Here is a 115,343-nt window from a genome sequence, read left to right on the forward strand (position 1 = left end):
CCCCTCCTCGAGTAGGCACCTCGCCGGTGCCTGGATTCTCCGTGCCGCTCCCTGGCTCCCTGCCGCGGCACGCAACCTGTCTTTCTTGAGGAATACGACGATGCGTTGGATCGAGCGTTGGATCAAGCAGTTCGCAACAGGCGCAGTGCTGGCCGCCGCCGTGCAGACGGGCGCGCTGGCACAGAGCAAGGAGGTGGTGATCGCCTACCAGGACATGGTGGTGCCATGGCGCCATGTGCAGGACGCCAAGGAGATCGAGAAGCAGACCGGCTACAAGGTGTCGTTCCGCCAGTTTTCCGGCGGCGGCGACGTGATTCGCGCGATGGCGTCGGGACAGATCGCGATCGGCGAGGCCGGCACCTCGCCGATTGCCTCGGCACTGTCCCAGGGGCTGGACGTCGAGCTGTTCTGGATTCTCGACGACATCAACGCCGCCGAGGCGATGGTCGCGCGCAACGGCACGCGCATCGACAGCGTCGCCGATCTGAAGGGCAAGCGCGTCGGCGTGCCGTTCGTCTCGACCACGCACTATCACACGCTGGTCGCGCTGGAGCAGGCCAAGGTCGATCCGAAGCAGGTCCGCATCATGAACATGCGGCCGCCGGAAGTCGCCGCGGCCTGGCAGCGCGGCGACATCGACGCGACGTTCATCTGGGACCCGGTGCTGGCGCGCATCAAGCCGACCGGCAAGGTGCTGCTGACCTCGGGGCAGATCGCGCAGTCGACCGGCAAGGCCACCTTCGACGGCATGATCGTCAGCAAGAAGTTCGCGCGGGAGAACCCGGACTTCATGGTCAAGTTCGTCAGGATGCTGGCCGCCGCGGATGACAGCTACCGCAAGAACAAGGCCGCGTGGACCGCCGATTCGCCGATGGTCAAGACCGTCGCGAAAGTGTCGGGCGCCAAGCCCGAGGACGTGCCGGGCAGCATGTCGCTGTACGCGTTCCCGACGCTGGAGGAGCAGGCTTCGGCGCGCTGGCTCGGCGGCGGCGCGGCCAAGGCCCTGCAGTCCGCGGCGCAGTTCCTGAAGGAGCAGGGCACGATCCAGACCGTGCTGCCGGACTACTCCGCCGGCGTCAATGCCGAGTGGGTCAAGCGGGCGATGCGTTGAGCCGCCGCCTGTCCAGTTCTTCCAGCGATTCGCCAACGACCCCACAGGGAGCCGAGATGGCCAAACTCGAAATCGACAACCTCAGCGTCAACTATGGCGGCGCGGGCGGTGCGCAGACGCTCGCGCTGTCGCAGGTCAACCTGACCATGGAACGCGGCGACTTCGTCGTCGCGCTGGGCGCCTCCGGCTGCGGCAAGACCACGCTGCTGTCCTGCATCGCCGGCTTCATGCAACCGTCCGAAGGCGAGATCCGGCTCGACGGCCGCGCCGTCAACGGGCCCGGCGCCGAACGCGGCGTCGTGTTCCAGAAGCATGCATTGATGCCGTGGCTCAACGTCGCGGACAACGTCGCGCTGGGTTTGCGCATGCGTGGCGCCGGCCGTGCCGAGCGGCTGCGCATCGCGCGCGACAAGCTGGCGCTGGTCGGGCTGGAGCATGTCGCGGACAAGCCGGTCTACCAGTTGTCGGGCGGCATGCAGCAGCGCGTCGGCATCGCGCGTGCGCTGGCCAACGATCCGGCGGTGATGCTGATGGACGAACCGCTGGGCGCGCTGGACGCGTTGACGCGCGAATCGATCCAGGCGCTGATCCTGCAACTGTGGGCGCGCGAGCAGAAGATCGTTTTCTTCATCACGCACAGCGTCGAGGAGGCGCTGTTCCTGGCCACACGGCTGATCGTGATGACGCCGTCGCCGGGCCGCATCGCCCACACCTACGAGCTGCCGTATGCGCGCCGCTATATCGAATGCGGCGATGCGCGCGCCGTCAAATCCGATCCGGATTTCATTCGCCACCGCGAGGAAATCGTCGACCTGATCCATGCCACGCCACAAGGATAAGCCGATGCCTGCCACCGTTCAGAGCCTGCCGGGCGCGACGCGCACGCCGGGCGCCCTCGTTGCCAACGAGATGTCTTCCACCACGAGCGCCACCATCGCATCGCCCGCATCGCCCGCCTCGCCGGCATCGCCAACGCGCAAGGTCCGCACGGTCTCCGGTTACCGGATGCCGGGCGAGGGCTCCAGCTCGCGCATTTCCGCGGTCACCGTGGTGTCGCTGCTGGTGCTGTGGTGGGTCGCCAGCCATTTCGGCTGGCTGCCGCCGCTGTTCCTGCCGACGCCGGAGTCGATCGGCAAGGCCTTTGTCGATGCGTGGAACGGCAATGTGCAGGGCGGCCTGCCGCTGCTCGACCATTTCTGGGCCAGCATGGTGCGCGTGTTCGGTGCCTTCGCGCTGGCGGCCGTCACCGCGGTGCCGGTCGGCGTGCTGATGGGCGTGTCGCGCATCGCGCGCGGCGTCTTCGATCCGCCGATCGAGTTCTACCGGCCGCTGCCGCCGCTGGCCTATCTGCCGCTGATCGTGATCTGGTTCGGCATCGACGAGACCTCGAAGATCCTGCTGATCTTCCTCGCCTGCTTCGCGCCGATGGCGATGTCAGCGCGCGCCGGCGTGCGTTCGGTGACGATCGAGCAGATCAACGCGGCCTATTCGATGGGCGCCACGCCGTGGCAGGTGATCCGCCATGTGGTGCTGCCCGCCGCGCTGCCCGACATCCTGACCGGCATGCGCATCGCGATCGGCTTCGGCTGGACCACGCTGGTCGCGGCCGAGATGGTGGCCGCCACCGCCGGCCTGGGCCAGATGGTGCTCAACGCCTCGAATTTCCTGCGTACCGACGTGGTGGTGATGGGCATCGTGCTGATCGGGCTGATCGCCTATGGCTTTGATCTGCTGATGCGTGCCGTGGAGAAGTGGCTGGTGCCGTGGAAGGGAAGGGCTTGAAGGGCTGATGCGCGATGCGGCTGGACTACTCCCCTCTCCCGCCTGCGGGAGAGGGGTTGGGGGAGAGGGCAGCCCGCGCTCGATTCACCGATCTCGCGGGCAGGACCGCCGTTGCCCTCTCCCTGCCCCCTCTCCCGCGCACGGGAGAGGGAACACCACCAGCGTGGCGAGCCACATCGATTGCCGGGCGCCCGCTGTCAGAACGTCGACGCCAGGTCCGCCGCCGCCTGCTGCAGCCGCGGCACGAATTCCAGCGAACGCGACAGCGGCGAGCGCACCGTCGGCGCATGGACGGCGAGGGCGGCCACCACCTGCCCGCGCTCGTCGCGCACCGGCACCGCCACGCAGCTGATGCCGGCGACGAACTCCTCGTTGTCGACGCCGATCTGCTTGTGCGCGCAGCGGTCCAGCTCGGCCTCGAGCAGTTCGACGTCGGTGATGGTGTTCTGCGTGAAGCGTTCCAGCGGCAGCTGCCGCACCAGCGCGCGGCGCTGTTCGCGCGGCAGCAGCCCGAGCAGCAGCTTGCCGCTGGCCGAGCAGTGCAGCGGCACATGAGAACCGGGCTTCAGGTCCAGCCGCAACGGCCAGGGCGCCTCCATGCGATCCAGGTAGAGCACCGCGCTCTCGTGCAGCATGGTCAGGTTGACGGTCTCGCCGATATCCTCGACCAGCCGCGACAGGATTGCGTGGCGCAGCTGGCGGGTGCCGGAATGCGTGACGATGGCCACGCCCAGCCGGGCCAGCCGCGGGCCGACCGCATAGGCATTGCGCGCGCCGGGTTCGCGGATCACCAGTCCGCCGGACTCGAGCGCGCCCAGCATCCGGTGCAGCGAGGCCTTCGGCGCCTCGAAGCCCTGCATGATCTCCGCCAGCGTCAGCGGCCGGTCGGCGGCGACCAGGAATTCGAGCAGCGCAAAGGCCCTCAGCGTCGGCGTGTCGCCGCGGTCGTTCGCCGCTTCGCTGGGCGGCGGCGAGGGCGGCACCGGGGCGGGCCGCGCGGCGCCCTTGGCTGCGGCGGCCGCGCCGGCCTTGGCGGCCCCGCGCGAGCGCGGAGCAGTCGCCGCGGCGGTGGTGGCGGTTTTCAAAGCGATTCCTCCGTTCCGGAAAACGAGACAAGGCGATTGTACTTCCGGAAGGGGCAGGGGTGCCAGGCGGGGGGGCAGGGCACGCGCCGGCCCTCTCCCCCACCCCTCTCCCGCCCGCGGGAGAGGGGAGCCGGGTTCGGATGTAGCAGTCATGTCAAGCCACCGGTTCGCTGCTCTCTCCCGGGAGAGAGCAGCCGAGTCGCACGCAGCAGTCACGTCCCGCCACCGGCTTGCTCCGCTCTCCCGCTTGCGGAGAGGGGTTGGGGGAGAGGGCAGCAGCCAAGTCAGGCCGCTGGTTTGCACGCTCTCCCGCTTGCGGGAGAGGGGTTGGGGAGAGGGCGGCAGCCAAGTCAAGCCGCTGGTTTGCTCCGCTCTCCCGCTTGCGGGAGAGGGGTAGGGGAGAGGGCAGCAGCGTCCCCATTCCCCACGTCCTACCTCGCCAGCTGCAACGTCACGATCCCCGCCAGCACCAGCGCGGTCGCCAGCAGCCGCCGCCGGTCGAACGGCTCGCGCAGCAGGAAGTAGCCCAGCAGCGCGGCGAAGATCACGCTCGATTCGCGCAGCGCGGCCAGCTTGGCGACCGGCGCCAGCGTCATCGCCCACAGCATCAGCGCATACGAGCCGACCCGGTTGATGCCGCCGATCCACGCGCGCTTCCAATCGGTGCGCAGCAGCGTCAGCAGCGTGCGGCCGCGCCGGACCGCCGCGTAGCCCGGCATGAACAGATGCGACAGCGTCTGCAGCCAGACGATGTACGAGAACACCTGCCCGTGGCGCTTGACCGCGGTGCCGTCGATCACGGTGCCGCCCGCCAGGCACGCGCCGGCCAGCAGCGCGAACCCCATCAACTGCGGCGATTGCGTGCGCCACCGCACCAGGCTGACCAGCCCGCAGCAGATCAGCGCGATGCCGGCGTAGCCGCCGGGACCGAGCCGCTCGCTGCCCATCGCGAGCAGCAGCAGCGCGACCATCATCGGCGCGCAGCCGCGCATCAGCGGATAGGCCTGGCTGAAGTCGCCGCGGTTGTAGGCGGCCACCAGCGACAGCTTGTAGACGACCTCCAGGCAGACCGTCGCCAGCAGGAAGGGCCAGACCGCCGGCGCGGGCAGCGGCACCAGCAGCAGGAAGGGCAGCGCCGCCAGCAGGCAGAACGTGTCGATCAGCGCCATCGACGACAGGCGGTCGCCGCCGATCTTGACGATCGCATTCCAGGAGGCGTGCATCACCGCGGACAGCATCACGGCGACGAACGCCATCCAGTGGAAGTCGGCGGGAACGGTCATGCCGCCTTGGCCAGCTGCGCCGCCATGTCGATGCCCATCTCCTGCAGCGTCAGCCCGATCGCCGACACCACGTTGCGCATTTCGTTGTCGTCGATCGCCCCGATGCAGCCGACGCGGAAGGTCTCGACCTGCGTCAGCTTGCCAGGATAGAGGATATAGCCGCGCTCGCGTACCTTCGCATAGAAGGTCTTGAAGTCGTAGCGCGGGTCGTCCGGCGCGTGGAACGTCACGATGATCGGCGCCTGTACCTCGGGACGCAGGAAGGGGCGGAAGCCCAGTTCGCGCATGCCATCGACCAGCGCGGCGCAGTTGCGGCGATAGCGCTCGCCACGCACAGCCTGCCCGCCCTCGGCCAGATACTGGTCCAGCGCCGCCCGGAAGGCGGCCACCACGTGCGTGGGCGGCGTGAAACGCCACTGCGTGGTCTTCTGCATATAGGCGTACTGGTCGTACAGATCGAGCGCCAGCGAATGGCTGTTGCCCTGGCTGGCCTCCAGCACGTCCTTCCTGACCAGCACGAAGCCCATGCCGGGCACGCCCTCGATGCATTTGCCGGTGGCCGCCACCAGCGCGTCGAACGGCATCGTCCGCGCATCGATCTCGATCGCGCCGAACGAACTCATCGCATCGACAATCAGGCCCTTGCCGAGCCGCGCGCACAGCTGCGCGATCTCCGGCAGGGGATTGAGCACGCCGGCGCCGGTCTCGCAATGGACCTGCGCCACATGGGTGATCGACGGGTCGGCGGCCAGCGCGGCCTCGATGGCCGCCGCGCTGGCGGGCTGGTCCTCCGGGATGGCCAGTTCGACCGCGGCGCGGCCGATCGCCTTGCAGATCTTCAGGATGCGCTGGCAATAGGCCCCGTTCTGCGGCACCAGCACCTTGCCGTCGCGCGGCACCACGTTCGCAATCGCCGCTTCGACGGAAAACGTGCCGCTGCCCTGCATCGGCACGCAGACGTGGGTGCCTTCGCCGTGCACGATGCGAATCAGATCCTCGCACAGGCTGCCGGTGATGGCGTTGAAGGCGGCGTCCCACGACCCCCAGTCGCGCAGCATGGCTTGCTTGGTCGCGAGCGAGGTGGTCAGAGGGCCGGGCGTCAGCAGAATGGGGTCGTTGCCGCGAATCATGGTCGAATCTCCTGGCAGGGTGTGGCGGAGCGGGAATCGTTTGTCATCGTTTGTCGTGGTTTGCCGCCGAGGGCTCAGTCGCGATCACCGGCGCCGCGCCATGCCTGTGTGCGGCGCTCGAGCCAGCGCTGCAGGCCGTGGTACGCCAGGCAGGCGGCGGCGCAGGTCAGCACGACCAGCGTCGCCATCGCCGCGGCCGGGCCGATATCGCCGGATTCGTCGAGGTTGACGATCTCGACCGAGGCCAGCTTGGTATCGGCGCCGTACAGGAACACCACCGCCGACACGGTGGTCATCGCGTTGATGAACAGGTAGCGCGAGATCTCGACGATCGCGGGCAGGCAGGCCGGCACGGTCACGCGCAGGAAGGTGGTGTAGAACGGCACCTTCAGCGAGGCGGAGACGGCCTCGAACTCGCCGTCGAGCTGCTTGAGCGCCGTCACCGCGGTCAGATGGCACGACGCGTAGTAATGGACGATCGTCACCAGCACCAGCATGCCCAGCGTCTGGTACAGGACATGGAGCGGATTGGCGGCCGGCACGAAGAAGAAGATGTAGCCCAGCCCGAGCACCAGCCCCGGCACGCCCATTGGCAGCACCGCCATCAGCCGCACGAAGCCGCGCAGCCACTGCAGGCCACGGGTCTTCTCCAGCAGATAGGCGGTGGTGAAGATGAAGACCGGACCGACCAGCGCGCAGGCCAGCGCCAGCTTCAGGCTGTTGAAGTACGAAGCGACGACGCCGCCTTCCACCAGTCCGAGCCGGTAGTGGTTCAGCGACAGCGAGAAGTCATAGGGCCACAGCTTGACGAACGACGCGTAGACCGCCATGCCCATCACGGCAACCATCAGCGCGGCGACCATCCAGCAGAACGTCGCCATCGCGGCATCGAAACGGCGGCTGCGACGCGGCACGTAGGGCACCGAGCGGGCCGACATCTGTGCCATCTGGCGGCGCTGCACCCGCGCGTCGATGCAGTAGGTGATCAGCACCGGCACCAGCAGCATCAGCGCGACCACCGCGCCCTGCGAGAAGTCCTGCATGCCGATCACCAGCTTGTAGATGTCGGTGGCCAGCATGGGGAAGTTGCCGCCGATCACCTTCGGGATGCCGAAGTCGGAGATCGCATAGGTGAATACCACCATCGAGGCACTGATCAGGCCATAGCGCGCGGCGGGGATCGTGATCGTGAGGAACTTGCGGACGGTCGACGTGCCCAGCGCATCGGCCGCTTCGTACAGCCTGGCATCGGTCAGCGACAGCGCCGTGATCAGGATCATCAGCGCATGCGGGAAGGTGGCGAACACCAGCGCGCCGACCACGCCGAGCGGCCCGTAGATCTGCACGCCGCCCATATAGGGCTTGAGCAGTCCCTGGTTGCCGAACCAGAAGATGAACGAGATCGCGGCCAGCAGCGACGGTGCCAGCAGCGGAATCAGCGCGAGATTGCGCAGCAGGCCCTTGGCGCCGATGCGGCTGCGCGTCAGCGCATAGGCGAAGGTAAAGGCCAGCGGCACCGTGATGGCGGTGGCCAGCGCCGATACCCAGACGCTGTTCCAGACCGAGTGCCACAGCGCCGGCGTGGCCAGGTATGCGCGGAAATGCGCGATGCCGGCCAGCGTGCCGTCGCGGTTCTGCACGCTCTTGGCGAGGATCATCACGATCGGCGCCAGCACGAAGCACAGCAGCGCCAGCGCGGCGGCGCACAACAGCGCGTGCGCGATGCGGTCGGTCCAGTGCGTACGGACCGTGCCGAGGACGGTGGCGGGCGCGAAAGCGGGAGATAGCGGCGTGACAGGCGGCGCGGGCGCCTTCGACAGGAGCAGGCTCATGGCTGGCGGAACACTCGCAGGCGGTCGGCGGGAATGGCCAGGCGCAGCGGATCGCCGGCGCTGGGACGCAGTTCGTGCATGTCGTTGAGCGACAGGTCGGCATAGAGCGGCGCCGCGGTGGCGCCACCGTCGGCCAGCTTCAGCGTCAGCCGCGAGAACGCGCCGAGAAACTCGATCTTGTCGACGGTGGCGTCGAGCACGTTTTCGCCCTGCTGGTCGCAGCCGCGCACGCAGACATCCTCCGGCCGGAAGAAGACCTGCACGGTGTCATCGGTACAGCAGCCCGGCGGCGCGATGCATTGCAGGCGCCGTTCGCCCAGCCGCAGATGGCCGTCGCTGTCTACCGTCGCGGGCAGCATATTGGTCTTGCCGACGAAGTCCGCCGCGAACGGCGTGGCCGGGCGCTGGTAGATCTGCGCCGGCGTGCCGATCTGCTCGATCGCGCCGTGGTTCATCACGACGATGCGGTCCGCCATCGACAGCGCTTCCTCCTGGTCGTGCGTGACCAGGATCGTGGTGATGTTCAGCCGCTGCTGCAGCGCGCGAATCTCGCTGCGTAGCCGCACCCGCACGCGCGCGTCGAGCGCGGACAGCGGCTCGTCGAGCAGCAGCAGGCCGGGCGAGGTCGCCAGCGCCCGCGCGATCGCCACGCGCTGCTGCTGCCCGCCCGACAGCTGGCCGGGATATTGCGCGCCGCGCTCGGGCAGGCCGACCAGGGTCAGCAGTTCGGCCACGCGCGCACGCCGCTGCTCGCGCCGCATGCGCCGGTTGACCAGCCCGTAGGCGACGTTGTCCGCGACCGTCAGGTTGGGGAACAGCGCATACGACTGGAACACGATGCCGTAGTCGCGCTCCATCGGCGGCAGCGTCGAGATATCACGCCCCGCCTGCATGATGGTGCCGGCGGTCTGCGATTCGAGGCCGGCGATGATCCGCAGCAGCGTGGTCTTGCCGCAGCCGGACGGGCCGAGGAAACACAGCAGCTCGCCCTCGCGCACGTCGAGGTCGACATGTCGCAGCGCGGTGAAGCCGTCGGCACCGCCGAACCGCTTGTGGATGCCTTTCAGGCTCAGATAGCTATCGTGCCTGCTGGGGGACGTAGACATGGATGTGGGCTCCATCGGGTCGGTTGCGGGCGGTGGCGGCTCGCGATGAGCGCGTGCTTTGCGTCGTTCCCGCGCAGGCGGGCATCCAGCGTCTCCGAGAGTCGCTGGGTCCCCGCTTTCGCGGGGACGACGAGCGCCGGAGGACCGGACGCTGCTTACTGCTTTTCGGCCTTGGCGCTGTAGCGCTTCTGCCATTCGGTCAGCACGCGCTCGCGGTGCTTCGCGATGTAGCCGAAGTCGTTCTTGACCAGCATCTTTTCGTAGCCGGCCGGAATCGTGTCGATCTTGCGGGCCACGCCGGGGTAGGCCACGATCGCCCAGTCGCGCGCGAACAGCTCGTTGGCTTCCTTGCTGGCCAGCCAGTCCAGATAGCGCTGCGCGGCCTCCTGCTTTCTGGTGCCCTTGACGATGGCCGCGGCCTCGATGTCGTAGCCCAGTCCTTCGCGCGGGAAGATGATGTCGATCGGCGCGCCGGCGGCCTTGGTCTTGTGCGCGCGCAACTCGAACGAGATGCCGATCGGAAATTCGCCGGCGCCGGCCTGCTTGCACGGCTTCGAGCCGGAATGGGTGTACTGGGCGATGTTCTCGTGCAGCGCATCCATGTACTTCCAGCCTTCCTGCTCGCCGAACAGCTGCAGCCACGCGGTCACGTCGAGAAAGCCGGTGCCAGAGGAGACCGGGTTGGGCATCACGATCATGCCCTTGTAGATCGGCTTGGCCAGATCGCGCCAGGTCTCGGGCCTGGGCAGGTTGCGCTTCTTCGCTTCGATGGTGTTGAAGCACACCGTCGCGCCCCAGACGTCGAGGCCGACCCACGAGGGCGGCGTCGCCTTGTCGCTGTAGTCGCGCGTCAGCCGTTCGAAGCCCTTCGGCGTATAGGGCTGGAGCATGCCTTCCTGCTTGAGCAACTCCAGGCTCGAGGCGGCGAGGCCGGCGATCACGTCGGCCTGCGGGTTGGCCTTTTCGGCGAGCGCCTTGGCGGTGATCACGCCGGTCGAGTCGCGCACGTACTTCAGTTCGATATCGGGGGCGACCTTGGCGAAGCCCTCGGCGTAGGGCTTCAGCGTCTCGATTTCCCAGGCGGTGTAGACGGTCAGCGTGGTCTTCTGCGCGAACGCGGCGCCGGTCAGAACAAGGGCGGCCGTGGCGGCGAGGGCTTGCTTGGCAAGTGTCATGGCGGTTCTCATTGTGGGGCTCCTTGTGGCATTGTATGTGCCATGTTGTGTCAATTTGGTGAATTACGTGCAGTGCCACACGAAGCCATGCACCACCTTGAATCACCGCGAAACCCTTGTGTAGCAAGACTTGCAAGACATATGCCCATACGGAGCCGCGCTTTCTTCTCCGATCCAGCGCTCCGCGGCGTCTTGGTTTGTTGACAATATACAAACCGCTTGCTTTAATCGCAACCAGCAAATGTACGCACGCCGGCCGGTCTTGGCGGACCGCTGAAACGCCCTGCGCCGCGTGCAACGCCATCCCCAGCAAGTCAGGAGTGTTCATGTCCCGCCAAGCGCCGCTGTCCAGCGAAATCGAGATCCTGCAGAGCCAGTCGCTGACCTCGCTGGTGCAGCGGGAGCTGGAGCGGCGCATCACCGCGGGCGAGCTCGCCCCGGGCGACAAGCTCAATGAGATCGAGCTGGCCAGCGAGCTCAACGTGTCGCGCGGCCCGGTGCGCGAGGCCTTTCGCGCGCTCGAGCAAGCCGGGCTGCTGCGTACCGAAAAGAACCGCGGCGTGTTCGTGCGCTCGGTGTCGCTGCAGGAGGCCGACGAAATCTATGCGTTGCGTGCCGTGCTGGACGAATACGTCGGCCGGCAGCTGGCGCAGCGCATCACGCCCGAAGCGCTGCGTGAGCTGCGCGCGATGATCGAGGCGCTGGGCGCCGCCAGCGCGGCGCGCGACCTCGACGACTATGCCCGGCTGAACTTCGCCTTCCACGATCGCATGGTCGAGCTGGCCGGCAATGGCAAGCTGCTCGAGACCTATCGACGCCTGGTCAAGGAATTGACGCTGTATCGCCGCGAGGCGCTGTCCGCCGCGCCGACCGCGATGCCGGCCTCGACCCGCGAGCATCGCGACATCGTCTCGGCGATCGCGTCGCGCGATCCGGAGCTTGCCGGCCGGCTGATGCGCGAACACGTCGAACGCGGCCGCGCCCGGCTGCACGCGGCGGTGCAGGGCCAGGCCGGAGCCGACACGGCGGCGCCGGCCGACACGCCTGCAGGCTCCGCCTGAATTGATCACCGGCTGGCGGCGCCCGGTCCCTGCCGGGCGTCGTCCGACCCTTAGCTTCCTCCGTCCAGGACCACCGACATGCCCGCCCCTCGCTCCGACTCCTCGCCCGGCAAGCCCGCCGTGACCGTCAACCAGCGCACCTACCGATGGATGCAGCAGCCCGTCGTCGTGGTCTGCGTCGACGGCTGCGAGTTCGACTATCTGGAAGCGGCCGCCGCCAGCGGCAGCGCGCCGTATCTGAAGCGGCTGCTGGCCGAAGGCGCGGCGTTCCGCGGCGCCTGCGTGGTGCCGACCTTCACCAATCCGAACAACCTGTCGATCGTCTGCGGCGCGCCGCCGTCGGTGCACGGCATCTGCGGCAACTACTTCTTCGATCGCACGGCCAATGGCGGCCGCGGCGAGGAAGTGATGATGAACGACCCGAAGTACCTGCGCGCCGGCACCATCCTCGCGGCCTTCGCCGAAGCGGGCGCCAGCGTCGCGGTGGTCACCGCCAAGGACAAGCTGCGCCGGCTGCTGGGCCATGGGCTGCGCGGCATCTGCTTCTCGTCGGAAAAGGCGGACCAGGCCAGCGTCGAAGAGAACGGCATCGACAATGTGCTGGAACTGGTCGGCATGCCGGTGCCCAGCGTCTACAGCGCCCAGCTGTCCGAATTCGTGTTCGCCGCCGGCGTGCGCCTGATGGAGACGCGGCGTCCCGACCTGATGTATCTGTCGACGACCGACTATATCCAGCACAAGTTCGCGCCCGGGTCGGACGGCGCCAACGCCTTCTACGCGATGATGGACCGCTATCTGGCGCGGCTCGACGCGCTGGGCTGCGTGGTCGCGCTGACCGCCGATCACGGCATGAATGCCAAGCACGACGCCCGGACCAAGGCTCCGAACGTGGTCTTCCTGCAGGACCGGCTCGATGCCTGGCTCGGCCGCGGCGTGGAGCAGGGCGGCGCGCGCGTGATCCTGCCGATCACCGATCCCTATGTCGTGCACCACGGCGCGCTCGGTTCGTATGCGACCGTTTATCTGCCCGACGATGCGGACGCCGGCGCCGCCGCCGCGTTGAAGGCCAAGCTAGGCGATATCGAGGGCGTCGATGCCGTGCTCGACAACGCCGAGGCCTGCGCGCGCTTCGAGCTGCCGCCCGATCGCGTCGGCGATCTGGTCGTGATCAGCGGCAAGCATGTGGTGCTGGGAACCAGCCGCAGCCGCCACGACCTGAGCGGGCTGGACGCGCCGCTGCGCTCGCACGGCGGCGTGTCGGAGCAGACCGTGCCGCTGCTGTTCAACCGCCCGACCGCCGGCATTCCTGGCAAGGCGGTGCTGCGCAATTTCGACATCTTCGACGTCGCGCTCAACCATCTGCATTGATCCGCCCGCATCTCGCCGGGGTCGCAACGATCCCGCCCGCACCCACGGAGCCCGAACATGAACGCCCCACAGTTTCCCGCCGCCCAGGTCAGCCCGCACTTCCGCGCCGAGGCGCTGCGCATCGACGGCGAGAAGGTCGTGCGCGACCGCGTCATCGAAGTGCGCAATCCCTACGACGGCACGCTGGTCGGCACGGTGCCGAAGGCGACCGTCGAGGACGTGCGGCGCGCCTACGCAGTCGCGCGCGCCTATCGCTCGACGCTGACCCGCTACGAGCGCGCCGCGATCCTCGATCGTGCCGCCGCGCTGCTGCGCGAGCGCACCGAGCCGGCCTCGGACCTGATCACGCTCGAGTCCGGCCTGTCGAAGAAGGATTCGCTGTACGAGATCGGCCGCGTCGCCGACGTGCTGAACTTTGCCGCCAACGAGGCGCTGCGCGACGACGGGCAGATGTTCTCGTGCGACCTGACACCGCACGGCAAGAAGCGCCGCGTGATGACGCAGCGCGAGCCGCTGCTGGGCGTGATCACCGCGATCACGCCGTTCAACCATCCGATGAACCAGGTCGCGCACAAGGTCGCGCCGTCGATCGCCACCAACAACCGGATGGTGCTCAAGCCCTCGGAGAAGGTGCCGCTGTCCGCATACTACCTGGCCGATCTGCTGGTCGAGGCCGGCTTGCCGCCGCAGATGCTGCAGGTGCTGACCGGCGATCCGGCCGAGATCGCGGACGAGCTGATCACGCATCCGGCAGTGGACCTGATCACCTTCACCGGCGGCGTGGCGATCGGCAAATACATTGCCGCCAAGGCCGGCTACAAGCGCGTGGTGCTGGAGCTCGGCGGCAACGATCCGTTGATCGTGATGGACGACGCCGACCTCGACCGCGCCTCCGACCTCGCGGTGCAGGGCTCGTACAAGAACTCCGGCCAGCGCTGTACCGCGGTCAAGCGCATGCTGGTGCATCAGGCCGTTGCCGCGCGCTTTACCGAGCTGGTGGTCGAGAAGACGCGGGCGTGGAAATTCGGCGACCCGATGGACCGCGGCGTCGACATGGGCACGGTGATCGATGCGCAGGCCGCGGCGCTGTTCGAAGCGCGCGTCAACGAGGCGGTGGCGCAGGGCGCGCGGCTGCTGATCGGCAACCAGCGCGACGGCGCGCGCTATGCGCCGACGGTGGTCGATCGCGTCGATCCGGCGATGACGCTGGTGCGCGAGGAGACCTTCGGCCCGGTCTCGCCGATCATCACGTTCCGCGACATCGACGAGGCCATCCGCATCTCGAACGGCACGGCCTTCGGCTTGTCGTCGGGCATCTGCACCAACCGCATCGAGGACTTCACACGCTTTGCCAACGAGCTGCATGTCGGTACGGTGAATCTGTGGGAGGTGCCCGGCTACCGCATCGAACTGACGCCGTTCGGCGGCATCAAGGACTCGGGGCTGGGCTACAAGGAAGGGGTGCAGGAGGCGATCAAGAGCTTCACCAACCTGAAGTCGATCACAATGCCGTGGGGGTGAGGGCCTGGGGCGGGCGGCAAGGAACCACCCCCTCTCCCCAGCCCTCTCCCCCTGAGGGGGAGAGGGAGAAAACAATCGGCCGGAACGTAAGGCGTCGCGTCGGGTAAGGCGTCGCGATCGATTTCCAGCGGTTTTCTCGCCTCTCCCGCTCGCGGGAGAGGGGGGAGAGGGGGGAGAGGGAGAGCACAATCGGCCGGAACGTAAGGCATCGCGTTGGGTAAGGTGTCGCGATCGATCTCCCGGCGGTTTTCTCCCCTCTCCCGCTCGCGGGAGAGGGGCGGGGGAGAGGGCAAGCGGCGTGCGCCGTGGCCACCACCGCCTGTCACAACGCTCGGCTAAAATCCCCGCACCTTCCACAAGCCCCGGAGCGCCCGTGCTGGCCGAACAACGGCAGAAATTCATCCTCGACCAGCTTGCCGCCAGCGGCGCGCTGCAGATCAGTCAGCTGGTCGGCGAGCTCGACGTGTCGCGCGAAACCATTCGCCGCGACCTCAATGCGCTGGCCGCGCGCGGCCTGCTGGTGCTGACGCACGGCGGTGCGCTGGCGCCGAACCGCGCGGAGGCCGATACGCAGACGCGGGCGGCGGTCAATGCCGAAGGCAAGCGCGCGATCGGGGTACGGGCCGCCGAGCTGGTGCCCGACGGCGCCTCCGTGATCATCGACTACGGCACCACCACGCATGCGGTCGCGCAGGCGCTGCTGGGCCACCACAACCTGCTGGTCTATACCAACGACCTGTCGATCGCGCTGCTGCTCGGCCGCCGCAACGGCAACCGCGTGGTCGTGCTCGGCGGCGAGTTGCAGGACAACGAGGACGCCACCAACGGCTGGGACACCGTCGAGCAGCTGTCGCGCTATCACGCCGACTTCGCCTTCATCGGCATCGGCGGCATCAGCAACGACGGCGAGGTCAGCGAGTATTCGCGGCCCGCGGCCGAGCTGCGCGGCCGGATGCTGCTGTCGGCCAGCGTGCCTTGCGTGGTGGCCGACCATACCAAGTTCGGACGCCATACCGGCGTGCAGGTCAGGCACTTCGACAAGGCCGCCTATCTGATCAGCGACATGGCCCCCGAGGCCCCGCTGGCCGACGCCCTGAAGCGCCGCGGGCCGGCGCTGCTGATCGCCTGAAGCGGGTCCCGGGACGGACGGCTGCGCATTTTTTCGCTCAGGGTCATAACACTTTTGACTGTCGAAATTCACCGTTTCGGTGCTAAAGTCGCGCTCCGACTCAAGAAAATCGACAGAGACAGCCGTGAGCCTTCCGACCCTCGATGCCTTCCTTGCCGGCGTGGCCCGGCGCGATCCTGACCAGCCCGAGTTCCAGCAGGCGGTCAAGGAAGTGATGATGACCCTGTGGCCGTTCGTCGAGCGCAACCCGCGCTACGCCGACCAGGCCCTGCTGGAACGGCTGGTCGAACCCGAGCGCGTGATCCAGTTCCGCGTGGCATGGACCGACGACCAGGGCAAGGTGCAGGTCAACCGCGCCTTCCGCGTGCAGCACAGCTCGGCCATCGGCCCGTACAAGGGCGGCATGCGCTTCCATCCGACCGTCAACCTGTCGGTGCTCAAGTTCCTCGGCTTCGAGCAGACCTTCAAGAACGCGCTGACGACGCTGCCGATGGGCGGCGGCAAGGGCGGTTCCGATTTCGATCCCAAGGGCAAGTCGGACGGCGAGGTGATGCGCTTCTGCCAGGCGCTGATGACCGAGCTGTATCGCCATCTCGGCGCGGACACCGATGTGCCGGCCGGCGATATCGGCGTGGGCGGCCGCGAGGTCGGCTTCATGGCCGGCATGATGAAGAAGCTGTCGAACCAGTCCGCCTGCGTCTTCACCGGCAAGGGCCTGGCCTTCGGCGGCAGCCTGATGCGTCCCGAGGCCACCGGCTACGGCACCGTCTATTTCGCGCAGGAGATGCTGCACCGGAGCGGCCGCGACTTCGACGGCCAGCGCGTGCTGATCTCCGGCTCCGGCAACGTCGCGCAATACGCCGCGCAGAAGGCGATCGAACTGGGCGCCAAGGTGCTGACGGTGTCCGATTCGGGCGGCGTGCTGCACTATCCGGAAGGCATGAACGACGAGCAGCTGGCCGCGCTGATGGAATTCAAGAACGAGGAGCGGGGCCGTCTGTCGGACTTCGCCGAGCGCGAGGGCTTGCGCTTCGAGGCCGGCCGCACGCCGTGGCATGTGCCGGCCGATATCGCGCTGCCGTGCGCGACGCAGAACGAGCTCGATGGCGAGGATGCCAGGCGGCTGCTGGCCAATGGCGTGTTCTGCGTGGCCGAGGGCGCCAACATGCCGTCGACGCTGGAGGCGGTGGACCATTTCCTGGCCGCGCGCATCCTGTACGCGCCGGGCAAGGCCAGCAATGCCGGCGGTGTCGCGACGTCGGGGCTGGAGATGTCGCAGAACGCGATGCGGCTGTCGTGGCATCACGCCGAGGTCGACGCGAAGCTGCACTTCATCATGAAGGACATCCATCAGAATTGCATCAACCACGGACGCAAGGACGACGGCTACGTCAACTATGTCGAAGGCGCCAATATCGCCGGCTTCGTCAAGGTGGCCGACGCCATGCTGGCGCAGGGCGTGATCTGACGACAGGGGCGGCCGGCGCCGGCGATGTACCTTCTTACCCGTCTTGCCGCCGCGCCGCTTGCGGCGTGGCAATTCTGCAAGCCCGTGTAAGAACGCGCCACCGGCGCCGCGCCATACCGCATCGCACAGCGGGCCTTCGGGCCCGCTTTCTTTTTGTCAGTCGGCGCGGGCCGACGGCGGCGCGGCCGGAATGGCTCTTGCATCCTGCTGCTGGCGCGGCCGGCATAGCGTGACCAGCGGCAGCGCGAGCCCGAAGGCGACATAGACCAGCGCCAGCGACCACGGCGACAGCCGCCGCTCGAAGCCCGGCGTCAGCCGTTTCGGCGTCAGGCGCAGGTCCACCACGCAGGCCGCCGCGGCGACCGCGAGACCGGCCAGGATCGCCGCCGCCGGCCGCCGCCGCTGCAGCGAGCGCCCCACCCACGCTTCGTAGAACGCGGCCCAGAATACCGACATCGCATGATGGATCACGTATCCCACCGCGGTATAGCGCCATGCCGGACCATTGGCATGGATCGCGCGATCGCCCCAGACCCAGTGGCTGACCGCATTGACCGGCGCCAGCGTGTTGCGGCAATCGAAATGGCCGCCGCAGGCCAGGGCGATGGTGGACAGCGCGCTGGCGCTGGTGCCGGAGACCAGGCTGCGGCCGACGAAATCCTGGATGGCGCTCATGTCGGTTCCTTGGAGCGGGAGGCGGCAACCGGCGGCACCGCGCGTCCCACGGTGCTGCTGACCGGCGCCAGCGGGTTCATCGGCGCCGCGATCGCCGCGGCGCTGGCACGCGCCGGCTGCCGGGTCCTCTGCGGCGTGCGCGATCCGGCGAAGGCCGCGCGCGACCTCGGCTCATGCGAATTCCGTGCCGTCGATTTCGGCGCGCTGACCGACGCGCAGGCATGGCTGCCGCTGCTCGACGGCGTGGACGTCGTCGTCAATGCGGTCGGCATCTTCGCCGAGCGCGGCGCGCAGACCTTCGAGCTGTTGCACCGGCGCGCGCCGATCGCGCTGTTCGCCGCCTGCGCGCAGGCGGACGTGCGGGCGGTGATCCAGATCTCGGCGCTGGGCGCCGACGAGCAGGCCACCACGCCGTACCACCTGAGCAAGAAGGCCGCCGACGACTACCTCGCCGGCCTCGGCATGCCCGCGGCGATCCTGCAGCCCTCGCTGGTCTACGGGCCGGGCGGCACCAGCGCGCGGATGTTCGGCACGCTGGCGACGATGCCGTTGCTGGCGTTGCCCGAGGGCGGCAGGCAGCGCGTGCAGCCGGTCCATCTGGACGACGTGGTGGCCGCGATCGTACGGCTGGCGACGATGGCCGCCGGCAATCGCGGCGCGGCCCCCGCAATGCGCACGGATTGGCCGCAAGGGCGCATCGCTGTGGTAGGACCGACTGCGCTGACCCTGCGCGACTATCTCGGCCAATTGCGCAGCACGCTCGGGCAGCCCGGCCCGCTGCGCGTGGTGCCGGTGCCCGATGCGCTGGTTCGGGCCGGTCTGCCGCTGATGACGCGGCTGGCCCCGGGGCTGCCGCTGAACCAGGATGCGCTGGCGATGCTCGCGCGCGGCAATACCGGCGATCCGGCGCCGATGCATCGGCTGCTTGGCCGGCCGCCTCGCGCCGTCGATCAATTCGTGCCGGCGCGCTGGCGCCAGGCCGCCCGCACGCAGGCCGTGCTCGGCTGGCAGTTGCCGATCCAGCGCACCGCCGTCGCGCTGGTCTGGATCGTCACCGGCATCGTCTCGCTCGGCCTCTATCCGGTCGAGGACAGCTACGCGTTGCTGGCGCGCGCCGGCGTACCGCAGGCGCTGCGGCCGCTGGCGCTGTACGGCGCGGCCGGGCTCGACCTGCTGTTGGGGCTGATGTGCTTCGCGCCCGCGCGCTGGCGCTTCCCGTGGATCTGGGCCGCGCAGGCCGCGCTGATCCTCGGCTACACCGTGATCATCAGCGTGCGGCTGCCCGAGTTCTGGCTGCATCCCTATGGTCCGCTGACCAAGAACCTGCCCATGCTGGCCGTGCTGTGGCTGCTGGGCACGCTGGAGCGCAAGCGATGGACTACATGATCGTCAAATGGATCCACGTCGTCGGCAGCACGCTGCTGTTCGGCACCGGCGTGGGCAGCGCCTTCTATCTGCTGGCCGCCACGCTGACGCGCGACAGCCACGCGGTCGCGGTGACCTCGCGCCATGTAGTGATCGCGGACTGGCTGTTCACCACGAGCACGGCGATCCTGCAGCCGGTGACCGGCTACATGCTGATGCGCATCGCCAATTTCTCGTGGGAGCTGGCGTGGCTGCGCGTATCGATCGGGCTGTACGTGATCGCCATCGCGTGCTGGCTGCCGGTGGTCTGGCTGCAGATGCGGATGCGGACCGTGTCCGCGGCCGCGGCCGGCGCGCAAACGCCGCTGCCGCCGGCCTACTGGCGGTACTTCCGCTGGTGGTTCGCGCTGGGCGTGCCGGCGCTGTTCAGCTTCCTGGCGATCTTCTATCTGATGATCGCCAAGCCGGCGACGCTGTTCTGAAGCGCGCCGGCGAAGCTGTCGCCGCGGGCGCCGGTCACCGCCCGCGGCCGGCATCAGCGCGCGCCGGTCTCGCGCGGATCGGTGCTGGGCTCGCGCGCCTGGTCGATTGCCGCGCCGCCGCTGCCCTTGCGCTCGCGGCCCTTCAGCGGCGCCGGCGGAGGCGACGGCGCGGCGCCGGAGGCCTGGGTGCGCGGCGACGGCTCGTCCTTGCCGCCGGGCGGGTTGGGCAGCGGATCGCCCAGCTTGCCGAGGCCGCCCGGATTCGAGCGGATCGCTTCGCCTTCGCGGGTCGACGGCTGCGTCACGGCCTTGGGCTGGCGCGACATCTGGCTACCGCTGCCGCGCTCCGATTCAGTCGGCACATTGGCCGGCTGGGCGGCGGCGGTGGCGGCCCATGCCGTGCCGAGCGCCAGCAACGCCGCGCAAACACCATGTCGATGGAACAGCATGATTTCTCTCCTCGCAGGGGGATCTCGACATGGACAAGCACAACGCGGGCCAAGGTAGGCCCCTCAAAACTAAAGCGTGCGAATCGAACTTAACAGTTCGGTAACACTTCGGCCAACACTCCTGATCAGTATCGGCGAGCGACCCGGTACTGGCACCGCCAGGGCCTGGCGGTCCGATCGATCCCTTCGACAGGAGCCATCATGACCGGCACGCCTACCGTCATTTCGCCCGCGGTCGTTGACCACCGGCCGCCGCGGGAGGCGGATACCGTTCCCGTGGGCAACGCTGCGACGATGGCGGTGCAGGCCGGCGGCAGCGCCGTCCGCCTGCGATGTCACCCTTCGCCGACCAGGCCGTTTCCATCGCGGTCGTCGGCAGACCGGGTGTCGGGCGCATGGCATGCGGTCGTGTCCCTTCTGCGGCGCAATTCGCCGTCGGCGATGAAGCGGTGCGCCAGTTCGGAATCGCGTACGAGTCCGGACAAGCCGTGCCGTGCCGGTGGCGGTATCCGCCCGGCCGCGGCAGACCGGCCCCCGCAGGCAGCGCAGCCTGCCTCGTGGTCTCTGCTGCTCGATCTTCCCTTCGAGCTGCTGTGCGAGGTGCTGGCGAAGGTGCCGGCTTGCGACCGGCATTTCGCGTTCAGTGGATCGCCGCTGTCCGCCACATGCCGGTCCTTTCATCTCGCGTGCAACACCATCTCGACGATGCGGCAATACCAGGACGAAGATGCCATCGCCCGGCGTATCGCTGGCATGCGGCGGCCCGATCAGGTCCGGTCGACCACCGACGTGCTGGCCATGCAGCCGCCCTCGATACGGGAGTGGGCCATGAAAGCGATCGTATCGATGGCGGGCGCGATGTCCCCGGAGGACAGGCGGTACCTGATCGTCGCGGCGCTCGAGCGGGCGCGAGAACACTCCGAATCGTGGGCCCTAGAGTTGATGCGCCATTTCGCCCGCTGGATACCGCATGACGACACCGCGTCTCTCGACATGCTGACCGACTTTGCCGTTCGGTTGCCGCCAGGCAACGACGAGATCCGCTTCGCCAGATCGCGCGTTCTTGCGCAGCTGGCGCAGAGAATCAATCCCGCCGACGTGCCCGGATCGGTCCGGCGGTGGGAAACGATCTATCGGGCCATGCCGCCCGATCTGCACGGCGAGGACTATGTCGCGCTGCGCGGGCTACGTCAGGCGCTGAGCCATCTCGGCAACGACTTCGACGCCGCCTTCACGATCGGCGATCCGACGGACCTGCTGATCGATTTGCTGTCCCGGCTCGGCCGGTTGCGCGCAGCGGGATCGGATCTCCATATGGCTGCCTGCGGCGACGAAGAGCTCGCCTGTCTGCCGCTGTCCGTGCCTGGCGCCGGGCCGTCGGCCTCGCGGCTGCGCGCCTGGACCGGCGTCAAGGCCAGGGCTGTACCGCAGGCCGATCGATTGCCTGCCCATATGGTCTAGTCCGCCAGTCCGCGCGCGAGGTCGCCGACGCGGCGGCCAACGCGGTCCGGACATGCGCCTTCCCTGAAGCACCGCAGATCATTGGAGGAAACCATGCCGATCAACGCGTATGGTTCGGTTCTACATGAGGCATCGCCTCCGCGCCTGGAACACGACGCCGGAAATCGGGAATCGATGGCCAGCGGTTCCGGCCGGCAATGGCCTCCGGCCTTCGCGACGCACGCCAGGCTGTCCCGGTCGAGGGAATGGCACCTGCTCAACGAGGTCACGTACGCGGTGTGGGGAGGCGTGACGACGGGAAGAGCCGGGCTGCAGGTCGGCGCGTTCGTCACCGGGAAAATCGACACGCTGTCCATCACGTCCGTCGTGCCCGCGACCAGCGAGGCCGGCGTTGCCGGCGCCGTCTTCGCCGTCGTCGAAGCGGCCGGGGTGTTGCACCTGACATGGAAGGCGGGCTGGAAAAAGGCGGCGCTGGACGAATGCAAACGGCAACACGCCCAGGGTCATGCCCGGTTCGTCCAGGCCGATACCGGGCGGCAGGGCCGGATAGGTTGGCTGCTGGCCAGGCAGCAGGAATTGCAGGCGCCTTTGCGCGGTTTGCCGGCCGGCGAAGGCGGCAATCCGTTGTTGCCGCCGGCCCGGCATGTGCCCGATGCCGGCGGTTCGCCGAGGATGCTGGCCGATATCGCGTTCGAACTGCGGGACGTCAGGATCGGGCTCGAGAAGCAGGCGCTGGACCTGAACAACGATCTCGAACACTACGCCCTGTACGAGCAGGCGGCGAACGAACTGGGGCAGGCGGATGACAATATCCGGACGATGGGCGTGGCCGCCGCGCGTGACGTCGTCATTCAGTTGGGCGGCAGCGGATGCACCGTTGCCTCGGCGGTCGGAAGGGCCGGCGTTCCCGGCGTGGACATGGCGGCGGTCGGCATCGCCGGTGGCGTGTTCAGCGTGGCGATGGGTGTGCTGCAGATGGCCGCCGGGTTGCTGAGCTGGTATCAGTCCGCGCGCCGGCTCGACGATCTCCGCGCAGCGCGTGCGCGCGCGTCGGAGTGGCTGACGCCAGACCATCGACTGCAGCGCGCGGCCGCCATCGCCGATGCGTTCTACGAAGCGGCGCGCAGCGAACCGGCGGAGCCGGCGCAACGGGAGCAACGTTCGCAGCAGGCGCTACAGGCGGAACTGGCCAGACGGGCGGACATCGAGCGCGCCAACGAACTGATCGACATCCTGATGCATCACCGCGAGCAGGCGTTCCAGGCCATCGAAGCGGCGGAGCGGAGCAAGATCTGGTGGTCCAGGGTCCGCACGATATACGGTGCGGTCTCCGTCGGCATCGGTGTCGCCGCGATCTTGGCCACGACGGTATTCGCGCTGATACCACCGGTGGGCATCATCGTCGGCGCCGTCGCGCTGCTTGCGGGTACGGCGTGGCTGCTGGTTGCCTGTGTACGCCTCTATCGGGACCGGAGCCTTGGCCGCGCGGAAGCGGCGCGAGATCGACAGGCGCGCGCGCAGGCGCAGCAATTCGCCGATGCCGGGCGCGACCCCAACGTGGAAGACCTGCGCGGCAACCGCCTGCTGGCCATCGACGTGCTGCTGCACACCTTGCTCGATCACGAGCAGCCGGTCGCCAGAGGCGCACTGTGGGAGATCCTGGCCGCGCTCGAGATGGACCGCGCCCTGATGCACGCGCTGCAACTGCGCTCGTCCGTGCGGCTCGACGCCGTCTACGCCGATGACCGCCGTACCCTGATCGAAAGGACGCGGTGCTGCGCCTCCGCCACCGAAGAGGCGGCACTGAGGAAGATGATCGACGGCATGAGCGTGCGCAGCGATGACGCGGTGCTCGCGCTGCTGCGGCAGCTGTTCCAGGACTTCATCGAAGGCAAGACGCCGATGCGGCTGGAGTACCAGCGCCGCAGCGGCGTCTTCGCGTATCTGGGCGGGAAACTGCCTGCCGGCCTGCGCCGCTGGCTGGGGCTGGGCGGGGCCGACGCGGCACGGCGCGCGCCAGTGCCGACGACCATCATGCCGCCGATGGTGCCGACGATGGTGCCCGCCACCGAGGCGACGGAGCGGACCCCGTTGGTCGCGGCGCCGGCAATGCCGATGCCGGCCGAACCCTCGCCCGTTCGCGTTCGCTGACGCCGCGCCGGACCGGCCAGGCCGGCCGGCCGATCAGGCGTTGGTGCGGAACGGGTGGTACTGATACAGCCAGGTCTCCGACAGCGGCTTGCCGTTCAGGCGCAGGAACAGCCGCATGTCGACCGGCTCGTCGCCGTCGACGGTCAGGTCGAACTGCGCGCGCCAGTGGCCCGGTACGCCGTTGGGCACGGCCTCGGTGAAGATGTACGAGAACTTGCCGCGCGAGGCCCACAGCACGGCCTCGGGCTTGGTGCCGAACGGCAGGCCTTCGAGCGGCGCGCCCTTGAACTCGACCATGAACTTGCGCACGCCCGGCGGGCGCGGCTGGCCGGGCTGGCCGCCGTTGCCCATGCGCGTGGCCACGCAGCGGGCCAGCGGCGTCGGGTAGGGCTCGTCGGCCAGCCAGTGCAGGCGGTAGCGCAGGCGATAGGCGCTGCCGGCCTTGGCCGGCGCCTTCGGCACCCACATCGCGACGATATTGTCGTGAATCTCGTCATCGGTCGGGATCTCGATCAGCTGCACGGTGCCGGCGCCCCAGCCTTCGCGCGGCTCGACCCACAGGCTGGGCCGGCGCTCGTAGAAGACGCCGTCCTGATAGTGGTCGAAATTGCGGTCGCGTTGCAGCAGGCCGAAACCGCGCGGGTTGTCGTCGCCGAACGCGGACGCGATGGTGCGCGGCGGATTGTTCAACGGGCGCCAGATGCGCTCGCCGGCGCCGGTCCACATCGCCAGCCCATCGGAGTCGTGCACTTCGGGCCGCCAGTCGACGCCGGTGCGCTTGACCGACTCCGAGTACCAGAACATCGAGGTCAGCGGCGCCAGCCCCAGCCGGCCAACGTCCTTGCGCAGGAACAGCGCGCAGTCGACATCCATCACCACGCCCTTGGCGCGCTGCATCGTGAAGCGGTAGGCGCCGGTGACGCTCGGACCGTCGAGCAGCGCGTGCACGGTGACGGTATCGCTGCCGTCGCGCGGCGCCTCGAAATAGAAATGGGTAAAGGACGGGAATTCCTCGGGCTTGTCCGGCTGCGCGACATCGACCGCGATGCCGCGCGCCGACAGGCCGTACTGATACAGCTCGCCGATCGCGCGGAAGTACGAGGCACCGAGGAAGGCGACCCAGTCGTTCTTGCGCCAATCGAGCTTCTTCTGGTCGCCGAGGCGGCTCTCCTGGAAGCGGAAGCCGGCGAAGCCGCTGCCGCGCGGCAGCTTGCGCGCCGGGCTGTTGGCCGGCATGTCGAAATACGACTCGTCGTAGACGATCTCGCGCGCGGTGCCGCCGTTGTTGCTGGCGCCGCCGGCCTCGACCAGATGCATCCGTACCGGCACGCGGAAGAAGGTGCCCAGGTGGAAGAACGTCACCGGGAATTGGCCCGGGCCATCGGCGAACAGCGCGTCGTCGGTGCGATAGCGGATCTTTCCGTGTTCCTCGTAATCGATCCTGGCCAGGATGTCGGCCGGCGGCGAGGGCGGCGCGACATACGGCCGGCTTGCCATGGTGCGGGCCAGCTCGACCAGGCCCTCGTGGGTGAAGGGTTGGCCCTTGGCCAGCTTGATGCGGCCAGCGGCCAGCGCGGAAGCGGGAATGCCCAGTGCGGCGAGCGCAGCAGTGGCGGCGGCGGAGACCAGCACGGTCCGTCGGTTCATTTTCGGCATGCGGTGATTCGGCGTCTGGCGCCTTCAATGAAGTTGCAGAAAAGACGCCCGCTGGCGCAAAAAGTTCGACCGCTCCGTGGGGAAGCGGACGCCGCGGGCACGACAGAACGCAGCATGGTACCGCATGGTTCCGGCGCACTCGGCACTTGAAGAGATGCGCAACGGACGCGGACAAGGAGCAGACGAGACGCCGCTGAGACCGGGCTGAGACCTTGCCGGACGCTGGTTGGGAGGCTGCCTGGACCCTGCTGAAGCTGGCTCGGACTTGGCCCGCACGCAAATAGAGGTTGTGATTCCGCGCTTGTGAAATATAGTATGTGATATATCAATTCACCAAAAAAGCACGGGAGACAGCCATCATGAAGGTATGTATCTACGGCGCCGGCGCCATCGGCGGCTACATCGGCGCGCAACTGGCCGGGGCGGGCGTCGATGTCAGCTTCGTCGCACGCGGGCCGCATCTGGCGGCGATGCAGGCAATCGGCGTCAAGCTGCTGATCGACGGCGAGGAGCGGGTGCAGAAGGTGCGCTGCACGTCCGATCCGCGCGAACTGGGCCAGCAGGACTACGTGTTCATCACGCTGAAGGCGCATTCGGTGCCGGGCGTCGTCGATCTGATGCAGCCGCTGCTGGGGCCGGATACCGCGATCGTCACCGGCGTCAACGGCATTCCCTATTGGTACTTCTATCGGCATGGCGGCGAGCTCGCCGGCACCACGCTGCAGAGCGTCGATCCGGGCGGCAGGCAATGGAGCGGCTTCGGCCCGGAGCGGGCAATCGGCTGCGTGCTGTATCCCGCCGCGGAGATCGCCGCGCCGGGCGTGATCCGCCACGTCTACGGCAAGAAATTCCCGCTCGGCGAACCTGACGGCACGCGTTCGGAACGGGTGCTGCGGCTCAGCGAGGCGATGATCGCTGCCGACCTCGAGGCGCCGGTGCGCGAGGACATCCGCAACGAGATCTGGCTCAAGCTGTGGGGCAATCTGTGCTTCAACCCGATCAGCGCGCTGACGCACGCCACGCTGGACGTCATCACGTCCGACCCGGGCACGCGCGCGCTGTCGAGGCAGATGATGCTCGAGGCCAAGTCGATCGCCGAACGCTTCGGCGTGCATTTCCGCGTCGATGTCGAGCGGCGGATCGACGGCGCCGGCGCCGTGGGCGCGCACAAGACCTCGATGCTGCAGGATCTGGAGGCGGGCAGGGCGATGGAAATCGACCCGCTGCTGACCGTGGTGCAGGAGATGGGCCGGCTGGTGGAGCAGCCGACGCCGATGATCGACGCGGTGCTGTCGCTGATCAAGCAGCGCGAGCGGATGGCGCAGGCGGCGTGAGCGCGGCGGGGCCCGCCATGGCGGCCACCATGGCGCTGGCCGTGGTGACCGCCATGACGGTGACCATGGCCGGGGCGGTGCAACGGGTCGGTTGCGCCGCCGCCACGCCTGGACGATGCCGCCACATCGAACTGGCGGTGCACGCGTTCTGATATACCATATACAAAAATCGAAAGAGCGATCCCATGTCCGTGCAACCCGCGCAACGTCAAGCCGAGATGTCTTCCGCCACTGCCTCAGATGCGCCTCCCCCGGGCCTGGCGCTGTCGCTTCAGCCCATCAATGCCGGCGCGAGCCTGCGCGACCAGGCCTACGCGATGCTGCGGCAGGCGATCGCCGATGCCGACATCTACCAGTCGCGCGAGGAGATCCGGCTCGACGAGCGCGTGCTCAGCGAAGCGCTGGGCGTCAGCCGCACGCCGATCCGCGAGGCGATGACGCTGCTGGAGCAGGAAGGCTTCCTGCGCACGGTGCCGCGCCGCGGCATCTACATCATGCGCAAGACCAAGCGCGAGATCGTAGAAATGATCCAGATGTGGGCCGCGCTGGAGAGCATGGCCGCGCGCCTGGCGACGCTGCATGCCACCGACGAAGAAATCTCGCGGCTGCGGCATATGTTCGACAACTTCCGCGACACCACGCCGGCCGAGCATATCGAGGAATACTCGGACGCCAATATCGCGTTCCATCAGGCGATCGTGCAGCTGTCGAAGTCGCAGATCATCATGGACACGATCAAGAACATCTTCATCCACGTCCGTGCGATCCGGAAGATGACGATCTCGCAGAGCGACCGCGCCGCGCGCTCGATCGTCGACCATCTGCGCATCATCGAGGCGCTGGAAAAACGCGATACCGAACTGGCGGAACGGCTGGTGCGCCAGCATTCGCTGGACCTGGCCGACTACGTCGAGAAGAACTGCGATTTTCTCGACTGACGACGGCCCCGCGGCACGCGCCGCAAGCATCGAAGGCCGGCTCGCCGGCCTTTTTTCATGTCCCCGCCTGAATCATGTCTCCGCGGCATCCTGTCCCCGCCGCATCATGGCCGCACCCGCATCACGCCCGCGCCTGCGTCTCCCGCACGAATTCCGAGGCCGACTCCAGCAGCCATTCCCGCAACCGCGACATCGCGTCGCTGACCGGCTGCATTTCGGGATAGACCAGGTAGTACCCGCCCGATGACGGCATTGCCAGCGGCACCGGCATCACCAGTTCGCCTTCGTCCAGGTAGCGCTCCACCAGGAAGCGCGGCACCAGCCCGATGCCGAGCTTGGCGCGCGCGGCGGCGATCACCATGCTGTGGTGATCGTAGCGCGTGCCGCGCATCGCATTGACGTCCTCGACGCCCGCGAGGCGCATCCACTGTTCCCACTCGAACTGGCGCGTCGACAGATGCAAAAGCTCGGCCCCGGCGATATCGGCCGGGCGGATGCGCTTGCGGCCGCCGAAATAGTCGGGATGGCAGACCGGCACGGACTCCTCGGGAAACAGCGGGTCGGCGCGTGCGCCGGGGTAGTGCGGCTCGCCGAAGTGGATGGCGGCGTCGAAATCCGTTCCGTCGAACAGGAACACGTCCGAGCGCGCCGTGAGGTTCAGCACCACCTGCGGATGGCGCGCGTAGAAGTCGGGCAGCCGCGGGATCAGCCATTCGACCGCCAGCGTCGGCAGGCAGGCCAGCTCGACGATGCCGCCGCTGCCCTCGTGCGCCATGATGTCCAGCGTATCGCGCTGCAGCTTGCGCAGCGTCTCGCGGACCTGCCGGCTGTACAGCGTGCCGGCCGGCGTCAGCGTCAGCCGCTGGTTGACGCGATGGAACAGCTGCACGCCGAGCTGGCTCTCCAGCGTGGCGATCTGCCGCGATACGGCGCTCTCGGTGACATAGAGATCGGCCGCCGCGCGGCGCAGGTTCAGATGCGAGGCGGCGGCCTCGAAGGCGCGAAGACTGGACAGGCTGGGGACGCGAAATGCCATTGGCGCGATGGGGTGGAACGTGGTTGCGAAGTGGGCAGGACGTGGGCAGGACGTGGGTGCGACGTGGCCGGCAAAGTTGATGCGTTTTTCTCATCAACCCCGGCAAATTTCTCGCTTGAGCGCGGTCCGGCGATGAGAAAGAATCGGCGCCGTAGCAAATACCAAAGCCGATACCAACACCAATACCAACACAGCAAGAGCCCCCGGAGGAGACCGCATGACACCGATCAAATCGTCCCGCATCCTTGCCGCGATCGCGGCAGCCGCGCTGACCGTGCCGATGAGCGCGGGCATCGCGCAGGCGCAGGAATTTCCGAACAAGGCGGTCCGCATCGTCGTGCCGTACCCGCCGGGCGGGACGACCGATATGGTAACCCGGCTGATCGGCGATCAATTGTCCAAGGTCTGGGGCCAACCGGTCATCGTCGACAACCGTCCGGGCGCGGGCGGCATCGTCGGCACCAGCCTGGCGGCCAAGGCACCGGCCGACGGCTATACGCTGCTGATGGGCTCGGTCGGCGAGTTCGCCATCAACCCGACGCTGTACCGCAAGCTTGCCTATGACGTCGCCGATTTCGCGCCGGTGTCGCTGGTCGCCCGTGTGCCGAACGTGCTGGTGATGTCGCCGTCGTTCGCCGAGCGCTCGAAGGTGATGTCGCTGCCCGATTTCGTCGCCTACGTGAAGGCCCATCCGAAGAAGGTCAACATGGCCTCGGCCGGCAACGGTACCTCGACCCATCTGGCCGGCGAACTGTTCCAGCGCATGACCCACACCGAGATGAGCCACGTGCCCTACAAGGGCAGCAGCCCGGCGATCTCCGACATGATGGCCGGCAATGTCGACGTGATGTTCGACAACCTGCCCGCCTCGCTCGAATTCATCCGCGCCGGCAAGCTGCGGCCGCTGGCCGTGACCTCGGCGCAGCGCTCGCCCGCGCTGCAGGACGTGCCGACGGTGGCCGCGGCCGGTCCGGTGCCGGGCTTCGATGCGACGCCGTGGTTCGGGCTGTTCGCCCCCAAGGGCGTGCCGCCGGCGGTGGCCGAGAAGATCGCCAGGGACCTGGCGGTCGCGCTGAACGATGCCAGGATCCTCGGCCGCATGCGCAATATCGGCGCCGAGCCCGCCTTCAACTCGCCGGGCCAGTTCGCCGAGCTGGTCAAGCGCGACCGCGAGAAGTGGGGCGAGGTCGTCAAGCAGTCGGGCGCCACCATCGACTGATGCAGATTCCCCGGGGCCGGCCCGTCGCAAAGGCGCGGGCCGGCCGCTTTTTTGTCTTCTGTTGTCTTCCTTGCATTACGAGCTTTCCATGTCCGACCACATCCTCTCTCTGGTGTCCGCCTGCGTGGGCGCGACCAAGGCCGCCAAGCTGCTGTCGCTGATCGAAACGCCCGCGGGCCTGCCCGCCGGTGCCGCGGGCCAGCCCAGCCGTGCCGAAATCGCTCACGCGCTGAACGTGGTGCTGTTCGACGGCATCCTGACGCGCGTGCCGACCGGCCGCGAATACACGGAGGATGTCGCCGCGGCCGGCGGCAAGGTCAATTTCGACCACGGCGCGCTGCGCACGGTGGCGTGGCAGGCCAATGGCCAGCTGCCTCCGGGCGAGGCCGCCTTCACGCGTTTCCTGCGGCCGCTGGGTTACCGCCTGAACGGCACCTATCCGCTGGACCGCATCGGCATGACCGGCCGCTCCTACGCGCACGAGGACGCGCCGGACGGCATCGCGCAGTTCTTCGTCAGCGAGTTCCACCCCGAGCGCTTCAGCGCGGAGCTGCAGGCGGCGGTCACCCGCGTGGTTTCGACCTCGGTCGACCCGCTGCGTCCGGACACGGTCGCGCTGCTGTGGAAGCTGGACCGCGACCGCGCGCTGCCTTTGGCCGAAGCCGTTCACGTGATCCGCAACCTCACCGCCTGCTTCGAGCGCCATCACGCCACGCCCCGGCTCGAGGACTACCAGCGCATCCTGCAGGAATCGGCGGAGATGGCGTGGATCGCCACCGAAGGCAATGCCTTCAACCATGCGACCGACCGCGTCGAGGACGTGTTCGCGCTGAGCGACCAGCAACGCGCCCTCGGCCGTCCGATCAAGGAGAAGGTCGAGGTCTCCGGCAGCGGCCGCGTCAAGCAGACCGCGTTCCGCGCCGATCCGGTGATGCGCGAGTTCGTCGGCGCGGCCGGCGAGATCGTGATGCGCGAGGTGCCGGGCTCGTTCTATGAGTTCATCACGCGCGACCGCTACGCCGATGGCGCGAGCCAAAGCAAGCTGGATCTGGGCTTCGATGCCTCCAACGCGCAGGGCATCTTCAAGATGACCGCGGCCACGGTCTGAGGCTGCGCAGATGTCGTCCAGCAAGGAGCTGATCGGGTATCTGTCGCAGGCCCATCCGGACCTCGACGTGCTGACCGATGCCACCGACCGCGCCGGCTACGAGACCGGCGCGCGCTACGGCGCCGGCACCGCCGCGGCGGTGGTGCGGCCCGCCACGCGCGAGCAGGTGCAGGCCGTGGTGGCGGCCGCGCAACGCTTCGGCGTGCGGCTGGTGCCGCAGGGCGCGAACACCGGCCTGGTCGGCGCGTCGACGCCGGATGCCGGCGGCGAGCAGGTCGTGCTGAGCACCGCGCGCCTGAAGGGCGCCATCACGGTCGACCCGCTGAACCAGTCGGTGACCGTCGGCGCCGGCGTGCTGCTCAGCGAGCTCAATACCCGGCTCGCGCAGGACGGCCTGTTCTTTCCGGTGGACCTCGGCGCCGACCCGACCATCGGGGGCATGATCGCCGCCAATACCGGTGGCGCGCGGCTGCTGAAGTACGGCGACGTCCGGCAGAACCTGCTGGGCGTCGAAGCCGTGCTGGCCGAGCCCGCCGGCGAATTGCTCGACCTGAACCGGGCGCTGCGCAAGAACAATGTCGGCTTCGACTTCAAGCAGCTGTTCGTCGGCACCGGCGGCGCCTTTGGCGTGGTCACCGCGGCGACGCTGCGGGTCTATCCGCTGCCCGTGCAAACCGCCACCGCGCTGCTGGTGCCCACCGGCGTGGCCGAGCTCGAGGCGCTGCTGCTGGCGTTGAACGCCGAGCTGGGCGATTTCCTGTCGTCGTGCGAAGGCATTTCTCGCGAAGCGGCGCAGGCCGTGGTGCGCCACCTGGACGATGTCGAGGACCCGTTCGCCGAGCTCGAAGGCGCCGATTACGCAATGCTGGTCGAGCTGTCGTCGACGATGCCCAACCGCGCCGGCGGCGTCGATCTCGAGGCGCTGCTGATGGATTTCCTCGAGCGCCACTACGGCACGCTGATCGGCAACGCGGTGGTCGGCAAGCCCGAGGCGCTCTGGCGCCTGCGCCATTCGATCACCGAGTCGATCCGCCACGAAGGCAAGATCATCGCGCTGGACCTGTCGGTGCCGCGCTCGCGCTTCCCCGCCTTCCGCGCCGAGGCGCGCGCATTGATCGCGGCGCGCTGGCCGTGGCTGCGGATCTACGACTTCGGTCATCTCGGCGATGGCGGCGTGCACCTGAACATGGTCTGGCCGCTGCAGGACGCGCCGGCCTACGACGACGCGGTGGCGGGCGAGGTCCGGGCCGAGCTGTACCGGCTGACCGTCGAGCGCTTCGAAGGCAGCTTCAGCGCGGAACACGGCATCGGTCCGTACAACGAACGCTTCTATCGCGATTTCACCGCGCACGCCGTGCTCGATCACGTCGGCGCGATGCAGGCGCGGCTCGATCCGCGCCGCACGCTGAGCCGCCTGTGGCTCGGCACCGGCGAATGACGAGCCAGGACGAATGACCAGCCAGGACACATCCATGTTCCCCTTTGCCTCGGCTTTCCAGCAGCCGGCCGGCTCGCCGATCCGCGAGCTGTTCCAGTACCTGTCGCGCCCCGGCATGATCTCGTTCGCCGGCGGCTACCCGGCCGCCTCGACTTTCGACACCGCGGCGATCGGCCAGTGCATGGCCGAGGCGCTGGCCAGCCATCCGGCCGAGTGCCTGCAATACGGCGCCACCGAGGGCGTGCCGGCGCTGCGTGAGGCGCTGAGCCGGCAGATGGGGCGGATCGGTACGCCGACGCCCGCCGAACGGATCCTGGTGACATCGGGCTCGCAGCAGGGCTTCGACTTCCTGGTCCGCGCCTTCGTCGAGCCGGGCGTGCCGGTCATCGTCGAGGCGCCGACGTATCCCGCGGCGATCCAGGCGCTGCGCCTGGCCGGGGCCCGGCTGGTGCCGGTGCCGGCCGATGCGGAAGGCATCGATACGGACGCGCTGGAGCAATGCCTGCGCGACTGCGCGCCCGCCGAGCGGCCACGGCTGATCTATCTGGTGCCGACCTTCGCCAATCCGACCGGCGCGACGTTGTCGGTGCGGCGGCGCGAGGCGGTGCTGCGGCTGGCGGCGCAATACGAGCTGCTGGTGATCGAGGACGACCCCTACGGCTGTCTCGCGTTCGACGGCGCGCCGCCCGCCACGCTGCTGGCGATGGCCAATGGCGAGCCCGCGCTGCGGGATCGCATCATCTATCTGGGCAGCCTGTCGAAGACGGTGGCGCCGGGCCTGCGGATCGGCTGGATGGCCGCGCATCCCGACGTGGTGCGGCGCGCGGTGCTGGCCAAGCAGGCCTCGGACCTGTGCACGCCGCCGTGGATCCAGCGCGCGATGGCCGCCTATCTGGACGCCGGCCATCTGCAAGGACAGGTCGCGCGCATCATCGACGTCTACCGCGACAAGCGCGACGCGATGGCGTCGGCGCTCGAGCGCGAGCTCGGCGGCCGCATCGACTATGTGAGGCCCGGTGGCGGCATGTTCGTCTGGGCTTCGCTGCCGGACGGCACCGACTCCGCCGAACTGCTGCGCGAAGCGATCGAGGAAAACGTGCTGTTCGTTCCCGGCAAGGCGTTCCACGTGGCGACCGGCCGGCCCTCGCCGGCGCTGCGCTTGTCCTTCGCGACGCCGTCGGTGGCGGAGATCGAAGAGGGCGTACGGCGCCTCGCGCGCGCGTTGGCGAAGCGCTGACCGGCCCGGGCGGCGGCATTCCCCGGTAAGATCGCGGGGCTTCGCCTGGGCCTGAGCGCCTGTCGTCCGTTTCCCTTTCCGCCTTCCCGATCCTTCGATGGAATATCTGATCATTGCCGTTGGCGCTGCCCTCGCGGGATTCGTGCAGGGCCTGTCCGGGTTTGCCTTCGGCATGGTCGCGATGTCGCTGTGGGCGTGGACGCTCGAGCCCAGCATGGCCGCCGTCCTGACGGTATTCGGCTCGCTGACCGGACAGGTGATCGCCGCGGTCCGCTTGCGGCGCGGCTTCGATGTCGCCGCGCTGCTGCCCTTCGTCGCCGGGGGGCTGGCCGGCATTCCGCTCGGCATGCTGCTGCTGCCGTATCTCGACATGGCGTCGTTCAAGACCGCGATCGGCGCCTTCCTGGTGCTGTGGTGTCCGGCCATGCTGATGGCGCGGCGGCTGCCGCCGCTGCGCTGGGGCGGCAGGGGCGGCGATGCCGGCGCCGGGCTGGTGGGCGGCGTGATGAGCGCGATCGGCGGCTTCAGCGGCACCGTGCCGACGCTGTGGTGCACGTTGCGCGGCTACGAGAAGGACCGGCAGCGCGCGATCATCCAGAACTTCAACCTGACCATCCTGATGGTGACGATGCTGGTCTACCTGATCGCCGGTAACGTCACCGCCGAAATGCTGCCGCGGTTTGCCGTGGTCGCGCCCGCGATGCTGATTCCGGCGCTGATCGGCGCGCGCGTCTATCACCGCATCGACGAGGCGCGCTTCCGTGCGATCGTGCTGACCTTGCTGACGGTGTCCGGCGTGATGATGCTGTCGTCGGGCCTGCCGACCGTGCTCGGCCGCATCGGCTAGCGGCCGCGGCGTTCGCGCGGCATCTCCGTCAGGCCGGCTCGCCGCCGAATGCCTGCTCCAGTTCTTCGCGCAGCAGCCGGCCCAGTTCGACGCGCCGCCCGGCATGCATGCGGCTGCTGATCGCGCCGAGGCTGATCGCCGCCTCGGCACCGTAGGGGAGCGTGAAGGCGCAGCCCACGCCCGACACGCCGACGGTGATGCTGTCGACGATCTCGGCAAAGCCCTTCTTCCTCGCGCGTTCGACCGCGCTGTTCAGCTTGGCCAGCGTCATGCCGTGCTCGGCATAGAGCGACGCGCGCCGCTTGAATACCTCGCGGATCGCGTCGTCTTGCATCTTCGCCATCAGCGCCAGGCCGCCGGCGCCGATGCCCAATAGCCGCCGCTGCTGCGGCACCGTGGTGAAGATCCGCACCGGGAAGGGCCCTTCCTCGCGATGCAGGCAGACGGTGAAGTCACCCTGCTGCACCACCAGGAACACGGTATCGCCCGACAGCCGCGCCAGCCGCTTCATCGCCGGCAGCACCAGATCGACCACCGGCGCCTTGTCGTGGACCGCGGCGCCCAGTTGCAGCGCATCGAGTCCGAGCCGATAGCGCTTGCTGGCCGGATGGCGCTCGGCGAAGCGCTCCTCCTCGAGGCAGCACAGCAGGCGGTAGGCGGTGGGCCGCTCCAGCCCCGTGGCTTCGACCAGCTCGGCCAGCGACAGTCCTTCCTCCTGCCGTTCCGCCATCAGCCGCAGCAACTGCAGGCCGCGCCGCAGCGTCTGCGCGCCGGCGGTCCTCGCGCCTCGTTCCCCAGTCTCCTCGGTCACCTTGGTCGTCCTGGCCATCGTATGTCCCGTATGTCCATATAGTGGTTATTTGGTGCGGATAAGTTTGTATTGTAGAAACCCTGCTTTCTACACTGGCCCTCGTTTGACGACAAGACCAACCACAACACAAGACAAGGAGACCGGCATGGGCGATGCCACCATCGAGATCGAGCAGACAGGCGCGGTACGGCGCCTGTGGCTGTCGCGCGAGAGCGCGCGCAATGCGCAAAGCCAGCAAATGCTGGACGAACTGGACGCCGCGCTGCAGGCGGCGGAGCAGGACGACGGCGTGCGCGTGGTGGTGATCGGCGGACGCGGCAGCCATTTCTCGGCCGGCCACGATCTGAAGGAAGCGCAGGCGAAGCGCGCCGACTTCACGGTGGAGGAGCGCTGGGCCTACGAGAGCCGGCGCTACTTCGATTACTGCCTGCGCATCTGGGACTTCCCCAAGCCGACGGTCGCGCAGGTGCAGGGCGCCTGCGTTTCCGGCGGCTTCATGATCGCCAATATGTGCGACCTGATCGTGGCCGGCGAATCGGCTTATTTCTCCGATCCGGTCGGCCATACGCTGGGCGCCGCGGCCACCGAGGTGCTGATCCATCCCTGGGTGATGGGGCTTCGCAAGGCCAAGGAGATGCTGTTTGCCGGCGGCCGGGTCGATGCCGCGGAAGCGCTGCGCATCGGCATGGTCAATCGGGTGGTGCCCGACGCCGCGCTCGACGACGAGGCGCTGGCGCTGGCCGCGCGCATTGCGCAGGCGCCGCCGTTCGGCCTGCGGCTGATCAAGCGGTCGCTGAACCGGACGCTCGATGCGCAGGGGCTGCGCTCGGCGCTGTCGGCCCACTTCGATACGCACCAGCTGTCGCACCTGAGCGAAGGCTTCCTGCGGGCACGCGATGCGGGGCTGGCCAAGGCGATCCAGTCGGGCCCGGCCCGCGCAGCGCGGAGCGGCGAACATGGCGCATAAGCTCGACCCGCTGCTGAATCCGCGTTCGATCGCGATCGTCGGCGCCAGCGACGACGCCGGCCGCATCGGCGGCATGCCGATCGATCTGCTGACGCGCTTCGGCTACCGCGGCGACATCCATCCGGTCAATCCGAAGTACGACACGGTATTCGGGCTGCGTTGCCATCCGTCGATCGAGGCGCTGCCCGAAGGCATCGACCTGGCGGTGCTGGCGATCGGCGCGGAGCAGGTCACGCCGATGCTCGAGCGCTGCCATGCGCGCGGCATCCGCGCCGCGATCGTCTACGCGGCCGGCTTTGCCGAGGCGGGCGAGGGCGGGGCCGCGCTGCAGCGCGAGATGGAAGCCTTCGTGCGGACCACCGGCATGGCGGTCGCCGGTCCCAACTGCATGGGCTTCGCCAATCTGAACACGCACGCCTATACCGCGTTCGCCTCGGTCTTTCGCACCGCGCCGCCGCAGCGCGAACGGGGCACGGTCAGCCTGCTGACGCAGAGCGGCAATGTCTGCGCCGCGGTGTTCGCGATCGCGCGCGAGCTGGGCGTGTCGTTCAGCCAGTTCATCAATACCGGCAACGAGGCGTGCCTCGATTTCGCCGAGTACCTGCAGTTCCTCGCGCAGGACCCGGATACCGATGTCGTGCTCGGCTATATCGAGGAACTGCGCAATGGCGCGCGCTTCATCGACGCCGCCATCGCCTGCGCGGAGGCCGACAAGCCGGTGATCGTGTTCAAGGCCGGCGAGACCGACAAGGGCCGCGAGGCGGTGCGCTCGCATACGTCGGCGCTGGCCGGCAACCAGCAGATCTATCGCGCCGCCTTTGCGCAGCTGAACGTGATCGAATGCCAGGACTTCGCGCAGATGGCGCATCTGGCGGAGCTGGCGCGCTACCGGCGGCGCAGCGCCGGCCGCCGCGTCGCGATCGTCAGCATCTCGGGCGCGGTCGGCGCGATCCTGGCCGACAAGTGCATCGGCGCGGGCCTCGAGGTGCCGACCTTGCCGGAAACATTGCAGCAGACGCTGCGTGCCGGCATTCCCGACTACGGCATGGTGTCGAACCCGGTCGACGTGACCGGCAATGTCGTCAACGACCCCGGCTTCGTGCGCACCGCGCTGACCGCGCTGGCGACCAGCGACGCGATCGACGCCGTGATCGTCTACGCGCCCGGCTATCTGCTGGACCGCATGGCCGACGACCTGATCGACACGGCCGCCGCCCATCCGCGCCTGCTGCTGGCGATCGACACCGGCCGCGCAACCCGTCGCGACGACCTGCGCGCGCATGGCGTCCCGGTGATGACCGATATCGGCATGGCAATGCAGACGCTGCCGCCGCTGCTGCAATGGCACGAACGCCGTGCCCGGCGGCCCTGGCGCGCGCTGCTTACCCTCTCCCCCGACCCCTCTCCCGCAGGCGGGAGAGGGGAGAACGCCGCCGGTATGGCAGCGCTCAGGGAGGAGCCATCGTCCTCCGAAGCAGCGGTCGCGCTTGCGGCAACCGGCTCCCTCTCCCGCTTGCGGGACAGGGCTGGGGAGAGGGAACGGGCGGCCGTCATGCCGGCGCCGCCGGCCTTGCCCTGCGATGAACAAGCGGCGCGCCGCTACTTGGCCGCGTACGGTGTCGGCGATATCCCGGGTTACGTGGTGCGGCACGCCGACGAGGCCGCCGCCGCGGCGCTGGAATTGGGCTTCCCGGTCGTGCTGAAGGTGCTGAGCGCGGACCTGCCGCACAAGACCGAGGCCGGCGGCGTGCGGCTGAATCTCGGCGATGCCGACGCCGTGCGCGCGGCCTGCGCGGAAATGCTGGCCAGCGTCCGCCAGCATGCGCCGCAGGCCCGCATCGACGGCGTGCTGGTACAGCCGATGCTGAGCGGCGGCGTCGAGCTGATCGTCGGCGCGGTGCGCGACCCGGTGTTCGGGCCGACGCTGACGGTCGGCCTCGGTGGCGTGCTGACCGAGCTGTACCGTGACGTCAGCCATCGGCTGCTGCCGGTCGACCGGGGCACCGCCGAGCAGATGCTGCGCGAGCTGCGGGCGTTCCCGCTGCTCGACGGCTTTCGCGGACGTCCGCTGTGCGACGTGCCCGCGGCCTGCGAGGCGATCGCGGCGTTCTCGGACGCGGTGCTGGCGCTCGGCGATGCGGCCGACGAGGTCGAGATCAATCCGCTGCTGGTGCGCGACAGAGGCAAGGGCGTGGCGATGCTCGATGCCCTGATCGTGCCGAAGCGCGAATAGCCACCGGCAAGCACCGCGCGGGCATCAAAGCCGAAGCAACGAAGCGCAACACAACGACAATCGAGAGGAGACTGACCATGACCACCAGACCCTGGATCGCCGCCCTGGCGCTGACCCTGCCACTGACCCTTGCCATGCTGCCCGGCGCCCGTGCCGCCGACGCCGGCGCCTATCCGTCCAAGCCGGTGCGCATCATCGTGCCGTTCACGCCAGGCGGGGCCGCCGACATCATGACGCGCGCGCTCGGCGAACGGCTGCGCCAGCATCTGGGCCAGCCCGTGGTGATCGAGAACAAGCCCGGCGCCGGCACCGTGATCGCCTCGGACTACGTCGCCAAGCAGGCCCCCGACGGCTATACGCTGCTGATGGCCGCGTCGTCGCTGGGCATCGCGCCGGCGGTGTTCAAGACGGTCGGCTACGACCCGGTCAAGGACTTCACGCCGATCACGCTGGTCGCCTCGGTCGTCCATGTGCTCGAGGTCAACGCCAAGCTGCCGGTGAACAACGTCAAGGAGCTGATCGACTATCTGAAGACCAGCGGCAAGTCGGTCAGCTATAGCTCCGCGGGTTCCGGCACCTCGACGCATCTGGAGGCCGAGCTGTTCAAGACCATGGCTGGCGTGCAGATGGCCCACATCCCGTACAAGGGCAGCGCGCCGGCGCTGAACGACCTGGTCGGCGGCAATGTGCAGGTGATGTTCGACGCGTACGCATCGTCGGCCCCGCACATCAAGAGCGGCAGCGTGCGCGCGCTCGCGGTGACCACGGCGAAGCGCTCGGCGACGCTGCCCGATCTGCCGACGGTCGCCGAGTCGGGCCTGCCCGGCTACGAGGCGATGCCCTGGCTGGGCCTGCTGGCCCCGGCCGGCACGCCGCCCGAGGTCGTCAAGCGCGTCTACGCCGCCACCCAGCAGGCGCTGAAGGACCCGGGCCTGCGCGAGCAGTTCCGCGCGCTGGGGCTGGACATCATCGGCAATACGCCGGAGCAGTTCGCGGCCTTCATCAAGCAGGACGCGCAGAAGTGGGCCAAGGTCGCCAAGGCGTCCGGCGCGCAGGCGGATTGAGCCGATGCAGCTGACGCTGAACGAACAACAGCGGCTGATCGAGGAGAGCGCGCTGAACTTCCTGTCGCGGCAGCCCGAGGTCACGGGGCCGTGGTACGAGGCAGGACCCGAATCGGGACCCGAACCCGGACCCGAATCCGGACCCGAATCAAGACACAACTTGCGATGGATGCCGATGTGGCGCGCCTTTGCCGAGATGGGCTGGCTGGGACTGCCGCTGCCCGCGCATGCCGGCGGCTTCGATGGCGGCGCGGTCGAAACGGGGCTGTTGATGCGTGCCTTCGGCCGGTACGGCGTCAATATGCCGTACCACGGCGGCATCCTGCTGGCGGCGCGCATGCTGGCGGCGATCGGCACGCCGGCGCAGCGTGATCGGTGGCTGCCGGCGGTGATCGACGGCAGCCGCCGCCTGACGCTGGCCCACGACGAACCGCAATGCCACGACCCGTGGGCCCCGCGCGCGACGGTGGCGCGGCGCGAAGGCAGCGGCTGGCGGCTGCACGGCGCCAAGCTGCTGGTGCCCGACGCCGATGGCGCGGACGCCCTGCTGGTCAGCGCTCGCATCGAGAACGAGGGAAGGGCGCCGAAGCCGGACGCCGATGCGGAACGCGACGGTCAAGCGCTGTTCCTTGTGCCGATGCGCGATTCCGTCGCCGAAGGGCTGCGCCTGCATGGCTGCCATACCGTCGATGGCACCGCTGCCGCCGACGTGTGGCTCGACGGCGCCCATGTCGGGGCCGACGCGATGCTGGGCGCCGGGGATGGCGGCGATGCCGCCCCGGTGCTGCACCGCCTGCTGGCCGAGGGTGCGATCGCGCTGTGCTGGGAGGCCTGCGGCGCGATGCAGGCCGCCTTCGAGCGCACGGCCGCCTATGTCCGCCAGCGCGAGCAGTTCGGCCGTCCGCTCGCGAGCTTCCAGAGCGTGCAGCACACGCTGGCCGAGATGGCGGTGTGCTGCGAGGAAGCGATCGCGGCCTGCGAGCTCGCGGCGTTGCGCGTCGACGCGGGGCTGCGGGACGCAACCGATGCCGTCGCGCTGGCCGCGATGGCGAAATCCAAGGTAGGACGCGCGGCCAGCTACGTCTCGCAACAAGCGGTGCAGCTGCATGGCGGCATGGGCGTCTCGGAGGAACTGCCGATCGCCGGCCTGTTCCGCAAGCTGACGCGCTTCCAGCAGCAGGACGGCAGCCCGTCGTGGCATGCCGCGCGCTACGGCCGCGCGATGCTCGCGTCCGGGGCCTGGCGCGACAGCCGCACCCTGCCGTCTTCCGATCGATCTTGCGCCGAGGCGACCACGACATGGATCTGCAACTGACTGCCGAGCTCGCGGCGTTTCGCGAGGAAGTGCGCGCCTTCCTGCGCGACAGGCTGACGCCCGAGCTGCGCCGCGGCCAACGGCTGACCACGGCGATGTATCCGGAGCCCGAGATCTCCGGCCCCTGGCAGGCGATGCTGCGCGAGCGTGGCTGGCTGGTGCCGCTGTGGCCTAAGGAGTGGGGCGGTACAGGCTGGAGCCCGCTGCAGCGCTTCGTCTTCGAGACCGAGTGCGCGCTGGCCGGTGCGCCGCTGGTCCATCCGATGGGCGTGCGCCTGCTCGGGCCGGTGATCCTGCGCTTCGGCACCGACGCGCAGAAGCGGCACTATCTGCCACGGATCCTGTCCGGCGAGGACTACTGGTGCCAGGGCTTCTCCGAGCCCGGCGCCGGCTCCGACCTGGCCGCGCTGCGCACGCGCGCGGTGCCCGATGGCGGCGAATACATCGTCACCGGCTCCAAGCTGTGGACCACGCACGCGCACCATGCCAACCGGATGTTCGCGCTGGTCCGTACGAGCAACGAGGGCCGGCGGCAGGACGGCATCAGCTTCCTGCTGATCGATATGGATTCGCCCGGCATTACCGTGCGTCCGATCGCGACGATCGGCGGCGATCACGACGTCAACGAGGTGTTCTTCGACGAGGTGCGCGTGCCGCAGGCCAACCGCATCGGCGAGGAAAACGCCGGCTGGGCATGCGCGCGCTACCTGCTCGAGTTCGAGCGCGGCGCCGGCATTTTCAGCCCGCGGCTGCGCTCGCAACTGATGCGCGTCGGCGACGCGATGGCGGTCCTGCAGGCGGGCGGCCTGCGCCATGACAGCGCGCAGCGCGAACTGCTGCATGCGCGTTTCGGCGAGGTCTGCGCCGATCTGGATGCCTTCGAGATGCTGGAGTTGAAGACGCTGGGCCAGCTGATGCCGGGTCAGAGCCCAGGTCCGGTGTCGTCGATGCTGAAGCTGCGCGCCAGCCGGCTCAAGCAGCAGATCGGCGAGCTGGGCGTGGAGATGCTGGGGCTGGAGGGGCAGCGCTGGCGCGATGACGTGGCGGGGCTGCCTGAGGGCGGTAATCCGGACGACGAGATCGTCGGTACCGTGCTGCCCGAGTACCTGAACAGCCGGGCCTTCACGATCTTCGGCGGCGCCGCCGAGGTCCAGCTGGGGATCATCGCCAGGAGCGTGGTCGGCGTGTAGTACGGGGACTGCAGTACGGCGCCTGTGGTGCGGCGCCTGTGGTGCGGCGCTTGCAATACGGCGTCGGCAGGACGGCGGCGGCAGGACGGCCGCCGCTGCATCGCGCCACGGCGGCCGTTCGCAGCGCGACGGCGCTACACCCCCAACGCCTTCGCCATCGTCTGCCCGAGCTCGGCCGGCGAGCGCGACACATGGATGCCGGCGGCGCGCATTGCCTCGATCTTGGCATCGGCGGTACCGCTGCCGCCCGAGATGATGGCGCCGGCATGGCCCATGCGCCGGCCCGGCGGCGCGGTGGTGCCGGCGATGAAGCCGACCACCGGCTTGTCGCTGCCGGACTCGCGCAGGAACTGCGCGGCTTCCTCTTCGGCCGAGCCGCCGATTTCGCCGATCAGGATGATGCCTTCGGTGTCGTCGTCCTCGAGGAACAGCTTCAGGCAATCGATGAAGTTGGTGCCGTTGACCGGATCGCCGCCGATGCCGATGCAGGTCGACTGTCCGAGCCCGGCCGCGCTGGTCTGCGCGACCGCTTCATAGGTCAGCGTGCCGGAGCGCGACACCACGCCGATCCTGCCGGGCCGATGGATATGGCCGGGCATGATGCCGATCTTGCATTGGCCCGGCGTGATCACGCCCGGGCAATTGGGACCGACCAGCCGGGTGCGCGAGCCGGACAGCGCGCGCTTGACCCGCACCATGTCGAGCACCGGAATGCCCTCGGTGATGCAGACCACCAGCTCGAGGCCGGCGTCGACCGCTTCGAGGATCGCGTCGGCCGCGAACGGCGGCGGCACGTAGATCACGGAGGCCAGGGCGCCGGTGCGCTGGGCCGCCTCGGCGACGGTATCGAACACCGGCAGGCCGAGGTGGGTCTCGCCGCCCTTGCCGGGCGTCACGCCGCCGACCATCTGCGTGCCATAGGCCAGCGCCTGTTCGGTGTGGAAGCTGCCCTGCGCGCCGGTCAGGCCCTGGCACAGCACCCTGGTGTGGTTGTCGATCAGCACGGCCATCTCAATGTCCTCCCCGCTTGGTGTTGCGCGTGGCCGCGACAACCTTGGTCGCCGCATCGGCGAGGTCGTCGGCCGACACGATCGGCAATCCGGAATCGCGCAGGATCGCCTTGCCCAGTTCGACGTTGGTGCCTTCGAGCCGCACCACCAGCGGCACGGTCAGATCGACCTCGCGCGCGGCCGCGACCACGCCCTCGGCGATCACGTCGCAGCGCATGATGCCGCCGAAGATATTGACCAGGATGCCTTCGACATTGCGGTCGGCCAGGATCAGCCGGAATGCCGTCGCCACGCGCTCGCGCGTCGCGCCGCCGCCGACATCGAGGAAGTTGGCCGGCTTGCCGCCGTGCAGCTGGATGATGTCCATCGTGGCCATCGCCAGGCCGGCGCCATTGACCATGCAGCCGATATTGCCGTCGAGCTTGACGTAGTTCAGCGCATGGCGCGCGGCCTCGGTCTCGGCCGGGTCCTCCTCGGCCTCGTCGCGCATCGCCTCGATATCGGGATGGCGGAACAGCGCGTTGTCGTCGAAGTTGAACTTGGCGTCCAGCGCCATCACGTGGCCGCTGTGCGTGACGACCAGCGGATTGATCTCGACGATCGACGCGTCCAGTTCGGTGAAGGCGCGATAGGCCGCCAGGAACAGCCGCGTGGCCTCGCCGACCTGCTTGCCGCGCAGGCCGAGCCCGAAGGCCAGCCGCCGCGCGTGGAAGGGCTGGATGCCGGTGGCCGGATCGATCGCCAGCTTCAGGATCTTCTCCGGCGTGTGCGCGGCGACTTCCTCGATGTCCATGCCGCCTTCGGTCGATGCCATCAGCGTGATCCGCGACGTCGCGCGGTCGATCAGCATGCCGAAATAGAGCTCGCGCGCGATGTCGCAGCCTTCCTCGATATAGAGCCGCCGCACCTCGCGCCCGGCCGCGCCGGTCTGCTTGGTGACCAGCACCGCGCCGAGCATCTTGCCGGCTTCCTCGCGCACGGCCTCGAGCGAGCGCGCCACGCGCACGCCGCCCTTGCCGCCGGGATCGTTCTGGAAGCGTCCGGCGCCGCGGCCGCCGGCATGGATCTGCGACTTGACGACCCACAGCGGGCCCCCGAGCGTGCGCGCCGCGTTGGCTGCCTCGTCCGGCGTGAACGCAACCGCGCCCCGCGGCACGGCGACGTCGTAGCGCCGCAGCAGCTCCTTGGCCTGATATTCGTGAATGTTCACTGTCTCCTCACTGGTTTGGATACGTCGTTGTCTGAAGCCCGAACAGAACTGCATGCGTGGGGCGAAAGACGCTGGGTCCCCGCCTTCGCGGGGACGACGCCACTCCCTCGTCGTTCCCGCGAAGGCGGGAACCCAGCGGCTTCAGGTTCGACCGCTGGTCGAAATATGGTATGTAATATATCAACGCACAACAAGGCGAATTATCGGCCCCGCGGTACACGGAGGCCAACGGAATCGACATTGATGCGGGCGGCCACTAAGCGACAGTGTTTATAGAAGTTGCGCGAATTTATCGGCAAGAAAAAGGCTGTTTTGCTGCGTTGCGTCGTCGAAATTCGCCGCCTTTCCCACATTTTCTCCTTGCCGACCTTTGATATATCACATACGGTATGTCATCAAGATCGCCCGAAACGATCGATTCGCGTCGCAAGCCGGCAGCCCTGCCGAGAAGAAGGTGAAGCGGTGCGTGCCCACACAACCGGGCCGCCCGGAGTCCAACGAGGAGACCAACACATGTCTGCAGTCGTATCGCTGCGGCCGGAATCGACGACGGCCGATGACACCCTGAAGCAGAAGAGCCGGGATGCCGGCATCGTGTCGGGCGGCCATCTGGTCGCGCGGGCGCTGAAGAACGAAGGGGTCGACACCATCTTCACGCTATGCGGCGGCCACATCATCGACATCTACGATGGCTGCGTCGACGAAGGGATCCGCATCATCGACGTACGTCACGAACAGGTCGCGGCGCATGCGGCCGATGGCTATGCGCGCCAGACCGGCAAGCTCGGCTGCGTGGTGACCACTGCCGGCCCGGGCTGCACCAATGCCGTGACCGGCATCGCCACCGCCTTCCGCTCGGAAAGCCCGGTGCTGCATATCGGCGGGCAGGGCGCGCTGACGCAGCACAAGATGGGGTCGCTGCAGGATCTGCCGCACGTCGACATGATGGCGCCGATCACCAAGTTCGCCGCGACCATCCCGAGTACCGAACGCGTTGCCGACATGATTTCGATGGCCGCGCGCGAATGCTTCAACGGCGCGCCCGGGCCCGCCTATCTGGAGATTCCGCGCGACGTGCTCGACCGCGAAGTCGAGATTGCCCGCGCCGTGGTGCCGCGCCCCGGCCACTATCGCGCGTCGACCAAGTCGATCGGCGATCCGCGCGACATCGAGAAGCTCGCCGACATCCTGGTCAATGCCGAGCGTCCGGCCATCCTGTTCGGCCAGCAGGTGTGGACCGCGCGCGGCCACGAGGAAGCGATCGCGCTGCTGCGCGGCCTCGATATCCCGGGCTACTTCAATGGCGCCAGCCGCGGGCTGCTGCCGCCGGGCGATCCGCATCATTTCGACCGCACGCGCTCGCAGGCCTTCGCCAACGCCGATGTGCTGGTGATCGTCGGCACGCCGTTCGATTTCCGCATGGGCTACGGCAAGCGCATCAGCAAGGAGCTGACGCTGGTGCAGATCGACATGGATTACCGCACCGTCGGCAAGAACCGCGAGATCGACCTGGGCCTGGTCGGCGATCCGGGCGCGATCCTCGGCGCGGTGCTGCAGGCCGCCAGCGGCCGCATCAAGCAGGACAAGCGCCAGGCGCGCCAGAAGTGGATGGGCCAGTTGACCGAGGCCGAAGGCGTCGCCACCGAGAAGCTGATGCCGCTGTTCCTGTCGGAGAACACGCCGATCCATCCGTATCGCGTCGCCTACGAACTGAACAACTTCCTCGGCGAGGACACGATCTACATCGGCGACGGCGGCGACGTGGTCACGATCTCGGCGCAGGCGGTGCGGCCGCGCAATCCCGGCCAGTGGATGGACCCGGGCGCGCTGGGCTCGCTCGGCGTCGGCACCGGCTTCGCGATCGCCGCGGGCCTGGCCAATCCGGGCAAGGAGGTGCTGTGCTACTACGGCGACGGCTCCTTCGGCATGACGGCCTTCGACATGGAGACCGCCAACCGCTTCGGCGTGCCGTATCTGGCCGTGATCGGCAACAACTCGGCGATGAACCAGATCCGCTACGGCCAGCTGGCCAAGTACGGCGAGTCGCGCGGCAACGTCGGCAACCTGCTGTCGGACGTGCCGTTCAGCCAGTTCGCGCAGATGCTGGGCGGCTATGGCGAGGAGGTGCGTGACCCGGCCCAGATCGCCGGCGCGCTGCAGCGCGGCCGCGAGTCGATCGCCCGCACCGGCAAGTCCGCGGTGATCAATATCTGGGTCGATCCGCGCGAATACGCCCCGGGCACCAAGAACCAGACCATGTACAAGTAGCCGGCTGCCGGCACCGGCCGACAGCGCGATCGCGGCGTGCGACACCGGATGCGGGGATCTGCGCCAGGCCCCCGCATCCGGCGGGCGGCGCACGCCCTCGCCGGCCCGGCCGCGGCCCTGGCTCCAGTGCAACGAACGATCACACCATAGAGGCGAGGAGACGACGCCATGAGCAAGGCATTGGAAGGAGTACGCATCCTGGACATGACGCACGTGCAGGCGGGGCCGTCGGCCACGCAGCTGATGGCGTGGCTGGGGGCGGACGTGATCAAGGTCGAGCTGCCCGGCCGGGGCGACATCACGCGCAGCCAGCTGCGCGATGTGCCGAACGCCGACAGCCTCTATTTCACGATGCTGAACTCCAACAAGCGCAGCCTGACGCTGAACATGAAGACGCCGGAAGGCAAGGCGCTGCTGGAGGACCTGGTCGAGCGCTGCGACGTGCTGGTCGAGAACTTCGGCCCCGGCGTGCTCGACCGCGCGGGCTTCGACTGGGACCGGCTGCGCGCGCTCAACCCGCGGCTGATCTACGCGTCGATCAAGGGCTTCGGCCCCGGGCCGTACGCCGACTGCAAGGCGTACGAGAACGTCGCGCAGTGCATGGGCGGCTCCGCCTCGACCACCGGCTTCGAGGAAGGGCCGCCGACCGTGACCGGCGCGCAGATCGGCGATTCGGGCACCGGCGTGCATTGCGTGATCGGCATCCTGGCCGCGCTGCTGCAGCGCGAGCATACCGGCAAGGGACAGCGCGTCGAGGTCGCGATGCAGGACGCGGTGCTGAACCTGTGCCGCGTCAAGCTGCGCGACCAGCAGCGCCTGTCGGCCGGCGCGCTGCGCGAATATCCCAACAAGGAATTCGGCGACTACGTGCCGCGCGCCGGCAATGCGTCGGGCGGCGGGCAGCCGGGCGCGGCGCTGCGCTGCGCGCCGGGCGGGGCCAACGACTACGTCTACGTGATCGTGCAACCGCAGGGCTGGGAACCGCTGATGCGGCTGTGCGGGCGCGAGGACCTGATCGCGCATCCGCAGTTCGCCACGCCGGAAGCGCGTCTCAAATGCCTGCCCGAATGCTTCTCGATCATCGAGAAATGGACGCGCACGCGCACCAAGTTCGAGGTCATGGAAGCGCTCAACGAGGTCGACGTGCCGTGCGGCCCGATCCTGTCGATGAAGGATCTGATCGAGGACCGCTCGCTGTACGAGCGCGGCTATCTGGTCGAGGTCGACCACCCGCAGCGCGGCCGCTACGTGCAGCTGGGCTGCCCGATCAACCTGTCGGAATCGCCGGTCCAGGTCGAACGCTCGCCGCTGCTGGGCGAGCACACCACCGAGATCCTCGAATGGCTGGGCCGCACGCCCGCGCAGATCGAGGCGCTGCGCGCGGCCGGCGCGGTCTGACGCCGCCTTGCCCTGGGCGGCCCGGCGCCGCCCTTCGTTCGCAAACTCCGCTGCAACCATGACCCAATGGAGGTCTGACATGGCGTATGACAAGGACGCGGTGCGCAATATTCTCGCCACCGCCAAGGAACAGGGACGCACCGCGCTGACCGCGCCCGAAGGCAAGCTGGTCTGCGATGCCTATGGCATTGCCGTGCCGGGCGAAGGCCTGGCGACGTCGCCGGCCGAGGCGGTCGAGCTCGCCGGCCGCATCGGCTTTCCGGTGGTGATGAAGATCGTGTCGCCCGACATCCTGCACAAGACCGAGGCCGGCGGCGTGCTGGTCGGCCTGGACAGCCAGCAGAAAGTCGAGGAGGGCTACCGCACCATTCTCGATAATGCGAAGCGCTACAACGCCAAGGCGGACATCGTCGGCGTGCAGGTGCAGAAGATGATCGGCGGCGGGCAGGAGGTGATCATCGGCGCGGTCACCGATCCGTCGTTCGGCAAGCTGGTGGCGTTCGGCCTCGGCGGCGTGCTGGTCGAGGTGCTCAAGGACATCACGTTCCGCATGGCGCCGGCGAGCGAGCAGGACGCGCTCGGCATGCTCGACGGCATTGCGGCCGCCCAGGTGCTCAAGGGCGTGCGCGGCGCCGAACCCGTCGATCGCGCGGCGCTGGCCAGCATGATCCAGCGCGTGTCGCAGCTGGTGACCGACTTCCCCGAGATCGCCGAGCTGGACCTGAACCCGGTGTTCGCGAGCCCGAGCGGCGCGATCGCGGCCGACGTGCGCATCGTGCTGGACCACGCGCCGCAGCCGCAGCGCTATCGCCCGACACAGGAGCAGATCGTCGCGCAGATGAACCGCATCATGCGTCCGGACACCGTCGCGGTGATCGGCGCCTCGTCCGAGGATGGCAAGATCGGCAACTCGGTGATGAAGAACCTGATCAACGGCGGCTACCAGGGCAAGATCTATCCGATCCACCCGAAGGCCGAAGAGATCATGGGCATGACCGCGTACAAGAGCGTGCTCGACGTACCGGGCGAGATCGACGTGGCGGTGTTCGCGATCCCCGCCAAGCTGGTGGCGCAGGCGCTGGAGGAGGTCGGCCGCAAGGGCATTCCCGGCGCCGTGCTGATTCCGTCCGGCTTTGCCGAGACCGGCAATGTCGAAGGGCAGGAGGAGATCGTCGCGATCGCGCGCAAGCACAACATCCGGTTGATGGGGCCGAACATCTACGGCTTCTACTACACGCCGAAGAACCTGTGCGCGACGTTTTGCACGCCTTATGACGTCAAGGGCAAGGCCGCGCTGTCCTCGCAATCGGGCGGCATCGGCATGGCCATCATCGGCTTCTCGCGCTCGGCCAGGATGGGCGTGTCCGCCATCGTGGGCCTGGGCAACAAGTCCGACATCGACGAAGACGATCTGCTGACCTTCTTCGAACAGGATGACGAGACCGAGATCATCGCGCAGCATTGCGAGGACCTGAAGGACGGGCGGGCGTTTGCCGAGGCGGCACGCCGCGTGTCGAAGGTCAAGCCGGTGGTGGTGCTCAAGGCCGGCCGCACCAGCCTGGGCGCGCGCGCCGCGAGCTCGCACACCGGCGCGCTGGCCGGCGACGACCGCATCTACGAGGACGTCTTCAAGCAATGCGGCGTGATCCGCGCCCGCTCGCTGCGCGACCTGCTCGAGTTCGCGCGCGGCATTCCGAAGCTGCCGACGCCGAAGGGCGAGAACGTGGTGATCATCACCGGCGCCGGTGGCTCGGGCGTGCTGCTGTCCGATGCCTGCGTTGACAACGGGCTGTCGCTGATGACGATGCCGGAGGACCTGGACGCGGCCTTCCGCAAGTTCATCCCGCCGTTCGGCGCGGCCGGCAATCCGGTCGACATCACCGGTGGCGAGCCGCCGACCACTTATCGCAACACGATCAAGCTGGGGCTGGAGGATCCACGCATCCACGCGATCATCCTGGGCTACTGGCACACGATCATCACGCCGCCGATGGTGTTCGCCAAGCTGGTGGTCGAGGTCAAGGAGGAGATGGCGGCCAGGGGCATCGAGAAGCCGATCGTCGCCTCGCTGGCCGGCGACGTGCAGGTCGAGGAAGCCGCCGAATACCTGTACCAGCATGGCGTGCCGGCCTACGCGTACTCAACCGAGATCCCGGTCGCGGTGCTCGGCGCGAAGTACAAGTGGGCGCGCGGCGCGGGCAAGATCTGACGCTGCGGCGAAGGGGAGAGCGGCGGCGTTGGGAGGCGCCGCTTGCCCTCTCCCCCGGCCCCTCTCCCGCAATGGCGGGAGAGGGGGGAGCGTCAGGCGACAGCTGATGGCATTTCCCGGTCTCCCCGGTTTTCTCCCCTCTCCGACCTGCGGGAGAGAGGGGAGCGCCGGGCGAGAACTGATGGCATTTGTCGATTCCCTCGGTTCTCTCCCCTCTCCGACCTGCGGGAGAGGGGGAGCGCCGGGCGAGAGCTGATGGCATTTGTCGATTCCCTCGGTTCTGTCCCCTCTCCCGCGTGCGGGAGAGGGGCGGGGGAGAGGGCAGCGCCCCGACACCGCCCATAAAAAAACCACCCGCCACAGGAGACCCCCATGCAAACCTGGATTCGCTTCGACGCCGGCGATGGCCGGTCACGGATGGGCCGGCTCGATGGCGAGCGGGTGTTCGAATACGACGGCCCCGGCTATGCGTCGCCGAACCCCACCGGCGTTTCATTCCCGCGCAACGAGGTGAGCCTGCTCGCGCCATGCGAGCCGTCCAAGATCGTCGCGCTGTGGAACAACTTCCGCGCGCTGGCGCAGAAGCTGGGCAAGCCCGAGCCGGAGCATCCGCTGTTCCTGATCAAGCCTGGCACCTCGTTGGCGGGCCCCGGCGACACCATCGCGCGGCCGGTTGGCTATGCCGGCAAGATCGTGTTCGAGGGCGAACTCGGCATCGTGATCGGACGGGTCTGCCGCGATGTGCCGGTCGCCGATGCGGCCTCGCATATCTTCGGCTATACGGTCGTCAATGATGTCACCGCGGCCGACCTGATCGCCGAGGATCCGAATTTCGCGCAATGGTGCCGCGCCAAGGGCTTCGATACCTTCGGCTGCCTGGGGCCCGCCATCGTCACGGGCTTCGACTGGCGCGACGCCAGCGTGGTCACGCGGCTCGACGGCGCCGAGCGCCAGCGTTATCCGCTGTCGGACATGATCTTCACGCCCGAGCAGATCGTCAGCCGCCTGTCGCGCGACATGACGCTGATGCCGGGCGACGTGATCGCCTGCGGCACCTCGCTCGGCGTGGGCTCGATGAAGGCCGGCGCGGTCGTCGAAGTGCGCATCGACGGCATCGGTGCGCTGGTCAATCCGGTCGGCGGCTAGCCCGCGCGGCGACGCGCCGCCGGCCTTGTTCCCGATGGTCGCGATGGAGGCCCGCCATGACGGACCCTCAAGAACTGGCTTATCTGCTCGCCTGCGCGTCGATGGTGGCCGGCCTGGCCGGCTACCGTCACGCCGGTGCAGCCGCGCTGCACGCGGGTTGCCTCGGCGGCATCGTGCTGGCCATCTCTGCCGCCTGGCTGTCCGGCGGCAATGGTCCGATGGTGGTGCTGGCGGGATTGGCGCTGGCCGCGGTCGCGGCAGCGGTGATCGCGATCGGCGCGCGCAGCGGTGTGCGCGGCGCGCGGTCTTCCGAAGCGAAGTAGTTCCTCGAAGTCGTTCGATCGAAGTCGTTCGTCGAAGTCATTCGTCGAAGTCGTTCGTCGAAGTCGTTCGTCGAAGTCGTTCGTCGAAGTCGTTCGTCGAAGTCGTTCGTCGAAGTCGACCGTCGAAGTCGTTCGATACAAGCAAGTCGTCCCCGCGCAGGCGGGGACCCAGTGGCTTTCATTCAACGACGCTGGGTTCCTGCGTGCGCGCGAACGAGGTGGTAGTTCGCGAAGCGGCCATTCAGCTGACGCGCCGGCCCATCGCGTCCAGATACCCGTTCTTCTTCTCCAGGATCAGCTGGCTCAGGAACGGCGCGTCGTAGGCGGTCAGCAGATGCGCGTGATAGGTCTCGATGTAGTGCGCGATCTGCGTGCGCTCGCAATCGACCACGCCGCACAGCCAGCGGTACATCGCCTCGTCCCAATGAAAGGGCAGCTCCAGTTCGACGAAGGCCGAGTTGTAGGCGGCGAGCTGCGCCTGTACCGGAATCTGGGGGTCCGCGGCCGTGGTGGTGACGTCGTTCTGCCGTTCGATCTGCGCTTGTTCCATGTCGCTCTCCTTGTGCCGGTGCGGTGGGACATGCAGGCAGCATAGGGGGCGCGAACGATTAACAACAATTGAAGTTGATCGGCAAAACCATAAGCCATCGTTTATGGATGGCCCACCGAAGGTCGGGTCAGCCGCGGGCCGCTGCCGCGCCCTTGCCGCGGATCAGCCCGGCGACCGCGGTGATCCGATCGATCTGCGCCGCGCCTTCGCTGAGCAGGAAATGCTTGAACGCCAGCGCGACCGGCGGCAGCCGCTTGTTCTTGCGATGGACGACGTACCAGTTCAGCATCACCGGGAACCCTTCGACGTCGAGCACCGCCAGATGGCCGGTACGCAGTTCCAGTGCCACCGTGTGGGCGGACAGGAAGGCGATGCCCATATTGGCGATCACGGCCTGCTTGATCGTCTCGGTGCTCTTGATCTCCATCGTGATGCGCAGGTTCTGCAGCCGCGCCGCGAACCCTTCCTGCATCGAGTTCCAGGTGTCCGAACCCTTCTCGCGGCAGATGAAGGCCTCGTCGGCCAGCGCGGACAGCGGCACGTTGCGCTTGCCGACCAGCGGATGGTCCGGCGCGGCGACGATCACGTAGGGGTGAGGCGCGAACGATTCGTTGACGGTATCCATCCCCGCCGGCGGGCGCACCATCACGGCGAGGTCGGTCAGGTTGCCGGCCAGCTGGTGCAGCAGTTCCTCGCGGTTGTGCACCGCCAGGTTCAGCGTGACGCCGGGGTGTCGCCGCATGAATTCGGCAATCACGCGCGGGAAGAAGTAGTCGCCGGCGCTGATCACCGCGATATTGAGCCGGCCTCCCGCGATGCCGCTCAACTGTGCCATCGCGTCCTCGGCCTCGCGGAACTGCTGGATGATGCTGCGGCTGTAGTGCAGCATCTCGGTGCCGGCCGGCGTCAGGTAGATCTTCTTGCCGAGCTGCTCGAACAGCGGCAGGCCCACATGGTTCTCCAGCTGCCGCACCTGCGTCGACACCGCGGGCTGGGTCAGGTGCAGCTCCTCGGCCGCGCGCGAAAAGCTCAGGTGACGGGCCACCGTTTCGAAGACCTTGAGCTGGCGCAGCGTGGCGTTTTTCATGGCGGCCTCTTCGGTCGACGCGGCGCTTGCTGCGGCGCGTGATCGGGATCGTTTCGCTGCGGTGCACGTTGCGTGCATTGCGACAGCGCCGCCGATCCATAGACGGTCGTCAATGATCTTAATAAAAAAGTTAAGGCGTCGTGGATAGTCGTTTGCACTAGCATCGAAGGACCCGTCGGCGTCCGCGCAGCCCTGCCGGACGACCATGGCGACATAAGAAAGCACAGCGCTGCCCCGCCAGTCCCACGCTGGCGGCACCGGCAGCGGCCGCGCGCCCACGAGGCAGGCGGTGCCAGAGGAGACCACGATGAATGTCTCGCTTCCGCAGTTGAAGGCCTTCGCCGCCGTCGCGCGGCATCGCAGTTTCACCCGTGCCGCCGCCGAACTGGGACTGACGCAATCGGCCGTCAGCCGCAGCGTGCGCGAGCTGGAGGAGGAGATCGACCTGCGCCTGTTCGACCGCACCACGCGCCAGGTCGAGCTGACCGAGGCCGGCACGCTGCTGTCCGAACGCATCTGCCATCTGATCGACGAGGTCGAACAGACCCTGCACGAGACGCACTCGAGCGCGCGGCCCGCGCATGGGCGCGTGCAGCTGGCCGTGGCGCCGATGCTGTCGTCGATGCTGGCGCCCGCCTGGCTGCAGGCCTGCCAGAGCGCGTGGCCGGACATCGATATCGTGCTGCGCGATGTCGGCCCCGAGGCGGCGCTGCATGCGGTGCGCGGCGGCGAGGTCGATTTCGCGGTGGTCAGCGATCCGGAGCCTTGCGCCGAGCTGCAGTTCGACCCGCTGTACGAGGAGACCTTCCATGCGGTGCTGCCGACCGGCCATCCGCTGGCATCGCGCGAGGCGCTGGGTTGGGGCGATCTGAACGATGCGCAGCTGTTCGGGCTGGATCGCCAGTCGGGCATGCTGGGGGCGATCGAGCGCGCCATGGCCGCCTACCACGTGCGCCCGCGGGTCTATCGGCCCCTGGGCCATTTCTGCGCGGTGCTCGGCATGGTGGCGCGGCGACAGGGATTGGGCGTGGTGCCGTCGCGCGCCCGCGCGGCCGGCGTTCCGCCCGGCGTGGTGCTGCTGCCGCTGCGGCCGCATGCCGCCATGCAGGTCGTGCTGGTGCGCCGCAAGGGACGGTCGCTGAAGCCGAATGCCGCGGCCATCTGGCGCGTGATTACCGAGCAGGAGGGCCCGGATGTGGCGTTGAAGACGGGCTAAGTTGGGGCCTGTGGCACGGGAACGACAGAACAGGGCGTTTATTGATATATCACATACAGAATATTTACTTCTGGTGCGTTGCACCATATACTGGGCATTCCTTGATTGATGTCTTATCGGAGTGTCCTGATGCAAACCACCCTGTTGACCCTGCTGTCGCTTGGCCTGTTCTCTCTCGGCGTGTCCGCCACCGTGCTGCTCGCGACCTCTCTGCCCGCCCCGGCGCTGCTGCGCGCCCAGGCGCATGGCCGCCTGGCCGGATTCGGTAGCGCGCCCCGCGAGGAGGACGCCACCGAGGACTCGCACAAGGCCGCCGGCCAGTTCGTGCTGACTCATGCCTGATCGCAAGTTCGCTGGCCACGCCCCGGTCGTCTCTCGCGGCCATAGCGACGGACGAACCCGCCCGTGGCCAGCGGCTTCGCAGTCGCGCGTTCCCTCGTCGTTCCCCCTCCTTTTTCTCTCTTTTCCCCTCTCTTCCTCTCCGCCGCAGGGCGTCATTGCGCGGCAGTCCGCCGTCTCTTGAGTCGACAGCCATGGATGGACAAGCGAAAACGCCTTGACCATTTTGATATATCACATACCGTATAACACTAGCGGACGTTGACGACGCATCTGGCGACTGGATGCATGGAGACCGTGAAACGTCCGCGAGTCGATTTGACGCGAGGCAGTGACCCAGGGCAGTGCCGGCGGAGAAGCGGGAGCGTCGTCTGCGAGTTGCCACGGCCGATGGCGCTATCATCGACCGGCGGCGTCCCCCCGCGGCGCTCTCCAGGCATCCACGACAACGAACAGAGATGGCCATGAACCATGTCGTAATCCCCATTCCGGTCGAGAGCATCGGCCGCCAGCGCAAGCGCCGCCAACCGAAGGGGCGGCAGGTCGACCCCGCCGCGCTCGCCGAAGTCCGCGCCTTGCTCGGCGAGGCGCCGCGCCGGCGCGATCTGCTGATCGAGCATCTGCATGCGATCAACGACCGCTATGGACAACTGGCCGCGCCGCATCTGGCCGCGCTGGCGGCCGAGATGAAGATGTCGCAGGCCGAGGTCTACGAGGTCGCGACCTTCTATCACCACTTCGACGTCGTGCGCGAGGATGCCGACGGTGCAATCGCGCCGCCGCCCGCGCTGACCGTGCGCGTCTGCGAGGGCATCGCCTGCGAGATGGCCGGCGCGCAGTCGCTGCTCGACAAATTGCCGGCGCTGCTCGGCACCGACGTGCGCGTGGTCGCCGCCCCTTGCATCGGCCGCTGCGAGCGGGCGCCGGCGGCGCTGGTCGGACAGAATCCGGTCGATGTGGCGAGCGCCGAGGCGATCGCCGAACGTGTCGCCGCGGGGGCGGTGCGCCACGAGCCAGAGCCGTACGTCGACTACCTGGCCTATCGTGAGCAGGGCGGTTACCGGACGCTGCGTGCGGTGGCCGAAGGCGCGCTGTCCGCCGACGATGCGATCGCGACGATGGAGCACGCGGGACTGCGCGGGCTGGGCGGCGCCGGTTTTCCGGCCGGCCGCAAATGGCGCATCGTGCGGGCCGAGGCGGGACCGCGAATGATGGCCGTCAATATCGACGAAGGGGAGCCGGGCACCTTCAAGGACCGCTTCTATCTGGAACGCGATCCGCATCGCTTCCTCGAAGGCATGCTGATCGCCGCGCAGGTCGTGCAGATCGATGCGATCTATATCTACCTGCGCGACGAGTATGCCGGCTGCCGCGCGCTGCTGACCGAGGAACTGCGGCGGCTGCGCGAGGACCCGCCGTGCGCCGCTCTGCCGCCGATCGAATTGCGGCGCGGCGCCGGCGCCTATATCTGCGGCGAAGAGTCCGCGATGATCGAATCGATCGAAGGCAAGCGCGGCTGGCCGCGGCTGCGGCCGCCCTATGTGGCGCAGGTCGGCCTGTTCGGCCGGCCGACGCTGGAGCACAACTTCGAGACGCTGTACTGGGTGCGCGACATCCTGGAGCGCGGCGCGGAGTGGTTCGCGGGGCGGGGCCGGCATGGACGCAAGGGACTGCGCTCGTTCTCGGTGTCGGGCCGCGTCAACAAGCCGGGCGTGCATCTGGCACCGGCCGGCATCACGATCACGGAGCTGATCGACGAGTACTGCGGCGGCATGCTCGATGGCCATCGTTTCTACGGCTATCTGCCGGGCGGCGCGTCTGGCGGCATCCTGCCCGCGTCGATGGGCGATATCCCGCTGGACTTCGACACGCTGCAGCCGCATGGCTGCTTCATCGGCTCGGCGGCGGTGGTGGTGCTGTCGGACCATGACCGCGCCGTCGACGTGGCGCGCAACCTGATGCACTTCTTCGCGCACGAGTCCTGCGGCCAATGCACGCCCTGCCGCGTCGGCACGGCCAAGGCCGTGCAGCTGATCGCGCAGCCTCAGTGGGACCGCGAGGCGCTGGCCGACCTGTCCGCGGTGATGCGCGATGCGTCGATCTGCGGCCTGGGCCAGGCCGCGCCCAATCCGATCGACTGCGTGATCCGCTATTTCCCGCACGAGCTGGCCTGAGCCCCGCAAAGCGGAAAGACACCGAAAGACGCCGAAAGACGCCGCACGACAGAACCACGAGACCGCCATGAATGCATTGACCCGCGCCGAACGCGCACTCGTCCAGGCCTCCGATCCGGCCTCGGTCGCCTTCCAGCTGAACGGCCGCGAGGTGGTGGCCGCGCCCGGAGAAACGCTGCTGCAGGTGGCGAAGCGCGAGGGCGTCGAGATCCCGCACCTGTGCTACAAGGACGGCCTCGAGCCGGCCGGCAACTGCCGCGCCTGCATGGTCGAGATCGACGGCGAGCGCGTGCTGGCGCCGTCGTGCTGCCGGCAGCCGGCCAACGGCATGAAGGTGCAGACCGATTCGCCGCGCGCGCGCAAGGCGCAGGGCATGGTGCTCGAGCTGCTGCAATCGGACATGCCCGAGACCGCGTACACGCGCGACAGCGAGCTGGACCGCTGGTCTGCCCGGCTCGAGATCGGCAAGCCGCGCTTTGCGCCGCGCGCGCCCGTGGCGCCCGATCTGTCGCATCCGGCCATCGCGGTCAACCTTGACGCCTGCATCCAGTGCACGCGCTGCCTGCGCGCCTGTCGCGACGAGCAGGCCAACGACGTGATCGGCATCGCGCTGCGCGGCGCCGACGCGAAGATCGTGTTCGACATGGACGACCCGATGGGCGCGTCGACCTGCGTGGCCTGCGGGGAATGCGTGCAGGCCTGCCCGACCGGCGCGCTGATGCCGGCGCGCGCCGCCGCGCTGGCGGTGCCGGACAAGCAGGTGCAATCGGTCTGCCCGTACTGCGGTGTCGGCTGCCAGCTGACCTATCACGTCAAGGAAAACCGCATCCAGTACGTCGAGGGGCGCGATGGTCCGGCCAATCACGCGCGGCTCTGCGTCAAGGGCCGCTACGGCTTCGACTATGCCGCGCATCCGCATCGGCTGACGGTGCCACTGGTGCGCCGCGAGGGCGTGCCCAAGCGCGGCGATGCGGTGATGGATCCCGAGCGCGTGATGGAGGTGTTCCGCGAGGCGACGTGGGAAGAGGCGCTGGCGCTGGCCGGCGGCGGCCTCGCGCGCATTCGCGATACCCACGGCAAGCGCGCGCTGGCCGGCTTCGGCTCGGCCAAGGGCAGCAACGAGGAGGCCTATCTGTTCCAGAAGCTGGTGCGGACCGGCTTCGGCAGCAACAACGTCGACCATTGCACGCGGCTGTGCCATGCGTCGTCGGTGGCGGCGCTGCTGGAAGGGATCGGCTCGGGGGCGGTGTCCAACCCGGTGATCGACGTCGGCAAGGCCGAGGTGGTGATCCTGATCGGCGCCAACCCGACCGTCAATCATCCGGTGGCGGCGAGCTGGATCAAGAACGCGGTGCGCAACGGCACCAAGCTGATCGTCGCCGATCCGCGCCGCTCGGACCTGGCGCGCTTCGCCTATCGCTTCCTGCAGTTCCAGCCGGATACCGACGTCGCGCTGCTCAACGCGATGATGCATGTGATCGTCACCGAGGGGCTGGTCGATCGCGATTTCATCGACAGCCGCACGATCGGCTACGACGAGCTCGAACGCAATGTCGCCGCCTACAGCCCCGAGGCGATGGCGCCGATCTGCGGCATCGACGCGGAGACGATCCGCCATGTCGCGCGGCTCTACGCGACCGCCGGCAGCGCGATGATCCTGTGGGGCATGGGCGTGTCGCAGCACGTGCACGGCACCGACAACGCGCGCTGCCTGATCGCGCTGGCGCTGATGACGGGCCAGATCGGCCGGCCCGGCACCGGCCTGCATCCGCTGCGCGGCCAGAACAATGTGCAGGGCGCCTCGGACGCCGGGCTGATCCCGATGATGTATCCGGACTACCGCCGCGTCGACGATGCCGACGCCGCCGCGCGCTTCGAGGCGCTGTGGGGTACGCCGCTCGATCGCCAGCCGGGTTTGACGGTGGTCGAGGTGATGCAGGCGATCGAGCGCGGCGAGGTCCGCGGCATGTACATCATGGGCGAGAACCCGGCGATGTCGGACCCCGACGCGCAGCATGCGCGCGAGGCGCTGGCCGCGCTCGATCATCTGGTGGTGCAGGACATCTTCCTGACCGAGACCGCCTACCTCGCCGACGTGGTGCTGCCGGCCTCGGCCTTCCCCGAGAAGACCGGCACCTTCACCAATACCGACCGCATCGTGCAGCTGGGCCGGCAGGCGATCGATCCGCCGGGACAGGCGCGCCAGGATCTTTGGATCATCCAGCAGATGGCCGCGCAGCTCGGCCTGGACTGGCGCTACGACGGCGTGGCCGACGTGTTCGACGAAATGCGGCTGGCGATGCCGAGCATCGCGGGAATCAGCTGGGAGCGGTTGCAGCGCGAGCACGCGGTGACCTACCCGTGCCGCGCCGAAGGCGATGCCGGCGAGCCGGTGATCTTTACCGACAGCTTCCCGACGCCAAGCGGGCGCGCCCGCTTCGTGCCGGCCGATATCGTGCCGGCGGCGGAACGGCCGGACCACGACTATCCGTTCGTGCTGATCACCGGACGCCAGCTCGAACACTGGCATACCGGCAGCATGACGCGAAGGGCAGGGGTGCTCGATGCGCTCGAGCCGGATCCGACCGCGCTGGTCCATCCGCTGGACCTGGCGCAGTGGGGCGGCAAGCCGGGCGACATCATCACGCTGGCGTCACGCCGCGGCGAGGTCGCGCTGTACGCGCGCGCCGACGAGGGCACGCCGCGCGGCGCGGTGTTCGTGCCGTTCTGCTACTACGAGGCGGCGATCAACAAGCTGACCAATTCCGCGCTCGATCCGTTCGGCAAGATCCCCGAGTTCAAGTACTGCGCGATTCGGGTGACGCTGGGCGGCACGCCGCCGGTGCAGTCCAGCTATGGGGGCGGACAGATCCTGGCGCGGGCGGGATAGGCCGCTGACGCGCCGAATTATCGAACCAGCCCGAGATCGCCGGCCCGCAACGGCGCGTGCAGCGTCCGCTCGGTATGCAGCGGCGCTACCATGGGCGTGCGCGTGCCGCGCGACGACAGGCGCTGCGCGAGGAACGTCACCACCTGCTCGATCACGCCGGCATCGCGCAGGATGCGCCGATGGCCCAGGCCCTCGGTGGTCAGCAGCGTCGCGCCCGGCCACGCGCCGGCTATTGCCGCGCCATCCTCCCAGCGCACCTCCTTGTCGTGGCGATCGTGGACGACCAGCGTCGGCGGCACCGGCCGGCAGCGGCCGATGTCGGGCACGTTGAAGTCTCCCCACGGCATGCCGAGCCACTGTTCGCTGTTGCGCTGGACGCGTGCCAGCACCGCCGGCGCCACGCCCAACTGCCAGGCCAGCGTGGCCGAGGCATGGCGCATGTCGGCAGGCGCGCCGATCAGCACCGCGGCGCCGGCAGGCAATCCTTCCCGCAGCGCCAGCGCCGCCGCGGCGGAGCCCAGCGAGTGCGCCACCACCGCCTGGATCGGCCCGGCGTGCCACGCGGCCGCCAGCAGTGCCCGCGACATCTCGATCAGCGAGCTTTGGCCCGGCCCTAGTGCACCGGCATCGGAGGCGCCATGCGACAGCGCGTCGAAGGCGACCACGCGGTGACCGGCGGCAAGCAGCGCGGGCACCAGCGTCTGCCAGTGCGCGGCGTTGCCGCCCCAGCCATGCGCCAGCAGTACCGCCGGACCTTCGCCATGCCAGCGGTAGACGCGCACGCGGCGCGTCGCGCCGCCGCCGGTCACCAGCGCCCAGTCGGCGCGCGCGCCGGCAAGGAAGGCCTGGCCGGCGGCATCGATATTCGCTTGCGGCACGCCGAACCACGCGCGCTCGAAGGCGCGCGCCGTCTGCTCGGGAAACAGCGCCGACGCGGTCTGCCAGCGCAGGCGCCGCCATGCCAGGCCGGCCTGCGCGAGCCGCGCGGCGAGCTGGCCCGGCGCGGCTTGGCCGGGGCGGCGGGAAGACAGGGCCTGTGTCACGATATTCACTCCGTTTGCGGTTCCATCCCTGGCCCGTCGACCTCGCTGCGCGGCCCCTCCTGCATCTCTCTCGGGCCTCGATAAGACCGACCGGTCGTGCTATTTATCGGCGAAAATGTTACCGAACGAAAACGTTGCCGCCTGGACCAGCGCAAAACGGTTCCGCGCCGGTGACCCCAGCAAGCTATGCGGCCGCGCGTTTGCCGCGTGTCACCAGCGACTGGAAGGCGCGGCGCGCCATCGCCTGCGCGTCGGCGCGCCCGAGCATCTTCAGCGATTGCTGGAAGGCCATCACGATGCCGGCCATCTCGAAGGCGATCTGGCGCGGTTCCTCGTCCGCCCCAAGGCCGCCGTCCTGGATCGCGTCCGTCGCCACGCGGACCACGATGCCGTTCCAGTCCTTCAGCGCGCGGACCAGCATGTCGCGGATCACGCCGGGCCGGTCGCGATATTCCTGGCCCAGCGCCATGAACAGGCAGCGGCCGCCGGAGTCGGTGCTGCCGATCCATTCGAGCTGTCCTTCGAACAGCGCGCGCAGACGGGGTACGCCGCGCGGCTGGCGCAGCGCGGGCTGCACCACCATCGCCGTGAAGCGCTCGATCGCCAGTTCCAGCACTGCCTGCTGCAGGGCCTCCTTCGACTTGAAGTGCGCGTACAGGCCGCTCTTGGACATGTCCGTGCTGGCGGCCAGTTCGGCAAGCGACAGCTGCTCGAATCCGATCCGCGTGGCGGTATCGAATGCCTGAGCGATGATTGCGCTGCGCGTCAGCTGGCCTTTTTGCATGCTCGGAAGAATAGCACGACCGGTCGGTCTGTCAAACCGAACTTGGCGCTAACGAGGTCGATTCGCTATTGTGGAAGCACGGGCACTTCAAAGGGCCCGATATCGAGACGGCAGGGGCTGGAGGAAAGCCAACCGGCACAAATCGTGAAATCTGTAAAAGTGTTTCCCTGATTACATACGGAACGCGACGTGTGCTCTATACTCGAATGCACGTCCGCGCACTTTCTTTTTTGGTGACTGGAGACCGATATGAACAGTACAGCCGTGCCACGAGGCGCTAGCGAACCGTTCCGGCAACTGCGGGCGTTGCGCCGAGCGCGCAAGCTCAAGCAGGAGGACGTCGCCCGCAAGGCCGGGATCTCCCGGGAGGCGTATCTGCGTGCGGAGTCGGGCCAGGCCGATCCGCGTATGAGCACCTTCCTGGCCGCCTGCGAGGCGCTCGGTCTGGAGGTGGTGCTTGCCCCCCAGCATCTGGCGCAGGACGTCAATGCCTTCATCGCCAGCCGCAACGGCGGCGTGACTGCCGCCTCGATGGCCGGTCCGGCCGGCGGCGCCTCGGCGTCCTCGGCTTCGTCCGCCTCCTCCGGCGGCGGCACGTCCGGCGCAGGGGGCATGGGCTCCCCGCAGGGCGAAGGCCAGAAGCCCGTCTGATCCTGTCATTGTTCCGTTGGCGGCCGGCGTTCGTCCGGCCGCTGGTATTGGCACCGCGCGGCGTCCGACCGCGTGCGGCGTGACGCGGCTCGTTCGTCCGGACGCGCTCCCGCCTCCCGCTTCCTCCTTTTCCGCTTCCTGAGACCGGCACCCGGCGCCGCGCGCACATCGCCGTGCCGCCGATGGCCGCCCTCGTCCTCCGTCGTCGTTCTGTTCCGGTTCTCCGTCCGGCCTTTGGGGCCGGATCCGATTGACACCCTTCGTGCCGGTGATTACGATTCGGTAAATTCGTTTCACAATCCGTAATTGACGATGCGGGCCACGGCCGGCACGCCTCGCGGGCTATGCTGGGAAAGGCGAGCCAGCGGAGCCCACAGCGGAACCCCGGTAGCTACAAGCACAACGGAGACAAGCCCCATGTCCAAAGCCTTTGCGTCGCAAGCGGACCTCGAAGCGAAACAGGTCACCTTCACCAAACTGTCCGACAACGCCTACGCCTATACCGCCGAGGGCGATCCGAATTCCGGTGTGGTGATCGGCGACGACAGCGTGCTGATCGTCGACACCACCGCCACGCCGGCGATGGCGCAGGATCTGATCGCGCGCATCCGCACCGTGACAGACAAGCCGATCAAGCACGTGGTGCTGTCGCACTACCACGCGGTGCGCGTGCTGGGCGCCTCGGCCTATTTCGACGAAGGCGCGCAGAACGTGATCGCCAGCCGCGGCACGTACGAGATGATCGTCGAGCGCGGCGAGGCCGACATGAAGTCCGAGATCGAGCGGTTCCCGCGGCTGTTCGCCGGCGTGGAGACCGTGCCGGGCCTGACGTGGCCGAACCTGGTGTTCGAGCGCGAGCTGACGCTGTTCCTCGGCAAGCTCGAGGTCAAGATCCTGCATCTCGGTCCGGGCCATACCAAGGGCGATACCGTGGTGTGGATTCCGTCGCAGAAGATCCTGTTCTCCGGCGACCTGGTCGAGTACGACGCGGCCTGCTATTGCGGCGACGCGCAGCTGGAGGAATGGCCGGCGACGCTCGACGCGCTGCGCGCGCTGCAGCCGCAGGCGCTGGTGCCGGGACGCGGACCCGCGCTGACCACGCCGGAACAGGTCGACAAGGGCCTCGCCTACACGCGCGATTTCGTCAGCACGCTGCTGCAGCGCGGCCGCGAGGCGGTGGCGCAGAAGCTGGACCTGAAGGGCGCGATGGCGCATACGCGCGCGGCGATGGATCCGAAGTTCGGCCACGTCTTCATCTACGAGCATTGCCTGCCGTTCGACGTGGCGCGCGCCTATGACGAGGCCAGTGGCATCAAGCATCCGCGCATCTGGACCGCCGAGCGCGACAAGGAAATGTGGGCAGCGCTGCAGGACTGAAGGCGCGGCATGCTGGCCGCCGCAGTCCGCGGGACAGCGGGCGCGACGGCCGGAGGGAGACGACATGGAAACCACAGCTGAGGAAACCACGGCTCAGGCAGGCGACAACTACCAGGCCCGCACCTTCGCCTACCGGCGCTGCGCCGAGCAGCAGCCGGACGCGCGGCCCGCGGTACGGCCGGTGGTCGTGATCGGGGCCGGTCCGGTCGGCCTCGCCACGGCGATCGACCTGGCGCAGCAGCAGGTGCCGGTGGTGCTGCTCGATGACGACTGCACGCTGGCCAGCGGTTCGCGCGCGATCTGCTTCGCCAAGCGCACGCTCGATATTTTCGATCGCCTCGGCTGCGGCGAGCGGCTGGTCGACAAGGGTGTGCGCTGGCACGTCGGCCGCGTGTTCCTCGACCAGGAGCAGGTCTACAGCTTCGATCTGCTGCCGGAGAGCGGTCACCATCGTCCTGCCTTCATCAACCTGCAGCAGTACTACGTCGAGGGCTATCTCGTCGATCGGGCCGCCGAACTGGAAGGACTCGAACTGCGCTGGCGTCATGGCGTCAGCGGGCTGCGCCAGCAGGAAGATCATGTCGTGCTGACGGTGTCGACGCCGGATGGCGACTACACGCTGCCGGCACGCTACGTGGTGGTGGCGGACGGCGCGCGCAGTCCCGTGCGCCAGCTGATGGGGCTGCAAAGCCAGGGCCGGACCTTCCGCGACCGCTTCCTGATCGCCGATGTGAAGATGGCCGCCGGCTTCCCGGCCGAGCGCTGGTTCTGGTTCGATCCGCCGTTCAACCGCAACCAGTCGGTGCTGCTGCATCGGCAGCCGGACAATATCTGGCGCATCGATTTCCAGCTGGGCTGGGATGCCGATCCCGAACAGGAGCGTCAGCCCGAACGCGTGCTGGCGCGGCTGCGCGCGCTGCTCGGGCCCGACGCGCAGTTCGAGCTCGAATGGGTCAGCGTCTACACCTTCTCGTGCCAGCGGATGGAGCGTTTTCGCCATGGCCGTGTGCTGTTCGCCGGAGACGCCGCGCATCGGGTGTCGCCGTTCGGCGCGCGCGGCGCCAACAGCGGCGTGCAGGACGCGGAGAACCTGGCGTGGAAGCTGCGGCTGGTGCTCGAAGGGCGGGCGCCCGACGCGCTGCTCGACACCTATGCCAGCGAGCGCGAATACGCGGCCGACGAGAACATCCTGCATTCGACGCGCTCGACCGATTTCATCACGCCGAAGAGCGCCACCAGCCGCGTGTTTCGCGACAGCGTGCTGCGGCTCGCCCGTCAGCATCCGTTCGCGCGCCAGCTGGTCAATAGCGGCCGGTTGTCGACGCCGACCGTGCTGGCGCCTTCGCCGCTGAACACGCCGGACAGCGCGCCGTTCGCCGGCGCGATGGTGCCCGGCGCGGTCTGCGCCGATGCGCCGGTGCGCGTGGTCGGCGACAAGGGGCAGCGCGAGAGCTGGCTGCTGCCGCATCTGGGCAACGGCTTTACCGCGCTGGTGTTCGCCGATGCGCAGGGCCTGTCGTCCGCGGCGCGCACGGCGCTCGAACAATTGAGCGCCGCGCCGGTGCCGTTGAAAGTGGTTTGCATGATGCCACCGACGCCATCGGCGCAGCCCACGCCCACGCTGCCGCGCGGCGCGGTCGTGCTCGAAGACGTCGAAGGCCTGGCCGTGCGCCGCTACGACGGCCAGCCCGGCACCTGCTATCTGCTGCGCCCGGACCAGCATGTCTGCGCACGCTGGCGCGAGGTCGACCACGACGCGCTGCTGGCCGCGCTGCGCCGCGCGCTCGGCATGATCGACGTGCAGTGGCGCGCGGCCCCGGCCCAGCCGCAGCCGCAGCACGCGCGGCTCGTCACCGAACCGAATCTCGCGCAGCCGGACGGCGTCTACGAGTCGCTGCTCGAGATGCATCGCGATCTGAGCGATGCGCAAAGCCAGGCCGCCAACGCGCAGCTGATCCTGCTGCTGGCCAACCATATCGGCGACACCGCGGTACTGCGGCAAGCGATGGCGCTGGCGCGCGCCGCGGTGCCACCCGCGGTGCCGGGGCCGCAAGCGGACGCCGCCGTGCCGATTCCGGTTCCGGCGTAAGCCGATCCATCAAGCCGATTTTTTTCCGAGAACCCTTCCCGAACCTCTGTCAGGACCACCATGACCGAAGCACTACGCCAAGACACCGACACCGGCGCGCTGCGCTACCAGTCCGGCTTCGCCAACGAATTCGCCACCGAAGCGCTGCCGGGCGCGCTGCCGGTCGGACAGAATTCGCCGCAGCGCGCGCCGTACGGCCTGTACGCCGAGCAGCTCTCGGGCACCGCCTTCACCGCGCCGCGCGCGCACAACCGCCGCTCGTGGCTGTACCGGATCCGCCCGGCGGCGGTGCACGAGTCCTTCGTCAAGATCGAGCAATCGCGCATCGTCAGCCGCTTCGACGAGGTGGCGCCGTCGCCGAACCAGATGCGCTGGAGCCCGCTGCCGATGCCGGACGCGCCGACCGACTTTATCGACGGCATCGTCACGATGGGCGGCAACGGCGGCCCCGACGCGATGGTCGGCTGCGGCATCCACCTGTACCTGGCCAACCGCTCGATGCAGGGCCGCTTCTTCTACAACGCCGACGGCGAGATGCTGATCGTGCCGCAGCAGGGCCGGCTGCGCCTGGCCACCGAACTGGGCGTGCTCGAGGTCGAGCCGCAGGAGATCGCGGTGGTGCCGCGCGGCGTGCGCTTCCGCGTCGAGCTGCTCGACGGCGAGGCGCGCGGCTATATCTGCGAGAACTACGGCGCGCTGCTGAAGCTGCCCGACCTCGGCGTGATCGGCTCGAATGGCCTGGCCAATCCGCGCGACTTCCAGACGCCGGTGGCCTGGTACGAGGACGTCGAGGGCGACTTCGAGCTGGTGGCGAAGTTCCAGGGCAATCTGTGGCGCGCGAAGATCGACCATTCGCCGCTGGACGTGGTGGCCTGGCATGGCAACTACGCGCCGTACAAATACGATCTGCGCCGCTTCAACACGATCGGCTCGATCAGCTTCGACCATCCGGACCCGTCGATCTTCCTGGTGCTGCACAGCCCGTCCGATACCGAGGGCGTCGACAACATCGACTTCGTGATCTTCGGCCCGCGCTGGCTGGCGATGGAGCACTCGTTCCGCCCGCCCTGGTTCCACCGCAATATCGCCAGCGAGTTCATGGGCCTGATCGAAGGCGTCTACGACGCCAAGGCCGAAGGGTTTGCCCCGGGCGGCGCGAGCCTGCACAACTGCATGAGCGGCCACGGCCCCGACGCCGAGACCTTCGCGCGTGCCTCTGAAGCGGACACCACCAGGCCGCACCGCATCTCCGACACGATGGCCTTCATGTTCGAGACGCCGACGGTGATCCGGCCCACGCGCTTCGCCGCCGAATCGGCCGCGCTGCAGCCCGACTATCAGCACTGCTGGCAAGGGCTAAAGAAGCATTTCAACCCGAACGTGCGCTGATCGCGCGCGTTCCCCGGCGATAGCATCGACGTACCGAAACACAGCCAAACATCCAACGCATTGCATCCATGACTCAAGCCCAATCCTCCCGCAGCTGGATCGAATCGGCCAACGACGCCGCCACCCACTTCCCGCTGCAGAACCTGCCCTATGGCGTGTTCTCGCACGGCGCGCAGGCGCCGCGCGTCGGCGTCGCGATCGGCGAGAGCATCGTCGACCTGTCGGTGCTGGACGAAGCCGGCCTGCTGCCGGCTGCTGCGCGCGGCACCTTCGCCGCGCCGGTGCTGAACCGCTTCATCGCGCTGGGCCGTCCGGTCTGGCGTGAGACGCGCCAGCGCATCGCCGAACTGCTGGCCGCCGGCACGCCGACGCTGCGCGACGACGCTGCGCTGCGCGAGCGCGCGGTGGTGCCGATGGCCGGCGCGACGCTGCATCTGCCGGTGCAGATTCCGGGCTACACCGATTTCTATTCGTCGAAGGAGCACGCGACCAACGTCGGCCGCATGTTCCGCGACCCGGACAACGCGCTGCTGCCGAACTGGCTCGAAATCCCGATCGGCTACAACGGCCGCGCCAGCTCGGTGGTCGTCAGCGGCACGCCGATCCATCGTCCCAACGGCCAGATCAAGCTGCCGAACGAGGCGCGCCCGATCTTCGGCGCCTGCCGCAAGCTCGACTACGAACTGGAGATGGGCTTCATCGTCGGCAAGGACTCGGCGCTGGGCGAGCCGGTGCGCGTCGACCAGGCCGACGACTATCTGTTCGGCATGGTGCTGCTCAACGACTGGAGCGCGCGCGATATCCAGCAGTGGGAATACGTGCCGCTGGGGCCGTTCAATTCCAAGAGCTTCGGCACGTCGATCTCGCCCTGGGTCGTCACGATGGACGCGCTCGAACCATTCCGCCGCGACAATCCCGAGCAGTCGCCGCAGCCGCTGCCGTATCTGCGCCAGTCGGCGCGCAACGCCTACGACATCGAACTCGAGGTCGCGCTGCGGCCGCAGGGCGCCGAGCGCGCCGAGCCGATCAGCCGCACCAACTTCCGTGCGATGTACTGGACGATGGCGCAGCAGCTCGCCCACCACACGGTGTCGGGCTGCAATGTGCGGGTCGGCGACCTGATGGGCTCGGGCACGATCAGCGGCACCACGCCGGACTCGTACGGCAGCCTGCTGGAACTGACCCGCAACGGCAACGAGCCGCTGAAGCTGGCGGGCGGGGCGCAGCGTGGCTTCCTGCAGGACGGCGACGAAGTGGTGATGCGCGGCTGGTGCCAGGGCGATGGCTATCGCATCGGCTTCGGCGAGGTCAGCGGCGAGGTGCTGCCGGCACCGAAGGTCGAGGGGTAATCCCGGCCTCGACGATCGAAAGCCACGGGCCCCCGCCTGCGCGGGGGCGACGCGATACCGTTATTGGACGTCGTCCCCGCGAAAGCGGGGACCCAGCGTCTTGAACCGGCCCGAACCGGGCCGCGCCGGGTTTGAGGACGGTTCACCCGCCCGGCGTGGCGTCCAGCACCACCGCCGCGCGGCCCGCCAACAGCACGGCGCCGCCGGCGCGCAGCGCGAATTCGTAGAGCACCTGGCGTTCGTCGCCGCCAATGCGCTCGGCCTCGATCGTTAGCGGGCCCGCCACGGTATCGAGCCGCTCGGCGTGGATCTCGACCTTGCGCACGCTGGCCAGATAGCCGACGCGCGGCGTGGCCGCGGAGCCGGACGTCAGCAGCGCGCCGTGCACGGCCATTGCCTGCGCCGCATATTCGATGCCGCACAGCGCGGCGAGCCGTCCCTCGGCACGCAACGGATGATCGGGCGACGCATGGTTGTTCGCCTCGCAGCGGACGCGCATCGCATTCCAGTCGACCACCCGGTCGAGCAGGCACATCGCGCCGCGATGCGGGATATGCGCGGCGATCCAGCCGCGGCCGACCGGCGTGCCGGGCCCCATGCCGCTCGCCGACGCAGCGTCGTCACGGCCTTCGTTCACCGCCATGGCGCGACCTCGACGCGCAAGCGCAGCGGTTCCAGATAATCGAGCACCGGGGCGGCATCGTCGCCCCGCGCCAGCGCTTGCAGCAAGGGCAGGGCGCGGGCGGCCGGGATCGCGGCGCGCAGGCCCTCCAGCGCGCCATCGGCCATCATCGTCGGCGCCTCGCCTTCGAGCGTCAGCGAGGGCCGCAGGCTCGCCAGCGTCGCCGGCCCGGGCTCCGCGCTCAGCACCAGCGCGAGCCCGAACACATCGGGAATCGGCCGCGCGCTGCGCAGCGGCTCGGGATAGTCGGTGTCATAGGCGATCAGCACACAGGGCGCACCGGTCGCCAGCACCTGGCTGCAGGCATCGAGCAGGCCCGCGGCAAAGCTGCCGTCGTGCGCGCACATCGCGTTGGACGGCGCCATCGCGCCGGTGGCGATGCTCCAGTAGCCGGCCGGCGCGTTGTGCACCGAGTTGTGGAAGCGGGTCGGCGAGATCAGCGGATCCTCGCCCGCCAGCGATTCGCAGATCGCGTGGTAGTTGTGGCCGTCGGCGCCGGAGGCGCTGAACACGGTCGCCAGCGTGGCGGCATCGCGTCCGCTGGCCGCGATCGCCTGCCGGCCGACCGCCAGCGCCAGCTTGACCGCGGGGCCGGTGCGCCGGCGCTCGGCCGACGGCAGCCCTTCCGGCGCGGGCAATGCAGTCGCGGCATGCACATAGGGGACCTCCCCACGCAGCACCGCGGCGCCTTGCTGCCAGTCCGACAGTCCCGGGCCGAGCAAGCCGATTCCTTCGATGAACACCGGCGCCGTCATGACCGTTCGCCTCGCAGATGCGCGTCGGCGCGGCCGAACAGCAGGCTGCAATTGGAGCCGCCGAAGCCGAACGCATTGCTCAGCGCATAGCGGGGACGATGGCCGGCATCGGACGTGTCCGTATGCAGCAGATAGCCCACTGGCAACGCCGGATCGAGCTCGGTACCGGCGATGCCGGCCGGCAGCCAGCCCTCGCACAGCGCCAGCGCGCTGATCACGGCCTCGATCGCGCCAGCCGCGCCCAGCGTATGGCCGGTCGCGCCCTTGGTCGAGCTGCACGGCGTCGTGCCGAACAACGCCAGCACGGCCTTGCCCTCGGCGGCGTCGTTGCTCGGCGTGGCGGTGCCGTGCAGGTTGATGTAGTCGATGTCGGCTGGCGTCAGCCCGGCATCGGCCAGGGCCTGCTCCATCGCCAGCCGTGCGCCCAGTCCTTCCGGATGCGGGCTCGACATGTGATGCGCATCGCTGGATTCGCCGACGCCGCACAGCAGCACCGCATCGTCGGGCATCGCCGCTCCACCTTCGCGGCGAGAGTCAGGCAATCGTTCGAGCAGCCCGAACGCGCCCCCTTCGCCGATCGAGATGCCGTTGCGCCGCGCATCGTAGGGCCGGCAGGGCTCGGCAGACACCAGCTCCAGCGAATGGAAGCCGTACAGCGTGGTATGGCACAGCGAATCGACGCCGCCGACCAGCGCCGCGTCGATCAGCCCGGCCTCGATCATCCGGCGCGCGGAGGCGAACACCTTGGCGCCCGACGAGCACGCCGACGAGATCGCCGCCGCGGGACCGGTCAGGCCAAGGTAGGCGCGCACGAAGGCCGGCAGCGAGAACGGGCTGTGCCGGTGCGCATAGTCGAAGTCGGGCGGCAGCGCGCCTGTCGCCGGATCGCGCCGCCGGTAGGCCTGTTCGGTTTCGAGAATCCCCCCGGTGCTGGTGCCGAGGAATACGCCGATACGGTGCGCGCCATAACGCGCGATGGCCTCGCGCACCCGTTCGGCAAAGCCGTCCTGTTCCAGCGCGAGCCGGGCGAGCCGGTTGTTGCGGCAGTCGAAGCCGGCAAATTCGGACGGCAGCGGCGCGTCGTCGACGCCGGCGACCTCGCCGACATGGGTGCGCAGCCGCACGTCGCCGAAGCGGCACGGCGCCAGTCCGCTGCGCTGCGCGCGCAACGCCGCGGACGTCGCGGCCAGGCCATGGCCCAGGCAACTGGTGACGGTGAAATGGGAGAACTGCAGGGCGGACACGGAGGGGGACAGCTTACGATCGGGATGCGAGGCGGCGCGCTGCGGTGCGGCGCCAACATTTGCAGGGCCGCCAGCGCCGCCGGGGCTGCCGGCGTTGCGGTCGGTGGCCCGCACCAACGGGCGGCGCGATTGTATCAAAGCGGCTCCAGTTCGCCGGCGGACGCCACGGTGCCGTGCCGGACCTGTGCCGTATGCGCGGGCTTCTGCTGTTGCGCGTGCAGCGTGCCGACCATCAGCACATTGGCGCCATGCGCGTCGCGCGGCAGTGGCACCTCGCGCAGCGTCATGCCCATGCCGCGCAGCAGCGCGCGCCATTCGTCGGCGGGCCGGCAGGTCAGCGGGCTGGTGCGGCCGGCGCGCAGCCACTGCACCACGCGGTCGACCGCGCGGCTGTAGCGGGCGCGCCAGCCCGCGCTGGCATCGCCGACCCGCAGCAGCAGCCGGCCGCCCGGCGCCAGGCAGCGCAGCGCGTCGCGCAGCAGCGCCTCCTGCGCGGGGCGGTCGATGTAGTGCAGCACGTCGAGCAGCACCACCAGGTCGCAGGCCGCGGCGACCTCGGCCACCGCGGCACGGGCGTCGGCCTGGCGGATTTCCGTCGGCCACGGGCCCGGCTCGGCCAGCGCCGCGCGCGCGCGTTCGGCGTCGGCCGGTGTCAGTTCGATGCCCAGATAGGAGCGCGGCACCGGCGGTGCCGGCCAGCCCGACGGCCAGCTGTCCGGGTGGCATTGCGTCGCCGCCAGCAGCCAGCTCGCCAGCAGCCCCTGGCCGCAGCCGATATCGAGAATGCGCGCGCCGTCGGGGATCACGCCCTGTGCCAGCGCGATCGCGAAGACCGGATCGTTGCGCAGCTTGAAGCGGGCGAAATGCAGGGCAAAGGGATCGGCCGCCCGGTAGCGCGCGCTGGCCCGCGCGATCAACGCCTCGCCGGCCTGGCCGGCGGCATCGGTCCAGCGCGTCATGCCGGCACCGCCTCGCGCAGCGTCACGTAGCGCAAGCCCGCCCGGTCGATGGCGCGCAGCACGCGCGGCAGCACGACCAGGATCATCGGCGTGCCGGCACGGTCGGTGCCCGGGTTGCCGTCATGCATCAGCAGGATGTCGCGCGCGGCCAGGTCCTTCAGCAGCCGCGCCTCGACCTTGTCCGGATCGCCGCCGCGGAAGGTATCGAAGCCGCGCCGCGTCCAACTGGCCAGCCGCAGCCCATGCCGGCACAGCGCGGGCTCCAGCAGCGGATTGCGCAGGCCCGCTGGCGCGCGGAAAAAGCGCGGCACCTGCCCGGTCAGTTCGGTCAGCAAACGCTGCGCGTCGCCGACCTCGCGCGTGATGCGGCCCGGGCCGAACGTCGAGAAGTGCAGCCAGTGGTGCTGGGTATGGTTTTCGATCGCATGGCCGCGGCGCACGATGTCGGCCACCAGCTCGGGATGGCGCAGCGCGCGTTCGCCGATGCAGAAGAAGGTGGCGCGGGCGCCGTGCGCATCGAGCAGGTCCAGCACGGCCGGCGTGACGTCGGGATTGGGACCGTCGTCGAAGGTCAGCGCGATGCTGTGGCCGGCGCTGGGCGGAAGCCGCAGCAGGTTCGGTCCCAGCAGCGTACTGCGCGGCCACAGCCCGGCGCCGGCCAGCAGCAGATTGGCCGCGACCACCGAGCCGGCCGCCCACGGCAGCGTCGCCGGTTGGGCGAGCACCGCGGCCACCGCGCCCAGATGGACGGCGGCCGCGCCGCCGATCAGCGCCGACGGCCGCCAGCTGCGGACCGCACCGGGCGCGGCGGCCGAGGCGGTCGAGGCGGTCGAGTGCGGCCCCGGATAGGGATTGCGCATGCGCGTCATGGTCTTGCCTCCTGATCGTGACCGGCCGCGGTCGGACGGGGCGAGGCACCCAGCATGGCCGCCGGTGCAAACACCGCCGAGAACAGCAGCGCCAGCACCGCGCCCGGACCGACCGTCTGGCCGAAGGCCTGCAACAGCGGCAGATGTGATAAGCCTAGCAGACCGAAGGCCGCCACCGTGGTCAGGTTGGCCAGCAGCAGCGAGACCAGCGTGCGCGGCGCGATGGCCGCGGGCTCGTTCGGCCCGGCCGTTCCGGCCGCGCCGTTGAAGAACAGCGCGTAGTTCGAGCCCACCGCGACCAGCAGCAGCATGCCGACCAGATGCAGCAGCGACAGCGTCTTGCCGGCCAGCGCCAGCCCGGCGATCACGACCAGCGCGGCGGCGGCCAGCGGCAGCAGCGTCGCCAGCACGCGGCGCGGCGAACGCAGCGCCACCAGCAGCAGCATCGCGATGGCGGCGGCCCCGCCCAGCGACAGCCGCAGCGCCTCGTGCAGATAGCCGGCGTAGAGCCGGTCCGATTCGCCCTTCAGGTCGACGAACAGCGCATCGGCGACGCCGGCCCTGGCGATCGCGGCGCGGATCGCCGTGGGGATCGCCGTGGGGATCGGTGCGGCGGCCGGTTCCTCGCTTGGCGCCGAACCTGCCGCCGAACTTGCCGCCGAACTTGTGCCGGCATCGCCTGCCTTGGCCGAGGCTGGCGCGCGCAGCGGCAGCGTCGCGGTCCAGCGGCCGTCGTGCTCGGTCAGCAGCGCATCGACCGCCAGCGCCATCGACGTGCCGCGCAGATCGGCCCGCGTCAGCGGCGGCATCTCGCGCACGCGCGCGGCCTCGTCGAGGAAGGGCGCGAACAGCGCCGGCTTGACCGGCAGCTTGGCCACCGCGGCCTGCAGCCTGCCGGCCAGTTCGTCGCGCGGCGGCAGCGCGGCCTGCCGCGCGCGCTGCGTCGCCTCGCTTGGCAGGAAGCGCGCGGGGCTGTCGTAGCCGCCGATCACACCCTGCGCGACCAGCGGCGCCAGTTGCGCGCCGACGCGCTCGGCGCCCTGCAGCGCGCCCTGTTCGGTGGCCGCCGACACGGTGATCAGATAGCGCACATCCGGGGCGCCGAGGTCGGCGCGCAGGCCGGCATCGAGCGCCTGCGCGTCGGCCGGCACCGGGCTCAGCGAAGTCAGTTCCTGGCTCCACAACGGCGTGCGTTGCACGGCGACCAGCCACACCAGCGCGAGCGCGGCGGCCAGCACCAGCGCCAGCGCGGGCCAACGCAGCCGCGGCGCATGGGCCGCGATGCGCGCCAGCCGGCTGCCGAGCGGGCGCAGATCGCGCATGCGCCAGCGCGCCGGGATCAGCTGCGGCAGCACGAAGCGCGTGACCAGCGCGGCGGTGGCGAGCCCAGCGATCGAGAACAGGCCGAGCTGCGCCAGCCCCGGAAAACCGGACAGCAGCAGCGAGGCGAAGCCGCAGACCGATGTCAGCACGCCCAGGCGTACCGTGGGCCAGAAGGCGCGCGTCCAGCGTTCGCGCGCGGCGGCAGTGCCGGTGTCGGCCGGCGCCTCGTCATCCCGGTCCTGCGCGGTCTGGGCAAACAGATAGATCGCGTAGTCGACCGACTCGCCGATCAGCGTGGTGCCGAACCCCAGCGTCAGCCCGTGGACCATGCCGAACCCGAGGCTGACCGCGGCAATGCCCGCCAGCACGCCGGACAGCACCGGCACCAGCCCCAGCGCCAGGGCGGTCGGCGAGCGGTAGACGAACCACAGCAGCGCAACGATCACGGCCACGCCGATCGTCGACAGCCGCTCGACTTCGGCACGGATGGTGTCGCGCGTCTGCACGCCGATCGCGCCGGGCCCGGACATCACCAGGCGGAATTCGCCGGCCTTGGTCGCGGTCTCGGCCACCGCCGTGGCAAACGCGGTGCGGATCGCCGCCATCGCCTGCGCCTGCGCGTCGAGGTCCGACCCGGGCGCGGCGGTCTGCGCCAGCAGCACCGCGCGGCGGCCGTCGCGCGAGGCCCAGACGCCGTCCCGCGTCGCGGCGCCGTGGCCGGGATCGAGATCGGCCAGCAGCGTCGCGATCTCGCCGGTCGGATCGCGCGGCAACAGCGGCTTGATCATCAGCCCGGCCGACGAGCCGAGCAGGTCGATGGTGTCGCCGACGGCCGCGCGCAGGCCCGCCTCGGTGAAGCGCTCGGGCGTGACGGCGGGACTGAGCAGATAGCGGTTGGCGAACAGATAGCGCTGGTCGCGCTCGCGGTTGACCGGCTCGCCGTTGTCGATCGCGGCAAAGCGGGAATCGCCGCGCAGCTTGCCCGCCAGCGCCTTCGACAGCGCCGCGCGCCGCGCGCCATCCTGGTCCTGCCCGGCGCCGCCTTCGATGCCGATCAGCAGCAGCCTTGACACCAGGCCATCGCGCAGCTGATCGACCAGCAGTTGCTGTTCGGCGGTCGGCGCGCGCGGCAGGAAGGCGGACAGGTCGGCCGTGAAGGTGGTGCGCGCGGCGATGGCGGCGCAAGCCAGCATGAAGGCCAGCCAGAGCGCAACCGCCAGCCGCGCCGGCAGCGTCCTTCGGTGCAAACGCTGGCTCGCCGCGCTCATTGGCCGCCGGTCGGCACGATGGTCATCACCGAGCGGTCCCCGTCGGCCTGGCGGATCTCGACGCGCTCGAGCCGTTCGCCGGCGCCGTCGATGCGGATCGCCGCGATGGCGGCCGCCATGCGGCTGTCCGACGGCGTCAGCGTCAGCGTCCACCGCTTGGCGCTGCCTTCCAGCGCGAGCCGGTAGTACTGCTCCAGCGCCTGCCGGTTGCCGGCCAGCGTGCCGCGCAGGCTCTCGATGAAGCCGGCGAGCTCGGGATGGTTGCCAAGCGGAATGGTGGTCTTGCGGCCCGCCCGCTCGACCGTCAGCATGTCGCCCTGCACCAGCAGCGTCTCGGGCTTGGGCGCCAGCGTGCGCTTCTCCAGCCGATCGGGGGCGACGAAGCGCAGTTCGCCGCTCGACTCCAGCGGGCGCTCGAGCATCGCCATGTACTTCTTTTCGACGAAGCGCGCGTTGCCCGAAGGCTGCCGCGCCAGCGTCGCCATCAGCCGGTCCACGCTCCAGGCGGCATCGGCGCGGGCCGGGGCCGTCGCGGTCGACGTCACCGCCGGGGCCGCGGCACCGGCTTGCGGCAGCAGGCCGGCCAGCGCCAGGCAGCACGCCGCGCCCAGACGAAGGGCGGCACCGAAGGTAGGCAAGCGAAGGCTTTCGAATGGGCTGCTGATCGGCATCATCCGTTTGCAGGCGGGCGCGCCGGCGCCTGCCAGAAATCGTAGAAATTGAACCAGTTGTATGGCGCCGCCCGGCAATGCCGCTCCAGCAGCGCGACATAGCGGCGCAGCGCGGCCTCGATGGCGGCCTCGCGCTCGGCGGCCGGCGTCGCCGAGAAGTCGGCGATCGTGTCGAAGTGGATGTCGTAGCGGTTGCCCCCGCGGTACAGGCCGGTCATGAACAGCACCGGCCGGCGCAGCATCGCCGCCATCCGCAGCGGCCCGGTGGCGAAGGGCGCCGGCGTACCGAGGAATTCGCAGTGCCGCGGCGGATCGGTGGCGAGCCGGGTCAGCGTGCGGTCCGCGAGCAGGCCGAGCAGATAGCCGCGCTCCAGGTAGTCGCGCGCCTGCAGCATCGCGTCGAGCCGGCCCAGCGCGATCACGTCCTGCCGCACCGCGGGATTGATCGCCGCCAGCACGTCGTTGAGGCGGCTGGCATTGTCCTGGTACATCATCACCGCCAGCCGCAGCGCCGGATAACGCAGGCCGACCGTGCGCACCGCCTCGAAGCTGCCCAGATGGGCGCCGAACAGGAAGGCGCCGTCGCCGCGCGCGATGGCCTGCTGGATGACCGGCTCGCCATGGACCCGGATATCGAACAGGTCCAGGCGGCCGTTCAGCAGATAGACACGGTCATGGATCGTCGAGGCGAAGGCGAAGCCCTGGCGGAGCAGGTCGATCAGGTCGGCCGGGCGTCCGAGCGCGCGCGACAGGTACAGGCGCGAGGTGCGGCGCGCGCCCGGCGAGATCAGCAGGTAGACCGCCACCACGGGCCACAGCAGCGTGCGGCTGGCGCGCCGGCCCAGCCGCAGCGACAGCCAGCGCATCGCGCGCAGCAGGCGCAGATGGCTGCGCTCGGGCTGGCTGCTCCAGTCGTCGGCCGGCGCCGCGTGGCTGTTGTCCGGTGCCGTCATACCACCGCGTCGGTGGGCCCGGCCGCGCCCGGCAGCGTCAGCATGCCGATGGCGACGGTGCGTCCTGGACCTTCGAGCTCGAAGCGGACCGTGTGCTCGGCCTGGTGGCTGGCGTGGTGGTCGGCCTGGTCGCCGGCCGGGTCATCGCCGACGCTGGCATAGCGAACCGTGACCGGCTCGTTCGGCGTCACCGTCGCCAGGAACTTGACCGAGGCAAGGCGGGAAGGCTGGGGCGCACGGCCCAGCGCGGCGGCGATGCGCAGCACCGCGTGGTCAAGCAGCACCACGCCGGGGACGATCGGCTGGCCGGGAAAGTGTCCCGGCAACGCCGGGTGGCCGGCTTCGATGGTGAAGACGCCGGCGCTGTTCATGCCGGCCCGAGGACGGTGGTGGGCGCGCGATCGTCGCGGCGCGCCGCCTGGCCGCTGAGCAGCCGCGCGACCAGTGGCTCGAGCAGGTCGCGCGGCAGCTTGCCGGTGGCATTGCGCGGCAGGCTGTCGACGAAGAACACGCGCCGCGGCAGGAACACCGGATCGATGCGCGCGCGCAGCGCCTGCACGATATCGGCGGTGTTCAGGCCCGGCGCGACGACCAGCGCGGTCAGCCGCGCCTCCTTGCCCAGCCCGCCCGGTGTCTCGCTGCGCGGCAGATGGAAGACGCCGTCGACCACGCCCGGAATCGCGTTCAGATGATGGTTCAGATAGGCCAGCGACGTGCGCTTGCCGGCGATCTTGATCAGGTCGGCCTTGCGGCCGTGCAGCAGGAAGCGGTGCGCGTCGAGCGGCTCGATCGCGTCGTTCAGCGCCACCGGCTGGGCCAGATGGGCGCCGCTCGCCAGCCAGCCCGGGCCGTCTTCGGCATCGTCGCCATCGGCTGCGGCTTGCGCACCCGGCGCGCGCTCGAGGCGCAGCGTCAAGCCCGGTAGCAGCTGCCAGGCGGCATCGTGCGCGGTGCGGCGCGTGGCGATGTGGCCGGTCTCGGTGCTGCCGTAGATTTCCAGCAGCGGCGCGCCGGTGCGCGCCTCGATGTCGCGCGCCAGCCGCGGCGCCAGCGGGGCCGTCGCCGACAGCAGCCGCGCCAGCGCCGGCAGCTCGACCGGCGACAGCTGCAGCGTGCGCAGATGCACCGGCGAGGCCACCAGCACGCGCGGCCCCGGCACCGCGGCCAGCGCGGCGGCGACATCGTAGGGGTAGAACGGATGGGCCGCGCTCAAGGCGACGCCGCCGTGCAGCGCCAGCATCACCGTGCATTCGAGGCCGTACATGTGCTGCGCCGGCACCGTGCCGACCAGCGTCGCGCCGGCCAGCGCATCGATGCCGAGCCGGGCCGCCGCGGCCTGCGCATTGCGCACCATCGCCCCCCAGCTCTTGCGATGCGGCATCGGCAGGCCGGTCGAGCCCGACGTAAACAGATAGGCGAGGGTGCGATCGGCCGGGATCCGGGGGATCGTCACGGCCAGCGCGTCGTCCGATTGGGCTTCGTGCGTGGCCGGCAGCGTCACGCGCATGCCCGGCAGTCCGCCGCTGGCGCCGCCAGCGCTGTCGCCGGCATGGCAGCCGGCGTTGCAGTGGCAGCCGGCGCCGTCGTACAGGCAGAAGGTGTCGGGCGCGAATGTGGCCAGCTCGCGGACCATCTCCGGCGTATGCGCGGGCGGCAGCAGGCTGATCTTGTCGGCGAGCAGGCTGGCGCACAGGCCGACCGTGAAGAGGTAGCGGTCCGCGCACATATTGAAGACGTGGCGGCCGGCCGGCAGGCGGGATGCCAGGTCGCGGACGTCGGCCAGAAAGCGCGCCACGGTGACCGGGGCGCCGTCCCGGTAGGCGACGATCTGGTCGCCGCGGGTATGCGAGATCAGCGGCAGCGTCCCGGCGGACGGGTTCGCCGCGGCGGCGCCGGCACGGCGGGCGGCGAAATTCTGTGGGCGCGATCGGCGCGGAATGCGGGACACTGGCATGGCGGCGCGGTCGGGGCTTCGGCCGGGATCGGGGAGGGCAGTCTGGCGCTCCCACGGCGGCGGCGAAGCGGTCCGGTCATCGATCTTCTTGGGGACTATGGCTGGAAGACCCGAAGTGTGGGGGTTCCGTTTCTCGCCGTGGCGGCGAGGTTGTTACCAAATTTCACCCGTATGGAGCGAACCCGGAGGGCTTGGTAGCATTGCGCCCGAAGGCGGTGCCGCAGTATACCCCACGGCTTTGCGCGGCCCCGGGCCGGGCCCCGGCCGCCGCCGCGACGACATAACTTACATTTAGCGACAATGACCGATCTCGAAATCGAACTGGCCCGGATGATTCTCGGCGAACTGGACATTACCGAGCTGACGCTGGACCAGGTCACGGCCGATACGCCGCTGTATGGCGAAGGCTTCGGCCTCGATTCGATCGATGTGCTGGAAATTGCACTCCTGATCTCCAAAAAGTACGGATTCGAGCTGCGCTCGGACAATCCGGACAACAAGACGATCTTCGCCACGCTGGGCAGCCTGGCGGCCTACACCGCCGCCAACCGTACCCGCTGATGCCCCGCACGCCCCGGACGGCGCCCGCGCCCGCCCGCAAGCTGGCTCTCGTCACCGGCGGCAGCGGCGCGCTCGGACAGGCGATCTGCCAGACCCTCGCCGCCGGCGGCTGCCGCGTCTGGGTCCATGCCAACCGGCGCCTGGACGAGGCGCGGCAGGTCGCCGAGCGCATCCGTGCCGCCGGTGGCGAGGCCGAGGCGATCGCCTTCGACGTGACTGACGCCGATGCCACCGAGCAGGCGCTGCAGCGCATCCTCGCCGAAGGTCCGGTACAGGTGCTGGTCAACAACGCCGGCATCCACGACGACGCCCCGATGGTCGGCATGACACGCGAGCAATGGCGCCGCGTCATCGACGTCTCGCTGCACGGCTTCTTCAACGTGACCCAGCCCCTGCTGATGCCGATCATGCGGACCCGCTGGGGACGCATCGTCAATATCGCCTCGGTGGCAGGCCTGATCGGCAATCGCGGTCAGGTGAACTATGCTGCAGCCAAGGCGGGCGTGATTGCGGCCACGCGTTCGCTGGCGATCGAGATGGCTTCGCGCGGCGTCACGGTCAACGCGGTGGCGCCCGGCATCGTCGATTCGCCGATGGCGCAGCCGGCCTTCCCGCCGGAGCGGATCCGCGAGCTGGTGCCGATGGGCCGCGCCGGCCAGCCGGAAGAGGTGGCGGCGATGGTGGCCTATCTGGTGTCCGAGGCCGCCGCCTATGTCACGGGGCAGGTGCTGTCGATCAACGGCGGCATGGCGACCGGCTAGGCCAAAGGGACGAAGCGGAACAAACCGGAACGAAGCAAGGAACCAACGGTACGGCACAAACGTCGAGGAGAAAGGAGCAGTGCGCAGGCAGGGGCCGGCGGACGCGCAGCGCGCCACGCCGGCCAGGGACAACACATTGATGGAGCACGGCCGCATGACCGAACGTTCGACCACGCATCTGGTGATCATCCCGAGCTACAACCCCGGCCCCAAGGTGCGCGAGGTCGTGCGCGAGGCGCGAGCCCAATGGAACCCGGTCTGGGTCGTCGTCGACGGCAGTACCGACGGCAGCACCGAATGGCTGCAGCAGCAGGCCGAGGCCGATCCCGGCTTGCGCGTGCTGGTGCTGCCGAAGAACCGCGGCAAGGGCGCCGCGGTGCTGCACGGGCTGGAACAGGCCGCCGCGGAGGGCTTTACGCACGCGCTGACGATGGATTCCGATGGGCAGCATCCTGCCGCGATGATCGGCAAGATGCTCGAGCTGTCGCGCCGCAATCCCGACGCGATGGTGCTCGGCAAGCCGGTGTTCGACGACAGCGCGCCGCGCGCGCGGGTCTACGGACGGCGCCTGAGCAATGTGTTCGCCGACCTCGAGACGCTGTGGGCCGGCATCGGCGATTCGCTGTACGGCTTCCGCGTCTATCCGATCGCGCCGCTGTGCGCGGTGATGCGGGGCAACCGCTGGATGCGGCGCATGGACTTCGACCCCGAGGTCGCGATCCGGCTGTGCTGGCGGGGCGTGCGGCCGATCAACATCGATACCCCGGTGCGCTATTTCCGCGAGGACGAGGGCGGCGTCTCGCACTTCCACTATGTGCGCGACAACATCCTGCTGACGTCGATGCATGTCCGGCTGGTGTTCGGCTTCCTGCTGCGCCTGCCGATGCTGGCGCTGCGCCGGCTCGGCGAACGCGGCAGCGCGGGAACGAAGCCCGCGGCCTGATCCATCTCGAATTCCCTACGGTTTGCTCCCCTCTCCCGCGACGCGGGAGAGGGGCCGGGGGAGAGGGAAAACGGCACTCGCGGTCCATCGCGGCATCCCGACATCGCGGCACCCAAAAAGAAAAGGCGGTCTCTCGACCGCCTTTTCACCTGCCCGTCGCCCCCTGTCCCCAAACAAGGCGGCGGGCAGGCCTACCGGTACCGCGCGTGCTTCGATGCCGCGCGCTACAACCTGCCCATGACGACCAGGGCGATCACGATCAGCAGGATCAGGCCAAGCCCGCCGCTGGGCCAGTAGCCCCAGCCGCTGCTGTAGGGCCACGAAGGCAGCGCGCCGATCAACAGGATGATCAGCACGATCAGGAGGATGGTGCCTAGTGTCATGGGAGGCTCCTTTGCCGAGGGCTAGCCTGGCGGGTTTGTTCGTTGCTCTTCAGTACCGTGCCACCCCTTGGCGCTGCCCGGCCGCCTCGGGGTCCGCTCCCGGTTGCTTCAACGATAGACCCGCGCCCACGGGCTCCCACCCGGTCCGGCGCTGAAAGCCATGTAGGAATCGGACGACGCGGGACGACGCGCCACCGCGCGCGGTCGCCGGCCACCCCGGTCCGCGTGCCGATCCCGCGCCGCTGGCTTACTGGCGCAGGCGCCGGATCAGCGACGAGGTATCGTCGCGGCCGCCGCCGTCGCGCTGCAGTTCGGCGTAGAACTGGTCGACCAGCGCGGTGACCGGCAGCGTGGCGCCGTTGCGGCGCGCCTCGTCCAGGCACAGGCCCAGGTCCTTGCGCATCCAGTCGACCGCGAAACCGAAGTCGAACTTGCCTTCGACCATCGTCGGTCCGCGGTTTTCGAGCTGCCACGAACCGGCGGCGCCCTTGCTGATCACCGACAGCACCAGCGGCATGTCGAGCCCGGCGCGCTGGCCGAAGGCGATCGCCTCGGACAGCCCTTCGAGCAGGCCCGCAATCGAGATCTGGTTGACCATCTTGGCCAGCTGCCCGGTGCCTGGGCCGCCGATGCGCGTGACCGCGCGGGCGAAGGCCGAAATAACCGGCTCGGCGCGCGCGAACACCGCCTCGTCGCCGCCGCACATCACGGTCAGCACGCCGTTCTGCGCGCCGGACTCGCCGCCGGATACCGGCGCATCGATGAAATGCAGCCCGCGCTCCTTGGCCCGCTCGTACAGTTCGCGCGCCACGTTGGCGCTGGCGGTGGTGTGGTCGACGAAGATGCTGCCGGCCGGCGCGCCGTCGAAGGCGCCGTCCGGACCGGTCAGCACCGCGCGCAGGTCGTCGTCGTTGCCGACGCAGCTGCAGACCAGCTCGGCATCGCGCGCGGCCAGCGCCGGCGTGGCGGCCGACTGGCCGCCGAAGCGCTCGACCCACGCCTGGGCCTTGCTGGCGGTGCGGTTGTAGACCGTGACCTGATGCCCCTTGGCGGCCAGATGGCCGGCCATGTGAAAGCCCATGACGCCGAGGCCGAGGAATGCGACACGCATGACTGCTACTCCGTGTTGTTATCGAATGTGGAAGGGAAAGATCGGTGAGACGCGCTGTGCCGCGCGTTGGGGTGGGGCGCCCGACCGGAGGATGCGCGGCGCGCCAGGGGCATCAGTATACGGGCGCTGTTTGCCCTCTCCCCCAGCCCCTCTCCCGCAAGCGGGAGAGGGGAGCCGGTCGCAAGCATTGGAGAGACGGGGCACCGGCATGTGGGCTCTCTTTCCCGCTTGCGGGCGAGGAGGGTCGGTCCAAGCATTGGATGAGCCGGGGCACTGGCATGTGGGCTCCCCTCTCCCGCTTGCGGGAGAGGGGTGGGGGAGAGGGCAGGCTCACCACAGACTAACGCCCATCGATCCCCGCATCGCCCCCATCGAGATTCGCCGGCGCGATCTCGCCCGGCGCGCGGGGCGTCGGCACCTTGGCGGGCGGGGGGCGCGTGCGTGCGCCGTCGCCGAAGCTGCCGCGCAGCGGCGGCCGCGCCAGATTGGCTTCCCACGCCTGGCGGATCGCGCGCGCGATCTGGTTGTAGGCCTCGCGCGAAATCACGTTCTCCTCGCGCATCGCCTGCAGCTCGTGCTGGCCCTTGCGCAGTGCGAACAGCATCAGCATCCGCTTCTCCAGCGCGACGGTATAGCTGCCGAACTCCTCGCGCATTTGCTGCAGCGCCTGTTCGGCGGCGTGGAAGCGGTCCTCGAGCACGCCGTCGAGCACGGTGGCCATGCGTGCGCCGAACACCGGCGACAGCATCGCGCGGTTGTATTGCCGCAGCCGCTGCAGCACGGTCTGGCGCACGATCATCAGTTCGAAGCGGTCGGCCAGCACGCGCGCCAGCGGCCGGTCGATCGACAGGCGCCGGTGCAGGAACAGCGCGATGCGAAAGCTCTTCTGGTAGTCGAGGATGTGGCGGGCGGCGCGGTTGTAGCCGATGCGGCCCTGTTCGCGCGCGGCGTCGATCATCTGCGCGGTGTTTCGCATCATCGCGTCGAGGTTGGCGACCGACACCACGCCGTTGCCGTATTCGGGGATCAGCTCGCTCTCGCGCGTCGCCAGCGTGACCAGCCCGATCGACAGCCGCGCGCGCTCGGACAGCGCGCTGTCGAAATCGAAATCGGCCGAGCCCAGCTCGATGTCGCGCCGGTAATGCGCGGCGACCTCGCGCGCGGCCGACGGCGGCAGCCCGAAGCTGTCGGCCAGCCGATCGAGCGCGCTCTCGACCTCCTCGGTCGACAGCCGGATCGCCTGGCGCTGCAGCGCCAGTTCCTGCGGCGACAGCCGGTCCAGTTCGAGCCGGCGGATCAGCCAGCGCAGCGTGGTGCCGTTGACCAGCAGGCTGACCAGCACGAAGCCGGTCGCCAGGATCGCGACGAAATGGCGCGTTTCCAGCGGCAGCGCGCGGTTCTCGGCGATGCCCAGCGCCAGCACCAGCGTGACCGCGCCGCGCAGCCCGCCCCAGGCGATCGCCAGCTTGTACGCCGAGTCGATCGGCGCGGACAGCCGCAGCCAGGTCAGCACCGGCAGCAGGCCGAACAGCGTCGCCAGACGCGCCAGCAGCGCGGCCGCCACCAGCGCCAACAGCAGCCAGCCGTGGTGCGGCGTGACACCCTGCAGCAGCGCCGGCACGCGCACCGCGGCCAGCAGGAAGACCACCGCGCCCGCGATCCCGGCGAACTGTTCCCAGATCATGCGCAGGTGCCGCCAGTTCGGCGGATTCAGCCGGGTCGGACCCAGCGCGCCGAGGGTCAGCCCGGCGCAGACCACGGCGACTACGCCGGACACATGCAGCAGCTGCTCGGCCAGCAGATAGAGCGGATAGGGCAGCGCCAGCGTCAGCGCGGCCTCGGCGACCGCAAGGCCGGCCAGCGCCGGCAGCAGCTCGGCCAGCAGGCGGCCGGCAATCAGGCCGCATACCATGCCGCCGCCGAAGGCCCAGGCCAGCTCGGTCAGGCCGGCGGCGAGCGTCGCTTCGGCGCCGTGACCGGTCAGCATCGCGATCAGCACGCCGACCAGCGCGATCGCCGCGGCGTCGTTCAGCAGGCTCTCGCCCTCGACCAGCCGGATCAGCCGGGCCGGCGCGCCGACATCGCGAAAGATCGCGATCACCGCGGCCGGGTCGGTGGTCGCCACCACCGCGCCGAGCAGCAGGCAGACCACCAGGTTCATGCCGCTGGCCGCCGCGGTGACCACGCCGATCACGCCGGTGGCGACCACCACGGCCACCACCGCCAGCAACAGGATCGGCGCCGCGTCCGGCAGCATGCTGCGCACGTCGGCGGTCAGCGCCGCATGGAACAGCAGCGGCGGCAGGAAGATCCACAGATAGGCTTCGGGCGGCAGCGACGGATCGATCAGCGGATGCAGGAAGTGCTCGGCGAACTCGGGCAGCGTGGCGTCGATCGCCACATAGCCCGCGCCAATGGCGATGCCGATCCCCGACAGCAGCGTCGATTCCGGAAACCGCAGCCTGGCCGCGGCGACCTGGACCACCGCGACGATGGCCAGCAGGGCGCCGAGCAGGATCAGTACGTCGACGATGATGTTCACGGGCGCGCGCTCCTGGCGCGCGTGGCATGGCATCGGCGCAGAGGCGGGAAGGCGAGCGGCAACGACAACACGGAGGAATCCTGGCTTGCGGCGAAAGAGAGGCTCGACCTTAGCGCGAAGGCGTGGCGCAATTCAAGGTTTTGCCGCGCCGGCAGGGCGTATCGGCGCCGAGCCTGTAGAATCGCGATGTTCGACCGGCACCGCCGGGTCCTTCTGTTGTCCTCCTAGCCTGTCGGCCGCCTCGGGTCGGCAGCGTGCACGAAAACGCCATGTCCGAGTTCGATGAAGCCCGACTAGCCGCGGCCGCCTGGGTGCGCGCGCAGATGGATCGTTATGGCCTGTCGCTGGACGATCTGGTCGCGGCCGGTTGTTTCTCCGGCAGCGGCCGGACCGAACGCGGCCGCGCCGCCGATACGCCAACGTCGGCCACCCCGGCCCCATCATCGTCGGCCGCTCCTTCGCCCGCTCCTTCGGCTGCCACCCCCGCCGCGAACAACGCCGCGCCGCCCGAGCCTGCCGGCGTTCTGTATCGCAATGCATTGGGCCAGTGCTGGGATGGCACCGGCGAGATGCCGGACTGGCTGCAGCGGGCCGTCAACGCGGGCCAGACGCCCGAGTTCTATCGCGTCAGCTGACGTCCCCCGGCATCACCGCGGTGCGGGCCGGCACGCCGCCGTCCATGTCGGGTCGGCGGAACATTGCAGGGCAGCAAGCCCCTTCGTCGGTTTTTCCATACACTCGTCCATTGCCCGCCAGGCCAAGCCTGGCGCGGCTTTCCACTTTCTGGGCAAGGCCAGGGAGACAGACGTTTCGATTCAGACACATTTGTTTACAATGTTGTTTTTGAATCACTACGACAATCCGCTCCGCGTTCGCAGAGCAGGTTCCACGGGGTGGGAGTTGTTGCCCCGCGAATCCGTCAGCGTCATCGCTTTCCCCGTCGCAGCCGACCCGGCCATGTCCCGGCAGGCCATCGGGGAAACGCCTCAGCGATCCGAAACACCAGCAGCACAGCCTTGAAGCCGCGCCTTACCGTGTACGACACGGCGGGGAGGGTGGCGTGTGGGTTTGGCCGGCGTATGCCGGCACGCGGGCGGGGAGCCAGCCGCCCATCGCAGCGAAGCAAAAGAAGCAAAAGAAGCAAAAAGACAAGTCGGCCGGCGCGACAGCGCGATAGACGCGACCGCGACCGGCGTGGCCTTGAGGAAACGGGGAAATCATGGATTGGTCGTCTCGGACCGCGTTCGCGGGCCCGGGCAGGCGCGCGTGCGCGCTTGCCAGGGGCAAAGCCTGGCGCAACCGCCTGCTGGCGGGGCTGGCAATGGTCGTCATGTCATCGGCGGCCACCGCCGCGGACCTGGTGCTGAACCACAGCGACGACGGCTTCGATCCCGTTCCCGCCGGCGGGCTGCTGACCTACACGCTGCGGGTCGACAACAACACCACCAATGCGGCCGCGACCGGCGTCGTCCTCAAGGACACGCTGCCGCCGGGCGTCGTCTTCGTCGACGCGCAGCCCAGCCAGGGCAGCTGCGCGGCGCCGGCCGGCGGCGTGGTGTCCTGCTCGCTGGGCTCGATCCCGGCGTCGGGCGTCGCCACGGTGCTCGTCACCGTGCGCCCGCAGAGCGCCGGCACCATCGAGAACGTGGGCGAGGTCACCTCGGCCGAGTCCGACCCCGATCTGAGCAATAACACCCGGCCGCAGACCACCACGGTTACGCAGGGCGCCGACCTGGCGATCCAGCTGATTCCGTCGAGTCCGACCGTACAGGCGGGCGGCGCGCTGAACTATGCGATGCGCGTATCGAACGCCGGCCCGGACGCGGCGACGTCGCTGCGCGTGGTCAACACGCTGCCGCCGGGCTACACCGCGACCTCGCTGCCGATGGGCTGCTCGCAGAGCGGTTCGACGGTGACCTGTAACGTTGCGGGGCCGATCGCGCCGAACGCCACCGTCGACGTCGGCACGATCCAGGGCGAGGTCTGGACCAGCGCCAGCTCGACGCTGACCGACAGCGCCTCGGTGTCGGTGGTGTCGCCGTCCGCGGCGCAGGACCCGACCAGCGCCAACAACACGGTCACCGCCAACACCACCGTGACCGCGGGCACCGACCTGCGCATCGTCAAGGGATCGACCGGCGCGGACACGGTGACCGTCGGCACCGAATTCGACTACACGCTCGCCGTCTCGTACACCGGCGACGCGCCGGTCGGCATGGAGGTGGTGGACACGCTGCCGTCCCAGGTGGCGCTGCGCAATCCGGGTGCGTTCAGTTCCGGCGGATGGAGCTGCACGGTGTCGGGCCAGACCGTCCGCTGTACCTGGGCGGGCGGCGCGCTCGGCGCCGGCCGCAACGTCAACGCCGGCACCATCTCCATCGGCGTGCGCGCCGTCACGGCGTTCCACCCGGTCAACAACGTGGCGACCATCAGCAGCAGCACGCCCGATGTCGGCAACCTGAACAACAGCAGCACCAAGACCATCGCCATCGTCGATCCGGCCGCCGACCTGCGCGCCGAGAAGCGCGGCCCCTCGCCGGCCCTGGCGACCGTCGGTTCGAAGTGGCAATGGCAGGTCCGCCTGCACAACGACGGACCGAGCGCGCTGGTCGGCACGGCCCGGATGATCGACACGCTGCCGGCCAATCTGCGCGTGCTCGGCTATACCGCGACCAATGGCTGGACCTGCACGCCGACGCCGCCGTACGACACCAGCGCGGGCACGCAGATGACCTGTACCCGCGAGTACACCAGCGGTGCGCCGCTGGCCTCGGGCCAGGCGAGTCCCTGGGTCACCTACGAGGTCGAGGCGAAGGCCGACGGCCAGTTCGCGAACACGATGTGCGTGTCCGCGGTCGCCTCGGCCAGCGGCACGCCGGCGCTCGACAACGTGCCCGAGAACAACTGCGCGTCGTACGGCATGTCGACGCAGCCGCCGAGCGCCTCGGCGAACCTGTCGGTGATCAAGCGCGTCGCGTCGGCCTCGCTGCTGGCCGGCGACATCCTGACCTACAGCCTGCAGGTCGTGAACGCGGGTCCGGAGCCGTCGACCGACGTCACGCTGTTCGACTCGCTGCATACGCTGATCAGCAACGGCGTCGGCCCGATCGGCGAAGGCTTCATCGATGCGGTGATCGCCAACGGCAATACGACCGGCGGCAGCTGCAACAGCGCGGCAGGCAATGCGGGCGTGCGCGATCTGTCTTGCCGGTTCCCATCGATCCCGGTCTGTACCGCGGACAGCGACTGCCCGGTCGTCACGGTGCGCGTGCGCCCCGGCGGCGATGGCGGCGCGCGCCAGAACCAGGCCAGCGCGCTGTCGAGCAATGTCGCCGACCCGGACTACACCGACAACTTCGCGACCGTTTCTTCGAACATCGAGCCGCGCGCCGACGTCACGGTGCAGAAGTCCGCGAACCCGACCAGCATCCCGGCCGGCCAGGACCTGACCTATGTGATCACCGCGCGCAATGCCGGTCCGAGCAAGGCGGCCGATGTGCAGGCGGTCGATACCCTGCCCGCCGGCGTCTACTTCGTGCGGGCGCAGGGCAACGGCGGTGGCAGCTGCGCCACCGCGCTGGCGCCGGGAGCATTGACCACCGGCGGCGAGACCGTGACCTGCAGCTGGGCCGAGATCGTGGCCAATGGGCAGCAGACCGCCACCATCGTGGTGCGACCCGGCACCGCGCTGCGCAACACCACGATCACCAACAACGTGGCCGTCAGCACGTCGACGGTCGAGACCAATACCGGCAACAACACCGGCTTTGTCAACACCAACGTGACCGGCCCCGACCTGGACCTGCTGGTCAACAAGCGCGACAGCGTCGACCCGGTCGCGGTCGACGACATGGTGGTCTATACGATCACCGTCACCAACAACGGTCCGTCGCAGGCGCAGAACGTGATGGTCACCGACACGCTGCCGACGAGCGGCCTGCGCTTCAAGACGCTGACCTCGACCGGCAGCTGCACCACCGGCCCGGTCGATTCGATCGGCGGCACCATCAGTTGCAGCTATCCGCGAATTGCGTCCGGCGAATCGGTGCAGATCCAGGTCGGCATGCAGGGCGTGACCAAGGGGACCGTGCAGAACGCGGTCAGCATCACCTCGGACGAGATCGCCGGCGGCTTCGACCGCAACGCCGGCAACAACCAGACCACCGAGCCGACCACGGTCCGTACCAAGGCGGACCTGATGGTACTGTCCAAGACCGCGGCGCCGGCGACCGTGGACCTGATGCGTCCTTTCATCTATACGGTGATGGTTCGCAACAACGGTCCCACCGAAGGCGACAACGTGCGCGTCACCGACACGCTGCCCGCCAATATGGTGCTGACCGGCCCGCCCGTGGCGACGATGGTCAGCGGTTCGGCCACCAGCCTGAGCTGCAGCGGTGCGGCCGGCGGCAGCACGGTGCAGTGTTCGTTCGGCACGGTCGACGCGCTGGCACAGATCTCGATTGCGATCCCGGTCAAGGTGACCGCGGTCAGCAGCGCCGCGCCGACGCAGTTCACCAACAGCGCGACCGTCACCACCGATTCCAAGGACGAGCAGCCGTCCAACAACAGCAACAGCGGCATCGTGACCGTGGTGTCGTCGTCGCTCGCCGGCGCGGTCTATGTCGATGCCGATAACGACGGGGTGCGCGATGCCGGCGAAAACGGCATCGCCAATATCGCGGTGACGCTGAGCGGCACTGCCTTCGATGGCACGCCGATCACGCGCAGCACGACCACCAACGCCAGCGGCGCCTACGTGTTCGACCGGCTGCCCGAGGGCACCTATCAGATCGGCGAAGGCCCGGTCAACAACGCCGCGTACGCGGACGGCCGCGACACCATCGGCTCGGCCGGCGGCACGGTCGGCAACGACGTGTTCAGCAATATCCCGCTGCCGGGCAATACCGCGGCGACCAGCTACCTGTTCGGCGAGATTCCGGCCAGCGGCATCAGCGGCCGTGTCTATCACGACCGCGATGCCGACGGCGCGATCGACGGCGGCGAGCCTGGCATCGCGGGCGTGACGGTGACGCTGACCGGCACCGACGATCTCGGCGCGACGGTCACGCGTACCGCGACTACCGATGCCACCGGCGCCTACAGCTTCACCGGCCTGCGTCCGGGCAGCTACACCGTGACCGAGACCCAGCCGGGCGACTATCTGCCCGGCCGCACCAGCGCGGGCACCGGCACCAACGGCGCCAGCGGCGGCTCGGTGTCGGGCGGCCCGACCGGCAACGCGGTGCAGGCGATCGCGCTGACGCTGAACGGCAGCGTGGCCAACGTCAACTTCGGCGAGGTCAAGGCTGCGCAGATCGGCGGCTCGGCCTATATCGATACCAATGGCGACGCGACGCGCCAGCCGGGCGAAACTTTCGGCCTGCCCAACGTCACCGTGACGCTGAGCGGCACCGACGATCTTGGCGCCGCGGTCAACGCCACCGCCACGACCAACGCCACGGGCGGCTACAGCTTCGCGAACCTGCGCCCCGGCACCTACACGGTGACCGAGACGCGCCCGGCCAGCATCAGCGCCACCGGCACGCAGGTCGGCACCGGCGCCGCCACGCCTGGCACCGGCAGCACCAACGCCGCGACGCAGGTTATCGCGGGCATTGGCCTGGTGTCGGAAAGCAATGCGGTCAACTACAACTTCGGCCACCAGGGCGACACGCAGCTGACCGGCTCGGTCTATGTCGACCTGAACAACAACGGCCGGCGCGATACTGGCGAGCCCGGCATCGCAGGCGTGGCGGTGTCCCTGTCCGGCAATACGGGCGCGGGCGCGGCGGTGTGTTCGGTCTACCCATGTACGACCACCACGGACGCCAACGGCAACTACGCCTTTGCCAATCTGCCTGCCAGCGATGGCAGCGGCTATTCGGTGCGCGAGCGCGACGGCGCCGGCAATCCGTCGGCGCTGCTGAGCGCCTATGCCGACGGCACGGACCGTGCCGGTTCGGTCGGCGGCGCGCCGGTGGGCAGCGCCGGCAACGACGTGATCAACGGCGTGGTGGTGCAGCAGAACCAGCTCGGCGCCGGCTACGACTTTGGCGAACTGGGCGGCCGCGTATCGGGCTCGGTCTATGTCGATGCCGACAACGACGGCGTGCGCGGCAGCGGCGAGACCGGCATCGGCGGCATCGCGGTGCGCCTGGGCGGCAATACCACGACCGGCATCGATATCTGCACGCTGGTCAATTGCAATGCGACCACCGCGGCGGACGGCGGCTATCGCTTCGAAGGCCTGCCGGCCGGCACCTATACGTTGGTCGAGACGCAGCCGCCGCAGTACGGCGACGGCAAGGAGTCGGCAGGCACGCCCGCCGGCACCGTCAACCACGCGCTCTTCGACGGCACGCCCGGCGCCAACACGATCGGCAACATCACGCTGGCTCCAGGCCAGGAAGGGCGCGACTACCACTTCGGCGAGCGCCTCGGCGGCCTCGGCGGCGCGGTCTACAGCGACCTGAACAACAACGGCCTGCGCGATGCCGGCGAGCCGGGCATCGCCGGCGTGCAGATCCGCCTGAGCGGCACCGATGCCGCTGGCCAGGCGATCACCCGCACGGTGACCACCGGCGCGGACGGCGGCTACGTGTTCACCGGCCTGCCGAAGTCCGGCGCCGGCGGCTACCAGCTGGAGCAGCAGCAGCCGGCCAACTACCTGGACGGCAAGACCACCGCCGGGGAGCTCGGCGGCAGCGGCTGCGCCGGCTGCTGGACCACGGCACCGAACCAGGTGCCGAACCTCAGCCGGATCGGCAATATCGTGTTCGATCCGCTGCAGAGCGGCACGAACTTCAACTTCGGCGAAGTCGGCGGCGGCAGCATCGCCGGCAAGAGCTGGTTCGACGACAACGGCAACCGCGTGCAGGACGCGGGCGAAGGTTCGCTGCCGAACATCACGATCACGCTGACCGGCATCGACGATCTCGGCCAGCCGGTCAACCGCACGGTGCAGACCGGCGCGGACGGCAGCTACCGCTTCGACGGACTGCGGCCGAGCGACGCCGCGGGCTACACGATCACCCAGACGCAACCGACCGCTTATATCGACGGCGGCGTGGTGGTCGGCAACCGCGGTGGTACCGCGGGCACCAACCAGGTCAACGGCGTCAGGATCGACAGCGGCGTGGCCGCGGCGGGCTACGACTTCCCGGAGCGTGCCTCGGGCCTCAGCGGCTCGGTCTACGTCGACATCAACGCCAACGGCCGCCGCGACAGCGGCGAGCCCGGCATCGCCGGCGTCACGGTCGCACTGTCCGGCCCGGTCACGCGCACCGCGACGACCGATGCCGATGGCCGCTACCGCTTCGGCGACCTGCCGGCCGGCACCTACACCGTGACCGAACAGGGCGGCCCGGCGCTGGCGATCTACAAGGATGGCCAGGAGACCGTCGGCAGTGCGGGCGGCACGGCCGGCAAGGACACCATCGGCAATATCGTGCTGGACGCCGGCGTGCCGGCGGGCGGCTACGACTTTGGCGAACTGACCGGCGACAAGGGCAAGATCACCGGCCAGGTGTGGATGAACAAGCCGGGCGGTTCGCGCGAAGTGCGCGAGGGCGACGAGCCGCCGCTGGGCGGCTGGCGCGTGGTGCTGTACAAGGACGGCGCGCCGGTCGGCTCGGTGGCCCCGGTGTTCACCGATGCCAGCGGCCGCTATACGCTGGACAACGTGCCGGCGGACAACGGCTACGAGCTGCGCTTCTTCAATCCGGGCGGCGCGCTGTACGGCTATCCGGTGCCGAATCCCGCCAACGGCGTGGTATGCCCCCCGCAGAGCAACGATCCGCGCTGCGCCAGCGGCGGCCGGCGCGACGTGTCGGCGATCTTCGACGTCGTGGTGGCCTCCGGTGCCACGGTGATCGAGGAAAACCTGCCGGTCGATCCGACCGGGGTGGTCTACGACGCCGTCAGCCGCAATCCGGTGCGCGGTGCGAAGGTCACGCTGATCGGCCCGGACGGTGCGCCGGCGCGGCCGGAGTGGGTGGTGGGCGGCGCGCCCAATGTCGAGCAGACCACCGGCGAGGACGGCTTCTACCAGTTCCTGCTGACCTCGCAGGCGCCGGCGGGTACCTACACGCTGCGCGTGGTGCAGCCCGCCGCGTATCTGCCCCCGCCTTCGGGCATGCTGCCGCCCGCCAGCGGCGTGTTGCCGGCCGGCGGTGGCGGCCTGCTGCAGGTCGTGCCGACGCCCGGCGCGCCGCGCGGCAACGACACGGTGCTCTGGTACAACGCCTTCGCCTTCGGCGCGGTGCCGGCGCAGATCGCGCACAACCACATCCCGCTCGATCCCGTGCTCGGCGGCGCGCTGCGCGTGGTCAAGACCACGCCGATGCTGAACGTGATGCGCGGCTCGCTGGTGCCTTACACCATCGCGGTGACCAACACGCTGAACGCGCCGCTGACGCATATCGCGGTGCGCGACCTGCTGCCGCCGGGCTTCAAGTACCGCAGCGGCTCGGGGTCGATCAACGGCGTCGGCTCCGAACCGCGCGCCAACGGCCGAGAGATGACCTGGCCGGTGCAGACCTTCGCCGCGGGCGAGACCAAGACCTACCGGCTGGTGCTGCTGGTCGGTACCGGCGTCAGCGAGGGCGAGTACACCAACCAAGCCTACGCGCTGAACGCGATCGCCAACCTGCAGGCGTCCAACACGGGCGCGGCGACGGTTCGCATCGTGCCCGACGCGGTGTTCGACTGCACCGACATCATCGGCAAGGTGTTCGACGACCGTAATGCCAACGGCTATCAGGACGACGGCGAGCCGGGCATTCCGAACGTGCGCGTCGTCACGGTGCGCGGGCTGCTGGTGACCGCCGACGCCAAGGGCCGCTTCCACGTGCCCTGCGCCGATATTCCGCAGGCGGACCGCGGCTCGAACTTCGTGATGAAGCTCGACGAACGCACGCTGCCGTCGGGCTATCGCGTGACCACCGAGAACCCGCGCGTGGTCCGTGCCACGCGCGGCAAGATGGTCAAGCTCGATTTCGGCGCGGCGATCCATCGCGTGGTGCGCATCGAGGTCGATGCCAAGGCCTTCGCCAACGAAGGCAACGAGCTGCGGCCCGAATGGCAGCGCGAGCTCGGCAAGCTGGTGCCGGTGCTGGAGGCCGGCGTGTCGGTGGTCCATGTGTCGTATCGAGGCAGGCCCGGGGAGACGGGATGGGCGGACAGACGGCTGTCCTACCTGACCGATGCCTTGCGACGACTTTGGGCCGACGTTCCCAATCGTTATCCGCTGCAGATCGAAACCGAGTACGTCGAGGTCCGATAATGAAAACAATCCATCGACGTCGCACGGCCGTGCTGGTCGGGGCCCTGTTCGCGGGTACGCAGGGAAATCTGTGGGCGCAGGGCGCGCCGGGAGCCGGCGCGCCGGCCAACGCGTCCACCATGCCCACCACGCCTGCCGCCAACGCAACGAAGGGCGCGGTGCCGCCGCTGATGCGGGGCCTGTCGGAGACGGGCCGCCGCGATGACGACAGCCGGCTGTTCGAGCGCGCCATGCCCGCCTCGGCGGAGCGGCCGCTGCGGCTGGACGGCTTCACGCCATCGGAGATCGTGCAGATGCGTGCCGCCGGCGCGCAGCCGCCGCAGGGCGAGCCGCTGCTGCGCGAGCAGGTCTCCGATGCCGGCGGCGCGCTGTTCGATTCCGGCGAGGCCGAGCTGACGCCGGCCGCGCGGCAGGCGCTCGACGCCATCGTCGCAAAGTATCGCGGGCAGCCGGACGTGTCGATTCGCGTCACCGGCCATACCGACGACCAGCGCCTGTCGCGCCGGACCGCGGCGCGCTTCGGCGACAACCAGGGACTGTCCGAGGCGCGGGCGCTGGCGGTGGTGCGCCATCTGGCCGATGGCCTGAAGGTGCCCGTCGACCGCCTGGCGGTGCAGGGCCGCGGCGCGGCAGAGCCGGTCGCCGACAACGCCAGCGAGGCGGGTCGTGCGCAGAACCGGCGCGTGGTGGTCGAGATCAGCGCGACCGTGACGCGTGCGGCAGCGCCGGCCAGGGCCGACGATGCCAGCTGCCGCCCCGCCGCGAGCGGCGACGGCGCGCTGCCGCCGTTCCGCGTCACCGTCGATGGCAAGCCGATCGACGCGGCGCCGACCAGCGAGGCCGATGCGCAGCGCTGCGTCGACGTGGCGCTGGCCAACGCCGATATCCAGATCCGCTACGACCCGATGCAGGTCACGCCGGCGCTGAACGCCTGGGTGTCGCCGGAGAACGTGGCGCGCGGCGAGACCGTGCATTTCCGCACCTGGACCAACTACAAGGCCTGGATCGCGCGCGGCGAAATCCGCGTGTTCCGCGCGGACCAATCGCTCGACGAGACGCCCTATGCGGTGGTGCCGGTCGTGCGCCCCGACGACATCGCCTGGCAGCCGCCGGTCGATGCGCCCGAGTCGATGCGCTTCGTGCTGCGGGTCTACGATCAGCGCGGCCGCTTCGACGAGACCGCGGCCAAGCCGCTGCGCCTGCTGGCGCGCGTGCGCGGCTTCGCCGATGCCGACAGCGCCGAGCGCGAGCGGCTGGCCGGCTATGGCGAGAACAGCCGCATCGTGCGCAACATCCCGGTCGCGGGCGGCACGGTGACCGTCAACGGCACCGCGATTCCGAAGGGCTATCGCGTCGATGCGCTGGGCGATGCCGTGCCGGTCGATCGCAACGGCGCCTTCGTCACGCGCCAGATTGTCGCCGCGGGCTCGCAGCAGGTTCGCGTCTCGGTCAGCGATCCGAACGGCGGCGGCACCACCTTCGTGCGCAACCTGGTGGTGGCCGACAACGACTGGTTCTATATCGCGCTGGGCGACCTGACCGTGAGCCGCAATTCGACGGCCGGTCCGGCCAGCATGGTCGCGGTCGACGGCAAGGACACTTACGACAAGCGCACCTCGGTCGAGGGCCGCGGCGCTTTCTACCTGAAGGGCAAGATCAAGGGCGAATACCTGCTGACCGCGGCGGCCGACACGCGCGAGCAGCCGTTCTCGGATCTGTTCTCGAACTTCGCCAGCAAGGATCCGCGCTATCTGCTGCGCCGGATCGACCCGGACCAGTTCTATCCGGTCTATGGCGACGACTCCACCATCGTCGACGACGCGCCGACCCAGGGCAAGTTCTTCGTCAAGCTCGAGCGCGGCGATTCGCACGTGATGTGGGGCAATTTCCAGACCACGTGGACCGGCACCGAGCTGACGCAGTATTCGCGCGGACTGTACGGCGCGAACCTGCTGTGGCGCTCGGAGGACAGCACCGCCGCCGGCGAGCGGCAGTCGAGCGTCAACGTGTTCGCGGCCGAGCCCGGCACGCTGCAGTCGCGCGAGGAATTCCGCGGCACCGGCGGCTCGTTGTACTACCTGCGCCGGCAGGATGTGACGATGGGCTCGGAGCGGCTGTGGATCGAAGTGCGCGACCGCGACTCGGGCCTGGTGCTCGAGCGCACGCCGCTGCAGCCGGGCGGGGACTATGACATCAACTACCTGCAGGGCCGCGTCACGCTGCGCGCGCCGCTGTCGGCGGTGGCCGACGGCTCGGGCATGCTCGTGCGCACCGGTGCGCTGCCCGGCAATCCGGTCTACCTGGTGGCGACCTACGAGTACGTGCCCGGCATGACCGAAGTCGATGGGCTCGCCTATGGCCTGCGCGGATCGCACTGGTTCAACGACTATCTGCAGGTCGGCGTGTCGGGCTACCGCCAGGGCGGCGGGCAGGGGCGCCAGAGCCTGTTCGGCGTCGACGCGACGCTGCGCTACCGGCCCGGCACCTATATCAAGGTCGAAAACGCGCGCTCGACCGGCACGGGCGCGGGCACGCAGGCGTCGCTCGATGGCGGCTTCGCCTTCGCCGGCTACGCGTCCACCGGCGATCCCGCCAATGCGCAGCGGGTCGAGGGCGCGGTCGAGCTCGGCGACCTGGTACCCGACGCCAGGGGCCGCGTCAGCGCCTATTGGCAGAACCGCGAGCAGGGCTTCTCCGGCCCCGGTCAGATCGGCTTCGGCGGCGAGGCGACGCGCCAGCAAGGCGCGCGCGTCGACCTGCCGGTGGGCGAGGACACGCGTGTGATCGCCCGCGCCGACAAGCGCGATGCCGTCAGCCAGGACACCTCGTCGGCCGAGGCCAGCGTCAAGCACCAGCTCAACGAGCAGTGGGCTGCCAGCATCGGCGCCCGCAGCGACGAGCGCGGTACCGCCTCGCCGCTGGTGCAGAGCGCCTGGCTGGCGCAGCAGGGCCGGCGCACCGATGTGGTGGCGCGGGTCGACTACAAGCCCGAGACCGAACCGGTGCCGCCGGCCACTGGTACCGAGCCTGGCAAGCCGCCCGCGGCCACGCCGCCGTGGGACGCCTATGGCTATGTGCAGCAGACCGCCCAGCGCACCGGCTCGCGCAGCGACAACGATCGCGCCGGGGTCGGCGGTACCTGGCAGGTCAGCGACCGCCTGCGCCTCGGCGCCGAGGCCTCGCAAGGCGATGGCGGCTTCGGCGGCAAGCTGTCGGGCGACTGGCGCGTCAACGATCGCAGCAATCTCTATCTGCAGTACGCGATGGAGACCGAGCAGCCCGACCTCGGCTATCGCGGCCGCTTCGGATCGCTGACGGGCGGCGGCCGTACCCGCATGTCGGACACCGTGGCGCTGTTTACCGAAGCGCGCTACGCCTACGGCAGCGGCCCGCAAAGCCTGACGCAGGCCTTCGGCGTCGAATACGCGCCGACCGACAAGTGGACCTATGGCCTGCGTGCCGAGGCCGGCCGCGTCTCGGACCTGTTCGCCGGCGACATCAAGCGCTGGACCACCGGCGCGTCGGTCGCCTACAAGGACGACCGCCTGAAGGCGACGTCGATGCTGGAATTCCGCCGCGAGCAGAGCAACGTCTCGGGAGACCGGGACAGCTGGCTGTTCCGCAACACGGTGGGCTACCAGGCCACGCCGGCGTGGCGGCTGCTGGGCAAGTTCAATCTGGCCGCCAGCTCGTCGAGCCGGGGTGTGTTCTTCGATGGCGACTTCACCGAGGCGGTGCTCGGCGCCGCGTACCGGCCGGTCGACAACAACCGCTGGAACGCGCTGTTCAAATACACCTACTTCTACAACCTGCCGTCACCGGGCCAGTACACGCCGGGCAGCGGCTCGTTCAATCCGGTGGTTGCCGATTACTCGCAGAAGAGCCAGGTGGTGTCGGTCGATGCGATCTGGGACGTGATGCCGGTGCTGTCGCTGGGCGCGAAGTACGGCCTGCGCTGGGGCAGCCTGAAGCCGACCAAGGCGGCGGGAGAGTGGTTCTCGAGCACGGCCCAGCTGGTGGTGCTGCGCACCGACTGGCACGTGGTGCATCAGTGGGACGCGGTGCTGGAGTTCCGCCGGCTGTGGGCGCGCGAGGCGCAGGATGCGCGCGCCGGCGTGCTGGCGGCGGTCTATCGGCATGTCGGCAAGAACACGAAGATCGGCGTCGGTTTCAACTTCACCGATTACTCGGACGACCTGACCGATCTGTCGTACCGCCACCGCGGCTGGTTCCTGAACGTGGTCAGCGCGTTCTGAGCCCGGCGTGCCCCGCGTGCCCTGGCGGCTGCAACGCCGCCGGGCGCGCGCGCCGGCCGAAGGCGGGAGCGCTCAGCAGCGTGCCGGCGCGGGGAGCAACAGCGAGTCCGGCGTCGCGCCCGCCAGCGTGCCGAGCGGCGAGCGCGGCGGCATATGGCGATACTGGCTCAGTTCCCGCCCCGGCAGCACGGCGGCGATCGGGCACATGGCGGCGGCGGGATGCGACGCGTGGCGGTCTTCCCCCTCGGCGGCATCGTCGCCGGTGTCCCGTTCGCTGTCCGCCCCGGTGCAGCCGGCCTGCTCGCGCCCCAGCAACTGCGCTTCGGCCTGCAGCTTCAGCGCCGCGTGCCGGCTCATCAGCGGCGTGGCCGCGGTCGCCTGCGCCGTGCCGCACGTCGGCTTCGCCGTGCCCGCGAGTCCCGGCAAGGGCAGGGCCACCATGGCCAGGGCGACAGACAGCAGGAGGCGTTGCGGCAGACGGTTCACGAGCGGATCGGCGGGTGTCGGAGGGGTTGGAGAAACGGGAAGGACGTGTCGAAGGTCCGCGGCAGGCACTGCGGCGGCGGCCATCCGCACGGTCAGGCCGCATTGTACCCGCAGGCCCTCGAACACGACCCTGACGGCAACATGACAAAGCTGAAAGGCAGCGAGTCCCTGCGGTGCAGCGGCGCATAATGACGGCGCCCTTGCGGTATGGCCGCGAGGCACGCGGCGCCAGCGCGACGGCACCGGCGCCGCCAACCCTTCATCGACACGATCGACCCAGGAGACGGACATGCAGATACAGCCTTATCTCTATTTCGGCGGACGCTGCGAGGAGGCGCTGGCCTTCTACGGCAAGGCGCTCGGCGCCAAGGTCAACATGATGATGCGGTTCAGCGAGATGCCGGCCGAGGAAGGCGAAGCCGGCGACGGCCAGCCGCCGCTGCCGGCCGGCTGGGACGACAAGATCATGCATGCGAGCGTGACCGTCGGCCAGAGCGAGGTCCTGGCGTCGGACGGCATGCCGGGCGCACCGCCGGAGGCCTTCGCCGGCTTCAGCCTGTCGATCGTCGCGCCGTCCCTGGACCAGGCGCGCCAGTGGTTCGACGCGCTGTCCGAGGGCGGCCGCGTGATGATGCCGATGCAGAAGACCTTCTGGTCCGAGGGCTTCGGCATGCTGCAGGACCGCTTCGGGCTGAACTGGATGGTCAATGTGACGCACTGAGGCGGCGAGAGGCGGCGCGAGGCGGCGCGAGGCGGCAAGGGGCGGCAAGGGGCGGCAAGGGGCGGCAAGGGGCGGCAAGGGGCGGCAAGGGGCGGCAAGGGGCGGCAAGAGGCGCCGAGAGGCGGGGACGCGCGGCATCAGGCGCGGACTTCAGAAAATGACCGCGCCGGAGGTAGGGTGGCTTGACCCTGTAGCGGCTACAGGCTATTCAATGCCACCGATGCCACAGCCCACGGAACCTTCGATGGCCAGACTCTCGCCGGAAGACCGATCCTCCACCAGTTCCTCCTCCAGTCCGTCCACCAGCGCCGCCCCCTGCTGCGACGCGAAAGCAGGCGCCTGCGGCGGCCCCGCGCCAGCCGAGGGCCACACCCAGGGCCACGATCATGATCACGGCCCTGACCACGTCCATGATCACGTCCATGACCACGGCCACGATCATGGGCACCACCATGAGGGCGGCAGCGATCATCGCGACGCCGCCCCGGCCACCTCCGACTCCCTGACTTCCTCCTGCTGCGGCAGCGCCTGCGGCGCCATCGCGATGCCTGGCGCGCCGACGGAAACCGCGGCGCCGTCCGGCGCCCGCACCGCGCGCTTTCGCATCGAGGCGATGGACTGCCCGACCGAGGAGGCGCTGCTGCGCGGCAAGCTGGGCGGCATGCCGGGCGTGGCGGGGCTGCAATTCAATCTGATGCAGCGGATTCTCACCGTGCACCACACGCTCGCATCCGAGCAGCCGCTGGTGGCGGCGATCGCCAGCGTCGGCATGCAGGCCGAAACCCTGGCCGCCGAAGGCGTCGCCTCGCCCTCGACTGCCCAGGCCGCGCCGGCGCCGGCCACGCCGTGGTGGCCGCTGGCGCTGGGCGGGGTCGCCGCTCTGGGCGCCGAGCTGGCCGAATGGTTTTCCGTGGCGACGCCGTGGCTGCCCGCGGCCTTTGCGCTGGTGGCGATCGCCGTGGCGGGCCTGGGCACCTACCGCAAAGGCTGGATCGCGCTGCGCAACCGCAATCTGAACATCAACGCGCTGATGAGCATCGCGGTAACCGGCGCGCTGCTGATCGGCCATTGGCCCGAAGCGGCGATGGTGATGGTGCTGTTCGCGCTGGCCGAGCGGATCGAGGCGGCCTCGCTGGACCGCGCGCGCAACGCCATCCGCGGCCTGATGGCGATGGCGCCGGAGCAGGCCACCGTGCTGCAGCCCGACGGCGCCTGGCTGGCGGTGCCCGCGGGCGGCGTGTCGCCCGGCGCGGTCGCGCGGCTGCGGCCCGGCGAACGCGTCGCGCTCGACGGCCGCGTGCTGCGCGGGCAGTCGGCGCTGGACCAGGCGCCGATCACCGGCGAGAGCGTGCCGGTCGACAAGCAGGCCGGCGATCTGCTGTTCGCCGGCTCGATCAACCAGACCGGCGAGCTCGAGTACGAAGTCACCGCGCCGGCCTCCGATTCGACGCTGGCGCGCATCATCCACGCGGTCGAGGCGGCGCAGGCGAGCCGCGCGCCGACGCAGCGCTTCGTCGACCGCTTCGCGCGTATCTACACGCCGACGATCTTCGTGATCGCGCTGCTGGTCGCCGTACTGCCGCCCTTGCTGGCCGGCGGCGCCTGGCTCGACTGGATCTACAAGGCGCTGGTGCTGCTGGTGATCGCCTGTCCGTGCGCGCTGGTCATTTCGACGCCGGTCACCATCGTCAGCGCGCTGGCCGCGGCCGCGCGCCACGGCATCCTGATCAAGGGCGGCGTCTATCTGGAGCAGGGCAAATCGCTGCGCTGGCTCGCGCTGGACAAGACCGGCACCATCACGCACGGCCGGCCGCAGCAGATCGACTACGCGCTGCTGTCCGGCGCACCGGAGCGCGCCCGCGCGATAGCGGCGAGCCTGGCCGCGCGTTCGGACCATCCGGTATCGGCGGCGGTCGCCGCGGCGGCGCGGCGCGAGGGCGTCGACACGCTGGACGTTCAGGACTTCGAGGCGCTGCCGGGCCGCGGTGTCGCAGGCAAGGTCGACGGCCATCTGTACTGGCTCGGCAATCATCGGCTGATCCACGAGATGGGGCTGTGCTCGGAGGCGCTGGAGTCACGGCTCGAGGCGATCGAGCGTCAGGGCCGCACCGTGGTGCTGCTGGCGGGCGGCGATCCGGGTGCCCTCGGCGTCCATGCGCTGTTCTCGGTCGCCGACACCGTCAAGCAGACGAGCCGTGATGCCATCGCCGAACTGCACGCGCTCGGCGTCGGCACGATGATGCTGTCCGGCGACAACCCGCATACGGCGCAAGCGATTGCGGCGGAGGTCGGCATCGACGAGGCCCGCGGCAATCAGCTGCCGCAGGACAAGGCCGAGGCCGTCGCGGCGCTGACCGCGCAGACCGCTGCAAGGCAGGGTGCGCCGCATGGCCGTGTCGGCATGGTCGGCGACGGCATCAACGATGCGCCGGCGCTGGCGCGCGCCGACATCGGCTTCGCGATGGGCGTGGCCGGCACCGACACCGCAATCGAGACCGCCGACGTCGCGCTGATGGACGACGACCTGCGCAAGATCCCGGCCTTTATCCGGCTGTCGCGCCGCACCGGCACGGTGCTGGCGCAGAACATCGCGCTGGCGCTCGGCATCAAGGCGGTATTCCTGGCGCTGACCGTGGCGGGGCTGGGCACGATGTGGATGGCGGTGTTCGCCGACATGGGCGCGAGCCTGCTGGTCGTGTTCAACGGGCTGCGGCTGGCGGGGCGGCTGCGCTGAGCGCCGGCGCGCGCCAGCGTCGGCAGATTCCGCTTCAGCGCTGGACGATCAGCTCGCCGCTGCGCCCCGGTACCGTGCCCCAGGCCAGCGGCAACTGCGGCAGCCGATTGCGATCGAGCTGCCCGTACAGCGCCGCCAGCGGCGCCAGCCGATGTCCCTGCCGGCGCCATCCGTGCAGCAGACGCTCGAACACCGGGGCCAGCTTGCCGCCCTCCAGTTCCGCATGCAGCGTGAAGACCTGGTCGCGGCCGTCTTCGGTGCGCGAGAGCAGCGCCTCGTGCACGTTGCCCTCGTCGATGCCATCGGCGCCGATCAATTCGTCCAGCGTCGGCAGCGTGGTCGGCAGCTGCACGTGGCGGCACGGCTTGCCGTCGAGCACCGGCACATAGGGCTCGGTGCCGCGGCCATCCGACGCATAGCGCAGGCCCCAATCGTCGAGCTGCCGGAACGCTTCCGCATTCATCTGCCAGCCGGCGGCGCCGTGCGTGGCCGGGGGCGCGCCGAACACCGCTTCGAAACGCTGCCACGCCCGCCGCATCTGCGCGCGCGTCCACGCGGCGTCGCGCGAGCGCACGTGGTCCTGCCAGTAGACGTGGTCCCAGGTATGGATGCCGCATTCGTGGCCGGCGCCGCGCGCCGCGCGCATCGCCTCGGCCGCGCGCAGGCCGATGTCCGGGCCCGGCAGCAGCACGCCATACATCAGCGTGCGCAGGCCGTAGTGCGAGACCACCGAGGTACGCGACACCTTGCGCAGAAATCCCGGGCGGAACACGCGCCGCAGCGCCCAGCCGGTATGGTCCGGTCCGAGGCTGAACAGGAAGGTCGCGCGGGCGTCGTGCGCGCGCAGCAGCGCGATCAGCTTCGGCACGCCCTCGCGCGTGCCGCGCAGCGTGTCGACGTCAACCTTCAGGGCGATCGTGGCCATCGATGTCGTGCCTCGCCGGCCTAGTTGCCCGAATCCACCAGCGTGCGGGCCTCGATCACCTTCTCGCGATAGGCCTCGAAGATCCGCCGCAGCGATTCGGCCATCGTCACCGTGGGCTGCCAGCCGAGTTCGCGCATCGTGTTGTCGATCTTCGGCACGCGGTGCTGCACATCCTGGTAGCCGTTGCCGTAGAACTCGCCCGACGACGTTTCCAGGATCCGGCTATGGCGCGCGCTTTCGGCGTACTCGGGATAGTCGGCGGCCATCCGCAGCATCATCTCGGCGAGCTCGCGCACCGAATGGACGTTGCCTGGGTTGCCGATATTGAAGATCTTGCCGCTGGCGATGCCGCCGGGATTCTCGATGATCCGCATCAGCGCGCTGATGCCGTCCGAGATATCGGCGAACGCGCGCTGCTGCGCGCCGCCGTCGACCAGCCGGATCGGCTCGCCGCGCACGATATGGCCGAGGAACTGCGTGACCACGCGCGAGCTGCCTTCCTTCGACTCGAAGATCGAATCCAGCCCCGGCCCGATCCAGTTGAACGGCCGGAACAGCGTGTAGTTCAGGCCCTGCTCGATGCCATAGGCGTGGATCACGCGGTCCATCAGCTGCTTGGAGCAGGCATAGATCCAGCGCGGCTTGTTGATCGGGCCGTAGACCAGCGGCGAGGACTCGGGATCGAACGCCTCGTCGCCGCACATGCCGTAGACCTCCGATGTCGACGGGAACACCAGGTGCTTGCGGTACTTGACCGCGGCGCGGACGATCGGCAGGTTGGCCTCGAAGTCCAGCTCGAACACCCGCAGCGGCTGCCGCACGTAGGTCGCCGGCGTGGCGATCGCCACCAGCGGCAGCACGGCATCGCACTTGCGGATGTTGTACTCGATCCATTCCTTGTTGATCGTGATGTCGCCCTCGAAGAAATGCATGCGCGGATGGTTGACCAGCTCGCCCAGGCGGGCCGTCGACATGTCCATGCCATAGACTTCCCACGACGTGGTTTCGAGGATGCGTCGCGTCAGATGGTGGCCGATGAAACCATTGACGCCGAGGATCAGGACTTTCTTCATGGACTTCCGGACTTCAGGCTTGAGGAGAAGACTGCAGCAGCGCGGCAAGCGCGGCCGGGGACAGCGGTGCGTTGCCGCGGGACAGCGCGTCGGACAGCGCGTCGATCAGCACCAGGCCGCCGTCGCCGCACAGGCCGACGATGCGGCCGTCGATGACGTGCAGACCGGGGGGGAGACCGGCCAGCACCTGCCTGGGCGGCATCTCGGCCGGCAACGGGCGGCGCGCGCGTTCGACCACCAGCCGGTGGCCCTTCCATTCGGTGAAGGCACCGGGATAGGGCGGCGCGACCGCGCGGATCAGGTTGTAGACCGCCGCCGCCGGCTGCCGCCAGTCGATGCGGCCGTCCTCGGGACGGCGGCCCGAGAAATAGCTGCCTTCGGCCAGCACATTGGGACGGCGCGGCGTGTTGCCGGCCAGCATCGCCGGCAACACGCGCCACAGCGTCTGCTCGGCCGCCACGGTGACCTTGTCGAAGACCTGCTGCGCGGTGTCGTCCGGCAGGATCGGCACCGCGGTCTGCGCGACGATATCGCCGGCGTCGGGCTTCGCCTCCATCGCGTGCAGCGTCGCGCCGGTTTCGGTCTCGCCATGCAGCACGGCCCAGTTGACCGGCACCCGGCCGCGGTATTTCGGCAGCAACGACCCATGCATGTTGAAGGCGCCGTGCGGTGCCAGCGCCAGCAAGGCCGGCGGAATCAGCGCGCGGTAGTAGAACGAGAACAGCAGGTCGGGCCGTGCCGCCCTGACCGCGGCGGCCAGCGCCGGATCGTTCGGATCGTCGCCATACACCAGCGGCAGGCCCAGCTCCGCGGCGGTGTCGGCCACGCGGCGGAACCAGATCGTTTCATCGGGACGGTCGCGATGCGTGACCACCAGCGCCACCTGCACGCCGCGCGCGTGCAGCACGCGCAGGCAGCGGTCGCCGACGTTGTGGTAGGCGAACACTACGGCGCGCATGGCGGCTTCCGGTCATGACGCGGATCGAGGCGAGCGGGCTCTCCACCTTCGCCGAACTCGTCGAGCCCGCTCCAATCGTCCTGCGCCGCGCGGCGCCCGCCTTCGCCGCGCACCCCATCGCCCTGCGACGCATCCAGAATCGCCTTGATCCGATAACGCGGCCGGTCGCGTACCTGCTGATAGATGCGGCCGACATATTCGCCCAGCAGGCCGATGCCGAACAGCATGATGCCGACCAGGAAGAAGTTGAAGGCGAACAGCGTGAACAGGCCCTGGACCTCCGAGCCCAGCAGGAAACGGCGCACCAGCAGCACCACGAACAGCACGCCGGACAGCAGGGACAGCGCCGTGCCGATCATCGAGAACCATTGCAGCGGCACGATCGAGAAGCCGGTGACCAGGTCGAAGTTCAGGCGCACCAGCTGGTACAGCGAATATTTCGATTCGCCCGCGTGGCGTTCCTCGTGGCCGACCTCGATCTCGACCGGATTCGACGAGAACGTGTAGGCCAGCGCGGGGATGAAGGTATTGACCTCGCGGCAGGCATTGATGGTATCGACCACGCTGCGGTCGTAGGCGCGCAGCATGCACCCCTGGTCGGTCATCCGGATATGCGTGATCCGCTCGCGCAGCCGGTTCATCGCGAACGAGGCGACTCGCCGAAACGCGCTGTCATGGCGCTGGCGGCGGATCGTGCCGACATAGTCGTGGCCGGCGCGGATCGCTTCGACCAGCCGCGGGATTTCCTCGGGCGGATTCTGCAGGTCCGCGTCGAGCGTGATCACCATGCGGCCGCGCGCATGCTCGAAGCCGGCCAGGATCGCCATGTGCTGGCCGAAATTGCCGTTGAACATCACCACGCGCGTGACCTCGGGCCGCTGGCGGAATTGCCGCGCCAGGATCTGGGCCGAGCGGTCGGTGCTGCCGTCGTTGACGAAGACGATCTCGTAGCTGGTGCCCAGGCCGTCGAGCGCCGGGTAGAGCCGGTCGAACAGCGCCTGCAGGCCGGCCTCCTCGTTGTAGACGGGGATCACCACCGACACCTCGATCGGCCGGGCGCGCGGCGGCGAGGGCCGGCCGGGCAACGGCGCGGTCTCGTCGTCGCGAATGCGGGAGGGCTGACCCGGCAGCGGATGCGGCATCGCGCAGGACACCAGCTCGGAAGTTACGGAAGCAGACGTTTGCATGTGTCGTTCAGCGTGGCGCAGACGCGCTCGACATCGGCCTCTTGCATGGCCGGGAAGAGCGGCAGCGTGAGAATGCCCCGCCCGATGCGCTCGGCGTGCGGCAGCATGCCGTCGCGCCAGCCCAGCGAGCGGTAGTACGTAAACAGATGCAGCGCGGGGTAGTGCACGCCGGTACCGATGCCGGCCTCGCGCAGGGCCTGCATCACCGCGGCGCGTCCGCCTCGCAGGCGCTCGGCGGGCAGTACCACTTGAAACATATGCCAGTTCGACAGTGCTGTCGCGGGGTCGCCGGCGACCGGCAGCTCGATGCCGAGTTCGGCAAGGCCATGCCGCGCGGCGGCGTCCATGTAGGCGCGGGCCAGCGCGGTACGGCGCGCGGTGATCGCGCCGAGCCGCGGCAGCTGGGCCAGCCCGATCGCGGCGTTGACGTCGGTCAGGTTGAACTTGCCGCCCGGCACCTCGACATCCATGCCATCGACGCCGCTGCGGATCACGCCCTGTAGGCGCAGCCGCTCGGCGCGCAGCGCCTCGTCCTCGTCGTTCATCACCAGGCAGCCGCCTTCGACCGTCGTGATGTTCTTGTTGGCCTGGAAGCTGAAGCTGACCAGGTCGCCGAAACTGCCGATGCGCCGGCCGCGCCAGCGCGAGTCGATCGCCTGCGCGGCGTCCTCGATCACGCGCAGGCCGTGCTGTTGGGCGATCGCGTAGAGACGGTCCATGTCGACCGGCAAGCCGGCCAGATAGACCGGCAGGATTGCGCGGGTGCGGGGCGTGATCGCGGCCTCGACCGCGTCGAGATCGAGGTTGCGGGTGCGCGGATCGATGTCGACGAAGACCGGGCGCGCCCCGACCGCGACGATCACGTTGGCGGTGGCGACCCAGGTGATCGCGGTGGTAATGACCTCGTCGCCGGGACCGATGCCGGCGATCCGCAGCGCGATCTCCATCGTCGCCGAGCCATTGGCGAACGTGCGCACCGGCCGGCCGTCGAACAGCGCCGACAGCGCGGCCTCGAAGGCCTGCATCTTCGGGCCGGAGGTGATCCAGCCCGAGGCCAGCACCTCGCCGACCGCCGCGATCGCGTCCGCGTCGATGTCGGGCCTGACGAAGGGCAGGAAGGGTTCGGCGGATCGGGTGGAAGCGGGCATCGGGCGAATCGGCAAGGACGTCGGCGTGGATCGGTGGCGAGGAACGGCGGAGGTCAGGAACAGGAAGGTCAGGAACGCGCGATCAGGAACACGCCAGCCAGGATCAGCAGGATGCCGGCCATCCGCAATGGTCCGATCATCTCACCGAACAGCCACCATGCGGCCACCGCGTTGACCACATAGCCGAGCGACAGCATCGGATAGGCCATCGATACATCGACGCGTGACAGACCGACGATCCACACCGCGACGCTGGCGACATAGAGCGTCAAGCCGGCCAGCACCGGCCATTGGGCCAGCACGCGCAGCGCGGTATCGAACAGCGTGGCGCGGTGCAGCGCGATCGCGCCGACCGCATTGACGCCGGCCTTGAGCAGCAGTTGCGCGCAGGCGTTCAGCAGCACGCCGGTCAGGATGAAAGCGAAGGTAGTGATCGTCATCGGTTCGAAGGAATGGCGCGGGTAGCGGCCGGCGGCGGGGCGAAATTGGTGACCACGACGCGGCGCACGTCTTCGGCGACCCGATACATCGGCAACGCCTGAGCCTGCAATCTGGTGTACATCTCCGGCGACATGATGGCCACCGCGGGGCGGCCGCTGCGCCAGGTCTGGGCGAAGCCCTCCAGCGTCGGAATCCACTTGTCCGGTTCCTGCTGCAGGCCGAACTGCAGCTCGTCGGGATGCCAGACCAGCGTCAGCGGATGGCGCAGGTAGAACGGCAGCGTGTGGTCGAGCATGCCGACGCCATAGAACGGCATGTCGTCCTTCAGCACTTGCTGAATCGCCGGCACCAGGTCGATGCCGGAGGTGCGCCGGCCCATCACTTCGTGTCCGAGCAGCGCGACCGTGAAGCTGGTGTACATCGCCAGGCCATAGCAGACGATGCTGGCCAGCCTGCCGTTGCGCCGCGCCAGCCAGTGGGCGAGCAGCACGCCGGCGAACATCACGACGAAGGCGGCGCCGATCCACAGCGCGAAGACCCGGTAATAGGCGTTGGGCGTGTTGTCCGAATCGAGCGTGGCGACCACCGGCGTGGCGGCCAGCCCGAGCACCGACACGGCCAGCATCAGCAGCAGCAGGCGCCGCCAGCCGGTGTCGCCAATGCGGTCCAGCGCGACCCCGGCCAGCATGCCGAGCGCCGGGAAGATCGGCACGATGTAGCCGGGCAGCTTCGAGTTCGACAGGCTGAAAAACACGAAGATGGCGCCGGCCCAGACCAGCATCAGCAGCGCGGGGCGCAGCGGGGCGGCGCCTGCCGGCTGCGCGGCTTCGGTGCGCTCGCGGCGCACCGCGCGCCAGATGCCGGGCGCCAGCGCCAGCCATGGCAGGAAGCCGGCCAGAAGCAGGGGCACGAAGTACCACACCGGGCCCTGGCGATGATGGACGCTGGTGGTGTAGCGCTGCCAGTGTTCGTGGATGAAGAAGAAGCGCAGGAATTCCGGATTGCGCTCGGCGATCAGCCAGAACCACGGCACGGTGATCGCCAGCAGCAGCGCGGCGCCCCACAGCAGATGCAGACGGCGCCACAGCGCGAAGTCGCGGGTGATCGCGGTGTACACGACCAGCACCAGCCCGGGCAGTGCAATTCCGATCAGGCCCTTGGTCAGGATGGCGACGCCCATCGCGGCCCAGCAGCCCAGCATCCAGCCGCGCCGGGCGGCGGGCGTGGTGTCGGGGTGTTGCGCCAGCAGCATGCAGGCCAGCACGCAGGCCAGCGCGCCGCCCAGCGTCATGTCCAGCGAATTGAAGTGGGCGGCGACGCTCCACATCGGTGCGGCCGCCAGCGCCAGCCCGGTCAGCCAGCCGGCGCGCGCCCCGAACCAGCGGCCGGCCGCCCCCATCGACGCGAGCAGGCCGACGAAGCCCGACAGCGCCACGCACAGCCGCGCCTGCCATTCGCCGAGCCCGAAGGCGGTATAGGTCAGCGCCGTCACCCACAGGTGAAAGGGCGGCTTCTCGAAATACTTGACGCCGTTGTAGCGAATCGTGACCCAGTCGCCGCTGGCGAACATCTCGCGCGCGATCTCGGCATAGCGGCCTTCGTCGGAGCGCAGCAGATGGCGGGCGTCCAGCGTCCCGAACCACAGCAGGACGATATAGAGGACGACCAGGGCGATCACCGCCGCGGACAACCCGGCGGCTTGCGTGGTCGGAAAACGGCGCATGAAACTCCTGAAACGGTGCGGCGCGGCCTTGGCCGCTTGCTGACAACCCGCTACGGAGCCATGCGCTCCGTGTGGTGCTTACGACGCCTGTGTCAACGGCGAAGTTCGCATTTTGTGCGAAAGCGATGACACTCGATACCGAAAAATGTCCTACACGGGTCTCGCGAGCGGGTTTCGGGCGGCCCGGGACATATGTCCTGTGCTTTGGATGGCACTTCTTGGCGCTTCGCAGGCGTGTCAAAACGCGGGCGCAAAAAAACCCGCGCGCGGCGGGTTCTGGATTCGCATCGATATCCGCATGGGATATCCCGCATGGATATCCGGATGGGATCGGGCCGCCCCCGGGGTGGCCCGTCCACCGATCTCAGTTGGCTGGCTTGGCGGGCTTGGCCTTCTTCGCCTTGTTGTGGCCGTTCTTCTTGCCCTCGTCCTGGCCCGGCGCCAGGTCGGCGCGGGTGCTCTGGTTGGTTCCCTGGGTATAGGGATCGAACTTGTCGCCGGCCTTGGCGCCCTGGCTGTAGGGGTCGAACTTATCGCCCGCCTTGGCGCCTTGCGAGTACGGGTCGAACTGCTTCTTGCCGCCGGTGTTCTGGGCGTGCGCCGCCAGCGGGGCGATGCCGATGCACAGCGCGATGGCCGTCGCGACGAACTTGCTCATGATGTCTCCTCGAAAGTTGCCGTCCACCGGATGGGCGGCTGACGATGGGCGGGCGTCGACACGCCGCCCGCGCCAGTGTCTCCAACCTGTCTCGAGGCTGTCAAGCGAGTCACATCCGCTGCGGTCAGCGCGTTGCGCTCATGGAAAGCGAGCATTGCCGCGCGCCGGCGCTTCGGTATGCGCCTATTCGGCCACGGCGTCGGACGGATGCTTCCACGCCTCGCGAACCTCGGCCGATGGGGCGAGCGCCAGGTTGATATTGCGCGCGCCGATCGGCTTCTGGAACCAGCGCTGCTGCAGCGTCTCGATCTGGGGGCTGCCATAGACGCCGGCCAGCGTCTGGTCGACCAGCTGCTTCCATGCCGGGTCTGCCTTCGACAGCATCAGCGCGTTCTGCTCGACCGACAGCGCCGGGCCGACGATGACAAATTGCGACGGGTCCTTGGCGCGGGCGCGCAGGCCGGCCAGCAGCACGTCGTCCATCACGAAGGCCTGGGCGCGGCCGGACTCGAGCAGCAGGAACGATTCGCCATGGTCCTTGGCGTAGATGTCGCGGTAGCCGTACTGGCCCTTGAGCCGGCGCACATGGCGGTCGCCGGTCGAGCCGGCGCTGGTCACCACGGTCTTGCCGCGCAGATCGTCGAGCGAATCGATGCCGGAATCGGCGCGCACCAGCATCCGCACCGCCGACACATAGTGGGAGACGCTGAAGGCGACCTGCTTCTGGCGCTCCAGCGTATTGGTGTTCGGCGCGCAGTCAAGGTCGACCAGGCCATTGACGATGCCCGGGATGCGGTTCTGCGGGGTCAGCGGCATCCAGCGGACCTTCAGGTCCTTCAGGCCCAGTGCCTGGCGCGCGCCCTCGGCCGCGCGCAGGCACAGGTCGACCGCGTAGCCGGCCGGCTGGCCCTTGTCGTCGGCAAACGAGAACGGCAGCGCGGACTCGCGGTAACCGAGCACGATGGTGCCGCTGGAGCGGATCTTGTCGAGGACCGGGCCGTGCAGCGCCTCGGCGCCGGCGGCATGTGCGACGCCGGTGCCGAGCAGAGCGGCCGCGAGCAGCACCGGGCGGAGCGAACCAAGAGAGCGACGGAAAGAGCGGAAGGAAGACAACATGGCGGGGCGATAGAAAACAGCAAAGACCCAAGGGTAGCGATAGGTTTGTCCCGGGGGAACGACAACTTCGTCATAAGTAAATACCCTAGGTCAATGTGCCGAGCCGGACGCAACGGCAGGGAACGACATGCCGATGCCTGCACGTGGCCCCGGGTACAATCCCGGGCCACGCGGTCCGGTGCCGCGCCGCGCACGGGCGCGTCGGGGCCGGGCGGCGAATTCCCGTTCGGTTTCCGTCTTGTCCTCCATCTCTTCGCAACCCGCGCGCCTGGCCGGCATCGATGCGCTCAAGGCCATCGGCTCGCAACTGATCGTGCTGCATCACCTGGCCTTCTACGGGCCGATGTCCGATGCGGCGCATTCCCTCGCCCCCGCCTTGATCGACTGGCTCGCCGACTACGCGCGCATCGCGGTGCAGCTATTCCTGGTGATCGGCGGCTTTCTGGCCGCACGCAGCCTCGCCCCGGACGGCCTGCTGCGCACGTCGCGGCCGCTCGCGGCGCTGCTGCGGCGCTATCGCAAGCTGGCCGTGCCCTTTACCGCGGCGATCGGCCTGGCCATCGCCGCGGCGGCGCTGGCGCGGCAGGGCATGGACCATCCGTCGATCCCGGCGCCGCCGCAATGGGGACAGCTGCTGGCGCACCTGCTTCTGCTGCACGACGTGCTCGATATCGACGCGCTGTCGGCAGGGGTGTGGTATGTCGCGATCGACTTCCAGCTGTTCGGGCTGCTGTTGCTGACGCTATGGCTGGCGCGCCGATTGCCCGCGGACTGGCAGGTCCGCGTGGGCACCGCACTGGTGGCGGCGCTCGCGCTGGCCTCGCTGTTCTGGTTCAACCGGGACGCGGACTGGGACATGTGGGCCATCTATTTCTTTGGCGCCTACGGACTGGGCGTGCTCGGCTACTGGGCGTCGAACCCCGGCCGCTCGGGCTGGTGGCTGGCGGCGCTCGCCGCGGTAGGCATTGCCGCGCTGATGGTCGACCTGCGCTCGCGCATCGCGCTGGCGCTGGCCGTCGCGCTGCTGCTGACGCTCGCACGGCGCGGCGGCTGGCTGGCGGCGTGGCCGCGCGGCCGCGTCTTCGCCACGTTCGGCGCGATCTCGTACTCGGTGTTCCTGGTGCACTTTCCGATCTGTCTGCTGGTCAACAGCCTGGTGTCGCAGCTGGCGCCCGGCATGCCGTGGCTCAATGCGGCGGGCATGGTGCTGGCGTGGTTGGCGAGCAACGCCACCGGTGCGCTTTTTTACCGATATGTCGAATCGCGCGATCCGTTCGCATCGCTTGGCAAGTTGTTGTTGCGCAACCGCGAGGGGCTGGCGCGCTAGGGGGCGTTGCCCATCCGCAACATGGCACGCGCTGCACGATACGTGGGCGCCGCATGAACCGTTGTTGTGCCGTGTTCGGTGAGGCGGCGTACTCAAAAGGGGAAAACGCCCATACGCGCTTGGCATGGCGATTGCCTACCATCAAGGTAAACCTGACCGTTTGGTCAGGATTCACGCCTCGAGGCTGCCATGTCCGATCACATCGTCCTGACCTCGCACGCACGCCGCGACAAGCCGGCCGAGCCGATCCACTGGGGGGCGCCGACCGCGGCCGAACGCGGCCCCGTGATCGCGACGCTGACCAATCCGGCGCACCGCAACGTGATCGGGACGCATGCCGGCGCCTACGCCGTCTATCGCGCGCTGGCGGTGGCTTCGGGCAAGCTGCAGCGCGACCATCGCCCCGACCTGACCGACACGGCGCCGGCCGAGCCGATCGGCCCGCATCCGCAGTGGGGCGATCCCGACACGATCGTGTCGCTGGACCCGTGGGGCCATCTGGTGTCGACCGTCTTCGCCGACCGCATCGCGGCCGGCGTCGATATCCGGCCGACCATCGCGGTTACGCGCGCCCATATCAACATGCCGGAGCTGATGGCGGCGATCGCGGCCGGCCGGCTGATTCCCGATGGCAGGATCCTGTTTGCCAATGGCGATGTGCGCGTCACCAAGGCCGCGGTCGATCCGGTCTGGTATCTGCCCGGCATGGCACGCCGCTTCGGCATCAAGGAAAGCGCGCTGCGCCGCAGCCTGTTCGAGCAGACCAGCGGCATGTTCCCCGAACTGGTGACGCGGCCCGATCTGAAGGTCTTCCTGCCGCCGATCGGTGGCATGACGCTGTATTTCTTCGGCGACGTCAGCCTGCTGGGCAAGCCGCAGACGCCGGTCGCCTGCCGCGTGCACGACGAATGCAACGGCTCGGACGTATTCGGGTCTGACATCTGTACGTGCCGTCCTTATCTGGCGCACGGTATCGAGGTGTGCATCGAGATGGCGCAGCAGGGCGGCGTCGGACTGGTGGTCTACAACCGCAAGGAAGGCCGCGCGCTGGGCGAGGTCACCAAGTTCCTGGTCTACAACGCGCGCAAGCGGCAGGTCGGCGGCGACCGCGCCGAAACCTATTTCGCGCGGACCGAATGCGTGGCCGGCGTGCAGGACATGCGCTTCCAGGAGCTGATGCCCGATGTCTTCCATTGGCTGGGCATTCGTCGCATTGACCGCTGGGCCTCGATGAGCAATATGAAACACGGCGCGCTGGTCGCGCAGGGAATCGAAGTGGTCGAGCAGGTGCCGATTCCCGACGCGCTGATTCCGGCCGACGCGAGGGTGGAGATCGACGCCAAGGTGGCGGCGGGCTACTTCACCCGTTACACGCCTCCGGACGCCACCGAACTGACGGTGGCCAAGGGCAGGGGACTGGACGAATGACAGAACGAGACGATGCAGCATCGATGGGCGCGGCCGGGCAGTCCGGCGTGCAAGCCCGCGCTTCGCGCGAAGGCTGGCAAAGCTGGGTCGAACCCGATCACCCGGCTTCGGCGTTGCTGACGGCGCAGGCGGTGCGGGCGCGCTGCGCCGCGGTGACCGCCGCGGTCGCGGCCGGCGACTCGCAGTGGTTCAGCTGGCATCCGCAGCGGGTCGCGGCGATCGCCGACTATGTGGCGACCACCATCCGCTCGCGCTACCGCGATCTGCAGGTGCCTTACCACAGCCGCTGGCGCCATTTCGAAAGCGGCGGACCGGGCGAGCTGCGCGACCGCTGGGGCATCCTGTGCGAACGCGCCGCGCTGACCGGC

General features: G+C 69.2%; 90 protein-coding genes (1 of these 90 running past the window's edge). 50 read left to right on the forward strand and 40 right to left on the reverse strand.

Annotated elements, in window-relative coordinates; genetic code table 11:
• Positions 1–100: 100 nt before the first annotated feature.
• The 3 genes from tauA to LRR16_RS01720 all read left to right on the forward strand — a co-directional run bounded on the left by tauA (position 101) and on the right by LRR16_RS01720 (position 2,893).
• Positions 101–1,111 (forward strand): taurine ABC transporter substrate-binding protein, encoded by a 1,011-nt coding sequence (gene tauA / locus LRR16_RS01710; RefSeq protein ID WP_006576510.1) that lies wholly within the window; start codon positions 101–103, stop codon positions 1,109–1,111.
• 56 nt (positions 1,112–1,167) lie between these two features.
• Positions 1,168–1,950: a taurine ABC transporter ATP-binding protein gene (locus tag LRR16_RS01715; RefSeq protein WP_006576511.1), complete on the forward strand. Its 783-nt coding sequence runs from the start codon at positions 1,168–1,170 to the stop codon at positions 1,948–1,950.
• A 70-nt stretch (positions 1,951–2,020) separates the two neighbouring features.
• A complete protein-coding gene (locus tag LRR16_RS01720) occupies positions 2,021–2,893 on the forward strand; it encodes an ABC transporter permease (protein ID WP_043437944.1) in 873 nt (290 codons plus the stop codon).
• A 197-nt stretch (positions 2,894–3,090) separates the two neighbouring features.
• Here the strand turns inward: LRR16_RS01720 and LRR16_RS01725 are convergent, their stop codons facing one another.
• The 6 genes from LRR16_RS01725 to LRR16_RS01750 form a co-directional block, all read right to left on the reverse strand.
• The gene (locus LRR16_RS01725) at positions 3,091–3,876 is read right to left on the reverse strand and encodes an IclR family transcriptional regulator (RefSeq protein ID WP_083492543.1); all 786 of its coding nucleotides are present in this window, start codon (positions 3,874–3,876) and stop codon (positions 3,091–3,093) included.
• 533 nt (positions 3,877–4,409) lie between these two features.
• Positions 4,410–5,261 (reverse strand): EamA family transporter, encoded by an 852-nt coding sequence (locus LRR16_RS01730; RefSeq protein WP_232204605.1) that lies wholly within the window; start codon positions 5,259–5,261, stop codon positions 4,410–4,412.
• Positions 5,258–6,391: a 2-aminoethylphosphonate--pyruvate transaminase gene (locus tag LRR16_RS01735; RefSeq protein WP_232204606.1), complete on the reverse strand. Its 1,134-nt coding sequence runs from the start codon at positions 6,389–6,391 to the stop codon at positions 5,258–5,260. Before LRR16_RS01735 ends, LRR16_RS01730 begins: the two co-directional genes overlap by 4 nt.
• 74 nt (positions 6,392–6,465) lie before the next feature.
• Positions 6,466–8,223, reverse strand: a complete 1,758-nt coding sequence (locus tag LRR16_RS01740) for a putative 2-aminoethylphosphonate ABC transporter permease subunit (protein WP_232204607.1) — start codon at positions 8,221–8,223, stop codon at positions 6,466–6,468.
• Positions 8,220–9,329: a putative 2-aminoethylphosphonate ABC transporter ATP-binding protein gene (locus LRR16_RS01745; protein WP_232204608.1), complete on the reverse strand. Its 1,110-nt coding sequence runs from the start codon at positions 9,327–9,329 to the stop codon at positions 8,220–8,222. The genes LRR16_RS01740 and LRR16_RS01745 overlap by 4 nt, the downstream gene beginning before the upstream one ends.
• Positions 9,330–9,484: 155 nt before the next feature.
• Positions 9,485–10,516 (reverse strand): putative 2-aminoethylphosphonate ABC transporter substrate-binding protein, encoded by a 1,032-nt coding sequence (locus LRR16_RS01750; RefSeq protein WP_064576947.1) that lies wholly within the window; start codon positions 10,514–10,516, stop codon positions 9,485–9,487.
• Between the two features lie 314 nt (positions 10,517–10,830).
• Between LRR16_RS01750 and LRR16_RS01755 the strand changes: the two genes are divergently transcribed.
• The 5 genes from LRR16_RS01755 (at position 10,831) to gdhA (ending at position 17,051) form a co-directional block, all read left to right on the forward strand.
• Entirely contained in the window at positions 10,831–11,565 is a 735-nt protein-coding gene (locus tag LRR16_RS01755) for a phosphonate utilization associated transcriptional regulator (RefSeq protein WP_023263457.1), read from the forward strand.
• 78 nt (positions 11,566–11,643) lie between these two features.
• A complete protein-coding gene (phnA, locus tag LRR16_RS01760; protein ID WP_232204609.1) occupies positions 11,644–12,933 on the forward strand; it encodes a phosphonoacetate hydrolase in 1,290 nt (429 codons plus the stop codon).
• A gap of 57 nt (positions 12,934–12,990) precedes the next feature.
• Positions 12,991–14,454: a phosphonoacetaldehyde dehydrogenase gene (gene phnY, locus LRR16_RS01765; RefSeq protein ID WP_232204610.1), complete on the forward strand. Its 1,464-nt coding sequence runs from the start codon at positions 12,991–12,993 to the stop codon at positions 14,452–14,454.
• A 373-nt stretch (positions 14,455–14,827) separates the two neighbouring features.
• Positions 14,828–15,583 carry a DeoR/GlpR family DNA-binding transcription regulator gene (locus LRR16_RS01770; protein ID WP_064576944.1) on the forward strand — a complete coding sequence of 252 codons (756 nt, stop codon included), beginning with the start codon at positions 14,828–14,830 and terminating at the stop codon, positions 15,581–15,583.
• Positions 15,584–15,707: 124 nt separating this feature from the next.
• Entirely contained in the window at positions 15,708–17,051 is a 1,344-nt protein-coding gene (gdhA, locus tag LRR16_RS01775) for an NADP-specific glutamate dehydrogenase (RefSeq protein ID WP_023263455.1), read from the forward strand.
• Between the two features lie 156 nt (positions 17,052–17,207).
• Here gdhA and LRR16_RS01780 read toward each other — a convergent pair whose 3' ends face one another.
• On the reverse strand, positions 17,208–17,726 hold the full coding sequence (locus tag LRR16_RS01780; protein WP_232204611.1) for a hypothetical protein: 519 nt from the start codon (positions 17,724–17,726) through the stop codon (positions 17,208–17,210).
• Positions 17,727–17,735: 9 nt separating this feature from the next.
• Between LRR16_RS01780 and LRR16_RS01785 the strand changes: the two genes are divergently transcribed.
• On the forward strand, positions 17,736–19,112 hold the full coding sequence (locus tag LRR16_RS01785) for an SDR family oxidoreductase (protein ID WP_232204612.1): 1,377 nt from the start codon (positions 17,736–17,738) through the stop codon (positions 19,110–19,112).
• Positions 19,100–19,573, forward strand: coding sequence for a DUF2269 domain-containing protein (locus LRR16_RS01790; protein WP_006579860.1), 474 nt, complete (start codon positions 19,100–19,102; stop codon positions 19,571–19,573). Before LRR16_RS01785 ends, LRR16_RS01790 begins: the two co-directional genes overlap by 13 nt.
• A gap of 53 nt (positions 19,574–19,626) precedes the next feature.
• On the opposite strand, the gene LRR16_RS01795 is transcribed toward LRR16_RS01790, so the two are convergent.
• Complete coding sequence (locus tag LRR16_RS01795) at positions 19,627–20,022, reverse strand: hypothetical protein (RefSeq protein WP_064576941.1); 396 nt, start codon at positions 20,020–20,022, stop codon at positions 19,627–19,629.
• 201 nt (positions 20,023–20,223) lie between these two features.
• Here LRR16_RS01795 and LRR16_RS01800 point away from each other — a divergent pair, with 201 nt between their 5' ends.
• Together LRR16_RS01800 and LRR16_RS01805 are read left to right on the forward strand one after the other, a co-directional pair.
• Positions 20,224–21,483, forward strand: coding sequence for a hypothetical protein (locus LRR16_RS01800; RefSeq protein ID WP_232204613.1), 1,260 nt, complete (start codon positions 20,224–20,226; stop codon positions 21,481–21,483).
• A gap of 93 nt (positions 21,484–21,576) precedes the next feature.
• Positions 21,577–23,634 carry a hypothetical protein gene (locus LRR16_RS01805; RefSeq protein WP_232204614.1) on the forward strand — a complete coding sequence of 686 codons (2,058 nt, stop codon included), beginning with the start codon at positions 21,577–21,579 and terminating at the stop codon, positions 23,632–23,634.
• Positions 23,635–23,667: 33 nt separating this feature from the next.
• Here the strand turns inward: LRR16_RS01805 and LRR16_RS01810 are convergent, their stop codons facing one another.
• Positions 23,668–25,290, reverse strand: a complete 1,623-nt coding sequence (locus LRR16_RS01810) for a glucan biosynthesis protein (RefSeq protein ID WP_232204615.1) — start codon at positions 25,288–25,290, stop codon at positions 23,668–23,670.
• Positions 25,291–25,649: 359 nt separating this feature from the next.
• On the opposite strand from LRR16_RS01810, the gene LRR16_RS01815 reads away from it, so the two are divergent.
• The 3 genes from LRR16_RS01815 (at position 25,650) to LRR16_RS01820 (ending at position 27,562) form a co-directional block, all read left to right on the forward strand.
• Entirely contained in the window at positions 25,650–26,624 is a 975-nt protein-coding gene (locus tag LRR16_RS01815; RefSeq protein ID WP_232204616.1) for a 2-dehydropantoate 2-reductase, read from the forward strand.
• Between the two features lie 17 nt (positions 26,625–26,641).
• The gene (locus LRR16_RS24385; RefSeq protein WP_023263627.1) at positions 26,642–26,776 is read left to right on the forward strand and encodes a hypothetical protein; all 135 of its coding nucleotides are present in this window, start codon (positions 26,642–26,644) and stop codon (positions 26,774–26,776) included.
• A gap of 66 nt (positions 26,777–26,842) precedes the next feature.
• The gene (locus LRR16_RS01820) at positions 26,843–27,562 is read left to right on the forward strand and encodes a GntR family transcriptional regulator (protein WP_023263628.1); all 720 of its coding nucleotides are present in this window, start codon (positions 26,843–26,845) and stop codon (positions 27,560–27,562) included.
• Positions 27,563–27,683: 121 nt separating this feature from the next.
• Here LRR16_RS01820 and LRR16_RS01825 read toward each other — a convergent pair whose 3' ends face one another.
• Positions 27,684–28,598, reverse strand: a complete 915-nt coding sequence (locus LRR16_RS01825; RefSeq protein WP_232204617.1) for a LysR substrate-binding domain-containing protein — start codon at positions 28,596–28,598, stop codon at positions 27,684–27,686.
• 217 nt (positions 28,599–28,815) lie between these two features.
• Between LRR16_RS01825 and LRR16_RS01830 the strand changes: the two genes are divergently transcribed.
• The 5 genes from LRR16_RS01830 to LRR16_RS01850 all read left to right on the forward strand — a co-directional run bounded on the left by LRR16_RS01830 (position 28,816) and on the right by LRR16_RS01850 (position 34,447).
• Complete coding sequence (locus tag LRR16_RS01830) at positions 28,816–29,817, forward strand: tripartite tricarboxylate transporter substrate binding protein (RefSeq protein WP_006577357.1); 1,002 nt, start codon at positions 28,816–28,818, stop codon at positions 29,815–29,817.
• 88 nt (positions 29,818–29,905) lie between these two features.
• Positions 29,906–30,925, forward strand: a complete 1,020-nt coding sequence (locus tag LRR16_RS01835; protein ID WP_232204618.1) for a DUF1338 domain-containing protein — start codon at positions 29,906–29,908, stop codon at positions 30,923–30,925.
• A 10-nt stretch (positions 30,926–30,935) separates the two neighbouring features.
• A complete protein-coding gene (locus LRR16_RS01840) occupies positions 30,936–32,363 on the forward strand; it encodes an FAD-binding oxidoreductase (protein WP_232204619.1) in 1,428 nt (475 codons plus the stop codon).
• Positions 32,364–32,397: 34 nt separating this feature from the next.
• A complete protein-coding gene (locus tag LRR16_RS01845) occupies positions 32,398–33,600 on the forward strand; it encodes a PLP-dependent aminotransferase family protein (RefSeq protein ID WP_232204620.1) in 1,203 nt (400 codons plus the stop codon).
• 97 nt (positions 33,601–33,697) lie between these two features.
• A complete protein-coding gene (locus tag LRR16_RS01850; protein ID WP_232204621.1) occupies positions 33,698–34,447 on the forward strand; it encodes a sulfite exporter TauE/SafE family protein in 750 nt (249 codons plus the stop codon).
• Positions 34,448–34,475: 28 nt separating this feature from the next.
• On the opposite strand, the gene LRR16_RS01855 is transcribed toward LRR16_RS01850, so the two are convergent.
• Positions 34,476–35,276, reverse strand: coding sequence for an IclR family transcriptional regulator (locus tag LRR16_RS01855; RefSeq protein ID WP_232204622.1), 801 nt, complete (start codon positions 35,274–35,276; stop codon positions 34,476–34,478).
• Positions 35,277–35,403: 127 nt separating this feature from the next.
• On the opposite strand from LRR16_RS01855, the gene LRR16_RS01860 reads away from it, so the two are divergent.
• The 5 genes from LRR16_RS01860 to LRR16_RS01880 all read left to right on the forward strand — a co-directional run bounded on the left by LRR16_RS01860 (position 35,404) and on the right by LRR16_RS01880 (position 42,027).
• Positions 35,404–36,225: an enoyl-CoA hydratase gene (locus LRR16_RS01860; protein WP_232204623.1), complete on the forward strand. Its 822-nt coding sequence runs from the start codon at positions 35,404–35,406 to the stop codon at positions 36,223–36,225.
• Entirely contained in the window at positions 36,215–38,458 is a 2,244-nt protein-coding gene (locus LRR16_RS01865) for an acetate--CoA ligase family protein (protein WP_232204624.1), read from the forward strand. Before LRR16_RS01860 ends, LRR16_RS01865 begins: the two co-directional genes overlap by 11 nt.
• Before the next feature lie 134 nt (positions 38,459–38,592).
• Positions 38,593–39,522, forward strand: a complete 930-nt coding sequence (locus tag LRR16_RS01870; protein WP_232204717.1) for a tripartite tricarboxylate transporter substrate binding protein — start codon at positions 38,593–38,595, stop codon at positions 39,520–39,522.
• Positions 39,523–39,526: 4 nt separating this feature from the next.
• Positions 39,527–40,837: an acyl-CoA dehydrogenase family protein gene (locus LRR16_RS01875; RefSeq protein WP_232204625.1), complete on the forward strand. Its 1,311-nt coding sequence runs from the start codon at positions 39,527–39,529 to the stop codon at positions 40,835–40,837.
• Complete coding sequence (locus LRR16_RS01880; RefSeq protein ID WP_232204626.1) at positions 40,822–42,027, forward strand: acyl-CoA dehydrogenase family protein; 1,206 nt, start codon at positions 40,822–40,824, stop codon at positions 42,025–42,027. Before LRR16_RS01875 ends, LRR16_RS01880 begins: the two co-directional genes overlap by 16 nt.
• A 134-nt stretch (positions 42,028–42,161) precedes the next feature.
• Here the strand turns inward: LRR16_RS01880 and sucD are convergent, their stop codons facing one another.
• Positions 42,162–43,037, reverse strand: a complete 876-nt coding sequence (sucD, locus tag LRR16_RS01885) for a succinate--CoA ligase subunit alpha (RefSeq protein WP_232204627.1) — start codon at positions 43,035–43,037, stop codon at positions 42,162–42,164.
• Position 43,038: 1 nt separating this feature from the next.
• Entirely contained in the window at positions 43,039–44,247 is a 1,209-nt protein-coding gene (gene sucC, locus LRR16_RS01890; RefSeq protein WP_053824167.1) for an ADP-forming succinate--CoA ligase subunit beta, read from the reverse strand.
• 513 nt (positions 44,248–44,760) lie between these two features.
• Between sucC and LRR16_RS01895 the strand changes: the two genes are divergently transcribed.
• The 5 genes from LRR16_RS01895 (at position 44,761) to LRR16_RS01915 (ending at position 51,591) form a co-directional block, all read left to right on the forward strand.
• On the forward strand, positions 44,761–46,515 hold the full coding sequence (locus tag LRR16_RS01895; protein ID WP_023264406.1) for a thiamine pyrophosphate-binding protein: 1,755 nt from the start codon (positions 44,761–44,763) through the stop codon (positions 46,513–46,515).
• A gap of 168 nt (positions 46,516–46,683) precedes the next feature.
• Positions 46,684–47,913 (forward strand): formyl-CoA transferase, encoded by a 1,230-nt coding sequence (frc, locus tag LRR16_RS01900; protein WP_064576927.1) that lies wholly within the window; start codon positions 46,684–46,686, stop codon positions 47,911–47,913.
• Between the two features lie 79 nt (positions 47,914–47,992).
• Entirely contained in the window at positions 47,993–50,122 is a 2,130-nt protein-coding gene (locus LRR16_RS01905) for an acetate--CoA ligase family protein (RefSeq protein ID WP_232204628.1), read from the forward strand.
• 372 nt (positions 50,123–50,494) lie between these two features.
• A complete protein-coding gene (locus tag LRR16_RS01910) occupies positions 50,495–51,268 on the forward strand; it encodes a fumarylacetoacetate hydrolase family protein (RefSeq protein WP_232204629.1) in 774 nt (257 codons plus the stop codon).
• Positions 51,269–51,324: 56 nt separating this feature from the next.
• A complete protein-coding gene (locus LRR16_RS01915; protein ID WP_232204630.1) occupies positions 51,325–51,591 on the forward strand; it encodes a hypothetical protein in 267 nt (88 codons plus the stop codon).
• A 241-nt stretch (positions 51,592–51,832) separates the two neighbouring features.
• Here the strand turns inward: LRR16_RS01915 and LRR16_RS01920 are convergent, their stop codons facing one another.
• Together LRR16_RS01920 and LRR16_RS01925 are read right to left on the reverse strand one after the other, a co-directional pair.
• Complete coding sequence (locus LRR16_RS01920; protein ID WP_006577238.1) at positions 51,833–52,141, reverse strand: hypothetical protein; 309 nt, start codon at positions 52,139–52,141, stop codon at positions 51,833–51,835.
• Between the two features lie 127 nt (positions 52,142–52,268).
• Positions 52,269–53,228 (reverse strand): LysR family transcriptional regulator, encoded by a 960-nt coding sequence (locus LRR16_RS01925; RefSeq protein WP_006577237.1) that lies wholly within the window; start codon positions 53,226–53,228, stop codon positions 52,269–52,271.
• A gap of 307 nt (positions 53,229–53,535) precedes the next feature.
• Between LRR16_RS01925 and LRR16_RS01930 the strand changes: the two genes are divergently transcribed.
• The 4 genes from LRR16_RS01930 (at position 53,536) to fdhF (ending at position 59,847) form a co-directional block, all read left to right on the forward strand.
• A complete protein-coding gene (locus LRR16_RS01930) occupies positions 53,536–54,444 on the forward strand; it encodes a LysR family transcriptional regulator (protein WP_023264403.1) in 909 nt (302 codons plus the stop codon).
• Positions 54,445–54,573: 129 nt separating this feature from the next.
• Entirely contained in the window at positions 54,574–54,786 is a 213-nt protein-coding gene (locus LRR16_RS01935; protein ID WP_006577913.1) for a hypothetical protein, read from the forward strand.
• Between the two features lie 461 nt (positions 54,787–55,247).
• Positions 55,248–56,957 (forward strand): NADH-ubiquinone oxidoreductase-F iron-sulfur binding region domain-containing protein, encoded by a 1,710-nt coding sequence (locus LRR16_RS01940; protein ID WP_232204631.1) that lies wholly within the window; start codon positions 55,248–55,250, stop codon positions 56,955–56,957.
• 67 nt (positions 56,958–57,024) lie between these two features.
• Complete coding sequence (fdhF, locus tag LRR16_RS01945; RefSeq protein WP_232204632.1) at positions 57,025–59,847, forward strand: formate dehydrogenase subunit alpha; 2,823 nt, start codon at positions 57,025–57,027, stop codon at positions 59,845–59,847.
• A 17-nt stretch (positions 59,848–59,864) separates the two neighbouring features.
• Here the strand turns inward: fdhF and LRR16_RS01950 are convergent, their stop codons facing one another.
• Both LRR16_RS01950 and LRR16_RS01955 read right to left on the reverse strand, forming a co-directional pair.
• A complete protein-coding gene (locus tag LRR16_RS01950; protein WP_370646733.1) occupies positions 59,865–60,890 on the reverse strand; it encodes an alpha/beta fold hydrolase in 1,026 nt (341 codons plus the stop codon).
• A 184-nt stretch (positions 60,891–61,074) separates the two neighbouring features.
• Positions 61,075–61,674, reverse strand: a complete 600-nt coding sequence (locus tag LRR16_RS01955; protein ID WP_006580270.1) for a TetR/AcrR family transcriptional regulator — start codon at positions 61,672–61,674, stop codon at positions 61,075–61,077.
• 249 nt (positions 61,675–61,923) lie between these two features.
• Between LRR16_RS01955 and LRR16_RS01960 the strand changes: the two genes are divergently transcribed.
• From LRR16_RS01960 to fahA, 5 genes are all read left to right on the forward strand, one after another.
• Entirely contained in the window at positions 61,924–62,325 is a 402-nt protein-coding gene (locus LRR16_RS01960; protein WP_023264128.1) for a helix-turn-helix domain-containing protein, read from the forward strand.
• 417 nt (positions 62,326–62,742) lie between these two features.
• Entirely contained in the window at positions 62,743–63,702 is a 960-nt protein-coding gene (locus LRR16_RS01965) for an MBL fold metallo-hydrolase (RefSeq protein ID WP_232204633.1), read from the forward strand.
• A 64-nt stretch (positions 63,703–63,766) separates the two neighbouring features.
• Positions 63,767–65,791, forward strand: a complete 2,025-nt coding sequence (locus LRR16_RS01970; RefSeq protein WP_232204634.1) for an FAD-dependent monooxygenase — start codon at positions 63,767–63,769, stop codon at positions 65,789–65,791.
• A gap of 60 nt (positions 65,792–65,851) precedes the next feature.
• Positions 65,852–67,180, forward strand: a complete 1,329-nt coding sequence (gene hmgA / locus LRR16_RS01975) for a homogentisate 1,2-dioxygenase (RefSeq protein WP_232204635.1) — start codon at positions 65,852–65,854, stop codon at positions 67,178–67,180.
• Between the two features lie 68 nt (positions 67,181–67,248).
• The gene (gene fahA, locus LRR16_RS01980; RefSeq protein WP_232204636.1) at positions 67,249–68,529 is read left to right on the forward strand and encodes a fumarylacetoacetase; all 1,281 of its coding nucleotides are present in this window, start codon (positions 67,249–67,251) and stop codon (positions 68,527–68,529) included.
• 142 nt (positions 68,530–68,671) lie between these two features.
• Here fahA and LRR16_RS01985 read toward each other — a convergent pair whose 3' ends face one another.
• The 10 genes from LRR16_RS01985 to LRR16_RS02025 all read right to left on the reverse strand — a co-directional run bounded on the left by LRR16_RS01985 (position 68,672) and on the right by LRR16_RS02025 (position 79,207).
• Entirely contained in the window at positions 68,672–69,172 is a 501-nt protein-coding gene (locus LRR16_RS01985; RefSeq protein WP_370646734.1) for a hotdog family protein, read from the reverse strand.
• Entirely contained in the window at positions 69,163–69,966 is an 804-nt protein-coding gene (locus tag LRR16_RS01990) for a beta-ketoacyl synthase chain length factor (RefSeq protein ID WP_232204637.1), read from the reverse strand. The genes LRR16_RS01985 and LRR16_RS01990 overlap by 10 nt, the downstream gene beginning before the upstream one ends.
• Positions 69,963–71,210, reverse strand: a complete 1,248-nt coding sequence (locus tag LRR16_RS01995; RefSeq protein WP_232204638.1) for a beta-ketoacyl-[acyl-carrier-protein] synthase family protein — start codon at positions 71,208–71,210, stop codon at positions 69,963–69,965. The genes LRR16_RS01990 and LRR16_RS01995 overlap by 4 nt, the downstream gene beginning before the upstream one ends.
• A 134-nt stretch (positions 71,211–71,344) precedes the next feature.
• Positions 71,345–72,169, reverse strand: a complete 825-nt coding sequence (locus LRR16_RS02000) for a methyltransferase domain-containing protein (RefSeq protein WP_232204639.1) — start codon at positions 72,167–72,169, stop codon at positions 71,345–71,347.
• Complete coding sequence (locus LRR16_RS02005) at positions 72,166–73,029, reverse strand: polysaccharide deacetylase family protein (protein WP_232204720.1); 864 nt, start codon at positions 73,027–73,029, stop codon at positions 72,166–72,168. The genes LRR16_RS02000 and LRR16_RS02005 overlap by 4 nt, the downstream gene beginning before the upstream one ends.
• Before the next feature lie 5 nt (positions 73,030–73,034).
• Positions 73,035–75,629 (reverse strand): MMPL family transporter, encoded by a 2,595-nt coding sequence (locus LRR16_RS02010; protein WP_232204640.1) that lies wholly within the window; start codon positions 75,627–75,629, stop codon positions 73,035–73,037.
• Positions 75,626–76,300, reverse strand: a complete 675-nt coding sequence (locus LRR16_RS02015; protein WP_370646735.1) for a LolA-related protein — start codon at positions 76,298–76,300, stop codon at positions 75,626–75,628. The genes LRR16_RS02010 and LRR16_RS02015 overlap by 4 nt, the downstream gene beginning before the upstream one ends.
• The gene (locus tag LRR16_RS02020) at positions 76,300–77,253 is read right to left on the reverse strand and encodes an acyl-CoA synthetase (protein ID WP_232204641.1); all 954 of its coding nucleotides are present in this window, start codon (positions 77,251–77,253) and stop codon (positions 76,300–76,302) included. Before LRR16_RS02020 ends, LRR16_RS02015 begins: the two co-directional genes overlap by 1 nt.
• On the reverse strand, positions 77,250–77,624 hold the full coding sequence (locus LRR16_RS24470) for a hypothetical protein (protein WP_370646736.1): 375 nt from the start codon (positions 77,622–77,624) through the stop codon (positions 77,250–77,252). Before LRR16_RS24470 ends, LRR16_RS02020 begins: the two co-directional genes overlap by 4 nt.
• Entirely contained in the window at positions 77,621–79,207 is a 1,587-nt protein-coding gene (locus LRR16_RS02025; protein WP_370646737.1) for an AMP-binding protein, read from the reverse strand. Before LRR16_RS02025 ends, LRR16_RS24470 begins: the two co-directional genes overlap by 4 nt.
• A gap of 300 nt (positions 79,208–79,507) precedes the next feature.
• On the opposite strand from LRR16_RS02025, the gene LRR16_RS02030 reads away from it, so the two are divergent.
• The 3 genes from LRR16_RS02030 (at position 79,508) to LRR16_RS02040 (ending at position 81,472) form a co-directional block, all read left to right on the forward strand.
• Positions 79,508–79,768, forward strand: coding sequence for a phosphopantetheine-binding protein (locus LRR16_RS02030; protein WP_006577304.1), 261 nt, complete (start codon positions 79,508–79,510; stop codon positions 79,766–79,768).
• On the forward strand, positions 79,768–80,529 hold the full coding sequence (gene fabG, locus LRR16_RS02035) for a 3-oxoacyl-ACP reductase FabG (RefSeq protein ID WP_232204642.1): 762 nt from the start codon (positions 79,768–79,770) through the stop codon (positions 80,527–80,529). The genes LRR16_RS02030 and fabG overlap by 1 nt, the downstream gene beginning before the upstream one ends.
• A gap of 154 nt (positions 80,530–80,683) precedes the next feature.
• Positions 80,684–81,472 carry a glycosyltransferase family 2 protein gene (locus tag LRR16_RS02040; protein ID WP_006577306.1) on the forward strand — a complete coding sequence of 263 codons (789 nt, stop codon included), beginning with the start codon at positions 80,684–80,686 and terminating at the stop codon, positions 81,470–81,472.
• A 224-nt stretch (positions 81,473–81,696) separates the two neighbouring features.
• Here LRR16_RS02040 and LRR16_RS02045 read toward each other — a convergent pair whose 3' ends face one another.
• The 3 genes from LRR16_RS02045 to LRR16_RS02055 form a co-directional block, all read right to left on the reverse strand.
• Complete coding sequence (locus tag LRR16_RS02045; protein WP_006577307.1) at positions 81,697–81,855, reverse strand: DUF3309 domain-containing protein; 159 nt, start codon at positions 81,853–81,855, stop codon at positions 81,697–81,699.
• Between the two features lie 247 nt (positions 81,856–82,102).
• Complete coding sequence (locus LRR16_RS02050) at positions 82,103–82,966, reverse strand: NAD(P)-dependent oxidoreductase (protein WP_232204643.1); 864 nt, start codon at positions 82,964–82,966, stop codon at positions 82,103–82,105.
• A gap of 340 nt (positions 82,967–83,306) precedes the next feature.
• Complete coding sequence (locus LRR16_RS02055) at positions 83,307–85,508, reverse strand: sodium:proton antiporter (protein ID WP_232204644.1); 2,202 nt, start codon at positions 85,506–85,508, stop codon at positions 83,307–83,309.
• A 269-nt stretch (positions 85,509–85,777) separates the two neighbouring features.
• Between LRR16_RS02055 and LRR16_RS02060 the strand changes: the two genes are divergently transcribed.
• The 3 genes from LRR16_RS02060 to LRR16_RS02070 all read left to right on the forward strand — a co-directional run bounded on the left by LRR16_RS02060 (position 85,778) and on the right by LRR16_RS02070 (position 99,050).
• Entirely contained in the window at positions 85,778–86,143 is a 366-nt protein-coding gene (locus LRR16_RS02060) for an H-NS family nucleoid-associated regulatory protein (RefSeq protein WP_232204645.1), read from the forward strand.
• A 695-nt stretch (positions 86,144–86,838) separates the two neighbouring features.
• Positions 86,839–94,794 (forward strand): SdrD B-like domain-containing protein, encoded by a 7,956-nt coding sequence (locus LRR16_RS02065; protein WP_232204646.1) that lies wholly within the window; start codon positions 86,839–86,841, stop codon positions 94,792–94,794.
• 119 nt (positions 94,795–94,913) lie between these two features.
• Positions 94,914–99,050 carry an OmpA family protein gene (locus LRR16_RS02070; RefSeq protein WP_232204647.1) on the forward strand — a complete coding sequence of 1,379 codons (4,137 nt, stop codon included), beginning with the start codon at positions 94,914–94,916 and terminating at the stop codon, positions 99,048–99,050.
• 72 nt (positions 99,051–99,122) lie between these two features.
• On the opposite strand, the gene LRR16_RS02075 is transcribed toward LRR16_RS02070, so the two are convergent.
• The gene (locus tag LRR16_RS02075) at positions 99,123–99,827 is read right to left on the reverse strand and encodes a hypothetical protein (RefSeq protein WP_232204648.1); all 705 of its coding nucleotides are present in this window, start codon (positions 99,825–99,827) and stop codon (positions 99,123–99,125) included.
• Between LRR16_RS02075 and yjdN the strand changes: the two genes are divergently transcribed.
• Both yjdN and LRR16_RS02085 read left to right on the forward strand, forming a co-directional pair.
• A complete protein-coding gene (yjdN, locus tag LRR16_RS02080) occupies positions 99,826–100,257 on the forward strand; it encodes a VOC family metalloprotein YjdN (protein ID WP_064576913.1) in 432 nt (143 codons plus the stop codon). The two genes, LRR16_RS02075 and yjdN, sit on opposite strands and share 2 nt — an antisense overlap.
• Positions 100,258–100,477: 220 nt before the next feature.
• The gene (locus LRR16_RS02085; protein ID WP_370646738.1) at positions 100,478–102,991 is read left to right on the forward strand and encodes a heavy metal translocating P-type ATPase; all 2,514 of its coding nucleotides are present in this window, start codon (positions 100,478–100,480) and stop codon (positions 102,989–102,991) included.
• A 34-nt stretch (positions 102,992–103,025) separates the two neighbouring features.
• Here LRR16_RS02085 and LRR16_RS02090 read toward each other — a convergent pair whose 3' ends face one another.
• The 9 genes from LRR16_RS02090 to LRR16_RS02130 form a co-directional block, all read right to left on the reverse strand.
• Positions 103,026–103,916, reverse strand: coding sequence for a polysaccharide deacetylase family protein (locus LRR16_RS02090; RefSeq protein WP_064576912.1), 891 nt, complete (start codon positions 103,914–103,916; stop codon positions 103,026–103,028).
• A 20-nt stretch (positions 103,917–103,936) separates the two neighbouring features.
• A complete protein-coding gene (locus tag LRR16_RS02095; RefSeq protein WP_006578538.1) occupies positions 103,937–104,989 on the reverse strand; it encodes a bifunctional UDP-4-keto-pentose/UDP-xylose synthase in 1,053 nt (350 codons plus the stop codon).
• Positions 104,990–105,002: 13 nt separating this feature from the next.
• A complete protein-coding gene (locus LRR16_RS02100) occupies positions 105,003–105,947 on the reverse strand; it encodes a formyltransferase (protein ID WP_232204650.1) in 945 nt (314 codons plus the stop codon).
• Positions 105,935–107,134, reverse strand: coding sequence for a glycosyltransferase (locus LRR16_RS02105; protein ID WP_231906569.1), 1,200 nt, complete (start codon positions 107,132–107,134; stop codon positions 105,935–105,937). The genes LRR16_RS02100 and LRR16_RS02105 overlap by 13 nt, the downstream gene beginning before the upstream one ends.
• Complete coding sequence (locus LRR16_RS02110) at positions 107,113–108,282, reverse strand: DegT/DnrJ/EryC1/StrS aminotransferase family protein (RefSeq protein WP_232204651.1); 1,170 nt, start codon at positions 108,280–108,282, stop codon at positions 107,113–107,115. Before LRR16_RS02110 ends, LRR16_RS02105 begins: the two co-directional genes overlap by 22 nt.
• A gap of 68 nt (positions 108,283–108,350) precedes the next feature.
• Positions 108,351–108,722 (reverse strand): EamA family transporter, encoded by a 372-nt coding sequence (locus tag LRR16_RS02115; RefSeq protein ID WP_232204652.1) that lies wholly within the window; start codon positions 108,720–108,722, stop codon positions 108,351–108,353.
• The gene (locus tag LRR16_RS02120; RefSeq protein ID WP_232204653.1) at positions 108,719–110,446 is read right to left on the reverse strand and encodes a glycosyltransferase family 39 protein; all 1,728 of its coding nucleotides are present in this window, start codon (positions 110,444–110,446) and stop codon (positions 108,719–108,721) included. The genes LRR16_RS02115 and LRR16_RS02120 overlap by 4 nt, the downstream gene beginning before the upstream one ends.
• A 364-nt stretch (positions 110,447–110,810) precedes the next feature.
• A complete protein-coding gene (locus LRR16_RS02125; RefSeq protein WP_006577877.1) occupies positions 110,811–111,104 on the reverse strand; it encodes a hypothetical protein in 294 nt (97 codons plus the stop codon).
• Between the two features lie 183 nt (positions 111,105–111,287).
• Entirely contained in the window at positions 111,288–112,220 is a 933-nt protein-coding gene (locus LRR16_RS02130) for an amino acid ABC transporter substrate-binding protein (RefSeq protein WP_255673992.1), read from the reverse strand.
• 247 nt (positions 112,221–112,467) lie between these two features.
• Here LRR16_RS02130 and LRR16_RS02135 point away from each other — a divergent pair, with 247 nt between their 5' ends.
• The 3 genes from LRR16_RS02135 to LRR16_RS02145 form a co-directional block, all read left to right on the forward strand.
• Complete coding sequence (locus LRR16_RS02135) at positions 112,468–113,547, forward strand: acyltransferase family protein (RefSeq protein ID WP_232204721.1); 1,080 nt, start codon at positions 112,468–112,470, stop codon at positions 113,545–113,547.
• Positions 113,548–113,736: 189 nt separating this feature from the next.
• A complete protein-coding gene (locus LRR16_RS02140; protein ID WP_064576907.1) occupies positions 113,737–114,975 on the forward strand; it encodes a GTP cyclohydrolase II in 1,239 nt (412 codons plus the stop codon).
• Positions 114,976–114,998: 23 nt separating this feature from the next.
• A protein-coding gene (locus tag LRR16_RS02145) for a URC4/urg3 family protein (RefSeq protein ID WP_064576906.1) crosses the window boundary here: on the forward strand, positions 114,999–115,343 show its 5' portion. The gene runs 951 nt beyond the window's last position; only the first 345 of its 1,296 coding nucleotides appear in the window; its start codon is at positions 114,999–115,001; the stop codon falls past the right edge of the window.

Source organism: Cupriavidus sp. UGS-1, assembly GCF_021213615.1.
GTDB lineage: Bacteria > Pseudomonadota > Gammaproteobacteria > Burkholderiales > Burkholderiaceae > Cupriavidus.

What these genes read in the sequence shown, in the direction of transcription:
- tauA (WP_006576510.1), top strand. Translation starts at nt 101, where the DNA reads ATGCGTTGGATCGAGCGTTGGATCAAGCAGTTCGCAACAGGCGCAGTG.
- LRR16_RS01715 (WP_006576511.1), top strand. Translation starts at nt 1,168, where the DNA reads ATGGCCAAACTCGAAATCGACAACCTCAGCGTCAACTATGGCGGCGCG.
- LRR16_RS01720 (WP_043437944.1), top strand. Translation starts at nt 2,021, where the DNA reads ATGTCTTCCACCACGAGCGCCACCATCGCATCGCCCGCATCGCCCGCC.
- LRR16_RS01730 (WP_232204605.1), bottom strand. Translation starts at nt 5,261, where the DNA reads ATGACCGTTCCCGCCGACTTCCACTGGATGGCGTTCGTCGCCGTGATG.
- LRR16_RS01735 (WP_232204606.1), bottom strand. Translation starts at nt 6,391, where the DNA reads ATGATTCGCGGCAACGACCCCATTCTGCTGACGCCCGGCCCTCTGACC.
- LRR16_RS01740 (WP_232204607.1), bottom strand. Translation starts at nt 8,223, where the DNA reads ATGAGCCTGCTCCTGTCGAAGGCGCCCGCGCCGCCTGTCACGCCGCTA.
- LRR16_RS01745 (WP_232204608.1), bottom strand. Translation starts at nt 9,329, where the DNA reads ATGTCTACGTCCCCCAGCAGGCACGATAGCTATCTGAGCCTGAAAGGC.
- LRR16_RS01750 (WP_064576947.1), bottom strand. Translation starts at nt 10,516, where the DNA reads ATGAGAACCGCCATGACACTTGCCAAGCAAGCCCTCGCCGCCACGGCC.
- LRR16_RS01755 (WP_023263457.1), top strand. Translation starts at nt 10,831, where the DNA reads ATGTCCCGCCAAGCGCCGCTGTCCAGCGAAATCGAGATCCTGCAGAGC.
- phnA (WP_232204609.1), top strand. Translation starts at nt 11,644, where the DNA reads ATGCCCGCCCCTCGCTCCGACTCCTCGCCCGGCAAGCCCGCCGTGACC.
- phnY (WP_232204610.1), top strand. Translation starts at nt 12,991, where the DNA reads ATGAACGCCCCACAGTTTCCCGCCGCCCAGGTCAGCCCGCACTTCCGC.
- LRR16_RS01780 (WP_232204611.1), bottom strand. Translation starts at nt 17,726, where the DNA reads ATGAGCGCCATCCAGGATTTCGTCGGCCGCAGCCTGGTCTCCGGCACC.
- LRR16_RS01790 (WP_006579860.1), top strand. Translation starts at nt 19,100, where the DNA reads ATGGACTACATGATCGTCAAATGGATCCACGTCGTCGGCAGCACGCTG.
- LRR16_RS01795 (WP_064576941.1), bottom strand. Translation starts at nt 20,022, where the DNA reads ATGCTGTTCCATCGACATGGTGTTTGCGCGGCGTTGCTGGCGCTCGGC.
- LRR16_RS01800 (WP_232204613.1), top strand. Translation starts at nt 20,224, where the DNA reads ATGACCGGCACGCCTACCGTCATTTCGCCCGCGGTCGTTGACCACCGG.
- LRR16_RS01805 (WP_232204614.1), top strand. Translation starts at nt 21,577, where the DNA reads ATGCCGATCAACGCGTATGGTTCGGTTCTACATGAGGCATCGCCTCCG.
- LRR16_RS01810 (WP_232204615.1), bottom strand. Translation starts at nt 25,290, where the DNA reads ATGCCGAAAATGAACCGACGGACCGTGCTGGTCTCCGCCGCCGCCACT.
- LRR16_RS01815 (WP_232204616.1), top strand. Translation starts at nt 25,650, where the DNA reads ATGAAGGTATGTATCTACGGCGCCGGCGCCATCGGCGGCTACATCGGC.
- LRR16_RS24385 (WP_023263627.1), top strand. Translation starts at nt 26,642, where the DNA reads ATGGCGGCCACCATGGCGCTGGCCGTGGTGACCGCCATGACGGTGACC.
- LRR16_RS01820 (WP_023263628.1), top strand. Translation starts at nt 26,843, where the DNA reads ATGTCTTCCGCCACTGCCTCAGATGCGCCTCCCCCGGGCCTGGCGCTG.
- LRR16_RS01825 (WP_232204617.1), bottom strand. Translation starts at nt 28,598, where the DNA reads ATGGCATTTCGCGTCCCCAGCCTGTCCAGTCTTCGCGCCTTCGAGGCC.
- LRR16_RS01830 (WP_006577357.1), top strand. Translation starts at nt 28,816, where the DNA reads ATGACACCGATCAAATCGTCCCGCATCCTTGCCGCGATCGCGGCAGCC.
- LRR16_RS01835 (WP_232204618.1), top strand. Translation starts at nt 29,906, where the DNA reads ATGTCCGACCACATCCTCTCTCTGGTGTCCGCCTGCGTGGGCGCGACC.
- LRR16_RS01840 (WP_232204619.1), top strand. Translation starts at nt 30,936, where the DNA reads ATGTCGTCCAGCAAGGAGCTGATCGGGTATCTGTCGCAGGCCCATCCG.
- LRR16_RS01845 (WP_232204620.1), top strand. Translation starts at nt 32,398, where the DNA reads ATGTTCCCCTTTGCCTCGGCTTTCCAGCAGCCGGCCGGCTCGCCGATC.
- LRR16_RS01850 (WP_232204621.1), top strand. Translation starts at nt 33,698, where the DNA reads ATGGAATATCTGATCATTGCCGTTGGCGCTGCCCTCGCGGGATTCGTG.
- LRR16_RS01855 (WP_232204622.1), bottom strand. Translation starts at nt 35,276, where the DNA reads ATGGCCAGGACGACCAAGGTGACCGAGGAGACTGGGGAACGAGGCGCG.
- LRR16_RS01860 (WP_232204623.1), top strand. Translation starts at nt 35,404, where the DNA reads ATGGGCGATGCCACCATCGAGATCGAGCAGACAGGCGCGGTACGGCGC.
- LRR16_RS01865 (WP_232204624.1), top strand. Translation starts at nt 36,215, where the DNA reads ATGGCGCATAAGCTCGACCCGCTGCTGAATCCGCGTTCGATCGCGATC.
- LRR16_RS01870 (WP_232204717.1), top strand. Translation starts at nt 38,593, where the DNA reads ATGCTGCCCGGCGCCCGTGCCGCCGACGCCGGCGCCTATCCGTCCAAG.
- LRR16_RS01875 (WP_232204625.1), top strand. Translation starts at nt 39,527, where the DNA reads ATGCAGCTGACGCTGAACGAACAACAGCGGCTGATCGAGGAGAGCGCG.
- LRR16_RS01880 (WP_232204626.1), top strand. Translation starts at nt 40,822, where the DNA reads ATGGATCTGCAACTGACTGCCGAGCTCGCGGCGTTTCGCGAGGAAGTG.
- sucD (WP_232204627.1), bottom strand. Translation starts at nt 43,037, where the DNA reads ATGGCCGTGCTGATCGACAACCACACCAGGGTGCTGTGCCAGGGCCTG.
- LRR16_RS01895 (WP_023264406.1), top strand. Translation starts at nt 44,761, where the DNA reads ATGTCTGCAGTCGTATCGCTGCGGCCGGAATCGACGACGGCCGATGAC.
- frc (WP_064576927.1), top strand. Translation starts at nt 46,684, where the DNA reads ATGAGCAAGGCATTGGAAGGAGTACGCATCCTGGACATGACGCACGTG.
- LRR16_RS01905 (WP_232204628.1), top strand. Translation starts at nt 47,993, where the DNA reads ATGGCGTATGACAAGGACGCGGTGCGCAATATTCTCGCCACCGCCAAG.
- LRR16_RS01910 (WP_232204629.1), top strand. Translation starts at nt 50,495, where the DNA reads ATGCAAACCTGGATTCGCTTCGACGCCGGCGATGGCCGGTCACGGATG.
- LRR16_RS01915 (WP_232204630.1), top strand. Translation starts at nt 51,325, where the DNA reads ATGACGGACCCTCAAGAACTGGCTTATCTGCTCGCCTGCGCGTCGATG.
- LRR16_RS01920 (WP_006577238.1), bottom strand. Translation starts at nt 52,141, where the DNA reads ATGGAACAAGCGCAGATCGAACGGCAGAACGACGTCACCACCACGGCC.
- LRR16_RS01925 (WP_006577237.1), bottom strand. Translation starts at nt 53,228, where the DNA reads ATGAAAAACGCCACGCTGCGCCAGCTCAAGGTCTTCGAAACGGTGGCC.
- LRR16_RS01930 (WP_023264403.1), top strand. Translation starts at nt 53,536, where the DNA reads ATGAATGTCTCGCTTCCGCAGTTGAAGGCCTTCGCCGCCGTCGCGCGG.
- LRR16_RS01935 (WP_006577913.1), top strand. Translation starts at nt 54,574, where the DNA reads ATGCAAACCACCCTGTTGACCCTGCTGTCGCTTGGCCTGTTCTCTCTC.
- LRR16_RS01940 (WP_232204631.1), top strand. Translation starts at nt 55,248, where the DNA reads ATGAACCATGTCGTAATCCCCATTCCGGTCGAGAGCATCGGCCGCCAG.
- fdhF (WP_232204632.1), top strand. Translation starts at nt 57,025, where the DNA reads ATGAATGCATTGACCCGCGCCGAACGCGCACTCGTCCAGGCCTCCGAT.
- LRR16_RS01955 (WP_006580270.1), bottom strand. Translation starts at nt 61,674, where the DNA reads ATGCAAAAAGGCCAGCTGACGCGCAGCGCAATCATCGCTCAGGCATTC.
- LRR16_RS01960 (WP_023264128.1), top strand. Translation starts at nt 61,924, where the DNA reads ATGAACAGTACAGCCGTGCCACGAGGCGCTAGCGAACCGTTCCGGCAA.
- LRR16_RS01965 (WP_232204633.1), top strand. Translation starts at nt 62,743, where the DNA reads ATGTCCAAAGCCTTTGCGTCGCAAGCGGACCTCGAAGCGAAACAGGTC.
- LRR16_RS01970 (WP_232204634.1), top strand. Translation starts at nt 63,767, where the DNA reads ATGGAAACCACAGCTGAGGAAACCACGGCTCAGGCAGGCGACAACTAC.
- hmgA (WP_232204635.1), top strand. Translation starts at nt 65,852, where the DNA reads ATGACCGAAGCACTACGCCAAGACACCGACACCGGCGCGCTGCGCTAC.
- fahA (WP_232204636.1), top strand. Translation starts at nt 67,249, where the DNA reads ATGACTCAAGCCCAATCCTCCCGCAGCTGGATCGAATCGGCCAACGAC.
- LRR16_RS01985 (WP_370646734.1), bottom strand. Translation starts at nt 69,172, where the DNA reads ATGGCGGTGAACGAAGGCCGTGACGACGCTGCGTCGGCGAGCGGCATG.
- LRR16_RS01990 (WP_232204637.1), bottom strand. Translation starts at nt 69,966, where the DNA reads ATGACGGCGCCGGTGTTCATCGAAGGAATCGGCTTGCTCGGCCCGGGA.
- LRR16_RS02000 (WP_232204639.1), bottom strand. Translation starts at nt 72,169, where the DNA reads ATGACGCGCTGGACCGATGCCGCCGGCCAGGCCGGCGAGGCGTTGATC.
- LRR16_RS02005 (WP_232204720.1), bottom strand. Translation starts at nt 73,029, where the DNA reads ATGCGCAATCCCTATCCGGGGCCGCACTCGACCGCCTCGACCGCCTCG.
- LRR16_RS02010 (WP_232204640.1), bottom strand. Translation starts at nt 75,629, where the DNA reads ATGAGCGCGGCGAGCCAGCGTTTGCACCGAAGGACGCTGCCGGCGCGG.
- LRR16_RS02015 (WP_370646735.1), bottom strand. Translation starts at nt 76,300, where the DNA reads ATGCCGATCAGCAGCCCATTCGAAAGCCTTCGCTTGCCTACCTTCGGT.
- LRR16_RS02020 (WP_232204641.1), bottom strand. Translation starts at nt 77,253, where the DNA reads ATGACGGCACCGGACAACAGCCACGCGGCGCCGGCCGACGACTGGAGC.
- LRR16_RS24470 (WP_370646736.1), bottom strand. Translation starts at nt 77,624, where the DNA reads ATGAACAGCGCCGGCGTCTTCACCATCGAAGCCGGCCACCCGGCGTTG.
- LRR16_RS02025 (WP_370646737.1), bottom strand. Translation starts at nt 79,207, where the DNA reads ATGCCAGTGTCCCGCATTCCGCGCCGATCGCGCCCACAGAATTTCGCC.
- LRR16_RS02030 (WP_006577304.1), top strand. Translation starts at nt 79,508, where the DNA reads ATGACCGATCTCGAAATCGAACTGGCCCGGATGATTCTCGGCGAACTG.
- fabG (WP_232204642.1), top strand. Translation starts at nt 79,768, where the DNA reads ATGCCCCGCACGCCCCGGACGGCGCCCGCGCCCGCCCGCAAGCTGGCT.
- LRR16_RS02040 (WP_006577306.1), top strand. Translation starts at nt 80,684, where the DNA reads ATGACCGAACGTTCGACCACGCATCTGGTGATCATCCCGAGCTACAAC.
- LRR16_RS02045 (WP_006577307.1), bottom strand. Translation starts at nt 81,855, where the DNA reads ATGACACTAGGCACCATCCTCCTGATCGTGCTGATCATCCTGTTGATC.
- LRR16_RS02050 (WP_232204643.1), bottom strand. Translation starts at nt 82,966, where the DNA reads ATGCGTGTCGCATTCCTCGGCCTCGGCGTCATGGGCTTTCACATGGCC.
- LRR16_RS02060 (WP_232204645.1), top strand. Translation starts at nt 85,778, where the DNA reads ATGTCCGAGTTCGATGAAGCCCGACTAGCCGCGGCCGCCTGGGTGCGC.
- LRR16_RS02065 (WP_232204646.1), top strand. Translation starts at nt 86,839, where the DNA reads ATGTCATCGGCGGCCACCGCCGCGGACCTGGTGCTGAACCACAGCGAC.
- LRR16_RS02070 (WP_232204647.1), top strand. Translation starts at nt 94,914, where the DNA reads ATGCCCACCACGCCTGCCGCCAACGCAACGAAGGGCGCGGTGCCGCCG.
- yjdN (WP_064576913.1), top strand. Translation starts at nt 99,826, where the DNA reads ATGCAGATACAGCCTTATCTCTATTTCGGCGGACGCTGCGAGGAGGCG.
- LRR16_RS02075 (WP_232204648.1), bottom strand. Translation starts at nt 99,827, where the DNA reads ATGTCCGTCTCCTGGGTCGATCGTGTCGATGAAGGGTTGGCGGCGCCG.
- LRR16_RS02085 (WP_370646738.1), top strand. Translation starts at nt 100,478, where the DNA reads ATGCCACAGCCCACGGAACCTTCGATGGCCAGACTCTCGCCGGAAGAC.
- LRR16_RS02090 (WP_064576912.1), bottom strand. Translation starts at nt 103,916, where the DNA reads ATGGCCACGATCGCCCTGAAGGTTGACGTCGACACGCTGCGCGGCACG.
- LRR16_RS02095 (WP_006578538.1), bottom strand. Translation starts at nt 104,989, where the DNA reads ATGAAGAAAGTCCTGATCCTCGGCGTCAATGGTTTCATCGGCCACCAT.
- LRR16_RS02100 (WP_232204650.1), bottom strand. Translation starts at nt 105,947, where the DNA reads ATGCGCGCCGTAGTGTTCGCCTACCACAACGTCGGCGACCGCTGCCTG.
- LRR16_RS02105 (WP_231906569.1), bottom strand. Translation starts at nt 107,134, where the DNA reads ATGCAAACGTCTGCTTCCGTAACTTCCGAGCTGGTGTCCTGCGCGATG.
- LRR16_RS02110 (WP_232204651.1), bottom strand. Translation starts at nt 108,282, where the DNA reads ATGCCCGCTTCCACCCGATCCGCCGAACCCTTCCTGCCCTTCGTCAGG.
- LRR16_RS02115 (WP_232204652.1), bottom strand. Translation starts at nt 108,722, where the DNA reads ATGACGATCACTACCTTCGCTTTCATCCTGACCGGCGTGCTGCTGAAC.
- LRR16_RS02120 (WP_232204653.1), bottom strand. Translation starts at nt 110,446, where the DNA reads ATGCGCCGTTTTCCGACCACGCAAGCCGCCGGGTTGTCCGCGGCGGTG.
- LRR16_RS02125 (WP_006577877.1), bottom strand. Translation starts at nt 111,104, where the DNA reads ATGAGCAAGTTCGTCGCGACGGCCATCGCGCTGTGCATCGGCATCGCC.
- LRR16_RS02130 (WP_255673992.1), bottom strand. Translation starts at nt 112,220, where the DNA reads ATGTTGTCTTCCTTCCGCTCTTTCCGTCGCTCTCTTGGTTCGCTCCGC.
- LRR16_RS02140 (WP_064576907.1), top strand. Translation starts at nt 113,737, where the DNA reads ATGTCCGATCACATCGTCCTGACCTCGCACGCACGCCGCGACAAGCCG.